Here is an 83,245-nt window from a genome sequence, read left to right as displayed (position 1 = left end):
CAATCGAGGCAGCCGAATGCAGGAACTACTTCGAAAACGCAGGCTACGCTTCCGTCAAGATATGAAACGCTCTAGCGCCAGCCGACATCACCTGAATATCAACACATTTCAGGCAGCTTGCGCCCGGCACTTGGCACAGGTCCCGCGGAACTCGATCACCGCCTTCTTGGCGGCAAAGCCGGTGGAGCGCACCCATTCGTCCAGCCGGTGACCGACATCATGGTCGGACATTTCGCTCACCTGGCCACATGTGTCGCAGATGGCGAAAGCGGTCATGGAATGGCTGTGATCGTGCGGTTCGACGCAGGCGACGAAGGAATTGAGGCTTTCCAGCCGATGCACGAAGCCGGACTTCACCAGCGTGTCGAGCGCGCGATAGACCTGCAGCGGCGCGCGGAAACCCCGCTCGCGCAGCTGGTCAAGCAAGGTGTAGGCGCTGAGCGGCCCGCTGGCGGCCTCGAGTTTCTCGAGCACGCACAGCTGGTTCTTCGTCAGCACATCCCTTGCCGCCATGATCCTGTTTCCGACCTGCCTTGTGTCACATACAGGCCGTTTCCATATGCAAACGGCCCGTCCCATTCAGATAGCGACGAACCGCTGTCTTTGCTACTCCTCTGTTGAAACGCGCTGGCGCGGCATTCCGCAAACGACAACGGCGGGAGGGCTCCCACCGTTGTCGTTTGCCGGCTCCGATGCCTACTTCCTCGGCGGGCCGTTGCGCTCGGCCGAGGCTGCCCACAGATTGATGTCGGACTCGCGCGCATAATTGTCGATCTCGGCAAGCTCGGCGTCGCTGAAGTCGGGCGCCTCCAGCGCGCCGACACAGTCCTCCACCTGCTCCGGCCGGCTGGCGCCGATCAGCGCCGATGTCACCTTGCCCTTGCGCAGCACCCACGCCAGCGCCATCTGCGCCAACGTCTGGCCACGGCGGCCCGCGATCGCGTTCAATGCCTGTATGTTGGCGATGGTCTTGTCGTTGATGAAGGCCGGCCGCAGCGACTTGCCCTGGGAGGCACGGCTGCCCTCGGGGATGCCGCCGAGATATTTGTCGGTCAGCATGCCCTGTGCCAGCGGCGAGAACACGATCGAGCCGACGCCCAGCCCATCGAGCGTATCGAGCAGGCCATCGTCCTCGACCCAGCGGTTCAGCATCGAATAACTCGGCTGATGGATTACGCAAGGCGTGCCGAGCCGCTTCAGTATATCGGCCGCCTCGCGCGTGCGCTGCGAATTGTAGGACGAGATGCCGACATAGAGCGCCTTGCCCGCGCGCACCGCATGGTCGAGCGCGCCCATCGTTTCCTCCAGCGGCGTATCCGGATCGAAGCGGTGCGAATAGAAGATGTCGACATAGTCGAGCCCCATCCGCTTCAGGCTCTGGTCGAGGCTGGCCAGCAAATATTTGCGTCCGCCCCATTGGCCGTAGGGGCCCGCCCACATCTCGTAGCCGGCCTTGGTCGAGATGATGAGTTCGTCGCGGTAGGCGGCGAAGTCGGTGCGCAATATCTCGCCGAAAGCAATCTCGGCCGAGCCGGGCGGCGGCCCGTAATTGTTGGCGAGGTCGAAATGCGTGATGCCGAGGTCGAAGGCCTTGCGCACGATCGCCTGCTTGGTCGTGTGCGGCGTGTCGTTGCCGAAATTGTGCCACAGCCCCAGCGAGATCGCCGGCAGCTTCAGGCCGGACCGCCCGCAGCGGTTATAGACCATTTTTTCGTAGCGGTTTTCGGCGGCGACATAGGGCATGGGGAAATCCTCGAAGCTGGATGGACTGGGCACTGTCATCGCGAACGCGACGCGCAGGCCCTGCGCCCCAACCCTTACCCTCTCCCCGCGAAAACGGGGAGAGGGTTCATCAAAATTATCGATAATCCGCGATCTAGCTCTTCTTCGCCATCAGCGCCTTGGCTTCCTTGATGCCGAGCGCGGCTGGACGTTCGCAGGTGGTCTGCATGGCGACGAACTTGCCGGTTTCGCCCGAGCGCAGGATTCCCGTCATGACGTCGACGGCGTGCAGCGCCAGCTCCATCGAGCAGCGGTGCGGCCTGCCCTCGGAGATCGCAATCGCCATGTCGGCGAGGCCGGCGGTGCGATAATTGGCCATCATGCCCTGCGAATGCATCTCGTTGGGTACGCCGAACGGATGCTGCCATTTCGGCAGCTTCTTGACCGGCTTGGCCGCTTCGGTGAAGCGCACGTCGCCGCCGAAGAAGTTCGGATCCGGCACGAACACGCTCCCCATCTCGCCATAGAGCTCCATCGGCGCATGGCCGTGGCTCCAGACGTCCCAGCTGGTGTTGAGCGTGATCACGGCTCCGTTCTCGAACTCCAGCAGGCCGTGGATGGTGGTCGGCGTGTTGACCGGGATCCTTTCGCCCGCGCGCGGCTTCGAACTGATCGTGCGTTCCTTGGCCGGGGTTGTGGCGAAGGCCGCCACCTGCTTCACCGGTCCGATCAGCTGGATCAGATTGGTGATGTAATACGGCCCGATGTCGAGCACGGGGCCGGCGCCCGGCTGGAAGAAGAAGTCCGGATTGGGGTGCCAGTGCTCCATGCCGTGCCCCATGACATGGCAGGTGCCGCTGGTGATCCTGCCGAGCTTGCCGGTATCGATCAGATTGCGCACCAGCTGATGCGCGCCGCCGAAGAAGGTGTCGGGTGCCGAGCCGATGCGAAGTCCCTTCTTCTCCGCCCGCTTCTTCAGGTCGAGCCCCTCCTTGACCGAAAGCACGAACGGCTTTTCCGAATAGACATGCTTGCCCGCGTCGAGCACCTGTTTCGACACTTCATAGTGCACGGCCGGAATGGTCAGGTTGACGATGATCTCGATGTCGTCGGCCTTGAGCAGGTCCTCGACCGTCTCGGCGCGCAGCTTGAACTCCTTCGCCCGCGCTTTCGCGGCGTCCATGTTGATATCGGCGCAAGCCCGCATCTTGATGCCGCGAAACAGCGGCGCCAGCGAGAAATATGCCTTCGAGATGTTGCCGCAGCCGATGACGCCGACGCCAAGTTTGTTTGCCATGATGCTTGTTCCTAATAGGCCTTTACGGTTGCGATCGAACGGCGGGCGAAGCGCTCGATGTCATTGGGATTGTCCTGCTCCATGACGAAGTATTTGGCCGCGCTCTTGGCCCGCAGCGCCTTGATCAGGCCGGCCCAGTCGATCGTGCCGTGACCGACATCCGACCAGCCGTCCTCGTCCAGCCCCTCGCCCCGCCTTGCCATGTCCTTGACGTGAACGGCAACGATGCGCTTGCCGTGCTTTTCGATCCAGGGCAGCGGATCGGCGCCGCCGCGCACCACCCAGGCGACGTCCATTTCCCAGCCGATGTCGGGCGCTGAAGCCAGGATGTGATCCTGCGGCAGCGAGCCGTCTGCGAGTTTCTTGAACTCGAAATCATGATTGTGCCAGGCAAAGCCGTAGCCGGCCTTCTTCGCCGTCTCGCCGACCTTGGCAAGGCGTTCGCCGAAGCCGCGCCAGCCGGCAGCGTCCGACGGCCTGGACTCAGGCATGAGATAGGGGCAGATCAAAAGCTTGATGCCGAGCGCTTCAGCTATCCTGCGCACGCCGTCGAAATCCTTCTCCAGCGCATCGATGGAGAAATGCCCGGTCGGCATGGCAAGGCCGTTTTTGTCGAGTTCGGCCCGGAAGGCCTTGGGATCGTCATAGACGCCGCCGAAGCCTTCGACCTCTGTGTAGCCGAGCTTGCCGAGCATCTCGAGCACGCCTTCCCAGGGCTGAAAATTGCGCGCGCTGTAAAGTTGGAATGACCAGTTCATCGTCTTTGTCCGTTCTGCTTGGGGGATGGTTATCGGGCTTTAGATGCGGCTGCCGGTTTGGGCATCGAAGAGCGAGGCGCGCATCGGGTCGAAGCCCACCGTCACCGCCTCATCGTTTTTGGGGGTCCGTTCCGAGGTGACCCGGACGCTGAAATTCTGCTTTGCAAGCTTCAGCCACACCAGCGTGTCGGACCCCATCGGTTCGACCACCTCGACATTGGCCGCCGTCGAGAATGGCCAGCCCGTGCCGCTGTTCAGGCTGACATGCTCGGGCCTGATGCCGAACACGGCAGGGCCGGCTTCCGGTTGCTTGTCGAAATGATAGGTGCCGAGTGGAACCTTGAGATTGTCGGCCACGAAAAACCAGTTGCCAGCGTCTTTCTCGAGCCTGCCGTCAATGAAGTTCATCGCCGGCGAACCGAGGAAGCCGGCGACGAAGCGGTTGACCGGTTTGTTATAGATGGTCTGCGGCGCGTCGAGTTGTTGGATGATGCCGCCGCGCATGACCGCGATACGGTCGGCCAGCGTCATCGCCTCGATCTGGTCATGCGTGACGTAGATCATGGTATTCTGCAATTTGCGGTGCAAAAGCTTGATCTCGACGCGCAGTTCGGAGCGCAGCTTGGCGTCCAGGTTCGACAGTGGCTCGTCGAATAGGAACACGTCGACGTCGCGCACCAGCGCGCGCCCGATCGCCACGCGTTGACGCTGGCCGCCGGAGAGCGCCGCGGGCTTGCGCTGCAACAACGGCTCGATCTGCAGGATCTCGGCGGCGCGCGCTATGCGCTTCGCGATCTCGTCCTTGGGCACGCCCGCGACGCGCAGCCCGAAGGACAAGTTCTTCTCCACCGTCATCTGCGGATAGAGTGCGTAGGACTGGAACACCATGCCGATGCCGCGGTCCTTGGGCTCTTCCCAGGTGACGTTCTTGCCCTTGATAAAGATCCGGCCGTCCGAAATGTCGAGCAGTCCGGCGATGCAGTTGAGCAAGGTCGACTTGCCGCAACCCGAGGGTCCGAGCAGCACTATGAACTCGCCCTCGGCGACGTCGAGGTTGAGCGTCTGCAGCACCGAGACCAAGCCGAAGTTCAGCGACAGGTCCTGGATCGAAACGCTGGTGCCGTTTGCCGCCATCGACATCACCCTTTCACCGCGCCGGCGGCAATGCCGCGCACGAACAATTTGCCGGAAATAAAGTAGACGACCAGCGGCACCAGCCCGGTCAGGATGGTGGCGGCCATGTTGACATTGTATTCCTTCACCCCCTGCACCGAGTTGACGATGTTGTTGAGCTGCACCGTCATCGGATAGGTGTCGGGGCGCGTATAGACGACGCCGAACAGGAAGTCGTTCCAGATGCCGGTCACCTGCAGGATGACGGCGACGACGAAGATCGGCAGCGACATCGGCAACATGATGCGCAGATAAATGCCCCAGAAGCCGGCGCCATCGACGCGCGCAGCCCTGAACAGTTCCTCCGGCATGGAGGTGAAATAGTTGCGGAACAAGAGCGTCAGGATTGGCATGCCGAAAATGGAATGCACGATCACCAGGCCGCTCAGGCTGCCATAGAGGCCGATCTCGCGCAGGATGATGACGATCGGATAGATCATCACCTGATAGGGGATGAAGGCCCCGACGATCAGGATGACGAAGAACGTGTCGGCGCCTTTGAAGCGCCAATTGGCCAGCGCGTAGCCGTTCACCGAGGCGATTGCGATCGACAGGATCACCGAGGGGACGGTGATGCGCACCGAGTTCCAGAAGCCGCGAGAGAGACCGTCGCAGTTAAGACCGGTGCAGGCCTGCGACCATGCCTTGACCCACGGCTCGAACGTGATCTCGACCGGCGGCGAGAAGATGTTGCCGAGACGAATTTCCGGCATGCCCTTGAGCGAGGTGACAACCATCACATAGAGCGGCAGCAGGTAGTAGAGCGCCACCACGATGAGCGTGCCGTACAGGAAGATGTTGCGGCTCGACAACATGTGCCGGGGCTTCGGTCCGCTCGGCCCCGAGGCATCGGCGCGAATGGCGGCGGGGGACGCGGCCAGGGAGACGGCATGATCAGACACGCTTGCGGCCCCCGAATTCGAGATAGGCCCACGGCACGATGACGATCATCACCGACAAGAGCATCATGGTCGAGGCGGCAAAACCCTGGCCGAGGTTCTGGGCGAAGAACATGTAGTCGTAGACATATTTGGCTGGCACTTCAGAGGAAATGCCGGGACCGCCGCTGGTCTGCGCGACGACGAGGTCGTAGACCTTGACGATGCCCGACGCGATGATCACCAGCGTGGTTATGAAGACCGGTCGCATCATCGGGATGATGATGAAGAGATAGGTCTTCCAGGTGGGGATGCCGTCCACCCGCGCGGCCTTCCAGATGTCCTCGTCGATGCCGCGCAGGCCGGCCAGCATCAGGCACATGATCAGCCCGGTGCCTTGCCACAGCGCGGCGATCAATATGCCGTAGATGACGATGCTCGAATTGTAGAGCGGATCGAAATTGAAGCTTGTCCAGCCGAGGTCGCGAACCACTCCCTGAATGCCGAAATCGGGATTGAGCAGCCATTGCCAGACGAGGCCGGTGACGATGAAGGAAAGCGCGAAGGGATAGAGAAAGATGGTGCGGAACGTGTCCTCGAAACGGATCTTCTGGTCGAGCAGGGCGGCGAGCAGGAAGCCGATTACCAGCGAGAAGACGAGCGACAGCACGCCGTAGATCAAGAGATTCTCGATCGAGACGAGCCAGCGCGGCGTCGCCCACAGTCGGTAGTACTGGTCGAGCCCGACGAAATGCAGCCGCGGCAGAAGCTTCGAATTGGTGAAGGAATAAAGCACCGTCCAGGCCGTGCCGCCGACAAACACCACCAGCGCGGTGAGGATCATCGGGATCGAGGCGACCTTCGCGTTGAGATTGCGGAAGAGTTGGCTCGGGCGTTCGCTCTTGCTCATCGGTGCAGCCATGCTGGATCGGGTAAGGGCGGCAAGGTCGGCACGCCTCGCTCCCGGCCCTGCGGTGGCCGGGTCGGGAGCCAGGCGGCTCGTCGGCGGTCAATCGGCCGAGGCGATGATGTCGGCGAAGCGCTTCTGCGCCTCTTCAAGCGTCATGTCGGGCTTGGCGAAGAACTCCGAGAACAGGTCCTCCTTCTGCTTCTGGCTGTCCTGCGAGAGCAGTTGGTCCGTCCAGGGCATGACAGCGCCCTTGGCCAGGATGTCGAGCCCCTTCTTCATGCAATCATTGGCAGCGTTGAGGTCGACGTCGCCGCGCACCGGCAGCGAGCCTTTCTTGAGATTGAAGGCGACCTGGGTCTTGGGATCGAGCAAGGTCTCGGCCAGCACTTCCTGCGCCTTGGACTTGTCGGCGTCCTTGAGCAGCGGGAAGTAGAAGGCGTCGCCGCCGGTGGCGATGACCTCGTTCAGGCCAAGCCCGGGAAGGCAGGTATAATCCTTGCCGGCGGTCTTGCCGGCGACCTGGAATTCGCCTTGCGCCCAGTCGCCCATGATCTGGCCGCCGGCCTTGCCGGTGATGACCATGTTGGTCGCCTGGTTCCAGTCCTGGACATTGGTGTTCTTGGCCATCTTGCGCGCATCGTCGGCGGCCTTGAAGACCTTGGCGACTTCAGGACCGGCGGCGAACGTCGCATCCTTGTCCTTGTAGACCTTGAGGAAGGTGTCGGTGCCGCCCACCGCGGCGAGCAGCACGTCGAAGGCGCCCGACGCCTGCCAGGCCTGCCCGCCGACCGCGAGCGGGACGATGCCGGCCTTTTCCAGCGCCGGGGCGGCGGCGACATATTCGTTCCAGTTCTTCGGCACCGGCACGCCCGCCTTCTCGAAGGCCGCGTTCGACAGCCACAGCCACTGCCAGGAGTGAATATTGACCGGCACGCAATAGATCTTGCCGTCGATGGTGCAACCGTCGAGCAGGCTCTTCGGCCGCACGACCTCGGTCCACTTGCCCTTGGTGGCGACATCGGTGAGGTCGCGCATCAGGCCTGCCTGCACCAGCTCTTCCGCTTGCCGGCCGTGATTGAACTGGGTGGCGCCCATCGGGTCGCCGCCGGTGATGCGGCTGATCATGATCGGCCGCGCCGTGCCGCCGGACCCGGCGATGGCGCCGTCGACCCAGTGGTTGCCGGTTGCGTCGAAGGCCTTGGCGAGTTCGGCGACCGCCGCCGCCTCGCCGCCGGATGTCCACCAATGGGTGACTTCCAGATCGGTTGCGGCCGCCGGCCCGGCAAATGCCGCCGTCGCCGCAAACGCGGCGGTCAGGAATTTGTATCGCATTTCGGTTTCCTCCCAGAATCTGAAACGTTACAGATTTTCGATACGGCAATTGCAAGACATGCGCAACCCTTCCCTTGAAAGTCAGTTCGATATTTTTCGAGCTGCGAACAAAATCCTTTCGCGGCGGTACCCATTGTGCAGCGCAATACACAAATTGCCATGACAAGGCAGAACGCTCGCAAGAAGCTTGCTCAAAAGGCCCTACCTAATGATTCCCAACGCTTTTCGGCGGCGAGCCCATGCGGGCTTTCGACCTCGGCCACAGCCTAGTCGCACACCGCTCGTGACAATCTGTAACGTTTCAGTATAGGCTTGTTGAGCTAAGGAGACGCGCCATGGGAGCGACGGCGGCGATTGCCGGCCTGGCCGGCGGCTGCTAAGCGCCTGACGGGGCGGGACGAATGGACAGACGGCGCACGGACAGCGATGACGAGACGTCGGCCAGGGAGCGGCCGACGCTGAAGACGCTTGCCTTCATGACCGGGCTCGGCGTCACCACCGTGTCGCGGGCGCTGAAGGACGCGCCGGAGATCGGCGCCGAGACCAGGCGCCGCGTCCAGCTCGTGGCCAAGCAGATCGGTTACCGGCCGAACCGCGCCGGCGTGCGCCTGCGAACCGGCAAGACCAACGTCATCAGCCTCGTGCTCAACACCGAGCACGAGATCATGAGCTTTGTCTCAGACATCATCTACGGCGTCACCGAAGTCATCGCCGATACGCCCTACCATCTGATCGTCACGCCCTACTCGCGCTCGCAGGATCCGCTGGATCCGGTGCGTTATCTCGTCGAGACCGGCTCCGCCGACGGCGTCATCATTTCGCGCACGCAGCCCAACGATCCAAGGGCCCGCTACATGCTGGAGCGCGGCATACCTTTTGCAACGCACGGCCGCACCGATATGGGGCTCGTGCACCCCTATCATGATTTCGACAATTACGCCTTCGCGGCCGAGGCGGTGCGCCATCTGGCCGGCCTGGGCCGGCGTCGGCTGGCCCTGGTGACGCCGCCGGTAGGCCTGACCTATCACGGCCACACCGTGAACGGCTTTGCCGACGCGCTGAGCGAAGTCGGCGCCTCGGAGGTGCCGTTCAACACCGTTTCGATCGACCACTCGATCGAGCAGATCAGGATGAGGACCGCGCAGCTGATGCGGCGCGACATCAGGCCGGACGGCATCGTCAGCAGCGCCGCGGCCGCCACGCTTGCCATTGTTGCCGGCATCGAGGACGCCGGGTTGAAACTCGGCCGCGACATCGACGTGGTGTCGAAGCAGTCGTCGGAACTGCTGCATCTGTTCCGCCGGGAACTGCTGATCGTCAACGAGAACTTCCGGCTGGCCGGCTCCGAGCTAGCCCGCGCCGTGCTCGGCTGGATCGGCGGCGCGGCGCCCGGCTCGCTGCAGTCACTCAGCGCGCCGGGCGAAGTTGTGGCCTATCGCGGCTGATTGAAGCCCCGCCGCCAGAGCAATTCCCGCGTAGCTTTCCTAAGGCATTGCCCAAAAAACAAAGAGATAGAGCGGTACGCCGTTCCGCGAAACGCTGAACCGCTAGCCGGCGGCGCCGCTCCCCCAGGGTCCATGGAAGGCGCCCTTGTCATCGATACGCTCGAAGCCATGCGCACCGAAGAAATCACGCTGTGCCTGGATCAGGTTCGAGGTCCCGCGGCCCTGGCGATAGCTGTCGAAATAGGCAAGGGCCGAAGACAGCGCCGGCACCGGCGATCCGGCTTCGGAAGCCCTGGCCACGACGCGCCGCAGTGACGGATGCGCCTCCTGCATCATGGTGATGAAGGCCGGCGCCATCAGGAGATTGGTCGAAGCGCCGCCGCGGCCGAAGGCTTCGGCCATGGTGTCGAGCATCTGCGATCGGATGATGCAGCCGGCACGCCAGATCTTGGCGATGGTCGGCATCGGCAGGTTCCAGTTGAACGCCTTCGAAGCGCCGCTCATCACGGCGAAGCCTTGCGCGTAGGCTGATATCTTGCCGGCGAACAGCGCCAGTTCCAGATCCTTGAGCAGGTCTGCCTTGTCGCCCGAAATCCTGGTGACGCCGATGTTGCCATAGGCTTTTTCCGCCGCAAGCCGCTCGTCCTTGATTGATGACAGGACGCGTGCCGCCACCGCCGCCTCGATGGCGGTCGCCGGAATGCCGAGTTGCTGTGCCTCGATAACGGACCATTTGCCGGTACCCTTCTGGCCGGCGCGGTCGAGGATGATGTCGACCACCGGCTTGCCGGTCTTGGGATCATCTGACGCCAGCACCTTGGCGGTGATCTCGATCAGGTAGGAGTTGAGCCGGCCCTTGTTCCAGCCGGCGAATACGGCGCCGATCTCCTTCGGCGCCATGCCCAGGCCATCGCGCAGGATGCCGTAGATCTCGCCGATCATCTGCATGTCGGCATATTCGATGCCGTTGTGGATGGTCTTGACGAAATGGCCGGCGCCGTCGGTGCCGAGCCAGGCCGCGCATGGCTCGTCCTTGAACTTGGCGGAGATTGCCGTCAGCACCTTCTCGACGCGCTTCCAGGACTCCTCGGTGCCGCCGACCATGATCGACGGCCCGTGGCGCGCACCCTCCTCGCCGCCGGACACGCCCATGCCGATGAAGGTGAGGCCGGAGCCCGCCAGCTCGGAAAAGCGCCGCATCGTGTCGCGGAAATTGGCGTTGCCGGCATCGATGACGATGTCGTTATGGGACAGCACGCCGCGCAATGCGGCGATCTGTTCATCGACCGGCTTGCCGGCCAGCACCATGATGATGATCGGACGCGGCGGCCGGATCGCGGCGGCGAGTTCTTCCAGGCTGTAGCAGGGGACAACCATATCCCTGAGCGCGCCGGCATTCTCGACAAAGGCATCCGTACGCGCCTTGGTGCGATTGAACACAGCGATGCGGTGCCCGTGCTCGGCGATGTTGAGCGCCAGGTTGGAGCCCATCGTGCCAAGGCCGATCAGGCCAATTTCGGCTTTTTCCATGTTTCTTCCCTGCTTTCGGATCTTGTTTGTTCGAGCCCGCGATTGCCCGGGTTTTTGCCAAGATGCATCCTGCCAGGATGATTGACGGGCCTTCAGGCTCGCGTCAACCGCCTCGCCGAATTGTGTTGGAGAGCCATCACGGCCTGATGTCTACCGGCGCCTCGATCTTCACCATCTCGAAATCGGAGACCAGTATGTCGATGCGCGCCATCCACCGGCCAGGGACCGGGATGACGAGATCGTCGACACGCCAGCTGCCGTCGCCGGGCTTTGTCGCGGCCCGCTTCAGCGGCTCGATGCCGGAGTCCGGCTTCGACAGCACCAGCGTCACCTCCTTGGCGTCGAGCGGCCCGAAATCGCCGGTCATGATGATCATCGAGGCGGCGACCGGCCCGGCATGGCCGGGCGTGATGCTGAGGTCGGCCATCGCCTTCAGCGCGTGGATATGAACCGACACCGGCTGCGCCGCGGCAATCGCCAGCGCCCGTGGCGGCGGCGTGAAGCGCCAGCCGGCGGCAACACCGAAGATGGCGAGTACGATCAGTATTTCGACGCCGATCGAACGGGTGAGCCTGCGCCGCACTTCCGTCGCCCCCGCCTCGGCCATTGCCGTCAATCTCCAGCGGTTGACGGCGGCGAGCGTGAACAGGAAGACCAGCAGCGCAAGCTTGACCAGCAGCAGCCGGCCATAGGCGGTGTTGACCAGCGCTGCGGGTGTTTGCACCTGGATGACGGCCAGCACCACGCCCGCGGCGGCGAGCAAGGCCACCACCGGCATGATAGCGGCGGAGAACCGGCGAAGGAACGTGACGGCTTCGGCATCCTGCCGTTTTAGCGCGAGTCCGAGCGGCGCCAGCGCACCGGCCCAGAAGGCAATGCCGGCGCCGTGCAGGAACACCATCGGCCGCGTCAGCCATTGTGGCTCGGCGGCACTTGCGTGGCCGCTGGCGGCGAGCGCGAGGCCCGTTCCGGCCAGGCCGACGAGCGCGAGGGGCCTGGCGGCCGCGCGCGGTCCGGCCAGCGACAAAAGGCCGAGCCCCAGCGCGATCAACGCGATCAACACCGTCCAGCCGAAGCTGGTGCCGAGACCGGCGGTCCAGATGGCCGGCTGCGCCATATGCGAGAGCGGTGCGCCGAGCGCATCCAGCCCTTGAAAGCCAAGCGACATGGGTGCCGCGACCAGCCCGCACAGGATTGCGGCGGCAACGAAGCGCTGTCCGGCGCGGCCACCCCGCGCCAGCCAGGCGAGAGCGAAGGCGCCGCCGACGCCGAGGAACAGGCCGATATAGAGGCAGACCTTGCCGATCCAGATCGCCGAGCGCAATTGCCAGTCGACGGCTTCGGAAACAGCCGGCGGCTGGCTCGCCGCGCCGATGGAAAACAGCAGAGAGCCGCCGACCGGATGACCGTCGGCGGAAATCACTCGCCAGCTCAGCACATGCGTGCCCGATCCAAGTGCCTGCGGATCGTCGATCACGACGGTCTGGTCGCTGAGGCGGAAGGACGTCAGCGGAACGGGCGTGCCGTCGGGCTTCACCAGCGTCAGCACCAGTGGCGAGACCGGTTCGCTGAAAGTCAGCGCGAATTGCGCCGGGGCCTGCGCCAACACGGCGCCATCGGCCGGATCGGTCTTGATCAGCGCGGCGTGGGCGAAAGCCTGATTTGTCGCCGCCATGGCAATCAGCAGCACGGCCACGACCAGCAGCCCAGCAGAAACCCGGCCGATGAGCTTGCCGGCCGCGCGAACCGTCCTGAAAGGGAATATCACCGTCATGTCATTGCCATAAATGCAGCGCGCTCCTGACATGGAGCGCGCCGCGAGAGTTTACTTTTTCGGCGTGAGCTTGATGCCGGGCGCGGGGTTCTCCAGGGCGTCTTCGTCCTGCCCGGCCGCCGGGATTTCGATCCAGCGGTCGGCGGCGCCATCGCACTCCTGCACCACCGGGAAATAGAGTTTCTGACCCGCCGGGAGGTCTGCCGTCAGCATCGCACGGAAGACGAACTCGTCGTAGAATTCGTCCGGCAGATTGCCGCCGCTCCAATCGACCTCCTTGACGCCGTCGGCCACCGCTTGGCCGTAGAGTTGGTAGGATTTCTCGTACTTGCCCTTCTTGATCTGCAGCGTCCAGCCGGGCTTCGGCATCGGCTTCACCGCGATCACCCCTTCCGGGATCTGCACGCGCACGGCGGTCGTCGCCTTGCCGTCACAGCCATGCGGCACCCGCAGGATGGCCTTGTAGGTCGAACCGACCGCCGCTTCCTGTGTTTCGAGCGTGACATGGGCAAAGGCGGCACTGGTCCCCAGCGCCAGAAGCGCGCCGGCCGACAGAAGATACTTGTTCATGATGGTCCCTCTGAATTCAATATGGATGGCGCGGTCAATTGGCGTGGTCGTCCATGCCACCGCCCATGCCTTCGACAGCGAACTCGACGTTGACGGCGCCAGCCTTTTTGAAGGTCAGCGTGGCGGCGAATTCTTCGCCCTGCTTGGGTTGCCGCTTCAGGCCGATGAACATCAGGTGATAGCCGCCGGGTGCTAGCGCCACCTTGCCGCCGGCCGGGATTTCCAGGCCGCCCGTCACCGGCCGCATGGTCATGACGCCGTCCTTGACGCCCATTTCATGCAGCTCTGCTTTTTCGGAGACGTCGGAGGAAATCGACAGCAGCCGGTCGGGTGCATTGCCCTTGTTGGTGATGGTGAAATAGCCGCCGGCCACCTTGGCGCCTGTGGGTGTCGCGCGCGACCAGGGATGCTCGATCTCGAGATCGCCGGCCTTGAATTCATGCGCGCAGACGGCCTGGGCACCGAAGAACAAGAGCACAAACGCCAGCACGGCAAGGCCGACACGTTCATTGAAACGGCGCAGGAATTTGGTGCGGCCGCCCGAAGGAGGCGCCGCGATATGAAAAGCTTGGGACATGGTTTGCTCCATGAATAGGGGATCGCGCCGTTGGCCGGTCGCGAACGATTCGTTATTTGGATGAAAGCACCGGCGGAAGGTTCCGCCGAGCGTACAGCAGGCTCAGGCCGAAAGCGGCGGCGCGCGCGGGTTCGACGGCGACCGCTGGCGCGCGAAATTGAGATGCGTGGCCGCCGGAAAGATGAAAACGACGGCTTCGAACGAAAGCGAGGCCAGCGCAAGCCCGGCATCGGGTGGCGGCGCAAAGGCCGCTGAAACCATGCTGCAGCCCAGCATGCAGCATGCCGGCAGATGCGACGGATGCGGGCCGCCATCGGGAAGCTGGGCAGTGCCCTCGTGGGTGCAGATGACGTTGCCGAAGGCGTCGATTTGCGAGGCGGCCGGTCCGGTGGCGAAGGCGAATGCGCTCAGCGTCGACTGAAGCAGCAGCAGGTAGGCCGCGACAAGCGCGACCGGAATGCTCCACCGTCTCCCCTTTTTGGTCAAATGACTTGCCTGTTCAAACCATCTGCATCTTCAAGCGATCACCGGAAGATGTCTACCACGGCAGCAAGAGACGGAAAATCGGCAAATCGGTGCTGCGGCAACGCGGCGCGATCAGGGCCTCTGTGGGTGCCGGCTCTCGGGGATCGAGGTCAGCAGCGTCTGGCGCGCCGACTTCAAATGCTTGCGGCAGGCGGCATCGACCTTGCCCAGGTCGCGTGATTTGAGCGCCGCGATATAGGCCAGATGCTCGCCGATCGCGATTTCGTTGCGCTCGCGCTCCTGCGCCTTGTTCCACTGGTAGTGGTAATGGAAGATCATGGCGATGACATCATAGAAATCGACGATGAAGCGGTTGTGCGAGGCGCGGTGAATCAGCCGATGGAAGCGCTCGTCGAGCTCGGAGAATTCGTTGAAGCGCGTGGCGATGTCACGGGCGAGGCCGCGGTGTTCCTCTTCGAGATTGTCGAGATCAGCCCACACCGCGCTGTCCTGCGGCAGTGCGGTGAACGCCGATGCCGAGCGCAGCTCGAACATCTCGCGGATTTCCGTCAACTCCAGCGCGAAGGCGCGGGTGAAACCCTTCAGCACCCAATGGCTGTTGCGGCGCTTCTCGATCAGGCCGAAGCGGGAGAAGCGGATCAGGAACTCGCGCACGCTGGTGGTGCCGACGCCGATCTCGCGCGCCAGTTCGAGCTCGTTGATCTGCATGCCGGCCTCGGCGCCGCCGGCGAGCAGCCTGCGCATGAACGACCGCTCGATGATCTCGGCCAGCGTGTCGGTCTCTTCCTCGGGAAAGAAATCATCGGGGCGCGTTTCGCGCAGCACCGTCTTGGCGCGCTTGTTCCAGGCGATCAATCCGGTTTCTTCCATGCGCGCAAGGATGCTGCGCACCGTGGTGCGGCTGACGCCGAGCAGCGTACCCAGCTCCGGTTCCGAAGGCAGGCTGCGCGTCTCGTCGAGCAGCCTGAGGCACCTGTTATAGGCATCCTTGTAAACGTTGTTGCTCTTCGACATGCCCTGACCCATCGCTGGCCGGCGCTTGCGGCGGCCGGCTTGAAGCGCAAATATGACGTTCCTATCGCCCTCGATAGCGGAATCGCTTTGCCGAGGGGCTCGCTTACCGGTTGCAGCGCCGCTACTCATCCAGCCGCACAGGAACTGCCGGAAAAAACAATTGACGCAAAACTGTTTTTTCACGATAAAAGACATTAACTCTTAACAAGCGCGTGTCAATCCGCGCCTCCCAGGATCACCCCAGGAAACGCCCGTGAACGCCTCCAACTCAATTCTTCTGTCCCCAGCCGACAATGTCGCGGTCGCCAACGGCCGCATCGAGACCGGCACCGCGCTGCCCGGCGGCGCGCTTGCCGCCGCTATCATCGAGCCCGGCCACAAGGTGGCGATCAAGCCGATTCCCGCCGGGTCCGCCGTGGTCAAATATGCCCAGGCGATCGGCCGCGCCACGCAGGACATCGCGCCCGGCGAGCATGTCCATTCGCACAATCTGGTGTTCGAGGCCGGCCGCCTGCCGGTGGTGCCGCCAAGCGAGGCCGAGCATGCGACCGAGGCTGACCGCGCCCGCACCTTCATGGGTTATCGCCGCGCCGACGGCCGCGCCGGCACGCGCAACTTCATCGGCATCATCGCCAGCGTCAACTGTTCGGCGACCGTCTGCCACGCCATCGCCGACGCGGCCAACCGCACGCTGCTGCCAAAATATCCCGGCATCGACGGCTTCGTCCCGATCGTCCACGGCCAGGGCTGCGGCATGAGCGCCACCGGCGACGGCATGATGGTGCTGCACCGCACATTGGCCGGCTATGCCCGCCATCCCAATTTCGGCGGCGTGCTGATGGTTGGGCTCGGCTGCGAGGTCAACCAGCTCACGCTGTACGGCCAGAAGGGTGCGGCCGCCGGTAAACGCCATTTCAACATCCAGGATGCCGGCGGGTCGCGCAAATCGGTCGAAAAGGCCATGGGCGTACTGGCCGAAATCGCCGAGGAAGTCGGCCAGCTCAAGCGCGAACCGATCCCGGTCAGCGAGATCGTCGTCGGCCTGCAATGCGGCGGCTCCGACGGCATGTCGGGCATCACGGCCAATCCTGCTCTAGGTGCCGCGGTCGATATCCTCGCCGGCGTCGGCGGCATCGGTATTCTCTCCGAGACGACGGAAATCTACGGCGCCGAACATCTGCTCGCCTATCGCGCCGCGACGCCCGAGATCGCCAAGAAGCTCGATGGCTACGTCAAGTGGTGGGAAGACCACGTCGCCAAGCACGGCGCCTCGATCGACAACAACCCCTCGCCCGGCAACAAGCGCGGCGGCCTCACCACCATCCTGGAGAAATCGTTGGGCGCGGTCGCCAAGGGCGGCCAGACGCCGCTCAACGGCGTCTTCGGCTATGCCGAAAAGGTCACCGGCAGCGGGCTGGTGTTCATGGACACGCCCGGCTACGACCCGGTGTCCGCCACCGGCCAGGTGGCGGGCGGCGCCAACATCATCGTCTTCACCACCGGCCGCGGCTCCTGCTTCGGCTGCCGGCCGACGCCGTCGATCAAGGTCGCCACCAACTCGACCATGTATCATCAGATGGAAGAGGACATGGACGTCAATTGCGGCGTCATCGCCTCCGGCGAGAAGACCATCGCCGGCATGGGCCGCGAGATCTTCGAACTGATCGTCGAGACGGCCTCCGGCCGCAAGACCAAGAGCGAGGATTTCGGCTACGGCGACAACGAGTTCGTGCCCTGGCATCTCGGCGCGACGCTCTAGCTCTTTGAAGTCGCGCAGTCCGGAAAGTGGCCACGAGCTTTCCTGGAATGCTGCGGCTTGAGGTCTTGGAATCTGCCGCGCCGGATAATGGCGGGCAACGGGGAGGTTGTGCATGGAAAAACGCCGCATCGGCCAGACGGCGCTCGAGGTCACCGAAGTAAGCTTCGGCGGTGCCGCGATCGGCGGGCTCTACCGCGCCTGTTCGCGCGAGGCGGCGATGGAAACGTTGCAAGGCGCGTGGGAGGCGGGCCTGCGCTATTTCGACACCGCGCCCTTCTATGGTTTCGGCCTGTCGGAGCGGCGTTTCGGCGACTTCCTGCGCTATAAGCCGCGCGATTCCTATGTGCTGTCGACCAAGGTCGGGCGCCTGTTCCGGCCCGTTCCGGAGGATCAGGTTCCCGATCACTCCTATGTCGATCCGCTGCCCTTCGCGCTCGACTACGACTATTCCTATGACGGCATCATGCGCTCGGTCGACTTCAGCTATGCGCGGCTTGGTCTAAACAGGATAGACATCCTGTTTGTGCACGACATCGGCGTGTACACGCATGGCGTCGAGAAGACCAAAATGCACTTTCGCCAGTTGATGGACGGTGGGCTCAAGGCGCTCGAAGAACTGAAAAACTCCGGCGTCATTTCCGCCTACGGGCTCGGCGTCAACGAAGTCCGGATATGTCTCGACGTGATGCGTCGCGCGCCGCTCGATTGTATCCTGCTCGCCAGCCGCTATTCCTTGCTCGATCGCAGCGCCGAAGCCGAACTTTTGCCGCTCTGCCGCGCCCGACAGACTTCGCTGGTCATCGGCGGTGTGTTCAACTCCGGCATATTGGCGACCGGACCGGTGCAGGGCGCCCATTTCGACTACAAGCCCGCCAGCGGTGACGTGCTCGACCGCGTCGGCGCGATGGAGCGGATCGCCGCCGAAGGTGGTTACCCGCTCGCTGCCGCCGCGTTCCAGTTCCCCCTCCAGGAATCCTCGGTCGCCACCGTGCTGACCGGCACCGCCAAGCTGGCGAACCTGACCCGCAATCTCGAACTGCTCGATGTCGACGTGCCTCAGGCGGACTACGCCAGGTACCGCCCCTACACCGTGGTGCAGGAATTGGCATGAAGCCGCCGGCCCGCCCGGGTGAAGGTGCGATCGCGGGGCTTCACGATCCCGCGAACCGGAGAAGGAACGGGCATTCTATATTGACTAATTTATGGAATTAATATTCCATACGTTAGTCACGCGAAACGGGAAGCGTCGGGCAGAGAGCAAGGCGCCAGTGCGGTCATGACCGCCGTGTCCCGAGGATGGCATAAACACCGCTTGCATCGACCGGATCGATGCACTATCAAAATGCTGCAACTGTTTTTTATTGATAAAGTTCTGTTTGGCTACGCCTATCCAAACCGAGCTTCCGTATCGTTCACCGGGCGACCTAGGGAGGAATTCCATGAAATTCGTGACCAGCATTCTCAATCGCCGCGCAGTCATGGCGCTGGCGGCCGCGTCGATGCTTGCCGGCGTCATGCACTCGGCGCCGGTTTCGGCGGCGGACGTGACCATTCCGATCATCGTCAAGGACACCACGTCCTTCTACTGGCAGATCGTTCTGGCCGGGGCCCGCAAGGCCGGCAAGGATCTCGGCGTCAACGTGCCGGAGCTCGGCGCCCAGGCAGAAACTGACGTCAACGGCCAGATCTCGATCCTCGAAAACGCCGTTGCCAGCAATCCGGCGGCGATCGTCATCTCGCCGACCGAGTTCAAGGCGCTCGGCAAGCCGATCGACGAAGCCGCAGCCAAGGTCAAGGTTATCGGCATCGATTCCGGCGCCGACTCCAAGGCCTTCACCTCCTTCCTGACCACCGACAACGTCCAGGGCGGCCGCGTTGCCGCTGACGGCCTCGCAGCGGCCATCGGCGAAGCCAATGGCGGCAAGATCGAGGGCGACGTTGCCCTGATCACCAACACGCCTGGTGCCGGCTCGCTCGAACAGCGCAAGCAGGGCTTCATCGAGCAGCTCAAGGCGAAATATCCGGGCCTGAAGCTGGTCGCCGACAAATATGCCGACGGCCAGGCCACCACCGGCCTCAACATCGCCACCGACCTGATCACCGCCAATCCGAACCTCAAGGGTATTTTCGCTTCCAACCTGATCATGGCGCAGGGCGTCGGGCAGGCTGTCGCCGAAAACAGCCTCGGCGGCAAGCTGGCGCTGGTTGGCTTCGACAGCGACGAGAAGCTGATCAAGTTCCTCAACGACGGCGTCATTTCCGCCCTCGTCGTCCAGGATCCCTACCGGATGGGCTATGACGGCATCAAGACCGCGCTTGCCGCCTCCAAGGGCGAAAAGGTCGAGACCAATGTCGACACCGGCGCCAACCTGGTCACCAAGGCCAACATGAAGGATCCCAAGATCGACGCGCTGCTCAACCCGAAGCTCAACTGAGCATCGGCACGCGCAACTGTTTCCGGGGCCTCTGCGCCCCGGAAACAACAGGGAGGATTGCCATGACGTCGACCGCGCAGGAACTGCATCCGGCCCCCGTGCTGGAGCCCGGCAGGACGATCCTCGAGCTGCAGGGTCTGGAAAAGCGGTATCCCGGCACGCATGCGCTGAAGCCTGTGACCCTGGCCTTCAAGGCGGGAGAGATCCACGCCATCGTCGGCGAGAACGGTGCCGGCAAATCGACCCTGATCAAACTTCTGACCGGCGTCATCCCGCGCACCTCCGGAGAGGTTGTGTGGGAAGGCAAGCCGGCTGCCCTGGCGACGCCGCACGAAGCCATGGCGCTCGGCATCAACGCCGTGCACCAGGAAGTCGTGCTCTGCCGCCACCTGACCGTCGCCGCCAACATGTTCCTCGGCGAGGAGAACTCGCGCTTCGGCATCCTCCAGCAACGAGCCATGGTCAGGGAAGCGCAGAAGATCATCGACGGTCTCGGCTTCGACCTGCCGGCGCATGTCGTGCTCGGCGATCTCACCATCGGCCAGCAGCAGCTGATCGCCGCCGCCCGAGCCACCGTGCGCGGCACCAAATTCCTGATTTTCGACGAGCCGACCGCCTACCTCACCCGCAAAGAGGCCGACCAGCTGTTCACGCTGATCCGCCGCCTGAAGGGTGAAGGCGTCACCATCATCTACATCAGCCATCGCATGGAGGAGGTGTTCGAGCTCGCCGACCGCGTCTCGGTGCTGCGTGACGGCACGCTGGTCGGCACCCGCAACATCGCCGAGACCAATGAGCCGGAGCTGGTCAAGCTGATGATCAACCGCTCGATCGAGCAGATCTATCACAAGGAGCATTTCACGCCGGGCGCCGTCATCGCCGAGGCGCGGAACCTGTCCGGCAAGGGTTTCGAGAATGTCTCTCTGTCGGTGCGCGCGGGCGAGATCGTCGGGCTCTACGGCCTGATCGGAGCCGGCCGCAGCGAATTCGTCACCACCCTCTACGGCCGCCACCGCAAATCGGCCGGCCAGGTGTTGTGGGAAGGCAAGGAGGTGCAGGTCAACTCCGAGCACGACGCCATCAAGCTCGGCATGGCGCTGGCACCGGAAAGCCGCCGCGACCAGGGCCTGTGCCTCAACCTGCCGGTTGCATTGAATCTCAACCTGCCGATCTACAAGCGCATATCGAAAAATCTGCTGATCTCGTCTGCGCAGGAGAAGGCCGAGGCGGACCGGCAGATCGCCGACCTCAGGATCAAGACGCCGACGCGCGGCGCGCTGGCCTCCAGCCTGTCGGGCGGCAACCAGCAGAAGATCGTCATCGGCAAGTGGCTGGCGCACGGCGCCAAACTGTTCATCTTCGACGAGCCGACGGTCGGCGTCGATGTAGGCACCAAGGCCGAGATCTACCGGCTGTTCAGTGTGCTGTTGTCCAAGGGCGCGGGCATCATCCTGATCTCGTCCTATCTGCCTGAGGTCTACGAACTGGCTGACACGCTGCATGTGTTCAGGCGCGGCAAGCTGGTGGCCACGCATGGTTTCCGCACCGCCGATCACGAGGACATTCTGGGCCAGGCCCTGGCCGAGAAACAAGAAAAGACGGGAGGACAGACATGAGCACCGAGGCGATCCCTGCCGAAAAGCCGAAGCGCAACTACAATGCCCTGTTCGGGCTGACGCTGCTTGGCCTGCTGCTTCTGATGTGGGTCATCCTGGCGGTCGCCACGCCGTCCTTCGCTTCGGCGCTCAATATCACCAACCTGCTGCGCCAGGGTTCTCTGATCGCCATCCTGGCCGTCGGCCAGACCTTCGTCATCATCACCGGCGGCATCGACCTTTCCGTCGGCGCCATCGTCGGCTTCGCCACCGTCATCGTCGCGCTGCTGATCAATGCCGGCTGGCCGGTCTGGATCGCGGTTCTGGCGACGCTGCTGGTGGGGGTCGCCATCGGCCTGTTCCACGGTTTCGGCATCGTCAGGATGGGCCTGCCGCCCTTCATCATCACGCTGGCGACCATGACCTCGCTGCGCGGCATCGGTCTCCTGATGACCAATGGCAATTCGATATCGATCAACAGCGACGCGTTCCAGGCGTTTTCGCGCGGCTCGCTGCTGGGGATCCCCTATCTGTTCTGGATGGTAATCGTGGTTGCCCTGCCCTCCTACGTCTTCCTGCACCACACGCGATGGGGACGCTATCTCTTCTCCGTCGGCTCGAACGCGGAAGCCGCGCGCCTCTCCGGCGTCAACGTGCCGCGCACGATCTACATGGCCTATGTGCTGTCCGGCCTGTGCGCGGCTTTCGTCGGCGTGCTGCTCGCGTCCCGCATCGGCATCGGCAATCCGACGCAGGGCGACACCTACGAGCTGCAAGCCATCGCCTCGTCGGTGATCGGCGGCACGTCGTTGTTCGGCGCTATCGGTTCGGTGCACGGGCCGCTGATCGGCTCGTTCATCCTCTCCACCATCAACAACGGCGCCAACCTGCTCAACGTCAACACGTTCTGGCAGCGCGTCATCACCGGCATGTTGATCATCGTCATCGTCTACTTCGACGGCCTGCGCCGCCGAGGTGGCAAGTAAAATCGATCGCCGGCCGGGTCGAAAATCGGCCGACGATTCCATGAACCGACTGGATTGAAGCATGAAAGCCGTTGTCTGCCGTTCGCCCGGCGACCTTGTCGTGGAAGACCGTCCCGCGGCTGGCTCGCCGCCTCCCGGCTGGGCGCTGGTGGCGGTCAGCCATGTCGGCATCTGCGGCACCGACTACCACATCTTCGAGGGCAAGCATCCCTTCCTCGCCTACCCCCGCATCATGGGCCATGAAGTGTCGGGGACCATCGTCGAGGCGGGCGAAGGCGTTGGTCTTGCCACGGGCGAGCCGGTCATCATCAATCCCTATCTGGCGTGCGGCAAATGCATCGCCTGCCGGCACGGTAAACCCAATTGCTGTGTCCGGATCGAAGTGCTCGGCGTGCATCGCGACGGCGCCATGTGCGAACAGATCCTTATCCCGGAACAAAACCTCTATCCAGCCAACGGCCTGTCGTTGGCCGATGCCGCGGCCGTCGAATTCCTGGCCATCGGCGCCCATGCGGTGCGGCGCTCGCGTGCCGATCCCGGCGCACGGACGCTCGTCATCGGCGCCGGACCGATCGGGCTCGGCACCGCCATCTTCGCCCGCATCGCCGGGCTCGACGTGACGCTGCTCGACATGAGCAGCGAAAGGCTCGGCTTCGCCGCCAATGAACTCGGCTTCAAGACCCTCGACGGGTCGCGCGGCGCGGCATCCGATCTGGTCAGCGAAGCGACATCAGGCGAAGGCTTCGACGTGGTCTTCGACGCCACCGGGAACACCGCCTCGGTGCAGTCGGCCTTCGCTCATGTCGCGCATGGCGGGACATTGGTGCTGGTCAGCGTCGTAAAGGACGACATCGCCTTTTCCGACCCCGAGTTCCACAAGCGCGAGATGACGCTTGTCGGCAGCCGCAATGCCTTGAGGGCCGACTTTGACCACGTCGCCGCTTCGATCCGCGATGGCGCGGTGCCGCTGGCCAAGCTCGTCACCCACCGCACCACGCTTGCCGACACGCCACGTGACCTCGCCCGCTGGGCGCATGAGAAATCCGGGCTGATCAAGGCCGTGATCGAGGTAGGGGCATAACATGGCAGGCCGTGAACCCGGCCCGAATTGACCACACCCCCGCGCAGGGCGACCCCCAAACGCCAAGCCGCTGACAAGTGCGCGCGACCGGGCTGGTCTGATTCCAGCGTTAGGCCGACACGCCTACAGCGCCGACAGTTTCAGCTCCACCCGCTCCGCCGGGAAGCGCGCCTCGGCGAATTGGATCGGCCGGCCGTCCGGCGTCATGTTGACGGCCACCGTGACCAGCACGATGCCGCCCGGCTGCAGATCGAGGTCGGCAAGGTCGGAAGCATCGGCGTGACGCGCCGACAGCACCGTCGATTGCCTGAGATAATCGTCTATGCCGAAACGCTTGAGCGATGCGGTGATCGACCCGGTCTCGGCCATGGCCACATCGATGCCGGCGAAGCGCCTGGCGTCGAACCAGCCGGAAGCGCGCGACACCGGCTTCCCATCGGCCTCGCCGCGCGTCTCCAGGCGAATCACATCCGATCCCCTGGCAACGCCCAGGGCTTCGGCGACGCGCCGGCTGGCGGGCTCGACCGATGAGGCCAGCAGCACGATATGCCGCTCCGACGCCTGGCCCTGCAAGCCGGTTGAAAATCGCGTGCGCGCGCCGATCGGATAGGACAGCCGCTTGCGCGACAGCACGAAAGTGCCGCGCCCCTGCTCGGCCCGCAGTACCCCGTCTTGCACGAGCGCCGCGATGGCGCTGCGCACCGTGTGACGGTTGACGCCATAGCGCTCGGCCAGCGCCACCTCCGGCGGCAGCGCGGCATTCTCGGCAAAATCGCCGGCAGCGATCGATTGCAGGATTCGGTCGGCGATCTGGCGCCACAACGAGACGCCGCTGCGCCGCTCGATACCGTCAGCCACGTGTTTTCCGTTCACGGTTTCGCCCCTGGCCGGCCCTGTCACGCACCCGTCATGGACTCGCGTTAGGTAATGGGTATAATTCGTATGGTTGTCTATATCAATAGACAAATTAGAAGCAAGGATGTTGCTCATGCGAGGACAGGAAGCGCGCGACCAGGCCGAACGCAAGGCGGCCATGGCAACCCTGGCGCAGTCCAGCGGCGACGACATCGTTCGCCTCTGGAACGAATCCGGCCTGCCTGCCGAGGTCGAACTGCTGCGCGGTCCCGAGACCGGCCTGGTTACCATGCGCGGCCGCATCGGCGGCGGCGGCGCGCCGTTCAATGTCGGCGAGGCCACCGTGACCCGCGCCACAGTGCGCCTGCCGTCCGGACAGGTCGGCCATTGCTATGCGCTCGGCCGCGACAAGCAGAAGGCGAAGCTGGCGGCCATCGCCGACGCGCTGTGGCAGGACCCCGCCCACCGAGAGGCGGTCGAAACGGGCCTTCTCGCGCCGCTGCGGGCTGCCTTGACCACGGCACGAGAAAGGCGCCGCGCCGAAACGGCGGCAACGAAGGTGGATTTCTTCACCATGGTTCGCGGAGAAGATTGATGGATATCGCAGCGCAATCGATCGAGGGCGGGTTCGCCGATCCGGTGTTCAACGCCCAGACGGTGTTTCGCGCCGTCATGGACGCAATGGCGCGGCCGGGCAGCGTGCACCCCTTGCCGGCCCTGGCCCGCCCGCCGGCGCCGCTTTCGGCGACATCGGGCGCGGTTGCGCTGGCATTGTGCGACAATGACACGCCGCTCTGGCTCGACCCGGCCCTGCATGCCTCGGCAGCGGTCATGTCCTGGCTCGGCTTTCACAGCGGTGCGCCGCTGGCCAACACCCCGGCCGACGCGCATTTCGCCTTTGTGGCCTCGCCGGCCGAGATGATGGCGCTCGACGGTTTCTCGCAAGGCACGCAGGACTATCCCGACCGCTCGACCACATTGATCCTGCAGGTCGGCGATCTCACGTCAGGCACGCCGCTGCTGCTCGAAGGTCCTGGCATCGAGAAGACGGCGACGATCGCGCCGGCCCGCATGCCGCGTCATTTCATCGAGCAGTGGAAGCAGAACATCAACCGCTTTCCGCGCGGCGTCGACATCATCCTGGCGGCACATGACAGCCTCGCCTGCCTGCCGCGTACGACACGCATCAAGACGACGGAGGCCTAGCATGTATGTCGCGGTAAAAGGCGGCGAAGCTGCAATCGCCAACGCCCACAGCCTGCTCGCCGACCGTCGGCGCGGTGACCGCTCGGTACCGGCACTGCGCCTCGACCAGATCGTCGAACAGCTGGCGCTCGGCGTCGACCGGGTGATGAGCGAAGGCTCGCTTTACGATCGCGAACTCGCCGCACTCGCTATCGTGCAGGCGCGCGGCGACATGATCGAGGCGATCTTCCTAGTGCGGGCCTACCGCACCACGCTGCCGCGCTTTGGCTATACAAATGCCATCGACACCGCCACCATGCTGGTCGAACGCCGCGTTTCGGCGACCTACAAGGACCTGCCCGGCGGCCAGTTGCTTGGGCCCACCTTCGACTACACGCACCGGCTGCTCGATCCCGAGCTTGCCGCCGGCGCCGATGTCGCCGCGCCCTTGCGGCGCGAGACGGAAGCGCAGGCAATGCCGCGCGTCTCGGCGATCCTCGCTCGCGATGGGCTGATCGAGCCGGACGGAGACATGCCGCAGGACCATGTCCCCGGCGACATCACCCGCGAGCCGCTGGAGTTCCCGATGGCTCGCGACATCCGCCTGCAGGCGCTGTCGCGCGGCGACGAGGGCTTCCTGCTGGCGCTCGGCTATTCCACGCAGCGCGGCTATGCCCGCAACCATCCCTTCGTCGGCGAGATCCGCATCGGCGAGGTCGAGCTGGAGCTCGACGTGCCCGAACTGCCTTTCGCGGTGCCGCTCGGTACCGCGCGCGTTACCGAATGCCAGATGGTCAATCAGTTCAAGGGCTCGGCCAAGGCGCCACCGCAATTCACACGCGGCTACGGGCTGGTCTTCGGCCAGAGCGAGCGCAAGGCGATGGCCATGGCACTCTGCGACCGCGCTCTTCGTGCAAGCGAACTCGGCGAGGACATTGTCGCCGCCGCCCAGGACGAGGAATTCGTCATCTCGCACTCCGACAACGTCCAGGCGACCGGCTTCGTCGAACATCTGAAGCTGCCGCATTATGTCGACTTCCAGGCCGAACTCGACCTCGTGCGCCGCATGCGCGCCGAGTACGACGCCCGCGAAAATCCCGGCAAGATTGAAGAGAAGAAAGAGGCCGCGGAATGAGCGCGCAACCGACCGACATCGCCAGCTACAACTTCGCTTATCTCGACGAACAGACCAAGCGGATGATCCGCCGCGCGATCCTCAAGGGCATCGCCATTCCCGGCTATCAGGTGCCGTTCGCCTCGCGCGAAATGCCGATGCCCTATGGCTGGGGCACCGGCGGCGTCCAGGTTACCGCTTCGATCATCGGCCCCGACGATGTGCTGAAGGTCATCGACCAGGGCGCCGACGACACCACCAATGCGGTCTCGATCCGCGCCTTTTTCAAGAAGGTCGCCAATGTGGCGGTTACGACCGATACCGCCAGCGCCAGCATCATCCAGACCCGCCACCGCATTCCCGAATATCCACTCGCCGCAGGCCAGGTGCTGGTCTACCAGGTACCGATCCCCGAGCCCCTGCGCTTTCTCGAGCCACGCGAGACCGAAACGCGCAAAATGCATGCGCTGGAGGAATACGGCCTCATGCATGTGAAGCTCTATGAGGACATCGCCAAGCACGGCCGCATCGCCACCACCTATGCCTATCCGGTGAAGGTCGAGGGCCGCTATGTGATGGACCCGTCTCCGACGCCGAAATTCGACAATCCCAAGATGCACCGCTCGCCGGCTTTGCAGCTGTTCGGCGCCGGCCGCGAGAAGCGCATCTACGCGCTGCCGCCCTTCACTGATGTGGTCAGCCTCGACTTCGAGGATCATCCGTTCGAGGTGCAGACCTTCGACCAGCCCTGCGCGTTGTGCGGCGCCGAGAACGTCTATCTCGATGAGGTCATCCTCGACGATCACGGCGGCCACATGTTCGTCTGCTCGGACACCGATCATTGCGAGAAGCGGCGCAGCACGCCTCCCTCCCCCTTGTGGGGAGGTCGCGCCGAAGGTGGCGGTAGCGACCCATCGGCAGCCCCCACCCCGGCGCTGCGCGCCGACCCTCTCCACAAGGGGGAGGGTAAGGAGATACAATGACCGACGAACCCTTGCTGCGCGTTTCGGCGCTCTCCAAATTCTACGGCTCGCGCGTCGGCTGCGACAACGTCACCTTCGATCTGTGGCCGGGCGAAGTCCTGGCTGTCGTGGGCGAATCCGGCTCCGGCAAGACGACATTGCTCAACTGCCTGTCGACGCGGCTGCTGCCCTCCTCCGGCACCGCCAGCTACCGCATGCGTGACGGCCAGTTCCGCGAACTCTACCGCATGAGCGAGGCCGAACGCCGCTTCCTGATGCGCACCGACTGGGGCTTTGTCCACCAGAATCCGGCCGACGGCTTGCGCATGACGGTGTCGGCCGGCGCCAATGTCGGCGAGCGGCTGATGGCGGTGGGCGACCGCCACTACGGCAAGATCCGCGCCACCGCCGTTGACTGGCTGTCGCGCGTCGAGATCGAGGAAGACCGCATCGACGACGAGCCGCGCGCCTTTTCCGGCGGCATGCGCCAGCGCCTGCAGATTGCCCGCAACCTCGTCACCGGCCCGCGGCTGGTGTTCATGGATGAACCGACAGGCGGCCTCGACGTCTCGGTGCAGGCGCGCCTGCTCGATCTCTTGCGCGGCCTCGTCACCGATCTCGGCCTCGCCGCCATCGTCGTCACCCACGACCTCGCGGTGGCGCGGCTTTTGTCCCAGCGCATGATGGTGATGAAAGACGGCCGCGTCGTCGAAAGCGGCCTCACCGACCGTGTGCTCGACGACCCGCGCGCGCCGTACACGCAATTGCTTGTTTCCTCGATTCTGCAGGTTTGACGATGGCGCCAAGTCACCCCCCTCTGTCCTGCCCGCAAACGAATAACGATTGGAGTACCTTCTGATGCCGACGCCTCTCGTTGTCTCCGATCTCGCCAAGAGCTTCACCATGCATCTGCGCGACGGCATCAAACTGCCTGTCGTCGCCGGTGTCTCCTTCTCGATCCGCGCCGGTGAATGCACCGTGCTCGGCGGCCCGTCCGGGGCCGGCAAGAGCTCGATCCTGAAGATGCTCTACGGCAATTACGCCGTCGACGAAGGCCAGATCATCGTCACGCACGAAGACGGGCTGATCGACCTTGCCAGCGCCAGCCCGCGCACCGTGCTTGCCGTGCGCCGCCAGACCATCGGCTATGTCAGCCAGTTCCTGCGCACCGTGCCCCGCGTATCGGCGCTCGACGTCGTCGCTGAGCCGCTCGTAGAGCGCGGTGAGGATCGCGAAGCAGCAAGAAGCAAGGCGCGCGCCCTGCTGGCGCAGCTTAACCTGCCGGAAAAACTCTGGGCATTGCCGCCGGCGACCTTCTCCGGCGGCGAGCAGCAGCGCGTCAACATCGCGCGTGGCTTCATCACCGGGCACCCGATCCTGCTGCTCGACGAGCCGACCGCTTCGCTCGACGCAAGGAACCGCGATGTGGTGATCGAACTCATCGCCGCCAAGAAGGCGGCAGGCGTCGCCCTGCTCGGCATCTTCCACGACCATGATGTGCGCGAAGCGGTGGCCGACCGCATCATCGACGTCACCGCCTTCGCCCCGGGAAAGCTCGCCGCATGAGCAGGAAATTGTCGGAGACGCCGCTGGTCCACCCGACGGCGGACGTGGAGAATTCGACGCTTGGCCGGTGGACCGAAATCGCCGACCGCTGTCGGGTTTCGGAAAGCGAACTCGGCGACTATTCCTACATGATGCAGGACTGCGCCGTCTGGTGTGCGACGATCGGCAAATTCTCCAACATCGCGGCAAGCGTGCGCATCAACGCCACCAACCACCCGACCCGGCGGCCGACGCTGCACCATTTCACCTACCGCGCATCGGACTATTGGGACGATGCCGAACACGAGAGCGAATTTTTCGCTGAGCGCCGCGCCAGGCGCGTCACAATCGGCCACGACACATGGCTTGGCCATGGCTCGACAGTCCTGCCCGGCATCACCGTCGGCTCCGGCGCCGCCGTCGGCGCCGGAGCGGTGGTATCGAAGGATGTCGCTCCCTACACCATCGTCGCCGGCGTGCCGGCAAAGCCGATCCGCGAGCGCTTCGACCGCCGCACCGCCGAGCGCTACCAGGCGCTTGCCTGGTGGGATTGGGACCATGCGAGGCTGCGCGCCGCACTCGACGATTTCCGTCAGCTCGAGGCCGAAGCTTTCCTGGAAAAATACGGTGGATGACGGTGGTGAATGGAATAGGGCTGCTCACTATTCGCATCCCTTACACAGAGTTCGGGCAGGGGGCTGTCTTCTCGAGCCGCCTGCCTTCCGCAGCTTCAGGGACATGGAAGCACTTCGAGGAACTGATTGGTCCTGGCCTGATCGCGCACGACACGGCTGTGGGTGGTAACAAAACTGACATCAATCCGACACCGCAGGTTCATGGCGCTGCGCTAGCGAGGGTCAACAGGACCTTCAACCGCGACTGGACGGGAACGCACCATGTCAGCCACGCTCGAAATCCGCGGCGTCACCCGACGATTTGGCAAGAACACCGCCGTTAACGATGTCAGCATCTCGATCCCGCAGGGTCAGATGGTCGGCGTCATCGGCCGTTCCGGCGCCGGCAAGTCGACCCTTCTGCGTATGATCAACCGCCTCATCGATCCCAGCCATGGATCGATTTTCTTCGACGGAGCCGAGGTCTCGCAATTGCGCGGTTCGCCGCTCAGGCGCTGGCAGCGCGACTGCGCCATGATCTTCCAGCAATTCAACCTTGTGCCGCGCCTCGACGTGCTGACCAATGTGCTGCTCGGCCGGCTGAACCATCGTCCGACCCTGTCGAACCTTTTCGGCATGTTCTCGCGAACCGAATGTGCGCAGGCGGTCGCGGCCCTCGAGCGGCTCGACATCGCCCGTACCGCGCTGCAGCCCGCCGGCACCTTGTCGGGCGGCCAGCAGCAGCGTGTCGCCATTGCCCGCGCCATGATGCAGCAGCCCCGGGTGATCCTGGCCGACGAACCGATCGCTTCGCTCGACCCGCTCAATGCCAAGGTGGTGATGGATTCGCTGCAGGACATCAATTTGCGCGAGGGCATCACCGTGGTCACCAACCTGCACACGCTGGACACCGCCCGCACCTATTGCAACCGCATCATCGGCATGGCCGCGGGCAAGGTCGTGTTCGACGGGCCGCCGGAGGAGCTTAACCGCGAGGCCGTCCGTCTCGTCTATGGCGCCGACAGCAATGGCGGCGAGATATCCGAGGCCATCACCTCGACCAGCGTTGCCTTCAAGCAAAAGATCGCCGCATCCGCCGGACCGCTCGAACCCGCATTCCCGGGTTACTGAGAGCGACCTGGATCGCCAGCCCGCGTCAGGGCACCCGTCAAAATCACCAACGCCGCCGGCGCGGGGCCGGAACCTACAGGAGAGAAATCAGATGTTCAGGAAAATGGTTTTCAGCGCCGTTTCGGTGCTTGCAATGGCCACCGGCGCGGCGCATGCCGCCGATATGAAGGAATTCCGCGTCGGCATCCTCGGCGGCGAGAACGAAACCGACCGGCTGCGCAACTACCAGTGCCTGGCCGATCACCTGAAGGCTGAATTCGGCTTCGAGAAGGTCTCGCTGTTCCCGGCCGCCGACTATGACGGCGTCATCCAGGGCCTGCTCGGCGGCACGCTCGACTTTGCCGAACTCGGCGCTTCCGGCTATGCCAGCGTCGTCCTCAAGGATCCCAAGGCGGTAACCCCGATCCTCACCACCCAGCAGACCGACGGCGCGACCGGCTACTATTCGATCGGCCTGGCGCTGAAGTCCTCCGGCATCACCGACATCAAGTCGGCCAAGGGCAAGAAGCTCGGTTACGCCGATCCGGATTCGACCTCCGGCTACCTGATCCCGCTGACGCAGATTCCGAAGGACACGGGCGCGTCGAACGAGACCTTCTTCGCCTCGACCCAGTTCAATGGCGGCCATGAGAACAATGTGCTCGCCGTGCGAGACGGCAAGGTCGACGTGGCCGTGGACGATTCCTCCGGCATCGGCGACTTCAAGGACGGCTACACCTCCGGCACCTTCCACAAGGAAGTCGCCAAGGGCGCCGTCGACCCCAACGACTTCGTCGAGGTCTGGCGCTCGGGCCTGATCCCGAACGGTCCGCTGGTCGTGCGCACGGCGCTCGGCGACGAGATGACGGCCAAGCTGGCGGCCTTCTTCACCGACCTGCCCAAGAAGGACAAGGCCTGCTTCGAAGGCGTCGAAGGCGGTGATTTTACCGGCTACGTTCCGGTGAAGGCGGATTTCTATAACGTCATCGTCGAAGCCCGTAAGGCAGCCATCGGCGGCTAAAGGCAGAAGTCAGGAAGGGCGGCGTCGAGAAAACGCCGCCCTTCTTGCATCTCCGACCATGACCCTTTCCCTGACAGCTCCTTCCGGCGCCACGCACCAGATGGCCGACGCCTGGCGTCGCCAGACCTCCTTGCGCCGGCTCTACACCGCCATCGGCGTCGGCCTGCTGTTGGTCGCACTCGGCGGCACCATGTGGTTCGCCGACGATGCCAATGCCGGACACTTCTTCGACCGGCTTCCGCACATACTGGATTTCCTGAGCTGGCTCGTTCCCAAGGACTGGAACGATGTCTGGCGGGCGCTGTTCGACATCGCCTCCCCGCATGACACCGGCACGCAGGAATTCAACTTCCCGCTCGGCCGCGCCTATGTCTGGGGCGGCTTCTACATCCCCGAATATTTCGAGCTGATGCTGACCACGCTTAACGTGGCGCTGGTCTCGACATCAATTGGTTTCGTCTTCGCCGTGCCGTTCTCCTTCATCGCGGCGCGCAACCTGACGCCGCATCCGCTGCTGCGGCTTGTCGTCAAGCGCTTCATGGAACTGCTGCGGGCTTTTCCCGAGATCGTCATCGCCGGCCTGTTCGCGGCCATCGTTTCGATAGGTCCGATCGCCGCCATCATCGCCATCGGTCTGCATTCGATCGGCGCGTTGGGCAAGCTGTTCTATGAGATCAACGAGAACATCGACATGCGCGCCGAGGAAGGCCTGCGGGCCGTCGGCGCCAACTGGTTCGAACGGGTACGCTTTGCCGGCCTGCCGCAGGTGCTGCCCAATTTCATGTCCTATACGCTGCTCAGGATCGAGATCAACGTGCGCATCTCCACCATCATGGGCGCGGTCGGCGGCGGCGGCATCGGCGAGGAGCTGAAGCTGTCGATCTCGCGCGGCTTCGGCGCCAAGACGATAGCCTTGGTGCTGCTCCTGTTCACGACCATCTTCATCGTCGACCAGTTCTCCGCCTGGCTGCGCCGCAAGCTGGTCGGCGAACAGACCTTTGTGATGAGCGCTTGATCATGACCGCCGCCGAAATTCAGTCGATCGAGGAACGCTTCCCGCAAGTGTTCCGCCGGCCGTTCCACAAGCGTTTCGGGCCGCTGCTGCTGCTTGGCGGCATCTTGCTCTACCTGCTCTACGCGCTGTGGTTCTTCAATCTGCCGCAAGTGCTGCGGGAATCGCATTGGGAGCGGCTGCCGCTGTTCCTGACCCAGTGGATCAGTTACGACGTGCAGCCGATCTTCCGCCTCGACGAGCCGCAGATAACGGCCAAATACCCCCGCTTTTCTGTACTCGGCCCCAATCCCCACCCGGATTGGGTCAAGACCAACGCCGACGGTTCGGTGACGGTCCTCATCGACGGCACGGCGAAGTCGGTCACCTTCGACAAGGCACGAGCAACGATCGTCGCCGCTGGGACGAGCGTGGCGGTGGCGCTGGACAGCGGCAAGCCGCTGGTCTCGGGACCTGTTCCCGACTGGGTCACCGTGCATGAGGATGAGGTCGTCGCCGACATGGGCTTCGCCGGCGAGGTCCGCGTCGCCCCCGATCGCGTCAGGATCCGCAAGCGCTTTCTCGGCTGGGCGAACTTCGTCTTCGACACACGCTCGCCCTTCTTCGGAAAATCCGCCGGCGAGGTGGTGTCACTGATCACGTCGGGCCCCGAGCTGAAAGCGGGCACCTCCAATCTGGCGCTCGCCGGCAACAACATCTGGAACAATGCGCAGTGGCAGCATGGCGATGTCTGGACAAAGCTGTTGCAGACCATCGTCATGGCCTTTCTCGGCACCGCGCTCGGCGGCATCGTCGCCTTCCCGCTCGCCTTCTTCGCCGCCCGCAACATCACCCCCAACCGGCTGGTAAACCAGCTGCTCAAGCGCTTCTTCGACTTCATGCGCTCCATCGATATGCTGATCTGGGCACTGTTCTTCACGCGCGCCTTCGGACCGGGTCCGCTGGCCGGCAGCGCCGCGATCTTCTTCACCGAGATCGGCACGCTCGGCAAAACCTATTCCGAGGCGCTGGAGAACATCGATGACAAGCCGCGCGAAGGTGTTGTGTCGACAGGCGCCAACCGTCTTCTGGTGCAGCGCTACGGCGTACTGCCGGAAGTGGTGCCGGTGTTCATCAGCCAGACGCTCTATCAGTGGGAATCCAACACCAGGGGCGCAACCATTATCGGCGCCGTCGGCGCCGGCGGCATCGGCTTGAAACTGTGGGAAGCGATGCGCACCAATTCGAACTGGGCCAACGTCTTCTACATGGTGCTGCTGACGCTGGTTGTGGTTTTCATCTTCGACAACATTTCCAATTTCCTGCGCCGCAGGCTGAGCCGGACGATTCACGACTACAACAGGTTGCAGGCCGAGCAGGGCTAACCTTGTGACGCATAAGCGCGGGCATCGTATGGTGCCGCGCCAAGGGTCGACCCCCACTCCGTCGAGCTGCGCTCGACACCTCTCCCCCGATCGACGGGGGAGAGGAAAGCGCCAGGGCGTCCTGGCCGATCCTAGGCGGAGGCTTCTTTCTATCCCGAGCCACCGGGGCCCTTTCCTCTCCCTCCGGAGGGGGGAGAGGTGGCTCGGCGAAGCCGAGACGGAGTGGGGGAACCACCTGGAAACCGCCGCGAACGCAACTGGAAAATGGGCCAGGCGCAATCAACGCCTCGCCTTGCGCCAAGGGTCGCCGACGCAGGTCTTGTCGCGTCACTATCGCCCGACCAAGGCACCTAGGCGGCCTTCTTCCACCCGTTCTTGATATGCTTATATCCATCCCGATAAACCGCTTCCGGGCTCTCGGAAAAATCGCGCCACACCTTGGTCGCCGCCGCGAGATCCTTCAGCGAACGTCCAAACGCCTCGATCGTCAGCCAGTCGTCGTAGCCGCTCTTGCGGATGGCCGAGAATGTTTCCTTCCAGGGGATGTTGCCGCGCCCCGGCACGCCGCGATCGTTCTCCGATATATGGATATGCACGACATTCCTGCGATGCTTCGTATAGGCGCCGATCGGGTCGGCCTCCTCGATATTGGCGTGGAAGGTGTCGTACATCGCCTTGATGTGCGGCCGGTCGATGGCGTCGATATGCTCCGACAGGTCGGCCATCGTGTTGAGGAGGTAGCATTCGAAGCGGTTGAGCGCCTCGAGCCCGATGGTGACGTTCCTCTTGCCGGCATGATCGCCTATGGCGCGCTGCGAGGTGACGGAGCGTTTCTTCTCGGCCGCGGTCGGGCCGGATCCGGAAAAGGCGCCGAGCGTCGAATGCAAGGGGCCGCTCAGCGTTCTGGCCCCGAGGGCGTCTGCGCAATCGATCGCCCATTTCATGTAGTCGACACCGGCCTTGCGCGTTGCCGCATCGGCCGAGATCAGGTTCATCGCCGGATCGCCCATCGCTGAAACGGCGGTCCGTTCAAGCCCTATGCGATCGAGCAGCTCGCCCAATTTCCTGTAGTCGTCCGGCATGCCGGCAAAGATCGGTATCTCGACGCCGTCGAAGCCGGTGGCCTTGATGTCGCGAAGCAATGGCTCGTGCTTCTTCGATACGGCCGTCGTCCACAAGAACATGCACATGCCGATTTTCATCGACGCCCCTCCCCCAAATGATCCCCCCGCGAGATCAAATTTAAAGTTTCGTCCACACTCCATTCTTTTTCGACGATTTCACGCAGGCCTCGATGAAGGCCATGCCCTCGACGCCGTCCTGAATGGTCGGGAACACGACGTCCTTGGCAGGTTTGCCGCCCTTGCGCCGCGCGGCGCGGATGGCGCGTGCGGCCTCCTGGTAGATGTTGGCGAAGCCTTCGAGATAGCCTTCGGGATGGCCGGAGGGAACGCGGCTGACACGGCCCGCCACCGGCAGCGCGCCGGCGCCGTTGCGGGTGATCAGCTGCTTGGGCTGGCCGAACGGCGTATACCAGAGATAGTTCGGATCGGCCTGCACCCATTCCAGCCCGCCCTTCGAACCATAGATGCGCAGCTTCAGCCCGTTCTCATGGCCGGGCGCCACCTGGCTTGCCCAGATCATGCCTTTTGCCGCATGCGTCTTGCCGACCGGCTTGAAGCGCAGCATCACGTTGACATTGTCGTCGAGCTGCCGTCCCGGCACGAAGGCGTCGAGATCGGCCGACAGCGTGTCGAGTTCCAGCCCGGAGACAAAGCGGGCAAGATTGTAGGCATGCGTGCCGATGTCGCCGAGCGCGCCGCCGGCACCGGCCTGCTTGGGGTCGGAACGCCACGCCGCCTGTTTTTGACCGGTGGCGGCAAGGTCCTCCGTCAGCCAGTCCTGCGGATATTCCGACTGCACGATGCGGATGTCGCCGAGCACGCCCTTGGCCACCATCTCGCGCGCCTGGCGGATCATCGGATAGGCGGTGTAATTGTGGGTCAGCACGAACACCTTGCCGGTCTTCTCGACGATCGCCGCGAGCTTCTTTGCCTCGGCCAGCGTCGTCGCCAGCGGCTTGTCGCAGATGACATGGATGCCGGCTTCAAGAAACGCCCTGGCCGCCGGCACATGCACATTGTTCGGAGTGACGATGGCCACCGCCTCGATGCCATCCGGGCGCTTTGCCTCGGCCTTGGCCATCTCGGCATAGGACGCGTAGCTGCGCGAAGGGTCGAGCCCGAGCTCGGCGGCAGAGGCCTTGGCGCGCGCCGGATCGGACGACAGCGCGCCGGCGACCAGCACGAACTCATTGTCCATGCGCGCCGCGATCCGGTGCACCGCGCCGATGAAAGCGCCTTGCCCGCCACCGACCATGCCATAGCGGATCGGGCCGCCTCCCGTTTCCGACTTCGATGCACCGACCATGTCGTCTCCCTCGTGTCTGAGATACCTCCCCCTCGAGGGAGAGGGAAAACCCGCGCTAGATTCCCATCATGGCGCGCAGCACCTTCTTATCCGTGGCACCGCCGGCGAAATCGTCGAACGCCTTCTCCGTCACCCGGATAATGTGGTGCTGGATGAAGGGCGCGCCTTCGGCCGCGCCATCTTCCGGATGCTTCAGGCAGCACTCCCACTCCAGCACCGCCCAGGAATCATAATTGTACTGCGTCAGCTTGGAGAAGATGCCGCCGAAATCCACTTGTCCGTCGCCCAGCGAGCGGAAGCGGCCGGCGCGGTTCGTCCAGCTCTGGTAGCCGGAATAAACGCCTTGCCGCCCGGTCGGATTGAACTCGGCGTCCTTGACGTGGAAGGCCTTGATGCGCTCGTGGTAGATGTCGATGAATTCGAGATAGTCGAGCTGCTGCAACAGGAAGTGCGACGGATCGTAATTGATGTTGCAGCGCTTGTGGCCGCCGACCGCGTCGAGGAACATCTCGAACGTCGCCCCGTCGAACACATCCTCGCCGGGATGGATTTCGTAGCCGACGTCGACGCCATTGTCCTCGTAGACATCGAGGATCGGCTTCCAGCGCTTGCCTAGTTCTGCGAACGCCTCTTCGATCAATCCGGCCGGCCGCTGTGGCCAGGGATAGAGGTAGGGGAAAGCCAGCGCGCCGCTGAAGCTCACCGAGACGTCGAGCCCGAGATTGCGCGACGCCTTGGCCCCGAACTGCATCTGTTCGACCGCCCATTGTTGCCGCGCTTTGGGGTTGTTGTGCACCGAAGCCGGCGCAAAGCCGTCGAACTGCGCGTCATAGGCCGGATGCACCGCCACCAATTGCCCCTGCAGATGCGTCGATAGTTCGGTGATCTCAACGCCGGCGTCGGCACAGATGCCCTTCACCTCGTCGCAATAGGCCTTGGAAGACGCAGCCTTTTGGAGGTCGAACAAGCGCGCGTCCCAGGTCGGGATCTGCACGCCCTTATAGCCGAGGCCGGCCGCCCATTTTGTGATCGATGCAAGCGAATTGAACGGCGCTGCATCGCCCGCGAACTGCGCCAGGAACAGTCCAGGGCCCTTCATCGTCCTCGGCATCGGCATCCTCCCTCATTGTTGTCGCGCCCGAGCATAGCGCCGATTGAAGACAGAGCCAGCCACTTTGGTCTGTTCTCAACGGTCACTTGCGTGCATTGTCATTCTGGTATTACCAAACGTGGCGATTTGGTCAAGCCTTGCCACTCACATTCAGAGCCCTCCACCGTGCCACGGGAGGGCAGCATAGTCCAATATAATCAATGGAGTAATCCAGACATCAAGTTGCCATCGCACAGTTCTTGCCGCGCGTGGGAAATTGCTGTAGACCTCGTCTTGGGCCCAATTGGTCGAACCAGTTTGCGAGAAATGCTGGAACGCCTTGGGGAGGAACCGTCCGTCACATCCGGTGACGGCATGTTGCAGGCGAACCATTAGGGACGATCCGGGAAGGACAGACCATGCATCTTTCGACGCACAACTGGATGCGCGCGGAACCGTTGGAGACGACGCTCAAGCGCATCAAGAAATTCGGCTATGAGTCGATCGAGATTTCCGGCGAGCCCGACCAGTACAAGACCAAGGAGACGCGCGCGCTCCTGAAGGAGCACGGCATACGCTGCTGGGGCGCCGTGACCTTGATGCTGGGCGAACGCAACCTTGCCGCCCGGGACCAGGGCCAGCGCGAGCGCTCCGTGCAATACGTCAAGGACGTGTTGACCATGGTCAGCGAACTCGACGGCGAGATCATCACGCTGGTTCCCGCGACCGTCGGCAAGGTCGTGCCGGACGGCACCGAGGAAGAGGAATGGAAGTGGGTGGTCGATGCCACCAGGGAGTGCTTCACCCACGCCAAGAAGGTCGGCGTCAAGATCGCGGTCGAGCCACTCAACCGTTTCGAGACCTACCTGTTCAATCGCGGCGCCCAGGCCTTGGCGCTGGCCGACGCGGTCAGCCCGGAATGTGGCGTCTGCCTGGACGCCTACCACATCCATATGGAGGAATTTAACGTTTACGACGCGATCCGTAAGGTCGGAAAGCGCCTGTTCGACTTCCATGTCGCCGACAACAACCGCTTCGCCGCAGGCCTCGGCCAGATCGACTGGCCGAAGATCGTGGCGACCTTGCGGGAGGTCGGCTATGACGGGGCGCTGACTAACGAGTTCGTCGCGCCTGTCGACCGCACACCGGCCGCGCCCTACCCCGACATGGTCGAACGCCACCCGGTCGACATCTCGCCCGAGCAGCTCAAATTCATCCAGGATCACGGCTCCAGCGTGCTGACGGAAAAGTTCTACACCGACCAGATGCGGATCACTGCCGAAACGCTGCTGCCGCTGATCAAGTAGCCGATCCGATTGGGAATGAGCCCTCCCGCCATCCGGCGGCAGGGCCGGGGAAGACCATGCGCATCAAAAGCGTCCAGGCCTGGTGGATTCGCATACCGATCGAGGCGGCCAAGCAGCACCGCAGCGATTTCGGTCAGGTGACGACCTTCGACGCCGCCATCCTGCGCATCGAAACCGATGACGGGCTGGTCGGCTGGGGCGAAGGCAAGAACGCCGCCGGCAGCGCCGGCAGCTATGGTGCGCTCGTCCATATGCTGAACCGCGAGGTCGGGCCGCAGCTCGTCGGCCGCGATCCGGCCGATATCGGCATCATCTGGGAAATGCTCTACAACGGCGTGCGCCACGACAGCGCGGCGCGCGCCGGCCATGCCATGCCGCAGCTGGCGCGGCGCGGCATGAGCGTGGCCGCCATCAGCGCCGTCGACATCGCGCTCTGGGACATACTGGGCAAATCGCTCGGGCAGCCGGTCTGGCGGCTGATCGGTGGGCGCAAGCTCGATCGCATGCCAGCCTACGCCTCGGGTGGCTGGGCGTCCGCCGACGCGATCGGCGACCAGCTCAAATCCTATGTCGCCAAGGGCGGCTTCAAGGCGCTGAAGATGCGCATCGGCGCCATGGATGGCGCCGCGCATGTGTCGGCCGCTCGCGTTCGCGCCGCCCGTGAGGCGCTCGGCCCCGACGTCGAGTTGATGGTCGACGCCCATGGCACCTATACGGTGGCGGAGGCCAAGCGTTTCATCCATCTCGCCGGCGATCTCGACCTTGCCTGGTTCGAGGAGCCGGTGATCGCCGACGACAAGTCCGGCCTTGCCGAAGTCCGTGCCTCCGGCGCCATACCGATCGCCACCGGGGAAAGCGATGCGACCCGCTATGCCTTCCGCGACCTCGCCGTGCTCAAGGCCGCCGACATCTTCCAGCCCGATCCCGCCTTCTGCGGCGGCATCAGCGAGGCCATGAAGATCGGAACCATCGCCAGCGCCTTCAACCTGCGCTTTGCGCCGCATCTATGGGCCGGCGCGCCCTGCTTCTTCGCCGGGCTGCATGTCTGCGCCGCCTCGCCGTCGAGCTTCACCGTCGAATATTCGCTCGGTGCCAATCCGATGATCCACGACCTTGTCGAAGAGACTGTCGAAGCCAGGGACGGTATGATAGCGATCCCCGAAAAACCCGGATTGGGATTCACCATTTCGGAGCGATTCCTGGAGGCGCACGCGCAACGCAATTGACGATGAAAGAAAACAACCTTCTCGCGGAGCTTGCCGCCTATCTGTTCTCCCATTCCGACAAGGAGACGGGCCGAACCCCGTCGGAACGCGAACTGGCGGAGCATTTCGGCGTCAGCCGCGGCCAGATCCGCGAAGCGCTGGCCATTCTCGAGGCCATGCGCATCGTCGAGCGCAGGGCCAAGTCCGGCATCTATATCGATACCAAGCAGGCCAGCGTCGAGGCGCTGGCGCTGTTCGCGCGCGCCGGCCTGCCGCTCGATCCCTTGCAGATCTACGAGACGGTCGAATTGCGCAAGATCCATGAGATCAAGGCGGCCGAACTTGCATGCTCGCGTGCCACCGAGGAGAATTTCGAACGGCTGCGCGAGATCCTGAAGGCCTCGGAAGAACGCATCGCGGCAGGCGAAGGCCTCGCCAAGGAGGACCGCGAATTCCATCTCGAGATCGTGCGCGCCACCAAGAATGGCGTCTTCCACAACATCTGCAGCGTTTACTATTTGATGGGCGAGCAGCGCCTACCGATCTACTTCAACGATCCGGAGCGCAGCGTGCGCTCGCATGCCGAACACATCCAGATATACGAGGCGCTGCTGCGGCGCGACGGCAATCTCGCCCAGGCGCTGATGAGCGCCCACCTGCAGGGCGCGGAAAGCTACTGGAAGGGGCTGATCGAAGGCCTCGGGGCGGCGCCGCAAAACCCGACGCTCGAACAGGCCTGACGGGGATGACGCGCATCCTGTCGACGCACAGACTGCATCCGCGCGCCGCGGCCATGCTGGCGGGGGCGGGTGAGCTTGTCGTCGCCTCGGCCATCGATCCGGGCACGCTGGCCGCCGAGGCGAGGAATGCCGACATCGTCATTGTGCGCGCGCCCCTGCCGCCCCTGCTGTTCGATGGTGCCACCAGGTTGCGGGCAGCGATCCGCCATGGCGCCGGGCTCGACATGATCCCGATGGAAGCAGCGACCGCGGCAGGTGTGCTGGTCGCCAACGTGCCGGCGGTCAACGCACGCTCGGTGGCCGAGCATGTGATGTTTGCAGCCCTCGCCCTGCTTCGGCAGTTTCGTGTCGTCGACCGCGACCTGCGCGCCAAGGGCTGGCTTGCCGGTCGCGAGCACGCCAATTCCAACATCGAGCTCGCCGGCAAGACGATCGGCATCGTCGGTCTCGGCGCCGTCGGACAGGCCGTTGGCCATATCGCCGCGCATGGGTTCGACCTGAAAGTGGTCGCAACGACCCGCAGCATGCAGCCGGCGCCGGACAAGGTCGGCTTCCTGTCGATCGACGCGCTGGTCGAGCAGAGCGACATCATCGTCCTGTGCTGTCCGCTGACGCCGGAAACGCGCGGCCTGATCAGCCGCGAACGCATATCGCGCATGAAACCCAACGCGCTGTTGATCAACGTGTCGCGCGGGCCCGTCGTCGATGACGACGCGCTGATCGAGGCCTTGCGGGAGCGCCGCATCGGCGGTGCCGCGCTCGACGTGTTCTCGACGCAGCCGCTGCCACCGGATCATCCCTATTTCAGCTTCGACGACGTCGTCATCACCCCGCACATGGCCGGCATCACCGAGGAATCGATGATGCGCATGGGCGTTGGCGCGGCCGGCGAGGCCCTGCTGGTCCTGGCAGGCAAATTGCCGGTCAATCTGCGCAACCCGGAAGTGGTCGGGCATTATCGGCGACGGTTTCCCGCCGACAGCTAGACCATCGCCGTTTCGCCCCAATTCTTCGCGACGCTGGAGCCATGTCCGTTCTCCGCCTCGCATTCCTGTGCCTTGCCACCACTTCAGCGGGCCTGCTGCCCTCGCTCGCCGCGGCCGAAAGCAGCTATGTCTATTGCGACAACGGGCTGCGCTGCTTCAAGGCTCCCTGCCCATCGAACAGCGTGCTCGACCTCGCCACCGGCAAGATCATCAAAGGCGTGTCGATCGACACCGGCGGATTGCCGACGAAGGACAAGGCGATGGTCGAGGCCTCGGATGCGCTCTCTGCCGGCAAGATTGTCGTCAGGGGATCGATCGAGCGACGCACCCAGACCATCACCGGCAAGCAATACAGCCTGCCGTGGCTGATCGCGACGGCCGTCGAGCGCGCCGCCAAGGACAGCGAACGCAAGCACTGCTCTTCACACTGACATTCGGTTCAGTCCCGATCAGCCGCCCAGCAATCTCTCCACTTCAGCGGCGATGCTCAGCAGACGGCGGTCATGGCCGTGGCGCGCCACCAGCATCAAGCCGGCCGGCAGCGCCATGCCTGGTATCGGCAGCGAGATCGCGCAGAGATCGAACTGGTTGGCCACCTGCGTGTTGCGCAGCAGCAGGCCCTCCGTGCGATCGCGCAGACCGGCATCTTGCGCCAGGGAGACGATGGTCGGCGCCGTCACCGGCGTGGTTGGCAGGGCCAGCACATCGACCGACGTCAGCCGCTCATCCGTGGCGGCGGCCAGCACGGCACGGCGACGCAGTGCCCTGATGTAAACCGGGGTCGGCAGCATTGCCGCCCGCGACAAGGGTCCGCTCACATGCGGGTCAACCGGCACCGGAGCGCCTGCCGCCAACCAGTCTGCATGCACTTCAGCCCCTTCCATCGCGGCGATCGAACCACGTTTTGTGAACGCGCGAAGGTCCGCGATCAGGTCGTCGATCGACAGGTCCGCGACCCGTGCGCCGGCCTGCTCGATCTTGCCGAGGCAGCGCTCGAACGCTGCTGCCACCGCGCCTTCAGTCTCTCCGAAAAGCACGCCGCGCGGGAGACCGATGCGCAACCCCGCAAGGGCGAGTGGCGCCGGCAGCGCCAAGTCCTCGCCCGCCATCACCGCATCGGCTGCGGCGCATTGCGCCACGGTGCGGGCGAGCGGGCCGACCGAGTCCAGCGTGGCCGACAGTGGAAAGGCGCCTGTGAGCGGCACCCGCCGCGCCGTCGGCTTGAAGCCGACGACGCCGTTAAGTGCCGCCGGAATACGGATCGATCCGCCAGTGTCGGAACCGATGGAGATTTCGCTCGTCCCCTCGCCGACGGAAACGCCGGCGCCGGAGGAAGAGCCGCCGGGAATGCGGTCGGCATCGGTCGCGTTGCCAGGCGTGCCATAGTGCTGGTTGTCGCCGATGGCGGTAAAGGCGAACTCGGTCATGTTGGTCTTGCCGATGATCACCGCGCCGGCTTGCCGCAGCCGGCGCACAATCATGGCGTCGCCAATTGCCGGCGCAGCATCCTTGAGCAGCAGTGATCCGGCCGTGGTCGCCTCGCCGCAGACATCGAACAGGTCCTTGATCGAAATGATCGTTCCGTCGAGCGGTCCGAGCCTCACGCCGGCCCTCCGCCGCGCGTCGGCGGCATCGGCTGCGGCTCGCGCGGCTTCGATATAGAGTTTCGTGAACACACGTTCTTCACCGGCACGGGCGGCGAGACGCGCAAGGGTAGTTTCCAGGTGATCGCGGACGGATTGCATCTTCGGTGTCGGACTCCGGACCTCTGGGACGTCTTAAGCTTAGCAGCCGGCGCGTGGCGTGCCGAGACTTAACCCGGCGCGGGCGGTTTTGCACCCCTGGCGGACGCAAGGAAGAGAACGATGCTCTACAAAGGCAGCTGTCATTGCGGCAAGGTCGCCTTCGAGTTCGAGGCGGAACTGACCGAAGCCGTGCGGTGCAATTGCTCGATCTGCTCGCGCAAGGGCGCCTTGCTGTGCGCCGTTCCGCATCAGGCGCTGCGGGTGCTGGCCTGGAGCGACGAGATCGGCACCTACACATTCGGCAACTGCGCCATCGCGCACCGCTTCTGTCGCACCTGCGGCATCCATCCTTTCGCCGAGGATGTGCGCGAGGGGAGTGAACGCAGCGCCTACATTAACGTCAACTGTGTCGCCGATGTCGATCCGTCCGCCTTGTCGATCTTCGACTTCGATGGGCGTTCAGCCTGAATTTCGCCGGCAGCCTGCCGCGTCTGCCTGTCAGCGACGCCGCCATCGCAAAGGCAACGGCCCGAGAACCATGATGGTTCTCGGGCCGTTGCGCAAGTCAGGGATGGTTGTCGGGAGAGCCTACTCGGCGCGTTTTGGGGCGAGCAGAAACACCACGACTGCCGCCAGCAAAGTCGCCACGCCGCAATAGGCGAAGGCACTGGCGACGCCGGCATGATCGACCAGCAGGCCGCCAAAGACGGCGCCGAGCGCAATCGCCACCTGGAAGGTGGAGACCATCAGGCCGCCGGCGCTCTCGGCTTGATCGGGCGCGGCCCGCACCAGCCATGTCTGCAGCCCGACCGGCACCGCGCCGAAGGCAAAGCCCCAGGCCGCCACGGCGGCGGCGGCGATCGCCGGCGAGGCGCCGAAGACCAGCATCGAGGCGGCGGCCACTGCGATCAGCAGGGGTGCCAGCGCGACGGCGGCCTTGAGATTGCGTTCGGCCAGGATGCCGCCGGCGATATTGCCGAAGAAGCCGCCTATGCCATAGGCCAGGAGCACCAGCGAGATTGTCTCGATGCCGAGCATCGGGATCTTCTCGAGGAAGGGGCGCACATAGGTGAAGCCGGCAAAGTGCCCCGAAGCGACCAGCAGCACGACCAGCAGCGCCACCCTGATCGACGGGCGCTCCAGCACCTCGAGCAAAGTGCGGAAACTTGCCACGCCCATCGGCGGCAGTTTCGGAATGGTGGCCACCTGCACCAACAACGCCAGCGCGGCGACGACCGTGGCGATCATGAAAGCCGTGCGCCAGCCCCAGATATCACCGACATAGGCGCCGACAGGGGCGGCGGTGACGGTGGCCAGCGAAACGCCGGTCAGGATGATCGACATGGCGCGTGGCATCAACCGCATCGGCACCAGCCGCAACGCCATGGCCGCCGACATCGCCCAGAAGCCGCCCAGCGCAACGCCGAGCACGACGCGGGCAAGCAGAAGCATGGGCAGCGATGAGGCAAAGGCGGCCAAAAGGTTCGAGGCGATCAGAAACGCGGTCAGCATCCACATCACCAGCCTGCGATCCATGCGCCGTGTCATGATCGCCATTGTGGGGGCGGCAATGGCGCCGACGATCGCGGTCGCGGTGACCGCTTGTCCCGCAACGCCTTCGCTGACGCCGAGATCGCTCGCCATCGGCGTCAACAGGCTGGCGGGCAGGAATTCCGCCGTAACGAGACCGAAAACACCAAGCGCCAGCGAGACGACGGCGCCCCATGCCGGCTCGGTTCGTTCCCCCTGATCGACAGTGTTCAATAGGGCGGCGTCGACGACGCCCGTCGCGGGTTCGGCCATGGTCAGTCTCCGATGAAGTTGCAGCGCAACATTTGGCTGCACTGCAACATAGGGAGTGACGGCCTGGAGTTTCCATGCTAGAAACACCATTATGTTTGACCGTTCGTCCAAAATTCGGACCACTGGCGATCCGCTGACCGACATATTGCGCGGGCTGCGTCTCGACGGCGTCGACTACGCCCGTTGCGAAATGCGGGAGCCTTGGGGCATCCAGTTTCCGGCCCAGGCAGCGGCGCGATTCCACTTCATCGGCCGCAAGGGCTGCTGGCTGATGCAGCCCTCGGGCGAGTGGGTCGAGCTCAAGGCGGGCGACGCGGCACTGCTGCCGCGTGGCGCAGCGCATGTGCTGGCAAGCGAACCGGGCACCAAGGCTTGGCCGATCCAGGGCTACGCGGCCGAAGAAGTCTGCAAGAACGTCTATTGCATGTCCAATGAAGCCATGTGCCCCGATGGTCGCTGTCCGGGCACGCTGCTGTTTTTCGGCAGCATGTACTTCAACATCGATGGCCTGCATCCCCTGCTCGGCATGATGCCTGATGTCATGCGCGCGCATGAACTCGAAGCTTATGAGCCGGGTATTCCGCATCTCCTGGACTCGATGGCGCGTGAAGTGACGATGGAGCGCGTCGGCTCCGGCGGCATTCTGGCGCGGCTCGCCGACGTCCTTGCCGCCACCGTGATCCGCTCATGGGTCGAGCGCGGCTGCGGCGATTCAAGCGGTTGGATCGCGGCGGTCAGGGATCCCGACATCGGGCGCGTTCTGGCCGCCATCCATCTCGAACCGGACCGCGACTGGACCGTCGAGGCGCTCGCCAGGATGATGGGCGCCTCGCGATCGGGCTTTGCCGAGCGTTTTGCCACCATTGTCGGCGAGACGCCGGCCAGGTACGTCACCCAGGTGCGCATGCACCAGGCCCGACAATGGCTGGTGCGCGATCGCCAGAAGATTTCCGTCGTCGCCACACGCCTGGGTTATGAGTCGGACGCCGCCTTCAGCCGGGCCTTCAAGCGCGTCATCGGCTCGGCTCCCAGCCACCTGCGTGCCGAGGAACATGCTGAGATCCGCCAGGCCGGCTGAAGCGGCAGGCCGTGACTCCAGGCTGGAGCAATTCCGTCCGGAATTGCCCGAAGAGGTACAGCAGTTCAGCGTTTCCGTGGGACGCTGAACTGCTGTAGGAATCGGCATGGACTTGACCTCGCCCAACGACACTGTGCCGGCCCCGGGGGGTGCGTTGACCGAGATGTTGCGCGCGCTGCGCCTCGAGGGCGTCGACTATGGCCGCTGCGAACTGGGCGCGCCTTGGGCCGTGCTCTTTCCGGTGCAGAAGGCGGCGCGGTTTCACTTCATCGGCCGTGCCGGATGCTGGCTGCTTTCGCCACTAGGCGAATGGATGGAACTGAAAGCCGGCGATGCATTGCTGTTGCCGCGCGGCGCCGAGCATATCCTTGCCAGCGCACCCGGTGTACAAGCCGAACCGCTCGAAAGCTACAGCGTCGAGCCCCTGCAGGACAATGTCTACGCCGTCTCGAACGGCGGCCATGGTGCAAAAACGCTGCTGTTCTGCGGCAGCATGCACTTCAACCACGATGGCTCGCATCCACTGCTGGCCATGATGCCGAATATGCTGCGCGCGAAGGAGCTGATGGCCGGCGAGCCAGGCATCCCGCATTTGCTGGAAGCCATGGCCGACGAGGCGACGAGGAACCGGGCCGGCTCCGGCATGATGCTGGCGCGGCTGGCCGATGTATTGGCCGCAGCCATCATCCGCTCCTGGGTGGAGAACAGCGCCGGTGACATCACGGGTTGGATCTCGGCGATCAAGGATCGGGACATCGGCCGCGTGCTGGTCGCCATTCATCGGCAGCCTGACAGGAACTGGACCGTCGAAGCGCTGGCCCGCGAGATGGGCGCCTCACGGTCGGCTTTTGCCGAACGTTTCACGGCCATCGTCGGAGAGACACCGGCAAAATATGTCGCCGGGGTACGCATGCATCAGGCAAGGCGGTGGCTCGAGGAAGAAGGGATGCGGGTGTCGGTGATCGCCGCCAGATTGGGCTACGATTCGGAAGCGTCGTTCAGCCGGGCCTTCAAGCGCATCGTCGGCAGCGCGCCCAGCCATTTGCGCGCCGCGGGCGGCGCCTCGGGAAAAGGCTAAATCAACGCTGTTTGCAGTGGCGATTTCCGGCCTGGATGAATTGCCAAGTGTTCCGGACAGAATGCCATTCCCGGCTTGGCCATTTGCAATAGCTTGTCATCCAACAGACGAGCGCTGGCGGCAAGTCGGCCCGAAGAGGAGAAGCGATGCCAAATCACTTAAAGATCCTGACGCTGGCCGCAATGCTCACTATCCCCGGCCGTGCCTTCGCCCTTGAGGACAGCTATCTGCCGGCCAGCAAGATTCCCTATGTTTCTGAGGCGCCGGACCAACCGCAGCGTCTCGGACCGCTATGGGGAGAAAGGGCCAAGGGCCCCGCGGGTACCTTGCTGAAAGTCCCGGGCAACTGGCACGCCCCTGTTCATGCGCACACCGCCGATTATCGCGCCGTGGTGATCCAGGGCCTATGGGCGCACTGGCAGATGGACGGCGGCGAGGCGAGCAAGGTCGAGCTGCCTCCCGGATCCTACTGGACCCAGAAGGCCAATGAGATGCATGCCGACGCCTGCCTCTCGGAGACGGAATGCGTGATCCTGCTGATCAACACCGAGCCCTATGAGACCTATCTGCCGAAGTAGAGGTGCGGGACGGCTGTCCGGCCGGCATTGCTGCGGGGGCTCAGAACTCGGGTTAACAAGACCTGACCACAGCCAGTCCCGCTGTGCCAGTTTCCCATGATAGGAATTTTTTCTTAACTGGGTGAAGGCAACTATGGTAGATATTTGGTTATGGTGCTGAGTTGCGCCAGGGACCCGCCGCACAGGCGGGTTTTTCCGTTCAATGCTTCATCAACAGCGCACCGACGAAGGCTCCGGAGGGACCCGTTAACCCGGATTCCTTGCCCTGCCGCAAGTCGGGCTTTTTGTTTAGGGCGCTGTCCGGAACATCGCATTCGCGATATTCGCCTCATCCGGCGTGCCGCAAACTCACGCCGCTGCCCTTGTCGAACAGCACCACCTTGTCCGGATTCCAGGCAAAGCGCACCGGCTGCTCGATCGCGACATCGGTCCGCGCCGGCACCGTGGCGCGCAGCGTGGTCTCGCCCACGCGCAGCGTCAGGATCTTTTCCACGCCATGGTTTTCGACGTCGTGGACGCGCGCCTCGACCGGCGCACCGCTCTCGAGATAGACGTCCTCGGGGCGGATGCCGAAGACGAGCGGGCGACCGTCGGTCGCCGCACTCGCCTTGGCTCCCCCTGAAAGCGGCAATTCGAAATTCAGCGGCGCCATGACCGCACGATCGTTGACCACCCTGCCGTCGATGAGGTTCATCGGCGGCGAGCCCACGAAGCTCGCCACATAGGTGTCGCGCGGATTGTTGTAGATCTCATGCGGCGTGCCGGTCTGGACGATGCGGCCATGGTTGAGCACGCCCACCTTGTCGCCCATGGACATCGCCTCGATCTGGTCGTGGGTGACGAACAGGAAGGTGGCGCCGAGCTGCATCTGCAGGTTCTTCAGTTCCGTGCGCAGCGCCTCGCGCAGCTTGGCGTCGAGCGCCGACAGCGGCTCGTCCATCAGGAACACGCGCGGCTTGCGCACGATGGCCCGGCCGATCGAGACGCGCTGCATCTCGCCGCCCGACAGCCGGTCGGTCTTGCGGTCGAGCAGATGCTCGATCCTGAGCGTCCGCGCCGCGCGGTCGACGCGGTCCTTGATTTCGGCGTCGGGCAGCCGCCGGATCTTCGGCTTCAGCGGGAATTCGAGGTTTTCGCGCACCGTATAGCGCGGGTAGAGCGAATATTGCTGCAGCACCAGCGCCACGTCGCGCTCGGCGGCGCCCCAGTCGGCAACGTCGATCCCGTCGATGAAGACCTGGCCCTCGCTCGGTTTTTCCAGTCCGGCGATCAGCCGCAGCGTCGTTGTCTTGCCCGCGCCCGTCTCGCCGAGCAGGACGAAGAACTCGCCATCGGCGATGTCGAGGTCGAGCCCGGTCAGGGCCGTGTGATTGCCGAACGTCTTGGAGATGTTCTTGAGCTGGATATGGGCCATCAGAGTCTCACTCCGAGCGACTTGCCGCTCGCCGCGTCGAAGAAATGCGCCTGTGTCGGATCGATCCTGGCGAACACCCTCTCGCCGGGACCTGAAATGAAGCCGCTCTTGGTGCGGGCGCGCAGCATCTTGGAGCCGACTTTCAGGTCGACGATGTCGAACGAGCCGAGCGGCTCGACGATCTGCGTCTCGACCGCCATGAAGCCCTCCGCCGCCTCACGGCTGATGAGGACGCCTTCCGGCCTGATGCCGAGTGCCAGCCGGCCGCCCGCATGGCCGTTGAGCTTCGACAGGAGCGCGCGCGGGAATTCGAAACCGGTTGGCGCATCGCCCACCGTCACCGAGGCCGACGAGGCTTTTTCGGCCACCGCCGCGTCGGCCACGTTCATCACCGGACTGCCGACGAATTGCGCGACGAACAGGTTGGCCGGGTGCGAATAGACCTCGTCGGGGGAGCCGACCTGCTGGAGAACCCCCTCATGCATGATGACGATGCGATCGGCGAGGCTCATCGCCTCGATCTGGTCATGGGTGACGTAGATGGTGGTCGAGCCTTGCTTGATGTGCAGCCGCTTGATCTCGGCCCGCATCTCCTCGCGCAGCTTGGCGTCGAGCGCGCCGATCGGCTCGTCCATCAGCATCGCCTTCGGCCGCCGCACCAGTGCCCGGCCGATCGCCACGCGCTGCATGTCGCCGCCCGACAGCGCCGACGGTTTCTTGCCGAGCAGGTCCGTGATTTGCAGCGTCTTGGCGACCGAGCGAACTTCCTGGTCGATTTCGCTCTTGCTCTTTCGCGTGGCGCGCAAGGGAAAGGCGATGTTCTCGTAGACGCTCATATGCGGGTACAGCGAGAACGACTGGAAGACCATGGCGATGTCGCGATCGGCGGCCTTCAGATGCTGGATGGGCTTGCCGTCGATGAGGATGTCGCCCTCGTCGATCGTCTCCAGCCCGGCAATGGCGCGCAGCGTCGTCGTCTTTCCACAGCCCGACTGGCCGAGCAGCACGATGAACTCGTTGTCTTCGATCCTGAGGTTGAGGTCCTTGATGACCTGGACGGCGCCGAAGAACTTCTGGACGCCGCGAAGCTCGATCTGGGTCAATGCTGCGCTCCCGGATTTCGCTGCGGATCGCCTGACTGGCCGGTCCCGGCTTCCTCTTGCGGTGCGATCTTGGAGGTGATGTTGAAGCCGATCAGGCCGATCAGGATGATGGTCAGCCCATAGCTGTGCAGCAGCAAGCTCCAGGGCTGGCATAGCGCAATGATGCCGAGCACCATCAGCACCTGGCTGCCTGGTTCCAGATATTTCTGGTTGATGGCGCGAAAGCTCATTTGCGGATCGCTCCGAAGGACATGCCGCGCAACAGGTGATTACGAAGCAGGAAGGTGAAGATGGCGACAGGAAGCAGGAACAGGAAAGTGCCGGCGGCGATCACCGTCCAGTCCGGCAGCCCGGAGCCGACCTGGCTCGGGATGAACGGCGGTGCCGTCTGGGCGCGGCGATTGGTCATGATCAGCGCGAAGGCATATTCGTTCCATGCCGTGATGAAGCAGAACACGGCCGTGGCGGCGATGCCGGTGGCGGCTTCGGGCAGCACGATCTTGAAGAAGGCTTCCATGCGCGTATAGCCGTCGACGAGCGCCGCTTCCTCGTACTCCTTCGGGATCTCGTCCATGAAACCCTTCATCAGCCAAACCGAGAAGGACAGGTTGAAGGCGGTGTAGAGGATGATCAGCCCGATATGGGAATCGTTGAGGCCGACCGCCCGGTACATCAGGAACATCGGGATCGCCACCACCACGGGCGGCAGCATGCGGGTCGACAGAATGAAGAACAAAAGGTCCGCCTCGCCTTTGACCCTGAAGCGCGAGAAGCCATAGGCGGTGAACGTACCCATGCCGACCGCCAGCACCGTCGAGGTGATCGCGACGATCAGCGAATTCATGAAACGGTTCGGATAGCCCGACCATTGCACCTGGCCCTTGCCGTCGCGCACGATCTTTTCGCCGCCGTCGAAGACGACGCGTTCCCACCAGGGCGCCGCCGCATATTCTTCCGGCGAAGGCGGGCTGCGCAATTGCGAGCGCTTGGTGAACAGCTTCACGAAGGGCGATATCTCCGGCTGGAACACGACCGTCGGCGGGATGGTGGTGGCAAGATTGCGCGGCTTGAACGCCGTCGAGGCGATCCAGTAAATCGGCGCCAGGAAGATCACTGTCGCCACCAGCACGGCGACGATTGCGACGCGGTTGAGGGCGATCTCGGAAGAAGTGCGGACGGCGGCCATCTCAGCGCTCCTTCACTTTGTTGAGATATTTGACGTAGATGTTGGTGATGGCCAGCACCATGATCAGCACGATGTAGGCGAGCGCGCAGGAGCGCCCGGTCTGCCATTCCTGGAACGCCATCTTGTAGAGCCGGATCGAGATCAGTTCAGCCGTCGGCTGGGTGGTCAGGATGTAGGCCAGATCGAAGGTCTTGAACGCTTCCATGGTGCGGAAGATGACGGCGATCATGAGGATCGGCGCGACCAGCGGCAAGGTGATGCGGAAGAAGGTGTAGAACGGACCGGCGCGGTCGATAGCGGCGGCTTCGTAGAGGTGCTTCGGCACCGCCGAGAGGCCGGCCAGCGACAGCAGCATGACGAAGGGCGACCACATCCAGATGTCGGTCAGCGCCACCGCGTAGAGTGCCATCTTGGGGTCGGCCAGCCACTCGAAATTGCCAAGCCCGAGCGCATAGTTGATGACGCCCCATGACGGATCGTAGAGCAGTTTCCAGAACAGGCCGACGACGGCCATCGACAGCATCATCGGCAGCAGCAGCAGGGTCGTCAGCAGCCCCTTCAGCGGGATGTCGCGGTTGAGCAGCATCGCCACGCCGAAGCCGACCAGCAACTGTCCGGCGACCGAGATGATCACGTATTTGGCGGTGATGGCGAAGTTGGACCAGACATAGGGGTCGCTGAGCAGGTCGCGGTAGTTCTGCAACCCGACGAAATTCGCCGGCGCGTTGGTCGAGGCGCGGAAATCGGTGAAGGAATAGCCGAGCGAATAGATCAGCGGAAAGATGTTGAAGACGATCAGGAACAGGATCGTCGGGATGATGAAAAGATTGCGGATCGAAATATCGCTAAGGCCACGCGCGGCCGCGCGTGAAGATCTGTCCAGCGTGGTGATCATCGTGGTCGCCAAGACCCTGCTCCCGCTTGAAGAAAAAGAAACGGAGGAGGCATGAGCGCCCCCTCCGTGGGACATGAACGATTATTGGCCGCGGCCGTATTTCTTGAAGGTCGCGTTCCAGTCGGCGGCCAGTGCGTCGAGCGTTTCCTTGGCGGTGCCTTCGCCGCCGATCATGTAGGGATAGACGCGCTGGTTGAGCTGCTGGAGCAGTTCGGCATATTCCGGCACCGCCCAGAAATCCTTCACCTTGAACATGGTCTCGTAGAAGGCCTTGTTGTAGGGCGTCGCATTCTGGAACTCTTCGGACTTGAGCACGGCTGCGCTGCAGGTGTAGCCGCCGAGTGCCGCCCACTTCTTCTGGGTCTCGTCCTTGATGAACCATTCGAGGAACTTCATCGCCTCGTCCTGCTTCTGCGAGTAGGAGACGACGGAGATGCCCTGGCCACCGAGTGCGGCGAACTGGTCGCCGTTCGGCCCGGGAGGATTGGCGAAGAAGCCGGTGTTCTTGGCGTTCGGGTTCGACGCCTCGTTGATCAGCGAGGGGAAGAACGCGAAGTAGTTCATGCTCATCGCGGCCAGGTTTTCGGTGATCGCCTGGTTGTCCTCGACGAAGAACGACTTGGCCCAGCCCGGAGGCGTGAACTTGTAAAGCTCCTTATAGGCGTCGAGCGCGGCGACAGCCTTGTCGGAGTTGATGAAACCGTCGACCTTGTAGGTCGAATAGTCACCCAGTTCGCCGCCATAGGAGAACAGCGCGTTCTCGAAGCCCATCGCCATCGCGTCATAGGAATTGTCGGTGTAGATGGCGATGCCGTATCTCTTCTGGTCCGGCCGGTGGAAGAATTCGGCGATGTCGCGCAGCGCCTTGAAATCCTTCGGCACGTCGAGGTCGTAGCCGTATTTGGCCTTGAAGGCTTCCTTCTCCTTGGGATCCTCGAACCAGTCCTTGCGATAGGACCAGCCGACGGCGTCGCCTTCGAGCGGGATGGCCCAGTACTTGCCGCTGTTGCCAGGATATTCGGCGTAGTACTTCACCGTCGCCGGCGCCATCACCTCGCCGAGCTTGTGCTTGTTGAAGAAGTCGGTGAGGTCGACATAGTGGCCACCGGTCGAGCCGGCGCCGAGCCACTGCGAGTCGCCGACGACCAGGTCGTAGGCATCGCCATGAGCGTTGAACTCGGTGAAGGCCTTGGTCTGGAAGTCGGCCCAGGGCGTGGTCTCCACCGTGATCTTGACGCCGGTTTCCTTCTCGTACTCGTTGCCGAGTTCCTGGAGGTAGTTGGCAGGATCCCATTCCGCCCAGAAGATGGTGAGCGATTTGTCCTGGGCGTAGACGGATGTTCCGCAGGCAAGTGTCAAGCCGATACCAGCAAGCAAGCTGGTCACTATCTTGCGCATGATGTTTCCTCCCTTGTGCGCATTCTACCGTATCAAGCGAACCGGCAAACTGGGCCGGCCCTGGTAGTTCCTCCCTTGGTCGCGCCTTCCGGTTTGGAGCCTCCTCGCCCGTCCGGAAATGGATCGCAGCCCTCACTTTCGATCCGCTTTTCTCCTTTGATCTGGTATTACCAATTTTGAAGCTCCGTCAAGCCCTTTCTTGAGCAATGGTGACAGCTCGAAGTCTCGAATTCCAGCCTTATCTGCCTGTTTTTCCTAAATTTTCCTACTCATTGATAGACATCGGCCTTGTTCATGCTTCAGCATTGCGGTTAATATCGGCAACCAGTATGCAAATCTGGTAGAACCAGATACCTGCTATTTCGTGACCCTTGTTGGTTCGATCGCTTGTGCTTCGGAGACTGATTCCGCGATCGCCGCGCGCACCAGGGCGACCGCCGCCCACTGGGCAACGGACATCGTCCGGCGACCGTCCAGTCCCCAGATGTCCTTCAGCACGATAAGCACCTCGACGCCGAAGATCAGCGACAGCGCCTGCGCCAGCCGCTTGAGGTCGCGCGGCGGCAGCCGGCCCTTGAGCGGAGCGAGCGCGTCCTGAAGCAATTCGACGCGGTGGCCCCGCTTGAAGGCCGGTTCGCTTCCCAAAGTACCGGCCTGGCGCCGCGCCCACTGATCGAGCGACAGTTTCAATGCCGCCTTGAAGGTCGCCTCGAAAGCCTCGATGCGCGGCATGGCCGTGTCGAAGAGCTCGGCAACGCGGCGCTCGGCATCGGCAGAGGTGGATTTCCAGGTGAGGATCGGCCCGAGCCCCTCGTTAACCACTGCCTGCACCAGTGCCGCCTGGCTCGGAAAATACCGGTAGGCGGTGGCGCGGGACACCTGCGCCGCCTCGGCAACCTCGCTGACCGAAGGTGTTGCGCCTGCCTGCATCAGCCTCGTCGCCGTCTCCAGCATCAGCCGTTTCGTGCGCGCGCGGGGTCCACGCTCTGGTCCCCCGGCGGTGTCGTCGCTTGCTGCGGCTTGTTGACGTGAGACATCCATACCAATATGATACGCGCGTCTCAAAAAATTGCAATGACCTCCTCGTTTTCGGAATGGCTAGGTTGACGCTCTGTAGAGCACTGAGCCTCTGGGTGACTTGGACCGGCAGAGGGAGGCATCGATGAAGCGCATTTATGTGGTGGGCACCGCGGACACCAAGGGTGAGGAACTCGCCTTCCTGGCCGACGCGATCGCCGCCACGGGTGCCGCTGTCTGCCGGGTCGACGTCGGAACGCGCGCCGCGAGCGTGCCGGTCGACATTGCCGCTGGGGATGTGGCAGGCCACCATCCCGGCGGGCGAGACGCGGTGCTCGCCGGCGACGACCGCGGCGCTGCGGTCGCCGCCATGGGCATCGCCTTCGCTCGCTTTGCCCAATCGCGAAACGACATTGCCGCCATGATCGGCATCGGCGGCGGCGGCGGCACGTCGATCGTCACCGCAGGCATGCGCACGCTGCCGCTCGGCCTGCCCAAGATCATGGTTTCGACGCTCGCTTCCGGCGACACCGCGCCCTATGTCGACATCTCGGACATCATCATGATGCCATCGGTGACCGACATGGCCGGGCTGAACCAGCTCTCGCGTGTCGTTCTGTACAATGCGGCCCAGGCGATATCGGGCATGGCCGCCAGACCGCCGCCGCCGCCCGAGGGCAAGCCGTCGATCGGCCTCACCATGTTCGGCGTCACCACGCCGTGCGTGACGGCAATCGCGGATCAGCTCCGTTCGACCTATGACTGCATGGTCTTTCACGCCACCGGCACCGGCGGCCGCAGCATGGAGAAACTGGCCGACAGCGGCCTGCTGTCCGGCGTCATCGACATCACCACCACTGAGGTCTGCGATCTCCTGTTCGGCGGCGTGCTGCCGGCGACGGAGGATCGTTTCGGTGCCGTTGCCCGCACCGACCTGCCTTATGTCGGCTCGGTCGGCGCGCTCGACATGGTCAATTTCTGGGCGCCTGCGACCATTCCGGACCCTTATCGCGGGCGGCTGTTCTACGAGCACAACCCGAACGTCACGCTGATGCGCACGACGGCGCAGGAATGCCGCAAGATCGGCGAATGGATCGGCACAAGGCTCGCCCGCTGCAAGGGGCCCGTGCATTTCCTTATCCCGGAGAAAGGCGTCTCCGCGCTCGACATCGAAGGCGGCGCCTTCTTCGACCCGCAAGCCGATGCCGCCCTGTTCGAAGCCATCGAGCGCACGATCAAGCCGAACGCTACGCGCCGGCTGACGCGTCTGCCGCTGCACATCAATGATCCCCGATTCGCCACGGTCGCGGTCGCGGCTTTCCTCGAAATCGCCAGACAGTGAGATCCAAGACATGCCGGCAATACCGCGCAAGGACATACTGAAGAAATTCAGGGGAATGATCGACAAGGGTGTGCCGATCGTCGGCGGCGGCGCCGGCACCGGCCTGTCGGCCAAGGCCGAGGAGGCCGGCGGCATCGACCTCATCATCATCTACAATTCCGGCCGCTACCGCATGGCCGGTCGCGGTTCGGCCGCGGGCCTGCTGGCCTATGGCAATGCCAATGAGATCGTCAAGGAGATGGCCTACGAGGTGCTGCCGGTGGTCAGGAAGACGCCGGTGCTGGCTGGTGTCAACGGCACCGATCCGTTCGTCATCATGCCGCTGCTGCTCTCCGAGCTGAAGACGATGGGTTTTTCCGGGGTGCAGAATTTCCCCACCATCGGCCTGTTCGACGGCAGCATGCGACAGAGCTTCGAGGAGACAGGCATGGGTTTTGGGCTCGAGGTCGACATGATCGCCGAAGCCCGCAAGCTCGATCTTCTGACCACGCCCTATGTCTTCAACCCGGACGAGGCGCGCGCCATGACCAGGGCCGGCGCCGATATCGTCGTGGCTCATATGGGCGTGACGACGGGGGGCTCGATCGGCGCCACCTCTGCCAAGTCGCTCGACGACTGCGTGGTCGCCATCGACGCGATCGCCGAAGCGGCCCGTTCGGTGCGCAAGGATGTCATCCTGCTTTGCCATGGCGGGCCGATCTCGATGCCGGACGACGCCCGCTACATCCTCGAACGCTGCAAGGGGCTGCACGGCTTCTATGGCGCGAGCTCGATGGAGCGGCTGCCGGCGGAAGCGGCGATCGCCCGGCAGACCGCCGATTTCAAGGCCGTCACGCTTGGCGGCCTGAAGACGACCACGAAGAAAAAGAAGGGATCATGAGAATGACCGACAAGAGCAAGGTGTTCGTGTACCCGAAGGATGTCAGCGCCTTCGGATTCGACTGGGGAAAATTGTCGCTGACGGTCGCTCCGGAAGTGAACGGCGCGACCCGCTTTTCCGGCGGCGTCGTCGACCTGCCCTCCGGCAAGGGCCATACCCGTCATAACCATCCGGGCGCGGAGGAAATCATCTTTGTCATTTCGGGCCATGGCGAGCAGATGGTCGAGGACGAGCAAGGCAATCCGGTGGTCGAGAAGGTCGGCCCCGGCTGCACCATTTACGTGCCGGAGAGCCGCTTCCACTCGACGCTCAACACCGGCGACGGGCCGATGCAGCTGTTCGTCGTCTATTCGCCGGCAGGGCCGGAACTGGGATTGCGCGAACTGCCGGATTTCAGGTTGCTGCCGGCCGGGAACTCCCCTCGCTCGCGACTTTGAGGCGCCCTTCCGATATGCTATCGTCCAGCATGCCTCCTTGAGAGAGAAGCGATGACGCGTTTCAGTCCCCAGGAATTCGTGGAAAAGCTCGCAACGGGCAGCCTGCCGGACGGCAACCCGGCCATGACGGTTGGCGGTATTGTCAAGGCCAACGACGCCGACCCGTCAACGCTTCTCTTTTCGACCGATTTGTCCTGCGAATCCTGGATACCCGTGCCGCTGAGCTTGATCCAGACGGTCGAGCAGGTACGGACGGTCAACTGCAAAGACCACAAGCATCCGCTGGTCAAGATCGCTTTTACACAGCCCTCGCCGGATCAACGTGACATCAATGCCCTGCTTATGATCATGGCCGGGCTTCAGAGCCAACTCTCCTGGTTCTATCGCAACGCCAAGTCCGGTAGTCCGTGGGCGTCAACGTTTGCATCCGATTGCGCCGTCGTCTCCGCATCCGAGGGGCTTACCATATGCTGCACCCAGACGATCGACGGAAGATTGGAAGTCGTCTGCACTGGAATGGTTTAGTGCCTGTCGCACAAAAGTGACTTCTGTTTAGCGGCAACGGCAAAGCGCCGCGCATGAATTCGTTTCGACGCGACGCGCCTTAGAGACAATCGAGACCGGCACGCTCATTTGTAATGTGGCAGGTTACATGCCACCCCGGTTCCATGCCCGACCCCGATCCCCGAACATCACATAGCCGGCATCGGTAACCGCCACCGTATCCTCCAGCTTGATGAAGCCGCGCGTCGGGTGAAGCATGGTCGTCTCTACCGACAGCACCATGTTCCTCTCCAGCGGCTTGCCCGCATAGGTGCCTTCATAGGTCACCGGATGGTTGGTCATCAGGAACGGCGCCTCATGCGTGATCAGCCCCATGCCGTGAGCGAAGAAATCCGTGTAGGGCGCGACCTTGGATCTTTTCAGCACGCCTTCGGCATGGGAAATCATGTCACCACCCAGCGTACCCGCCTTTACCTTCGAGAACGCCGCCTGCTGCACCGCCTCGACCTCGGCCAGCAGGTCCTCCAGCTCGGCATCCGGGTCTCCGAGAACCCCCATGCGGCAGAGGTCGCCGATATAGCCATGATAATTGCCGCCGGAATCGATCGACAGCACTTCGCCCTTCTTCCACGCCTGCGGCGACGCCGCGCGGTTGTGGCTGGAGCCCAGCGTCAGCAGGCAATATTCGAAATGCGCGCCGCGATTGGTCTCCTCGCGGCGAAGCTGTTCGATCATCTCGCTCTTGGTCGTGCCTTCGCGCGCCCATTGGATGGTGGCCAGCATGGAATCGGTGATCAGTTCGGAGGCGATCCGCAGTTTCTCCAGCTCGGCCTCGGTCTTGATGGCGCGCATGCGCTCCAGCATGCCGGTGGCATCGACCAGCTTGGCGTCGGGGAGCGCTTTGCAGATCAGGGCATAGGCGTCCGACGGCAGGAAACCCGGCTCGATGCCGATGCGAGCGTCGCCCTTGCCGATCTTGCGCACATGCTCGACAGCGAGATTGGCGGCATCGAGCGTGCCCCAGCAGGCGGCATGCAGCGTCGGCGTCCAGAACGGGTGGTTCTGGTGTTCGCCACCCTCCATGCGGTTGCCGATATAGGCGGCGTGGTCCGGTCCGCCTTTTTCGTAGATCACGATCGGCAGGTACCGGCTGTGGCCGATCGCATCCATGGCGGCGAAGAAGATGAACTTGTAGCCGCCAAGCAGATATTGGGTGTTGTGCTTGGATGTCGCGAGCAGAACGTCGATATCAGCCTCTTCCATCAGGCCATCGACCCTGGCGTGGTCGAATGGGATGTCGCCGACGGCACTCTTCCCCGGAGCTATGTTCATTGTCTCTCTCCCTGAATTTTCGGCGCAGATCGCGCTGGACCGCCGGCTGCCCGATCCCGATACCGACTTCGGGTCAAATCTGCACCATTTTCGCCCATCTGGTCCAGCCAGAAACAGGTCGCCCGGCCGGGCGCGCATCACCGATGCCAGTCATTTGAGGCGCATCACCTGACCTGGTCTTACCAGGTCAGGTTTATCGACCACTCTCCCGTAACTGGTCCAGCGAACAAAAATTTCAAAGCCACGCCACGATGCGCCAATTCCGTCTCTGGCGAAAGCCACGGCAAGGCCCATAATCAAACGTGCATGGAAACGCCCGAAAGGCCTCCGTGCAAGATATGAGATAGAGGGGGAATAGGATGATGTCGGAGTTCAGGATTTCACGCCGCACGGTGCTTGCGGGCTCTGCCGTGCTTCTGGCCTCCACCGCGATGCCGGCCTTGAGCTGGGCGCAGACGCCGAAGAAGGGTGGCCGCCTGGTGCTCGCCGCCGATTCCGAGCCGCGCAACCTCAACCCGGCCATCGTCGCCTCGAATGGCGTCTTCTTCATCTCCAGCAAGATCGTCGAAACGCTGGCCGAAGCCTCCTTCGATGGCAAGGACGGGCTTGCACCACGCCTGGCGGTCAGTTGGGAAGGCGCCGCCGACGGGCTGTCGGCGACCTTCAAACTGCGCGAAGGGGTCAAATGGCATGACGGCAAGCCGTTCACCTCGGCCGACGTCGCCTTCTCGGCGCTGCAGATCTGGAAACCGCTGCAGAATCTCGGCCGCACCGTGTTCAAGGATCTGGCCGCGGTAGATACCCCTGATGAATTGACCGCCGTGTTCAAATTCGCCAAGCCGACGCCCTTCCAGCTGATCCGCAACGCTCTGCCGGCGCTGAGCAGCGTGGTGCCGAAGCACGTTTACGAAGTTGGCAAGATCGAGGACAACCCGGCCAACAACGCGCCCATCGGCACCGGCCCGTTCAAGTTCGCCGAATACAAGGCCGGCCAATACTACCGGCTGACGAAGAACACGGATTATTGGGGCAAGGGCGAGCCCTATCTCGATGAGATCATCTACCAGGTGCTGCCCGACCGCACTTCGGCGGCGAGCGCGCTGGAAGCAGGAGAGATCCAGCTCGCCGCCTTCTCCGCCGTGCCGCTGGCCGATCTTGACCGCATCTCGAAAGTGCCGGGCCTGAAGGTGATCACCAAGGGCTATCAGGGACTGACCTACCAGCTCGTCGTCGAGATCAATCATCGTCGCAAGGAGCTCGCCGACCTGAAGGTGCGCCAGGCGATCGCGCATGCCATCGACAAGGATTTCGTCGTCAAGACGGTGTTCCTCGGCTATGCCGCCACCGCCACCGGCCCGGTGCCGAAGAACGACCCGCAGTTCTATACCGCCGACGTCCCGACCTATGCCTTCGACGTCGCCAAGGCCAATGCGCTGCTCGACGAGGCGGGTTACAAGAAGGGCGCCGACGGCAAGCGCTTTTCGCTGAAACTGTTGCCGGCTCCCTATTTCAACGAAACCAAGCAGTTCGGCGACTATCTGCGCCAGGCGCTCGCCGCGATCGGCATCGACGCCCAGCTCGTCAACAACGATTCCGCCGCGCATATCAAGGCCGTCTACACCGACCACGCTTTCGACCTCGCCGTCGGCCCGCCGGTGTTCCGCGGCGACCCGGCGATCTCGACCACCATCCTGGTGCAAAGCGGCATTCCGGACGGCGTGCCGTTCTCCAACCAGGGCGGCTACAAGAACGATGCGCTGGACGCGCTCATCGCCAAGGCGTCCGAGACGCTCGATACATCGGCCCGCACCAATCTTTACAAGGAGTTCCAGAAAGAGGTGGCCGCCGACCTGCCGCTGATCAACGTCGCCGAATGGAGCTTCATCAGCGTCGCCCGCGACACTGTGGGCAACATCGCCAACAATCCGCGCTGGGCGGTATCGAACTGGGCGGACACATATCTGGAATCGTGACAGTATTTCGCGGATGAACGTTCGCGAAATCATCGTAGGCGTTGAGTTCTACGAGGCCCCCCTCTGTCCTGCCGGACATCTCCCCCTCAAGGGGGGAGATTGGCAACTTGTCTGTCCCGCGAATTTTCCGATGTTGGGGATTGGCGAAGCCAAAAATGACAGCCAATCTCCCCCCTTGCGGGGGAGATGTCCGGCAGGACAGAGGGGGGTGCCCAGGCGCGGTCCTAACCAACGTATCGCCAACCCATCGAGGGCCGCATGAACCGCGCCCTCACGCTCCTCCGCCGTCGCCTCGTCGGCAGCGTCTTCGTGCTTTTGATCGTTGTCATCGGCACGTTCCTGCTGCTCGAGGCCGCCCCGGGCGACGCGGTCGATGCCTATATCGTCTCTACCGGCGGCGATGCCGGCATGATCGAGCTGTTGCGCCATCGCTGGGGCCTCGACCAGTCGGAGCTGACGCGGCTCGCCAACTATCTCTGGGCGCTGCTGCATCTCGATCTCGGCCAGTCCGTCACCTTTTCGCGGCCGATCCGCGACGTGATCCTCGAGCGCCTGCCGACCACGCTGTGGTTGATGGGCAGCGCCACCGCGCTTTCCTTCGGCCTCGGCTCGGCGCTGGGCATCTATGCCGGCGCCAGGCCGGGCAGTTTTCGCGACCGTTTTCTCTCCATCGGTTCGCTGGCGCTCTACGCGGTGCCGGGTTTCTGGCTCGGCCTGGTGCTGATCGTCGTCTTCGCTGTCGACCTGCGCTGGCTGCCGATCGGCGGCATCGAGACCATCGCCTCCGGCAAGGCCGGCCTCGACCGCGCCGCCGACATCGCCATCCATCTCGTCCTGCCGGTCTCAGGCCTCGGCTTCATCTACCTGGCGCTCTATTTGCGGATGATGCGTGCCGGCATGACCGAGGTCTGGCGGCAGGATTTTGTGCTGGCCGCCCGTGCCAGGGGCTTGTCGCTCCCCCGCATCGTGCTTGCCCATGTCGCCCGCAATGCGCTGCTGCCATTGGTCACGATGCTCGGCCTGCAGTCGGCGCAGATGCTGGGCGGTAGCGTCGTCATCGAGAGTGTTTTTGCCGTGCCCGGTCTGGGTCGGCTGGCGCAGGAGGCAGTGGCCGCGCGCGACACGCCCTTGCTGCTCGGCATCATTCTCGTCAGCGCCGTCCTGGTCATCGTCATCAATATTCTCGTCGATGTCGCCTATGCCTTTCTCGACCCGCGCGTCGGCGCCAGCGAGGCCGGCACATGAGCACGCTCCGCCGCTTTCTGCGCACGCCGGAGGCGGTCGCCGGCGCCATCCTCCTGGCGGCATTGTGCGTCACGGCCCTGTCAGCGCCGCTGCTGTTTCCGGGCGACCCGCAAGCCATCGCCGGCCCGGCGCTGCTGCCGCCCTTCCAGGACTGGTCGCTGCCGCTCGGCACGGATCGCCTCGGCCGCGACGTGCTGGCCGAGCTTTTCCACGGCGCCCGCACATCGCTTGCCGTCGGCCTTGCGGCAGCCGCCGCCGCACTGGCCATCGGCTCGATGGTGGGCACGGTGGCCGGGTTTGCCGGCGGCCTCACCGACGAGGTGCTGATGCGCGTCACCGATGCCTTCCAGACCGTGCCGGGCTTTTTGCTGGCTCTGGCCTTCGTCAGCGTCGTCGGCCCTTCGCTCGGCGTCGTCGTGGCGGCAATAGCGCTCGGCACCTGGACCGGGCCCGCGCGCGTGGCCCGCGCGGAAGTGCTGTCGATCCGCGAGCGCGACTACGTTGCCGGCGCGCGCGTCATCGGCATGCATCCGCTGGAAATCGCCTTTCGCGAGGTGCTGCCCAATGCCTTGCCGCCGGTGCTGGCGCTGTCCTCGGTGATCGTGGCAGCGGCGATCCTCACCGAGGCGGCTTTGTCGTTCCTCGGCCTTGGCGACCCCAATCGGGTCACCTGGGGCGGCATGATAGCTGAGGGCCGCGCCGTGCTGCGCACCGCGCCCTTCCTGTCGATCGTACCCGGCATAGCACTGGTCCTGACGGTGCTCGGCGTCTATCTCGCCGGTGAAGGCATCGTTGAAACCACGGCGGTCCGAAGAGGCCTGTCGTGACCGCGCTGGCTTCGATCCGCAACCTCGCGGTGACCTACCGCCGTGACGACGGCGAGGTGGTGGCGCTGAGGGACATCAGCCTCGACATCAAGGCTGGCGAGCGGCTGGCCGTCATCGGCGAAAGCGGTTCGGGCAAAAGTACGCTGGCTTTGGCGATTGCGGGGTTGTTGCCGGCGAGCGCCAGGATTGACGGACGTATCGATTGGGTTTTGCCAGCGTTGGGTGCGAAGGCACCCCCCTCTGTCCTGCCGGACATCTCCCCCTCAACGGGGGAGATTGGCAGCTTCGCCGATGGCTCCCCTACACCATTGGGGATTGGCGAAGGCCGAGATGAAGGTGCAATCTCCCCCCTTGAGGGGGAGATGTCCGGCAGGACAGAGGGGGGCCTCATAGAACGCAGCGTCCAAAAGACCACTTCCAAACCAAGCCCCACACCCCTCCTCGGCCGCGATATCGGCTTCATCTTTCAAGACCCGTCCGCCAGCCTCGATCCTGTCATGATTGTCGGCAAACAGATCGCCGAAGTCTCCCGCACCCATCTCGGTCTCACATGGCCTCAGGCATACGCCAGGGCGAAGGACCTGCTCGAACGCGTCCGTCTGCCCGACCCGGACTCCGCCCTGCGCGCCTATCCGCATCAGCTGTCCGGCGGCCAGAAGCAGCGTGTGGCGATTGCAGCCGCGATCGCAGCCGGCCCAAGACTTTTGATCGCCGACGAGGCGACCAGCGCGCTCGACACCATCGTGCAGGCCGAGATCGTCGCACTGATCCGGCGGCTGGTGGAAGAAGACGGCATGACGCTGCTGTTCATCAGTCACGACATTGCGCTGGCCGCCGAGCTGGCGGACCGCATTGCGGTGTTCCGGCATGGCGAATTGATCGAACTTGGCGCCACGCAACAGATCGTCAGTGCGCCAACTGAAGCCTACACGCGCGCGCTGCTCGAGGCCCATATCGGCCTCGACGCCGAACCGCTGCACCACGGTGTGATGGCATGAGCGCCCCTGTGCTGGCGGTTTCCAACCTTACCAGGCATTACCGCCGTGGCGGCAAGACAGTTACCGCGGCCGACGACGTTTCTTTCGAAATCGGGCCCGGCGAGACGCTGGCGCTGGCCGGACCCTCCGGCAGCGGCAAGTCGACGATCGCCCGGCTGGTGTTGCGGCTGATCGAGCCGGATGCCGGCCGGATCGAGTTTGAAGGCCATGATTTCCTGGCTCTGGGCGGCGCCAGCTTGCGTGCGCGTCGCGCTCGCTTGCAGATGGTGTTCCAGGATCCGCTTGCCGCCTTCAATCCGCGCGCCACGGTGGCGCGCGTGCTTGACGACCCTTTGCGCATCCACGGCGTCGCCTCCCGTTCCGAGCGCCCGCGCCGTATCGCCGCCCTGCTGGAGCGCGTCGGGCTTACGGCGGAGCTCGCCTCTCGCGCCATCCACGAAATCTCGGGCGGCCAGCGGCAGCGGGTGGCGATTGCCCGCGCCATGGCCACGAAACCCTCGCTGATCGTGCTCGACGAAGCGGTGTCGGCACTCGATGTTTCGGTGCGCGGACAGATCCTCGATCTTTTGCTCGACCTGCAACGCCAGGAACGGATCGCTTATCTCTTCATTTCGCATGATCTCGGCGTCGTCAGGGCCGTCGCCCACCGCGTCATCCTTCTCGACGGCGGGCGGATTGCCGAGAGCGGCGATGCCCGCGCCGTCATCGATGCGCCGCGATCGGCTATCGGCAAGGCGCTCGTGGCAGCCGCACCAAAGCTCAGAAGAACCACGCAGGAAGCATCATGATCGACCCCGAAGCCAGAGCCGAGAAACTGTCGCGCGAACTCGATTCCGCATTCCGCAACCGGGCCGACCTCTATCGCCTGTTCCTGGATCAGTTGACCGGAGAGCTGGGCGCCGAAAGAGCCGAGGCGATAATGACCCGGACCATCGAGCAGCGCGGCAAGGAAGTGGCCGCAGCCGCCTTCGCCGCATTCGGTCCCAACGACGCGCGCTCAATCGGCGAAGCTTTCCTGTCGGTCAGCCCGGATGACGGCCGGATGTATCCGACCGATGTCGAACGCGGGCCCGACCGCATCGCCTTCAAGGTGAAACGCTGCCCCCTCAAGGATGCTTGGGTCGAGGCCGGCGTCGGCGAGGAAAAACTCGCGACGCTCTGCCGCATCGCCGGCGCCTTCGACCGTGGCCTGTTCGAGGCGACCGGCGTGCGCTTCGACAATGTCACCTGGACGCACGGCAGCGGCTGCTGCCATATCGCGCTGACCAACCGCGATGCCGGCTAGCAATTGACGGCCTTAGCCGCCGACCATCAGTCTGACGACCTCATCATGGTTGGTCTCGGAAATCTTGCGCTCGCCGGCCTGGATCCCGCGCCGCAGCACGACGATGCGATCGGAAACGGCGAAGATGTCCTGCAGATTATGCGAGATGAAGATCACGCCGCGCCCTTGCGCCTTGAGCTGATGGATGAGCGAAATCACCTTGCGCTGCTCCGGCACGCCGAGCGCGGCCGTCGGTTCATCCATGATCAGGATCTGCGCGTCCCAGTAGACGGCGCGGCCGATGGCCACGGCCTGGCGCTGGCCGCCGGAGAAATTGCTGACCGGCGCGTTCAATCGGCTGACGTGGAAGTCCAGCCGCTTCATCGTCTCCCTGGCGGCCTCGGCCATGGCCTTGCGGTCGAGCACCGGCAGGAAGCCGAACGCCTTGCGCATCGGTTCGCGGCCGAGGAAGATGTTGGCACCGATCGACAGATTGTCGGCCAGCGCGAGATCCTGGTAGATCGTCTCGATGCCCTTTTCGCGCGCCTCCTGCGGCGTGGCGAAAGCCACCGGCTGACCTCTGAGCAGGATTTCTCCGCCCGTCGGCTGGAACACGCCCGATATTGCCTTGATCAGGGTCGTCTTGCCGGCGCCATTGTCGCCGGCAAGCGCCACCACTTCGCCCGGCCGCACGGCCATGGAGAAATCGTTGAGCGCCCGTACCGCACCGAAGTGCTTGGAAAGGTTCCGGACTTCGAGGAGGGGCTCGGTGCTATTCATCCTGACGGGCTCCACTGAACCGGCGCTGCGCCTGGTCGATGAGAACGGAAATGATGATGACGACGCCGACGGCGATGAACTGCCAGAACGGCTCCACATTGACGAAGACCAGCCCGTATTGGATGACCGCGATCACCAGCGCGCCGGCGACGGTGCCGAAGATCGTGCCGGAGCCGCCGAACAGGCTGGCGCCGCCGATCACCACCGCCGCGACGCTGTCGAGCAGCAGCGGTTCGCCGGCCTGCGCTGCCCCCGCCGTGAAGCGCGCGGCATAGAGCGCGCCGCCAAGGCCGGCGCACATTGCCGACAGCACGTAGAGCCGCAGGATGTGGCCCCTGATGTCGATGCCGGCGCGGCGCGCCGCCTGCACATTGGCGCCGATGGCGTAATTGTGCTGGCCGAACCGGGTCTGGCTGAGCAGATAGTGCATCACGACGACGAAGACAGCGGCGATCATCACCAGATAGGGCACGCCATGGAACTTGCCGTTGCCGAGCAGTGCGAACCAGGAGTTCTGTACCGGCACCGTCGTGCCGCCGGCAAGCAGGAAGGCGACACCGCGGGCGACGCCGAACATGCCGAGCGTGCCGATGAAGGGCGGAACCCTGAGCCGCGAGATCAGCAAGCCGTTGATGACGCCGGGCACGCCGGCCACGATCACCGCGGCAAGGATGCCGGCCAGCATGGCCAACGGCAACGGAATGGCGGCGCCCGCCATGTTGGTGGCATGCGCGGCGATGACCGCGGCAAGGCCCATGATGAAGCCCAGCGAAAGGTCGATGCCGCCTGATATGATGACAAAGGTCTGCCCGGTCGCCAAAAGCAGCGGCGCCACGGCGAAAATCGCGATGGATTGAAGATTGAACGGATTGAGCACGAAAGTGGCGCCGAAGGCGCTCCGCGACCAGATCTCGAAACAGATGATCAGGCCGGCGAGAAACAGCCAGGCGCGCCCCTCGGCGATGCGTGCGATCCAGCTCCTGGCGGGATCGCCGTGGTCAGCCTGGGGGGCGACATGCTTCTCGGCTGGCTGTGCTGGTGATGTCGAGGTCATGAGTACTCCGCGGCGCGGCTGCCTTCAAACAGGTCCCGCCCTGGCGGGACCGGCACAGGCTCCTCCCGGCGCACCGGGAAGAGCCAAGCTGGTCCGGACTTACTCGGAATAGAGATACTTCGAGATGTTCGGATCGGCGATGTTGGACTTGTCCATGATCGTGAAGCCGGTGCCGATCATGACCGGGATGGATTGGCCGGTCAGGTGGGCATAGGCCGAGACGACGCCGAAATAGCCGATCTCTGCGGGATGCTGGGCGATCGCCACATCCACAAGGCCGGTGTTGATGTTGTCGACGATGCTGGTCGGAGCATCGAAGGCAACCACTTTGACGGTGCCCGTCTGCCCTGCCTGCTTGACGCCATTGGCGGCGCCCAGCGCCGAGAACAGATTGGCGCCGAACACGCCGACGAGGTCGGGGTTGCGCGCGAACACCGCCTGCAGCTGCGAGGCCGCCTTGTTGGCGTCGTCGTCATTGAACTGGGTCTCGAGAACGGTGATGCCGGGATGGTTGGCCATCTCCTTCTTGAAGCCTTCCTCGCGCTGGTCGGTGGTCGAGATGCCGGGCTTGACGTTGGAGACATAGACCTTGCCCTTGTCGCCGACGGCCTTGGCAAGCGCCCGCGCCGCGATCTCGCCGCCCAGCACATTGTCCGAGGCGATGTAGGCCAGCGGGAAATCGGCGTCACCCGCGCCGGTCTGATAGGCGCCGGTGCCGATGAACGTATCCACGGTGATGACCGGAATGCCTGCGTCATTGGCCTTGCGCAGCGGCTCGACCAGCTGGACCTTGTCGGTAGGCGCGATCAGGATCGCGTCCGGCTTCTTGGCGATGACCGCGTCGAGCACCGGCACCTGGGTGACCGGATTGAACTCAGGAGCGCCCTGGAAGACCAGGTTCACGCCAAGCGCGTCGGCCGCGGCCTGGGCGCCCTTGCGCATGGTGATGTAGAAACCGTCGGTGGTCAGGCCCGGAACGAGCGCGATGGTGTATTTCTTGTCCTGCGCCTGCGCGGGCGCGATAAGCACCGTCGCGCTGACGGCGAGAGCCGCGAGCGCGGCAACGATCTTCTTCATGACATCCTCCTCATTGTGTTGGCAGATCTGCCGTTGCAAGTGACATCGAATGGCCGTCGTCCGCTTGGGACAGACGGCCGGGAACGCCTGTTTGCTTTTCGCGGGCAGCTCCTCCCAAGCGCCCTCCAGTCGATATGTCAGCCGGTCCAGCCGACCGGCACGATAGCCACGGTCACTTCCTCGCCTCCGCGAGGTCAGAGAACCACGGCACCCGGCATGCATTGCACGCCAAGTTCACAAACTTGTAACACTTTGCAGAAATAAATTGCAACTCGGTTTTCCGGGTCGCAACGCCGGATTTTTCACGCAACATCCGACTGCTCCACAAAGTCCCGCCGAACTATTGCCTCGACTTCTCGGCGGCACAACCGATTTCGTAAAATCGCCCTCGCGAACTGGAATGCGGCGGCGGGGCGTCGGGTGGCACTATCGCGGCGGCAGGGTAGCGAGGATGGCTTGCGCCGTCTTCGTATCCGTTATCACGGCGTTGATCAGCCGGGCGCGAGCGGCGCCGATGATGGCCGTCGCTTTTTCCGGCGACGCCGCGACACCGATCACCAGCGGCACGGCGCGGAGCTGCGCCGGCGACATGGCAATCATCCGGCCCTCTCCTTCCCAGGCGATCAGCGCGCCATCGGCATCGAAATAATGCCGAAGGACATCGCCAGCCGCATGGACCAGCGCCTGCTCGCTCGGCGTGGCGGCGCTCGCCTCGGGTGCATTGATGGCATGCGGCAGGCCGATGCCGACGATCGCCACATCGGTCCTGTCCCACAGCGCGACGGCATCGCTGATGGCGGCATCACCAAGGAAGACTTCACGCAATTCACTGGAAGGCAGATAGGGCGCATGAATGAAGTGCGGTATCCCGCCGAACTCCTCGGCGGCGAGGCGGACGAATTCGTTGACCTGAAAATGCGCCGCGTGCTGCTGCATGCCGCCGGTGGCGGCAACGGTCAGCACGCCCGGAATGCGCGGCAGGCCGGCGCGGATCACCTCGCGCACCGCGCGCCCCCAGCCGATGGCGACCACGGAGCCGGCCACCAATTGCGCCTGCTTGAGAAGGCCGCCGAGCGGGCCGGCCAGCGCCGTCAGCGCGCCTGCGGCCGGCGTCTCGACCACCGCTGCGTCACGCAGGCCTAGCCTATCGATCAGCTGTCCGGTGATCTCCTCAGGTGCCGCCAGATCGAGAACCTCAATACGGACGATCCCTTCCGCCCGCGCCCGCTGCAAGAGGCGCGATATGGTCGCGGTGGAGACGCCAAGCTGCCGCGCGATATCGACCTGCGACATCTCCGCCTCGTAATGCAGTTTGGCGACCGTGTGCAGCATCGTGCGCGATGCGGTCGCATCCTGGATGGGAGGGACAGCCAGCTTGCAATTCCTTTCAGCAACGTGTTACACACGTATACGTCGATGGGAGTTATCGCGCAAATCCGGCGAACCCGCAACTTGAGGCCCTTCCTGCCCAGGCGCCGGCAAGGTGTGCTTTTCCGGGCAATCGACGGCGCATCAAGACGGCAATTCTCCCCTGCCGGCAGGCGGGCAAAAACTGAACATTCCTGTTTTCACGGGATCCGCGCCCTCGGCCAGAGAGCGCTAACATCGGACAGAGACCATGACAAAGATGACCACCGCGGAGCTGCGCGGCTATCAGCAGATATGCGGCAAGGACGGGGCCATGCTGGCCATCGCCTGCGACCAGCGCGGCGGCATGCGCACCTTGCTGGCGTCGGATCCGGCCGAACAGGCCAGGATCACCAACGATATGCTCGGGGACACCAAGGCCGACATCACGCGCTACCTTGCAAGTGCCGCGTCCTGCGTGCTGCTCGACCCGCTCTGCGCGGTGCCGCGGGTTGTCGAGGAGGGCGTGCTGAACCGCGATACCGCGCTGCTTATCGGCCTCGACGCCTCGGGTTTCGACGTCTCGCCTGAAGGCTATCGCCTGTCGCGCCTTGTCCCCGGCATCGATGCGCGCCGCGTGCGCGAACTGGGTGGCACGGGCGGCAAGATCATGGTGTATCTGCGGGCCGACAAGTCCGAAGCGAATGAGCACAACATTGCCATCCTGCGCCAATGCATCGCCGACTTCGGGCAGGAAGATTTGTTGCTCGTCGTCGAATTCCTGACCTATCAGCTCGAAGGCGAAAGCCCTGAAGATTATGCGACGAAGACGCCGTGGCTTGTCGAGGAAGGCACAAGGATCTCGCTGGAGTGCGGGGCGAAGGTGTTGAAGCTTCCGTATCCCGGAACGCCGGAAGCCTGCGCCAACATCACGAGAATGGCCGGCGAGGTGCCGTGGGCGGTGCTTTCGGCCGGCGTCAACCACGCCACCTTCCTCGGCCAGGTCGAGATTGCCATGCAGAACGGCGCCTCCGGCGTCATCGCCGGCCGCTCGCTGTGGAAGGACTGCATCTCGCTCGATCGTGACATTCAGCGCGAAAGGCTTAAGACCATCGCGGTGCCGCGATTGCGTGAGATCCAGGCGGTAATCGGGCATCACCGGCGCAAGGCCGCCGCCTGATATCCGCGTTGGATCACCGGCACCTGCAGGACGTCATGCCTCTCAGCATAGGGATAGATATAGGCGGCACCAATCTGCGGGCCGCCCGCATTTCGGGCACCGGCGAAATCGTCGAACGTCTGTCCGAAAAGAGCGCGCCAGACCCGCAGGCTGTGCTCTCGCGGATCGCCGGGATGGTGCGCCGGCTCGACACAGCGGAGGTTTCGGCCATCGGCATCGGTGTTCCCGGTCGCGTCGACGCGCATCGCCGCGCGGTCCTGTCCGGCGGCTACGTCAATCTGGCCTCCGTCTCGCTGGCGCAGCGCCTGGAAGACATGGCCGGCAAGCCCGTCGTCATCGACAATGACTGCAACATGGCACTGGTCGCCGAGATGGCGCTCGGCGCCGGCCGGGGCCATCACGACGTCGCCATGTTCACCATCGGCACCGGCATTGGCGGGGCCGTCGCTCAACATCGGCGGATCGTGCGTGGCCGGGCAACGGCAGGGCAGCTCGGCCACATCACTGTCGACGTCAATGGCGAGATCTGCGCCTGCGGCCGGCGCGGTTGTGTCGAGACCACCAGTTCGGGCACCGCGCTTGGCCATCACATCGCGCGGGCCGGCTTGCGTCCCGACCTTTCGGTCGACCAGCTCTTTGCCCGCGACGCCGCCGGAGACGTCCAGGCGCGCGCTATACTCGAAGCCTGGGCAATGCCTTTGCGTGCCGCCATCGATACCAGCGTCGCCATGTTCGACCCCGGTGTCGTCCTGCTCGGCGGCGGTCTTGGCCGGGCGGCACACAAGGCGCTCGGCCGCGCGCCGGCCCTGGCGCCCTGGTATCAGTGCCCGGTCGAGCCGGCGCAGCTCGGCGACGAGGCCGGCGTGATCGGGGCGGGATTGCAGGCGCTGGCCGGAACAGACAGGGCGACAGCGCCGATTTTTGGCCGGCATTTTGTGCAAGCCGGCGCGGCCAGGCGCGCCGTGCTGGTCAACGGCATCCCGGCCAGCGGCAAGAGCACGGTGTCGCGCGGCATCGCCGACCGCATGGGATGGCCGTTGCTTGCGCTCGACACGATCAAGAATCCGTTTCTCGAGGTGCTCGGCGGCGGCGACCGCGCATTCAACCGCACGCTCGGCCGCGCCAGCTATCAGGCGATCTGGTCAGTCGTCGGCGAAGCCCCAGCGGGCTCCACATTCATCGTCGACGCCTGGTTCGGTTTCCAGCCGCGCGAGCTGCTCGAGGATCATCTCAGGAATGCCGGGGTCGAACAGACCGTCGAAATCTGGTGCCATGCGCCCGGCGAAGTCCTTGCCGAGCGTTACGGCGCCCGGCTCGGCCAGCGTCTCCCCGGCCATCCAGGCGCAGCCTATATCCCCGAACTGATCGAACTCGCCAGGCGCGCCGAACCGCTGCGGCGCGGCCCGCTCTTCGACGTCGACACGACGAAACCGATCGACCTCGATGCCATCACGGCATGGCTGCGAGCGATGATGACAGGCGACGTTTAGAATGTTGGTGGACAAGAAGCAGCTGGCTTGGCCTGCCTAGTCAATAACCGACGGTGAAGCGCTGCTTTATGTGGGCGGGCTTCTCGATCTCGTCGACCATCGCGATGGCGTAATCCTCGAAGGAAATGCTGCTGCCCTTGTCCGAAGCCAGAAGCGTGTCCTTGCCGAGGCGGAACTTGCCGGTCCGCTCGCCCGGGATGAACATGGCGGATGGCGACAGGAACGTCCAATCGAGGTCATCGATGGTCTTCAGCTTGTCGAGGAAGCCGGCGCCCTTCTGCGCCTCGGCCTTGTAGATGTCGGGAAATTCGGGCGTGTCGACCAGCCGCTTGCCGGGCGCGACCTCAAGGCTGCCCGCACCGCCGACGACCAGGTAGCGCTTCACGCCGGAGGCTCGCACCGCGGCGATCAGCGTGTCGGCATCGCTGTCGAGGAAATGCACCGAACTGGTCACCACATCATGGCCGCGGATCAGCTTGGCCAGGCCTTCCATGTCGAAGACATCGCCCTTCCTGGCCGTCACGCCAGGCAGCGCCGCGATTTTTTCAGGATTGCGGGCGATGCCGGTGACCGTGTGGCCACGGCCGGAGAGTTCTTTGAGCAGGCGCGAACCGACTGCGCCCGATGCGCCGATGAGAGCGACTTTTGCCATGTCTTTTTCCATTCCTTTGGAGGTCGGTTGGGGATCACGCGGCCGCGATATGAGCGAGGAGATTGTCGAAACTGCCGAACAGCGCGTTCGAACCGATAAGGCGCGGCGCATCGTTGCGGATGACGGCGAGCGAAGGCACGCCATTGGAATGCAAGCGCTGGAACAGCGCGCGGCCTCGGCCGACCAGTTCGCGGTGAGCTGTCAGCAATCCTTCGGTTGGCGCCTTCACCAGTTCGCCGGCATCGGCCATGCCGGCGGCGGCGAGCACCTCGGCGACACCGCCGACCGTGACGATATCGCGCCCATCGACATAGCGCGCGTTCTGGATCGCCTTCAGCGCGGCGAGCCGGCGGTCGGGATCTTCGAGGCCCGCCGCGGTGATCGCGAGGGTCGCGGCATGGGAATCCAGCAACGTGCCGCGAACATTCAGCACGTTGTCCCGATAGCCCTGCGTGAAAACCTGTCCGGTCAAGCGCTCGATGCGCTGGTCGTTCGCCCAGGCATGGGCGGCAAAACCGTCATCCATCGGCCGGGCGCCTGCCCCCGAAAACAGGCCGGTCGGCAAGAGCTCGATGCGGACGCCGCTGGCGGACAGTTTTTCGAGCATCGGGCTTGCGCCATAGCACCAGCCGCAGAGCGGATCGAAAAGGTAGGTCACTTCTGGATTGCCCACGGTCGTCCGGCCTCCGTTGCCGTGGCGTTGGCTGCCGCATCCGCCAGACTTCTTGGCCACATGTGGCAGGTGACGGTCTTGCAATAAATAGCGTCCAATAATACAAACTGTCTGATCCAATCAGACAAAGCGCATGACCGAACTCCTGAATCTCAATCGGCTCGTCTATTTCACCACGGTGATGGAGACAGGCTCGTTCACCACGGCGGCGGACCGGCTTGGCGTAGCCAAGGCCGTGGTCAGCCACCAGGTCGGCAGGCTTGAACAGGAATTGGGCGCGACGCTCATGCGGCGCACGACGCGGCGTGTCACGCCGACCGAGGAGGGTCGCCTGTTCTACGACCGCGCGATGATCATCCTGCGCGAAGCCGAAGCGGCCTATGGCGAGATCTCGCACGGGGCGATCGAACCCAAGGGAATGCTGAGGCTGACCGCGCCGCTCGACTATGGCACGAAGATCGTTGCGCCGGTCATGGCCGCCTATCTCCAAACTTATCCGCATATGCGCGTCGAGGCGATTTTCGATGACGCCGTCAGCAATCTGGTGGACGAGCAGATCGACCTCGGCATCCGCGTCGGCTGGCTTGCGGATTCGTCCAATCAGGCGCGGCGCCTGGGCACGATACAGCAGGTCGTGGTGGCGAACCCGAGCTTCGCCGCAAGCCTGCCGCCCGATGTCACCCCGCGCCAGGCAAGATCGCTTGCCTGGGTCGGCAACGCCCAGCTGCGCGGCATCGGCCAATGGCTGTTTTCAAGAGAGGGAGAAACGGTGTTGACCGAACTCAACCCGGTCATCATGTGCGACAAGAGCCCGGCGGCTCTTGCCTGCGTGCTCGCCGGTATCGGATTGGGCGTATTTCCCGACTACAGTGTCGGCGACGATATCGCCGAGGGGCGTCTCGTGCCGGTATTTGCCGACTGGATGTTGCCTGCCGGCGGCATCCATGCCGTTTTCCCTCCGGCCCGGTTCCGGCCAGCCAAGGTCCGCGCCTTCGTCGAGTTGCTGGCGGCCGCCGAGAAGAAACGCTCGCGTCTCGTCGAAACGGCCTGAGGCGACGGAGACAGCCCGCCAGCTCAAGGCTGACGGGCCGATCATTTTGGATCGCCGGGGCGCTCACCGATAGGTCGCGTATAGATCCTCAATCCGCTCGCACGGCGCGGCCGCTGGGCGCGGTACTCGCAGGCGAGATCATATTCGGCACCAGAATGTCATTGCGGCGCGCGAAGGCGATCAAGGTCGCCCGCACGGTTTCCGCATCGATCTCGCCGGCAATGCCGGCTTTGCAAGCGTTGAGGGCGACGGCATGGGCGCCGTTCCGGCTGGCAACGGGCCAGTCCTGCAGCATGGCATATGCTTCCATCGCAGTCTCGATCGTCACCGGAAGCCCCATTCCGACCAAGATGGTCACGGGTTCTTCAAAGCGCATCTGTGCCATGATTTAAACCTCCATTCGATGGCAAACGAACCGAAGCATGTCGGGCAGCCTGGTGCGCGAAGACAGGTCGGCGCGGATAGGGCGGGTGCGCCGGTGTCGTCGGATTTCCGGCGGCCGCGAGCCTGATCTCGGCTGGCTCGACTGGGCTTGGCTTGAGCACCGGCGAGCCTCGGCCGGGCGCCGGTAGCGCCTTATGCGCCTTGGCGAGCGCCTCGAGCCAGGCAAGGACGGAAAGCGGCGGCCGCGCCCGCCCATCGAGCCAGGCGGCGACCTGGCTTTGCGGGCAACCAAGCTCGTCGACGAGGTCTGCCGCTTTCCACCTCAACGTTTTCAGGCATTCACGCAATTGGCCCACGATCATGTCGGTCCTCTTCCCAACCGGACATCGGTCCATCGTTTGCTGTGGGGCTCCGATGATCGCGTCCTCCATCCCTGGTTGAGCCGCCGGAGCCTTCCGAGGCTGCCGACACATGCTGCGCGGCCAGGAACATCAGCGTCGACGCCGCCGTACGGCGGCTCCAGCCTGCGGACTCGGCCATGTCGAGAACGCGCATCAACAATGGCCCCAGCACGCTCCTGCATTCTGCCTCGTAGGCGAGAAATTCGTTTGCCGGATGCGTGGGCGCCGAAACGGAACCGATACCGGTCATAGTGGTCTCTCTCCAAACTTTCCCCGGGAAGCGCCCGCTCCCACTTGCGGGAGCGGGCGGCCTCCAAGCGTCCTAGAAGTCCATGCCCGCGCCGGCGGGCATGGCAGGGGTCGCGGCCTCCTTCTTTGGCTTCTCGGCTACCATCGCCTCGGTGGTGACCAGCAGGCCAGCGACGGAAGCGGCATCCTGAAGCGCGGTGCGCACGACCTTTGCCGGATCGATGACGCCTTGACCGTAGAGATCGCCGAACTCGTTGGTCTGGGCGTTCCAGCCCCAGCCGAACTCGCTCTTCTCACGCAGCTTGCCGACGATGATCGAGCCCTCGGCGCCGGCGTTCTCCGCGATCTGGCGCACCGGGGTCTCGATCGCACGCCGCACGATCTCGACACCGGTCCTCTGGTCGGCATTGTCGATCGGCAAGGCATCGAGCGCCTTGGCGGCCCGGAGCAACGCGACGCCGCCGCCCGGGAGTACGCCTTCCTCGACCGCCGCACGGGTCGCATGCAGCGCGTCGTCGACACGGTCCTTGCGCTCCTTCACCTCGACTTCCGTCGAACCGCCGACACGGATGACGGCGACGCCACCGGCGAGCTTCGCCAGCCGCTCCTGCAGTTTCTCGCGGTCGTAGTCGGAGGTAGTCTCCTCGATCTGCGCTTTGATCTGGGCGATGCGGCCCTGGATCTCTTCCTTGCGGCCAACGCCATCGACGATGGTGGTGTTTTCTTTTTCGATCACCACTTTCTTGGCGCGGCCCAGCATCTGCAGCGTGACGTTCTCGAGCTTGATGCCGAGATCCTCGCTGATCGCCGTGCCGCCGGTGAGGATGGCAATATCCTCCAGCATCGCCTTGCGGCGATCGCCGAAGCCGGGCGCCTTGACTGCCGCGACCTTCAGGCCGCCGCGCAATTTGTTCACGACCAGCGTGGCGAGCGCCTCGCCCTCGACATCCTCGGCGATGATCAGCAGCGGCTTGCCCGACTGCACGACTGCCTCGAGGACGGGGAGCATGGCTTGCAGGTTGGACAGTTTCTTCTCGTGGATCAGCACGTAGGGCTCTTCGAGCTCGACGCGCATCTTGTCCTGGTTGGTGATGAAGTACGGGCTGAGATAGCCGCGGTCGAACTGCATGCCTTCGACCACCTCCAGTTCGGTCTCGGCGGTCTTGGCCTCCTCCACCGTGATGACACCTTCATTGCCGACCTTCTCCATCGCCTCGGCGAGGAACCGGCCGATCTCGGGATCGCCATTGGCCGAAATGGTGCCGACCTGGGCGATCTCATCGTTTTTCGTCACCTTGCGAGCGTTGGCCTTCAGTTCGGCGACGACCGCCTCCACGGCCTTGTCGATGCCGCGTTTCAAATCCATCGGATTCATGCCCGAGGCAACGGCCTTGGCACCTTCCTTGACGATGGCTTGGGCCAGAACGGTCGCGGTCGTGGTGCCGTCGCCGGCGATGTCGTTGGTCTTCGAAGCGACTTCGCGCACCATCTGCGCGCCCATGTTTTCGAACTTGTCTTCCAGTTCGATCTCCTTGGCCACCGTCACACCATCCTTGGTGATGCGCGGCGCGCCGAAGGATTTATCGATAACGACGTTGCGGCCTTTGGGACCGAGCGTCACCTTCACCGCATTGGCCAGAATGTCGACGCCGCGCAGCATCTTCTCGCGGGCTTCGGTATGGAATTTCACTTCCTTGGCAGCCATTGGATCACTCCTTCAATTTAGGCAGCTTTCGTTGACTGATAACTTGGCAAGAAGCCGTCAGGCGGCCTTCTTCACGGTCGCGGTCTGCTCGATCACGCCCATCACATCGCTTTCCTTTATGATGATCAGGTCTTGGCCGCCGAGCTTGATCTCGGTGCCGGACCATTTGCCGAACAGAATGCGGTCACCCACCTTGACGTCGAGCGGCTGTAGCTGCCCGGCTTCGTTTCGGGCGCCGGGGCCGGCGGCGATCACCTCGCCTTCCTGCGGCTTTTCCTTGGCTGTGTCGGGAATGATAATGCCGCCAGCCGTTTTCTCCTCGGCTTCGATGCGGCGGACCAGGATACGGTCGTGCAATGGGCGGAACGTCATGTCGTTCTCCTTCAAGGACAAACAGTTTTTGAGGTTCCTCCGCGCCGGACCGGCAATATCGGCCCGGCACGAGGTGCCGCGACCCTTGTTCAGGCATCGCGCGCGCATATCGAGCTAGTTTTGGAATTTTCCGGTTTCAAGAGGTTGGCGCAAAAATTTTGGCACTCGTCGCACGAGAGTGCCAACGCGTTGTTATCATGCAGGAATTCTCACCAAGTCGACGATTTCACCGCTTGAATTTTGGTAGAGGGCCAACAAGATTATCCTGGCCGGCGCTGCCGAAGCACAGCCGGAAACTGGACGCTATCGAGGAGTTTTTGCAGACGGAGGACAACGATGGACCGACAGAAATTTTCGCCGATCATGCCTTCCCTGACTGACACGCCCGACACCTCGCTTGACCGGCTGCTTTCGCCGGCGAGGCGCTTCAAACATCCTGACGAGGTATTGGAAGACGACGCGCTCGACCTCTGGGAAAAGCGGGCGATCCTGTCGTCTTGGGCCTCGGATGCCTGCGCGGTGGAGTCGATGCCGGAACTGCGCCTGCCGCCGGGAGTCGAGCGGCCGGTTTGCTTCGACCACATCATGGAGGCCCTATGCAAGCTCGACATCGACGTGCCGGCGCCGCGGTCCACGCCGGACGAATTCCGGCACGACTTCGCCAGGATGAATGCATAAGGTCGTCAGCGAAAGGAGAAACATATGGTGACTGCGGTCAGCAGAGAATTCCGCCTGCAGATGGATGGCTACGGCCTGACCACGGCCGAGATTCACTATCATATGCCTGACTACCCCAACCTGCTGCAGCTCTATGTCTGGCAGGAATACGACCGCGCTCCCGATTTTCCGGAGCTGAAGGGCTTCCTTGGCTATTGGGAAAGCGAACTGGACGGCGCGCTGCATTCCGTGCGCGTCGCACATCATCGTCTAATCACACCGTCGGAATGGCGCGCCGTTAACGGCATCGTTGCCATCCATTGAGCGGATCAAAAACCTGAAGCGCGTCGCCTGCTACGCGGCGCGCTCAAAGGCCCCATTGAGCATACCTAAAGTCAGAGCTTCCGAGCAGGATGGGCGGTAGGAATTCGTGTTATCCTGCTCTGACAGCCATCAGCGGGGCCGCCCCTGGCATCCTCGCGGAGCGGGGTTGGCGAGGCGAAGGGGAGCGGCCCCTCGTCAGGCCGGCTCGCTTGGCCGCCTTCAAGAAAGCCTTGTAGGCGGCACGCCCGCTGCGCCAGCCATCCAGCGCATCACGGCATGCGCGACCGGCGGCGCGCCAGCTTGGTCCGCGCGCCCATTTCGGCCATTGTTGATCCAGGCATTCCAGAGCCTCGAAGCTGCTGGCGACCTTACGCGGGGCATTCGAGAATTCGAGGGTAATCGGTTGAGGAAACCGAATATCGTTCATCACTTCCTCCGTTTTTTGACGTCTTTTTGCGAGTAAGCAATCGGATGGCGTCATCGGCGACCCTCCATCCGTGATCGAGATGGTCAGCCGTTCAGGCCGCGTCAAGGGCCGCCGGAATTCGGTAAGACGTTCGATCAGGCCTCTTGACGCCACGCCCGTCAGTTCCCAGATCGATTCCGCCGGCGCCGGAAGGGCCGGCAGGTCAAGGAGTGCCGCATCCTTGGCACTCCTCGTACCCATGTTGCTCAGCGAAGGAGGATATGGCTATGAGAACCGCTTTCGACTTTTCACCACTCTATCGGTCGAGCATAGGCTTCGACCGTATTTTCGACCTGCTGGAGAATGCCAGCCGCACGGCGAACGTCGACAACTGGCCGCCCTACGATATCTCCAGGACCGGTGACGACGCCTACCGCATCACCATGGCGGTAGCCGGCTTCAGTCAAGACGAATTGAGCATCGTGCATGAACCCAACATGCTCGTCATCGCCGGCGAGCGTGCCGGAGAGGACAATGGCGAATACCTGCATCGCGGCATCGCCGGACGGCCGTTTGAGCGCCGCTTCGAACTTGCCGACCATGTGAAGGTGACCGGCGCCGGCCTCGTCAACGGTCTCCTGACCGTCGATCTCCAGCGTGAGATTCCCGAAGAGATGAAACCGCGCAAGATCGAGATCGGCACCAGCATGGCCAAAGCCAAGGAAAAATCCGCGGCAAAGCCCGTGCAAGTGGAAAAACAGGCCGCGTGAGGCAATTCGGGTCAGGGCTTCCACCAACCGGACGCCGGTCGCCCGGTGGTGGAGACGCAAGCAAAGAGGAGAAAGACAATGAGCGTACGTGATCTCATTCCTTTTGGCCGGGAACGCGGACAGGTGCCCAGCCTTTTGCGCGATGGCGAACGTGATCCGTTCATGTCGTTGCACCGCGAGGTCAACCGTCTTTTCGACGATGTTTTCCGTGGTTTCGGTTCGGGGCTGCCGTCCTTGTCTTCCGTTGCCGCCGACGGCGCACGCTGGCCAAGCGTCGAGATCTCCGACACTGGAAAGGAGGTCCGTGTCACGGCCGAAGTGCCCGGCATGGAGGAAAAGGACATCGAGGTCCTGCTCGATGACGACGTGCTGACCCTGAAGGGCGAAAAGCGGTCCGAGACCGAGGACAAGGAGCGCCAGTTCTCCGAGCGCTATTACGGTCGTTTCGAGCGCCGCATTCCGCTCGGCATCGAGGTAGAGCAAGACAATGTCGAAGCGCGCTTCAGGAACGGCGTCCTGACGGTTACATTGCCGAAGACCGCGAGAGCGCAAGCGCAGGCAAAGCGGATCGAGATCAAGAGTTGAACCACCTATGCCGGCGGTGGGACAAACCCACCCGCCGGTTCTGGTCGAGACGGCAGTATTGACGGCTTACACTGCGGACGCGATCGCTTGCTGGCTGGATTATCTTCGGCGACAGGTCTGCCTTTTGTGCGGTGGCCCGCTGAACGCTTTGGCTTGGCTTGGCTTGGATTTCTTTTTGACCTTGGGCGTCGGCTTTGGGTGTTTGCGGGCCCGTGATGAGGGTTCAAATCAGCCGGGCACGATCAGCCGGATACAAGAACAGCCCGGGGTGAGCCGGGCTGTTTTGATTTGGTTGCGGGGACAGGATTTGAACCTGTGACCTTCAGGTTATGAGCCTGACGAGCTACCGGGCTGCTCCACCCCGCGCCACCTATGAGCAAGCGTGAGCTTGCTTCGACCTCTGGAAGCAGGTGTTTCTGCTTCGATGTTTGGAAGCGGGCGATTGCCTGCTTCGCGCCGCCAAATTGAAAGGGCCGCTTACGCGGCCCGTTGTCCCGTTGGCGGGCCTGTTCGTGAAGAGAAGATTTCACATCCATCCGATTGGATGTGAGTTTAACGTGCGTTTGGCAGACCTGGCAGCGACCTACTCTCCCGCGTCTTGAGACGAAGTACCATCAGCGCTGGAGCGTTTCACGGCCGAGTTCGGAATGGGATCGGGTGCAGCCGCTCCGCCATAACCACCAGGTCGGCAAAACGCACGTTATTCGAGAAGCTGGTTAGGGATTGGGCAGTAGGCAATAGTGAGTAGGGGATGCCTATTCGCTATTGGCTCGCTGCTCTTCACCTGTCTTTTTGTGCCTGAGCGACATCCACAGTTTGCTTTCGGGCAAAGCCCGCAAGCGCGACTGCGCGTCGCCGGTCGTCCGGCGCCCTCGCGGAGCATAGGCCCGTAAGGGCCGCTCATGCGTGAGCGCTGGCCAGACCATCGTGTTTCACGATGGGCATAAGGAATGAGAACGATCAAGCCGATCGAACTATTAGTACCGGTAAGCTTCAAGCGTTGCCGCTCTTCCACACCCGGCCTATCAACGTGGTCGTCTTCCACGGTTCTCAGGGAATACTCGTTTTAAGGTGGGTTTCCCGCTTAGATGCCTTCAGCGGTTATCCCGTCCGGATATAGCTACCCTGCTATGCGGCTGGCGCCACAACAGGTCCACCAGAGATCCGTCCATCCCGGTCCTCTCGTACTAGGGACAGATCCTTTCAATATTCCTACACCCACGGCAGATAGGGACCGAACTGTCTCACGACGTTCTGAACCCAACTCACGTACCGCTTTAAATGGCGAACAGCCATACCCTTGGGACCTGCTCCAGCCCCAGGATGCGATGAGTCGACATCGAGGTGCCAAACAACCCCGTCGATATGGACTCTTGGGGGTCATCAGCCTGTTATCCCCGGCGTACCTTTTATCCGTTGAGCGATGGCCCTTCCACGCGGGACCACCGGATCACTATGACCGACTTTCGTCTCTGCTCGACTTGTCAGTCTCGCAGTCAGGCAGGCTTATGCCATTGCACTCAGCGAACGATTTCCGACCGTTCTGAGCCCACCATCGCGCGCCTCCGTTACTCTTTAGGAGGCGACCGCCCCAGTCAAACTACCCACCATACATTGTCCCGGACCCGGATAACGGGCCGCGGTTAGACATCCATAGTGATAAGGGTGGTATTTCAAGGGTGGCTCCACCTGAGCTGGCGCCCAGGCTTCAAAGCCTACCACCTATCCTACACATGCCACTACGAATGCCAATGTAAAGCTATAGTAAAGGTGCACGGGGTCTTTCCGTCTAACCGCAGGAACCCCGCATCTTCACGGGGAATTCAATTTCACTGAGTCTATGCTGGAGACAGCGGGGAAGTCGTTACGCCATTCGTGCAGGTCGGAACTTACCCGACAAGGAATTTCGCTACCTTAGGACCGTTATAGTTACGGCCGCCGTTTACTGGGGCTTCGATTCAGAGCTTGCACCCCTCCTCTTAACCTTCCAGCACCGGGCAGGCGTCAGACCCTATACGTCGCCTTGCGGCTTCGCAGAGCCCTGTGTTTTTGATAAACAGTCGCTACCCCCTGGTCTGTGCCACCCTCCTCTGCTTGCGCAGAAAAGGGTCACGCTTCTTCCGAAGTTA

83 protein-coding genes, 1 tRNA gene and 2 rRNA genes (1 of these 86 cut by a window edge) are annotated in these 83,245 nt (G+C 63.6%); 44 read left to right on the top strand and 42 right to left on the bottom strand.

What is annotated here, in order from left to right; all coding sequences use genetic code 11:
• Positions 1–108: 108 nt before the first annotated feature.
• The 8 genes from FJ979_RS25010 to FJ979_RS24975 form a co-directional block, all read right to left on the bottom strand.
• Entirely contained in the window at positions 109–513 is a 405-nt protein-coding gene (locus tag FJ979_RS25010; RefSeq protein WP_140500273.1) for a Fur family transcriptional regulator, read from the bottom strand.
• Between the two features lie 183 nt (positions 514–696).
• The gene (mgrA, locus tag FJ979_RS25005) at positions 697–1,743 is read right to left on the bottom strand and encodes an L-glyceraldehyde 3-phosphate reductase (protein ID WP_140584136.1); all 1,047 of its coding nucleotides are present in this window, start codon (positions 1,741–1,743) and stop codon (positions 697–699) included.
• Positions 1,744–1,876: 133 nt separating this feature from the next.
• Complete coding sequence (locus tag FJ979_RS25000; RefSeq protein ID WP_140584134.1) at positions 1,877–3,019, bottom strand: Gfo/Idh/MocA family oxidoreductase; 1,143 nt, start codon at positions 3,017–3,019, stop codon at positions 1,877–1,879.
• 11 nt (positions 3,020–3,030) lie between these two features.
• Complete coding sequence (locus FJ979_RS24995) at positions 3,031–3,777, bottom strand: sugar phosphate isomerase/epimerase (RefSeq protein ID WP_140584132.1); 747 nt, start codon at positions 3,775–3,777, stop codon at positions 3,031–3,033.
• A gap of 39 nt (positions 3,778–3,816) precedes the next feature.
• A complete protein-coding gene (gene ugpC, locus FJ979_RS24990) occupies positions 3,817–4,917 on the bottom strand; it encodes a sn-glycerol-3-phosphate ABC transporter ATP-binding protein UgpC (RefSeq protein WP_181168588.1) in 1,101 nt (366 codons plus the stop codon).
• Entirely contained in the window at positions 4,917–5,852 is a 936-nt protein-coding gene (locus FJ979_RS24985; protein WP_140584131.1) for a carbohydrate ABC transporter permease, read from the bottom strand. Before FJ979_RS24985 ends, ugpC begins: the two co-directional genes overlap by 1 nt.
• On the bottom strand, positions 5,845–6,738 hold the full coding sequence (locus FJ979_RS24980) for a sugar ABC transporter permease (RefSeq protein WP_140500283.1): 894 nt from the start codon (positions 6,736–6,738) through the stop codon (positions 5,845–5,847). The genes FJ979_RS24985 and FJ979_RS24980 overlap by 8 nt, the downstream gene beginning before the upstream one ends.
• 99 nt (positions 6,739–6,837) lie before the next feature.
• Complete coding sequence (locus FJ979_RS24975) at positions 6,838–8,070, bottom strand: ABC transporter substrate-binding protein (protein ID WP_140584129.1); 1,233 nt, start codon at positions 8,068–8,070, stop codon at positions 6,838–6,840.
• A gap of 401 nt (positions 8,071–8,471) precedes the next feature.
• Here FJ979_RS24975 and FJ979_RS24970 point away from each other — a divergent pair, with 401 nt between their 5' ends.
• Positions 8,472–9,515 carry a LacI family transcriptional regulator gene (locus tag FJ979_RS24970; protein ID WP_140500287.1) on the top strand — a complete coding sequence of 348 codons (1,044 nt, stop codon included), beginning with the start codon at positions 8,472–8,474 and terminating at the stop codon, positions 9,513–9,515.
• Between the two features lie 102 nt (positions 9,516–9,617).
• On the opposite strand, the gene gndA is transcribed toward FJ979_RS24970, so the two are convergent.
• From gndA to FJ979_RS24940, 6 genes are all read right to left on the bottom strand, one after another.
• The gene (gndA, locus tag FJ979_RS24965) at positions 9,618–11,066 is read right to left on the bottom strand and encodes an NADP-dependent phosphogluconate dehydrogenase (RefSeq protein ID WP_281405859.1); all 1,449 of its coding nucleotides are present in this window, start codon (positions 11,064–11,066) and stop codon (positions 9,618–9,620) included.
• A 115-nt stretch (positions 11,067–11,181) separates the two neighbouring features.
• The gene (locus FJ979_RS24960; RefSeq protein WP_140560234.1) at positions 11,182–12,819 is read right to left on the bottom strand and encodes a copper resistance CopC/CopD family protein; all 1,638 of its coding nucleotides are present in this window, start codon (positions 12,817–12,819) and stop codon (positions 11,182–11,184) included.
• 51 nt (positions 12,820–12,870) lie between these two features.
• Positions 12,871–13,389 (bottom strand): YcnI family protein, encoded by a 519-nt coding sequence (locus tag FJ979_RS24955; protein ID WP_140584127.1) that lies wholly within the window; start codon positions 13,387–13,389, stop codon positions 12,871–12,873.
• A 34-nt stretch (positions 13,390–13,423) separates the two neighbouring features.
• The gene (locus FJ979_RS24950; protein ID WP_140584126.1) at positions 13,424–13,966 is read right to left on the bottom strand and encodes a copper chaperone PCu(A)C; all 543 of its coding nucleotides are present in this window, start codon (positions 13,964–13,966) and stop codon (positions 13,424–13,426) included.
• Positions 13,967–14,068: 102 nt separating this feature from the next.
• Complete coding sequence (locus tag FJ979_RS24945) at positions 14,069–14,425, bottom strand: DUF2946 family protein (RefSeq protein WP_140500463.1); 357 nt, start codon at positions 14,423–14,425, stop codon at positions 14,069–14,071.
• 138 nt (positions 14,426–14,563) lie between these two features.
• Positions 14,564–15,466 carry a GntR family transcriptional regulator gene (locus tag FJ979_RS24940; protein ID WP_140500297.1) on the bottom strand — a complete coding sequence of 301 codons (903 nt, stop codon included), beginning with the start codon at positions 15,464–15,466 and terminating at the stop codon, positions 14,564–14,566.
• A 253-nt stretch (positions 15,467–15,719) separates the two neighbouring features.
• Between FJ979_RS24940 and FJ979_RS24935 the strand changes: the two genes are divergently transcribed.
• The 6 genes from FJ979_RS24935 (at position 15,720) to FJ979_RS24910 (ending at position 23,322) form a co-directional block, all read left to right on the top strand.
• Complete coding sequence (locus FJ979_RS24935; protein ID WP_140584124.1) at positions 15,720–17,225, top strand: altronate dehydratase family protein; 1,506 nt, start codon at positions 15,720–15,722, stop codon at positions 17,223–17,225.
• A 112-nt stretch (positions 17,226–17,337) separates the two neighbouring features.
• Complete coding sequence (locus FJ979_RS24930) at positions 17,338–18,336, top strand: aldo/keto reductase (protein ID WP_140522562.1); 999 nt, start codon at positions 17,338–17,340, stop codon at positions 18,334–18,336.
• Between the two features lie 328 nt (positions 18,337–18,664).
• On the top strand, positions 18,665–19,660 hold the full coding sequence (locus FJ979_RS24925; protein ID WP_140513786.1) for an ABC transporter substrate-binding protein: 996 nt from the start codon (positions 18,665–18,667) through the stop codon (positions 19,658–19,660).
• A 62-nt stretch (positions 19,661–19,722) separates the two neighbouring features.
• Positions 19,723–21,276 carry a sugar ABC transporter ATP-binding protein gene (locus FJ979_RS24920; protein WP_140584122.1) on the top strand — a complete coding sequence of 518 codons (1,554 nt, stop codon included), beginning with the start codon at positions 19,723–19,725 and terminating at the stop codon, positions 21,274–21,276.
• Positions 21,273–22,241: an ABC transporter permease gene (locus FJ979_RS24915; protein WP_140500307.1), complete on the top strand. Its 969-nt coding sequence runs from the start codon at positions 21,273–21,275 to the stop codon at positions 22,239–22,241. Before FJ979_RS24920 ends, FJ979_RS24915 begins: the two co-directional genes overlap by 4 nt.
• A 61-nt stretch (positions 22,242–22,302) precedes the next feature.
• Positions 22,303–23,322: a zinc-binding alcohol dehydrogenase family protein gene (locus FJ979_RS24910; RefSeq protein WP_140584121.1), complete on the top strand. Its 1,020-nt coding sequence runs from the start codon at positions 22,303–22,305 to the stop codon at positions 23,320–23,322.
• A gap of 123 nt (positions 23,323–23,445) precedes the next feature.
• On the opposite strand, the gene phnF is transcribed toward FJ979_RS24910, so the two are convergent.
• Complete coding sequence (gene phnF / locus FJ979_RS24905) at positions 23,446–24,195, bottom strand: phosphonate metabolism transcriptional regulator PhnF (RefSeq protein WP_140513789.1); 750 nt, start codon at positions 24,193–24,195, stop codon at positions 23,446–23,448.
• A gap of 115 nt (positions 24,196–24,310) precedes the next feature.
• Between phnF and phnG the strand changes: the two genes are divergently transcribed.
• The 11 genes from phnG to phnE (FJ979_RS24850) all read left to right on the top strand — a co-directional run bounded on the left by phnG (position 24,311) and on the right by phnE (FJ979_RS24850) (position 34,104).
• A complete protein-coding gene (gene phnG, locus FJ979_RS24900) occupies positions 24,311–24,772 on the top strand; it encodes a phosphonate C-P lyase system protein PhnG (RefSeq protein ID WP_140566022.1) in 462 nt (153 codons plus the stop codon).
• Complete coding sequence (phnH, locus tag FJ979_RS24895) at positions 24,772–25,383, top strand: phosphonate C-P lyase system protein PhnH (protein ID WP_140584118.1); 612 nt, start codon at positions 24,772–24,774, stop codon at positions 25,381–25,383. Before phnG ends, phnH begins: the two co-directional genes overlap by 1 nt.
• A gap of 1 nt (position 25,384) precedes the next feature.
• Entirely contained in the window at positions 25,385–26,497 is a 1,113-nt protein-coding gene (locus FJ979_RS24890) for a carbon-phosphorus lyase complex subunit PhnI (protein ID WP_140584116.1), read from the top strand.
• Entirely contained in the window at positions 26,494–27,459 is a 966-nt protein-coding gene (locus FJ979_RS24885; RefSeq protein ID WP_246679372.1) for an alpha-D-ribose 1-methylphosphonate 5-phosphate C-P-lyase PhnJ, read from the top strand. Before FJ979_RS24890 ends, FJ979_RS24885 begins: the two co-directional genes overlap by 4 nt.
• Positions 27,456–28,232 carry a phosphonate C-P lyase system protein PhnK gene (gene phnK, locus FJ979_RS24880; RefSeq protein WP_056577906.1) on the top strand — a complete coding sequence of 259 codons (777 nt, stop codon included), beginning with the start codon at positions 27,456–27,458 and terminating at the stop codon, positions 28,230–28,232. Before FJ979_RS24885 ends, phnK begins: the two co-directional genes overlap by 4 nt.
• 64 nt (positions 28,233–28,296) lie before the next feature.
• On the top strand, positions 28,297–29,004 hold the full coding sequence (gene phnL, locus FJ979_RS24875) for a phosphonate C-P lyase system protein PhnL (RefSeq protein ID WP_140584114.1): 708 nt from the start codon (positions 28,297–28,299) through the stop codon (positions 29,002–29,004).
• Positions 29,001–29,618, top strand: coding sequence for a DapH/DapD/GlmU-related protein (locus FJ979_RS24870; protein ID WP_140584112.1), 618 nt, complete (start codon positions 29,001–29,003; stop codon positions 29,616–29,618). Before phnL ends, FJ979_RS24870 begins: the two co-directional genes overlap by 4 nt.
• Before the next feature lie 261 nt (positions 29,619–29,879).
• Positions 29,880–30,728: a phosphonate ABC transporter ATP-binding protein gene (phnC, locus tag FJ979_RS24865; RefSeq protein WP_140500368.1), complete on the top strand. Its 849-nt coding sequence runs from the start codon at positions 29,880–29,882 to the stop codon at positions 30,726–30,728.
• 91 nt (positions 30,729–30,819) lie between these two features.
• Positions 30,820–31,728 carry a phosphonate ABC transporter substrate-binding protein gene (gene phnD, locus FJ979_RS24860; RefSeq protein WP_140500369.1) on the top strand — a complete coding sequence of 303 codons (909 nt, stop codon included), beginning with the start codon at positions 30,820–30,822 and terminating at the stop codon, positions 31,726–31,728.
• Positions 31,729–31,786: 58 nt separating this feature from the next.
• Positions 31,787–32,743: a phosphonate ABC transporter, permease protein PhnE gene (phnE, locus tag FJ979_RS24855; RefSeq protein ID WP_140522576.1), complete on the top strand. Its 957-nt coding sequence runs from the start codon at positions 31,787–31,789 to the stop codon at positions 32,741–32,743.
• A gap of 2 nt (positions 32,744–32,745) precedes the next feature.
• On the top strand, positions 32,746–34,104 hold the full coding sequence (phnE, locus tag FJ979_RS24850; protein WP_140513797.1) for a phosphonate ABC transporter, permease protein PhnE: 1,359 nt from the start codon (positions 32,746–32,748) through the stop codon (positions 34,102–34,104).
• Between the two features lie 350 nt (positions 34,105–34,454).
• Here the strand turns inward: phnE (FJ979_RS24850) and FJ979_RS24845 are convergent, their stop codons facing one another.
• The 3 genes from FJ979_RS24845 to FJ979_RS24835 are packed head-to-tail and all read right to left on the bottom strand — an operon-like array spanning position 34,455 to position 37,645.
• Positions 34,455–35,306, bottom strand: a complete 852-nt coding sequence (locus FJ979_RS24845; protein WP_140513798.1) for a sugar phosphate isomerase/epimerase — start codon at positions 35,304–35,306, stop codon at positions 34,455–34,457.
• Between the two features lie 40 nt (positions 35,307–35,346).
• The gene (locus FJ979_RS24840; RefSeq protein WP_140522578.1) at positions 35,347–36,534 is read right to left on the bottom strand and encodes a Gfo/Idh/MocA family oxidoreductase; all 1,188 of its coding nucleotides are present in this window, start codon (positions 36,532–36,534) and stop codon (positions 35,347–35,349) included.
• Positions 36,535–36,589: 55 nt separating this feature from the next.
• Entirely contained in the window at positions 36,590–37,645 is a 1,056-nt protein-coding gene (locus FJ979_RS24835; RefSeq protein ID WP_140522580.1) for a sugar phosphate isomerase/epimerase, read from the bottom strand.
• 398 nt (positions 37,646–38,043) lie between these two features.
• Between FJ979_RS24835 and FJ979_RS24830 the strand changes: the two genes are divergently transcribed.
• The 5 genes from FJ979_RS24830 to FJ979_RS24810 are packed head-to-tail and all read left to right on the top strand — an operon-like array spanning position 38,044 to position 42,293.
• Positions 38,044–38,931 carry a sugar phosphate isomerase/epimerase gene (locus FJ979_RS24830; RefSeq protein ID WP_140513800.1) on the top strand — a complete coding sequence of 296 codons (888 nt, stop codon included), beginning with the start codon at positions 38,044–38,046 and terminating at the stop codon, positions 38,929–38,931.
• A 56-nt stretch (positions 38,932–38,987) separates the two neighbouring features.
• Complete coding sequence (locus tag FJ979_RS24825; RefSeq protein WP_140584110.1) at positions 38,988–40,157, top strand: mandelate racemase/muconate lactonizing enzyme family protein; 1,170 nt, start codon at positions 38,988–38,990, stop codon at positions 40,155–40,157.
• 2 nt (positions 40,158–40,159) lie between these two features.
• Positions 40,160–40,876, top strand: a complete 717-nt coding sequence (locus tag FJ979_RS24820) for a FadR/GntR family transcriptional regulator (protein WP_140513801.1) — start codon at positions 40,160–40,162, stop codon at positions 40,874–40,876.
• Positions 40,877–40,881: 5 nt separating this feature from the next.
• A complete protein-coding gene (locus FJ979_RS24815) occupies positions 40,882–41,862 on the top strand; it encodes a hydroxyacid dehydrogenase (protein ID WP_140584109.1) in 981 nt (326 codons plus the stop codon).
• Between the two features lie 41 nt (positions 41,863–41,903).
• Entirely contained in the window at positions 41,904–42,293 is a 390-nt protein-coding gene (locus FJ979_RS24810; RefSeq protein ID WP_140500387.1) for a hypothetical protein, read from the top strand.
• An 18-nt stretch (positions 42,294–42,311) separates the two neighbouring features.
• Here the strand turns inward: FJ979_RS24810 and FJ979_RS24805 are convergent, their stop codons facing one another.
• A complete protein-coding gene (locus tag FJ979_RS24805; RefSeq protein ID WP_140584107.1) occupies positions 42,312–43,607 on the bottom strand; it encodes an amidase in 1,296 nt (431 codons plus the stop codon).
• 120 nt (positions 43,608–43,727) lie between these two features.
• On the opposite strand from FJ979_RS24805, the gene FJ979_RS24800 reads away from it, so the two are divergent.
• A complete protein-coding gene (locus FJ979_RS24800) occupies positions 43,728–44,075 on the top strand; it encodes a GFA family protein (protein WP_140547393.1) in 348 nt (115 codons plus the stop codon).
• A 120-nt stretch (positions 44,076–44,195) separates the two neighbouring features.
• On the opposite strand, the gene FJ979_RS24795 is transcribed toward FJ979_RS24800, so the two are convergent.
• Positions 44,196–45,410, bottom strand: coding sequence for an MFS transporter (locus tag FJ979_RS24795; RefSeq protein ID WP_140558339.1), 1,215 nt, complete (start codon positions 45,408–45,410; stop codon positions 44,196–44,198).
• Positions 45,411–45,501: 91 nt separating this feature from the next.
• On the opposite strand from FJ979_RS24795, the gene FJ979_RS24790 reads away from it, so the two are divergent.
• The 3 genes from FJ979_RS24790 (at position 45,502) to FJ979_RS24780 (ending at position 48,144) form a co-directional block, all read left to right on the top strand.
• The gene (locus FJ979_RS24790; RefSeq protein ID WP_140558337.1) at positions 45,502–46,488 is read left to right on the top strand and encodes an AraC family transcriptional regulator; all 987 of its coding nucleotides are present in this window, start codon (positions 45,502–45,504) and stop codon (positions 46,486–46,488) included.
• Positions 46,489–46,594: 106 nt separating this feature from the next.
• Positions 46,595–47,566, top strand: coding sequence for an AraC family transcriptional regulator (locus FJ979_RS24785; protein WP_140558336.1), 972 nt, complete (start codon positions 46,595–46,597; stop codon positions 47,564–47,566).
• A 146-nt stretch (positions 47,567–47,712) separates the two neighbouring features.
• Positions 47,713–48,144 (top strand): DUF4437 domain-containing protein, encoded by a 432-nt coding sequence (locus FJ979_RS24780; protein WP_140558334.1) that lies wholly within the window; start codon positions 47,713–47,715, stop codon positions 48,142–48,144.
• Positions 48,145–48,472: 328 nt separating this feature from the next.
• Here FJ979_RS24780 and FJ979_RS24775 read toward each other — a convergent pair whose 3' ends face one another.
• The 7 genes from FJ979_RS24775 to FJ979_RS24745 all read right to left on the bottom strand — a co-directional run bounded on the left by FJ979_RS24775 (position 48,473) and on the right by FJ979_RS24745 (position 55,181).
• Positions 48,473–49,558, bottom strand: coding sequence for an ABC transporter ATP-binding protein (locus FJ979_RS24775; protein ID WP_140513807.1), 1,086 nt, complete (start codon positions 49,556–49,558; stop codon positions 48,473–48,475).
• Positions 49,558–50,661, bottom strand: a complete 1,104-nt coding sequence (locus FJ979_RS24770; protein WP_140558332.1) for an ABC transporter ATP-binding protein — start codon at positions 50,659–50,661, stop codon at positions 49,558–49,560. Before FJ979_RS24770 ends, FJ979_RS24775 begins: the two co-directional genes overlap by 1 nt.
• Positions 50,658–50,891: a hypothetical protein gene (locus tag FJ979_RS24765; protein ID WP_140500404.1), complete on the bottom strand. Its 234-nt coding sequence runs from the start codon at positions 50,889–50,891 to the stop codon at positions 50,658–50,660. The genes FJ979_RS24770 and FJ979_RS24765 overlap by 4 nt, the downstream gene beginning before the upstream one ends.
• A complete protein-coding gene (locus FJ979_RS24760) occupies positions 50,888–51,847 on the bottom strand; it encodes a carbohydrate ABC transporter permease (RefSeq protein WP_140500406.1) in 960 nt (319 codons plus the stop codon). Before FJ979_RS24760 ends, FJ979_RS24765 begins: the two co-directional genes overlap by 4 nt.
• 1 nt (position 51,848) lies before the next feature.
• Positions 51,849–52,754 carry a sugar ABC transporter permease gene (locus FJ979_RS24755; RefSeq protein ID WP_140500408.1) on the bottom strand — a complete coding sequence of 302 codons (906 nt, stop codon included), beginning with the start codon at positions 52,752–52,754 and terminating at the stop codon, positions 51,849–51,851.
• 69 nt (positions 52,755–52,823) lie between these two features.
• Positions 52,824–54,140 carry an ABC transporter substrate-binding protein gene (locus FJ979_RS24750; protein ID WP_140500410.1) on the bottom strand — a complete coding sequence of 439 codons (1,317 nt, stop codon included), beginning with the start codon at positions 54,138–54,140 and terminating at the stop codon, positions 52,824–52,826.
• 357 nt (positions 54,141–54,497) lie between these two features.
• On the bottom strand, positions 54,498–55,181 hold the full coding sequence (locus FJ979_RS24745) for a TetR/AcrR family transcriptional regulator (RefSeq protein WP_140565998.1): 684 nt from the start codon (positions 55,179–55,181) through the stop codon (positions 54,498–54,500).
• A gap of 121 nt (positions 55,182–55,302) precedes the next feature.
• Here FJ979_RS24745 and FJ979_RS24740 point away from each other — a divergent pair, with 121 nt between their 5' ends.
• The 4 genes from FJ979_RS24740 to FJ979_RS24725 are packed head-to-tail and all read left to right on the top strand — an operon-like array spanning position 55,303 to position 58,341.
• Positions 55,303–56,499, top strand: coding sequence for a Tm-1-like ATP-binding domain-containing protein (locus FJ979_RS24740; RefSeq protein ID WP_140584105.1), 1,197 nt, complete (start codon positions 55,303–55,305; stop codon positions 56,497–56,499).
• 10 nt (positions 56,500–56,509) lie between these two features.
• Positions 56,510–57,379, top strand: coding sequence for a phosphoenolpyruvate hydrolase family protein (locus FJ979_RS24735; protein WP_140500416.1), 870 nt, complete (start codon positions 56,510–56,512; stop codon positions 57,377–57,379).
• Positions 57,380–57,381: 2 nt separating this feature from the next.
• Positions 57,382–57,816 carry a cupin domain-containing protein gene (locus FJ979_RS24730; protein ID WP_140500417.1) on the top strand — a complete coding sequence of 145 codons (435 nt, stop codon included), beginning with the start codon at positions 57,382–57,384 and terminating at the stop codon, positions 57,814–57,816.
• A gap of 51 nt (positions 57,817–57,867) precedes the next feature.
• Entirely contained in the window at positions 57,868–58,341 is a 474-nt protein-coding gene (locus FJ979_RS24725; RefSeq protein WP_140584103.1) for a hypothetical protein, read from the top strand.
• Between the two features lie 123 nt (positions 58,342–58,464).
• On the opposite strand, the gene FJ979_RS24720 is transcribed toward FJ979_RS24725, so the two are convergent.
• Entirely contained in the window at positions 58,465–59,652 is a 1,188-nt protein-coding gene (locus tag FJ979_RS24720) for a Xaa-Pro peptidase family protein (protein ID WP_140584101.1), read from the bottom strand.
• Positions 59,653–60,014: 362 nt separating this feature from the next.
• On the opposite strand from FJ979_RS24720, the gene FJ979_RS24715 reads away from it, so the two are divergent.
• The 6 genes from FJ979_RS24715 to FJ979_RS24685 all read left to right on the top strand — a co-directional run bounded on the left by FJ979_RS24715 (position 60,015) and on the right by FJ979_RS24685 (position 65,980).
• Positions 60,015–61,625: an ABC transporter substrate-binding protein gene (locus tag FJ979_RS24715; RefSeq protein ID WP_140584099.1), complete on the top strand. Its 1,611-nt coding sequence runs from the start codon at positions 60,015–60,017 to the stop codon at positions 61,623–61,625.
• A 258-nt stretch (positions 61,626–61,883) separates the two neighbouring features.
• A complete protein-coding gene (locus FJ979_RS24705) occupies positions 61,884–62,870 on the top strand; it encodes an ABC transporter permease (RefSeq protein ID WP_140584097.1) in 987 nt (328 codons plus the stop codon).
• The gene (locus tag FJ979_RS24700) at positions 62,867–63,697 is read left to right on the top strand and encodes an ABC transporter permease (RefSeq protein WP_140584095.1); all 831 of its coding nucleotides are present in this window, start codon (positions 62,867–62,869) and stop codon (positions 63,695–63,697) included. The genes FJ979_RS24705 and FJ979_RS24700 overlap by 4 nt, the downstream gene beginning before the upstream one ends.
• On the top strand, positions 63,694–64,695 hold the full coding sequence (locus FJ979_RS24695) for an ABC transporter ATP-binding protein (RefSeq protein WP_181168587.1): 1,002 nt from the start codon (positions 63,694–63,696) through the stop codon (positions 64,693–64,695). The genes FJ979_RS24700 and FJ979_RS24695 overlap by 4 nt, the downstream gene beginning before the upstream one ends.
• Positions 64,692–65,483: an ATP-binding cassette domain-containing protein gene (locus tag FJ979_RS24690; RefSeq protein WP_140558316.1), complete on the top strand. Its 792-nt coding sequence runs from the start codon at positions 64,692–64,694 to the stop codon at positions 65,481–65,483. The genes FJ979_RS24695 and FJ979_RS24690 overlap by 4 nt, the downstream gene beginning before the upstream one ends.
• The gene (locus tag FJ979_RS24685) at positions 65,480–65,980 is read left to right on the top strand and encodes an L-2-amino-thiazoline-4-carboxylic acid hydrolase (protein ID WP_140584093.1); all 501 of its coding nucleotides are present in this window, start codon (positions 65,480–65,482) and stop codon (positions 65,978–65,980) included. The genes FJ979_RS24690 and FJ979_RS24685 overlap by 4 nt, the downstream gene beginning before the upstream one ends.
• Positions 65,981–65,992: 12 nt before the next feature.
• On the opposite strand, the gene FJ979_RS24680 is transcribed toward FJ979_RS24685, so the two are convergent.
• The 4 genes from FJ979_RS24680 to FJ979_RS24665 all read right to left on the bottom strand — a co-directional run bounded on the left by FJ979_RS24680 (position 65,993) and on the right by FJ979_RS24665 (position 70,202).
• On the bottom strand, positions 65,993–66,739 hold the full coding sequence (locus FJ979_RS24680) for an ATP-binding cassette domain-containing protein (RefSeq protein ID WP_140500435.1): 747 nt from the start codon (positions 66,737–66,739) through the stop codon (positions 65,993–65,995).
• On the bottom strand, positions 66,732–67,793 hold the full coding sequence (locus FJ979_RS24675; protein ID WP_140500436.1) for a ribose ABC transporter: 1,062 nt from the start codon (positions 67,791–67,793) through the stop codon (positions 66,732–66,734). The genes FJ979_RS24680 and FJ979_RS24675 overlap by 8 nt, the downstream gene beginning before the upstream one ends.
• Positions 67,794–67,892: 99 nt before the next feature.
• Positions 67,893–68,870 carry an ABC transporter substrate-binding protein gene (locus FJ979_RS24670; protein WP_140584091.1) on the bottom strand — a complete coding sequence of 326 codons (978 nt, stop codon included), beginning with the start codon at positions 68,868–68,870 and terminating at the stop codon, positions 67,893–67,895.
• Positions 68,871–69,296: 426 nt separating this feature from the next.
• Positions 69,297–70,202: a sugar-binding domain-containing protein gene (locus FJ979_RS24665; RefSeq protein WP_140560212.1), complete on the bottom strand. Its 906-nt coding sequence runs from the start codon at positions 70,200–70,202 to the stop codon at positions 69,297–69,299.
• 286 nt (positions 70,203–70,488) lie between these two features.
• Here FJ979_RS24665 and FJ979_RS24660 point away from each other — a divergent pair, with 286 nt between their 5' ends.
• Positions 70,489–71,397, top strand: coding sequence for a tagatose-bisphosphate aldolase (locus FJ979_RS24660; RefSeq protein ID WP_140584089.1), 909 nt, complete (start codon positions 70,489–70,491; stop codon positions 71,395–71,397).
• A gap of 35 nt (positions 71,398–71,432) precedes the next feature.
• Positions 71,433–72,887: an ROK family protein gene (locus FJ979_RS24655; RefSeq protein ID WP_140584087.1), complete on the top strand. Its 1,455-nt coding sequence runs from the start codon at positions 71,433–71,435 to the stop codon at positions 72,885–72,887.
• Between the two features lie 40 nt (positions 72,888–72,927).
• Here the strand turns inward: FJ979_RS24655 and FJ979_RS24650 are convergent, their stop codons facing one another.
• Both FJ979_RS24650 and FJ979_RS24645 read right to left on the bottom strand, forming a co-directional pair.
• Positions 72,928–73,539 carry an NAD(P)-dependent oxidoreductase gene (locus tag FJ979_RS24650; protein ID WP_140584085.1) on the bottom strand — a complete coding sequence of 204 codons (612 nt, stop codon included), beginning with the start codon at positions 73,537–73,539 and terminating at the stop codon, positions 72,928–72,930.
• Positions 73,540–73,573: 34 nt separating this feature from the next.
• Positions 73,574–74,212 (bottom strand): DsbA family protein, encoded by a 639-nt coding sequence (locus tag FJ979_RS24645; protein WP_140584083.1) that lies wholly within the window; start codon positions 74,210–74,212, stop codon positions 73,574–73,576.
• 133 nt (positions 74,213–74,345) lie between these two features.
• On the opposite strand from FJ979_RS24645, the gene FJ979_RS24640 reads away from it, so the two are divergent.
• Positions 74,346–75,263, top strand: a complete 918-nt coding sequence (locus FJ979_RS24640) for a LysR family transcriptional regulator (protein ID WP_140584081.1) — start codon at positions 74,346–74,348, stop codon at positions 75,261–75,263.
• Between the two features lie 88 nt (positions 75,264–75,351).
• Here FJ979_RS24640 and FJ979_RS24635 read toward each other — a convergent pair whose 3' ends face one another.
• The 4 genes from FJ979_RS24635 to FJ979_RS24620 form a co-directional block, all read right to left on the bottom strand.
• A complete protein-coding gene (locus FJ979_RS24635) occupies positions 75,352–75,648 on the bottom strand; it encodes a DUF982 domain-containing protein (protein WP_140584079.1) in 297 nt (98 codons plus the stop codon).
• A gap of 338 nt (positions 75,649–75,986) precedes the next feature.
• On the bottom strand, positions 75,987–76,298 hold the full coding sequence (locus tag FJ979_RS24630) for a hypothetical protein (protein WP_224518917.1): 312 nt from the start codon (positions 76,296–76,298) through the stop codon (positions 75,987–75,989).
• A gap of 72 nt (positions 76,299–76,370) precedes the next feature.
• The gene (gene groL, locus FJ979_RS24625) at positions 76,371–78,002 is read right to left on the bottom strand and encodes a chaperonin GroEL (protein ID WP_140513825.1); all 1,632 of its coding nucleotides are present in this window, start codon (positions 78,000–78,002) and stop codon (positions 76,371–76,373) included.
• 57 nt (positions 78,003–78,059) lie between these two features.
• A complete protein-coding gene (locus FJ979_RS24620; protein ID WP_140584078.1) occupies positions 78,060–78,374 on the bottom strand; it encodes a co-chaperone GroES in 315 nt (104 codons plus the stop codon).
• A gap of 336 nt (positions 78,375–78,710) precedes the next feature.
• Here FJ979_RS24620 and FJ979_RS24615 point away from each other — a divergent pair, with 336 nt between their 5' ends.
• Positions 78,711–79,052, top strand: a complete 342-nt coding sequence (locus FJ979_RS24615) for a hypothetical protein (RefSeq protein ID WP_224684857.1) — start codon at positions 78,711–78,713, stop codon at positions 79,050–79,052.
• A gap of 24 nt (positions 79,053–79,076) precedes the next feature.
• Positions 79,077–79,355 (top strand): usg protein, encoded by a 279-nt coding sequence (locus tag FJ979_RS24610; protein WP_140584076.1) that lies wholly within the window; start codon positions 79,077–79,079, stop codon positions 79,353–79,355.
• Positions 79,356–79,464: 109 nt separating this feature from the next.
• On the opposite strand, the gene FJ979_RS24605 is transcribed toward FJ979_RS24610, so the two are convergent.
• Complete coding sequence (locus tag FJ979_RS24605) at positions 79,465–79,782, bottom strand: DUF982 domain-containing protein (protein WP_140584143.1); 318 nt, start codon at positions 79,780–79,782, stop codon at positions 79,465–79,467.
• A gap of 266 nt (positions 79,783–80,048) precedes the next feature.
• Here FJ979_RS24605 and FJ979_RS24600 point away from each other — a divergent pair, with 266 nt between their 5' ends.
• Together FJ979_RS24600 and FJ979_RS24595 are read left to right on the top strand one after the other, a co-directional pair.
• On the top strand, positions 80,049–80,531 hold the full coding sequence (locus tag FJ979_RS24600) for an Hsp20 family protein (RefSeq protein WP_140522628.1): 483 nt from the start codon (positions 80,049–80,051) through the stop codon (positions 80,529–80,531).
• A gap of 78 nt (positions 80,532–80,609) precedes the next feature.
• Entirely contained in the window at positions 80,610–81,116 is a 507-nt protein-coding gene (locus FJ979_RS24595; RefSeq protein WP_140584074.1) for an Hsp20/alpha crystallin family protein, read from the top strand.
• Positions 81,117–81,405: 289 nt separating this feature from the next.
• Here the strand turns inward: FJ979_RS24595 and FJ979_RS24590 are convergent.
• The 3 genes from FJ979_RS24590 to FJ979_RS24580 all read right to left on the bottom strand — a co-directional run.
• Positions 81,406–81,482 (bottom strand) — tRNA-Met (locus FJ979_RS24590).
• 204 nt (positions 81,483–81,686) lie between these two features.
• A 5S ribosomal RNA gene (gene rrf / locus FJ979_RS24585) occupies positions 81,687–81,801 on the bottom strand.
• Between the two features lie 271 nt (positions 81,802–82,072).
• A 23S ribosomal RNA gene (locus FJ979_RS24580) occupies positions 82,073–83,245 on the bottom strand; it runs 1,638 nt beyond the window's last position.

Origin of the sequence: Mesorhizobium sp. B1-1-6 (genome assembly GCF_006443035.1) — a bacterium.
Classification (GTDB): domain Bacteria; phylum Pseudomonadota; class Alphaproteobacteria; order Rhizobiales; family Rhizobiaceae; genus Mesorhizobium.
Note: the sequence above shows the minus strand (reverse complement) of the source record. Positions and strands in the feature narration are given on the sequence as shown.

Coding starts and splice junctions, on each gene's coding strand:
- FJ979_RS25010 (WP_140500273.1), bottom strand. CDS start 513: ATGGCGGCAAGGGATGTGCTGACGAAGAACCAGCTGTGCGTGCTCGAG.
- mgrA (WP_140584136.1), bottom strand. CDS start 1,743: ATGCCCTATGTCGCCGCCGAAAACCGCTACGAAAAAATGGTCTATAAC.
- FJ979_RS25000 (WP_140584134.1), bottom strand. CDS start 3,019: ATGGCAAACAAACTTGGCGTCGGCGTCATCGGCTGCGGCAACATCTCG.
- FJ979_RS24995 (WP_140584132.1), bottom strand. CDS start 3,777: ATGAACTGGTCATTCCAACTTTACAGCGCGCGCAATTTTCAGCCCTGG.
- ugpC (WP_181168588.1), bottom strand. CDS start 4,917: ATGTCGATGGCGGCAAACGGCACCAGCGTTTCGATCCAGGACCTGTCG.
- FJ979_RS24980 (WP_140500283.1), bottom strand. CDS start 6,738: ATGAGCAAGAGCGAACGCCCGAGCCAACTCTTCCGCAATCTCAACGCG.
- FJ979_RS24975 (WP_140584129.1), bottom strand. CDS start 8,070: ATGCGATACAAATTCCTGACCGCCGCGTTTGCGGCGACGGCGGCATTT.
- FJ979_RS24970 (WP_140500287.1), top strand. CDS start 8,472: ATGGACAGACGGCGCACGGACAGCGATGACGAGACGTCGGCCAGGGAG.
- FJ979_RS24960 (WP_140560234.1), bottom strand. CDS start 12,819: ATGACGGTGATATTCCCTTTCAGGACGGTTCGCGCGGCCGGCAAGCTC.
- FJ979_RS24955 (WP_140584127.1), bottom strand. CDS start 13,389: ATGAACAAGTATCTTCTGTCGGCCGGCGCGCTTCTGGCGCTGGGGACC.
- FJ979_RS24950 (WP_140584126.1), bottom strand. CDS start 13,966: ATGTCCCAAGCTTTTCATATCGCGGCGCCTCCTTCGGGCGGCCGCACC.
- FJ979_RS24940 (WP_140500297.1), bottom strand. CDS start 15,466: ATGTCGAAGAGCAACAACGTTTACAAGGATGCCTATAACAGGTGCCTC.
- FJ979_RS24930 (WP_140522562.1), top strand. CDS start 17,338: ATGGAAAAACGCCGCATCGGCCAGACGGCGCTCGAGGTCACCGAAGTA.
- FJ979_RS24925 (WP_140513786.1), top strand. CDS start 18,665: ATGAAATTCGTGACCAGCATTCTCAATCGCCGCGCAGTCATGGCGCTG.
- FJ979_RS24920 (WP_140584122.1), top strand. CDS start 19,723: ATGACGTCGACCGCGCAGGAACTGCATCCGGCCCCCGTGCTGGAGCCC.
- FJ979_RS24915 (WP_140500307.1), top strand. CDS start 21,273: ATGAGCACCGAGGCGATCCCTGCCGAAAAGCCGAAGCGCAACTACAAT.
- FJ979_RS24910 (WP_140584121.1), top strand. CDS start 22,303: ATGAAAGCCGTTGTCTGCCGTTCGCCCGGCGACCTTGTCGTGGAAGAC.
- phnG (WP_140566022.1), top strand. CDS start 24,311: ATGCGAGGACAGGAAGCGCGCGACCAGGCCGAACGCAAGGCGGCCATG.
- phnH (WP_140584118.1), top strand. CDS start 24,772: ATGGATATCGCAGCGCAATCGATCGAGGGCGGGTTCGCCGATCCGGTG.
- FJ979_RS24890 (WP_140584116.1), top strand. CDS start 25,385: ATGTATGTCGCGGTAAAAGGCGGCGAAGCTGCAATCGCCAACGCCCAC.
- FJ979_RS24885 (WP_246679372.1), top strand. CDS start 26,494: ATGAGCGCGCAACCGACCGACATCGCCAGCTACAACTTCGCTTATCTC.
- phnK (WP_056577906.1), top strand. CDS start 27,456: ATGACCGACGAACCCTTGCTGCGCGTTTCGGCGCTCTCCAAATTCTAC.
- phnL (WP_140584114.1), top strand. CDS start 28,297: ATGCCGACGCCTCTCGTTGTCTCCGATCTCGCCAAGAGCTTCACCATG.
- FJ979_RS24870 (WP_140584112.1), top strand. CDS start 29,001: ATGAGCAGGAAATTGTCGGAGACGCCGCTGGTCCACCCGACGGCGGAC.
- phnC (WP_140500368.1), top strand. CDS start 29,880: ATGTCAGCCACGCTCGAAATCCGCGGCGTCACCCGACGATTTGGCAAG.
- phnD (WP_140500369.1), top strand. CDS start 30,820: ATGTTCAGGAAAATGGTTTTCAGCGCCGTTTCGGTGCTTGCAATGGCC.
- phnE (WP_140522576.1), top strand. CDS start 31,787: ATGACCCTTTCCCTGACAGCTCCTTCCGGCGCCACGCACCAGATGGCC.
- phnE (WP_140513797.1), top strand. CDS start 32,746: ATGACCGCCGCCGAAATTCAGTCGATCGAGGAACGCTTCCCGCAAGTG.
- FJ979_RS24845 (WP_140513798.1), bottom strand. CDS start 35,306: ATGAAAATCGGCATGTGCATGTTCTTGTGGACGACGGCCGTATCGAAG.
- FJ979_RS24840 (WP_140522578.1), bottom strand. CDS start 36,534: ATGGTCGGTGCATCGAAGTCGGAAACGGGAGGCGGCCCGATCCGCTAT.
- FJ979_RS24835 (WP_140522580.1), bottom strand. CDS start 37,645: ATGCCGAGGACGATGAAGGGCCCTGGACTGTTCCTGGCGCAGTTCGCG.
- FJ979_RS24830 (WP_140513800.1), top strand. CDS start 38,044: ATGCATCTTTCGACGCACAACTGGATGCGCGCGGAACCGTTGGAGACG.
- FJ979_RS24825 (WP_140584110.1), top strand. CDS start 38,988: ATGCGCATCAAAAGCGTCCAGGCCTGGTGGATTCGCATACCGATCGAG.
- FJ979_RS24820 (WP_140513801.1), top strand. CDS start 40,160: ATGAAAGAAAACAACCTTCTCGCGGAGCTTGCCGCCTATCTGTTCTCC.
- FJ979_RS24815 (WP_140584109.1), top strand. CDS start 40,882: ATGACGCGCATCCTGTCGACGCACAGACTGCATCCGCGCGCCGCGGCC.
- FJ979_RS24810 (WP_140500387.1), top strand. CDS start 41,904: ATGTCCGTTCTCCGCCTCGCATTCCTGTGCCTTGCCACCACTTCAGCG.
- FJ979_RS24805 (WP_140584107.1), bottom strand. CDS start 43,607: ATGCAATCCGTCCGCGATCACCTGGAAACTACCCTTGCGCGTCTCGCC.
- FJ979_RS24800 (WP_140547393.1), top strand. CDS start 43,728: ATGCTCTACAAAGGCAGCTGTCATTGCGGCAAGGTCGCCTTCGAGTTC.
- FJ979_RS24795 (WP_140558339.1), bottom strand. CDS start 45,410: ATGGCCGAACCCGCGACGGGCGTCGTCGACGCCGCCCTATTGAACACT.
- FJ979_RS24790 (WP_140558337.1), top strand. CDS start 45,502: ATGTTTGACCGTTCGTCCAAAATTCGGACCACTGGCGATCCGCTGACC.
- FJ979_RS24785 (WP_140558336.1), top strand. CDS start 46,595: ATGGACTTGACCTCGCCCAACGACACTGTGCCGGCCCCGGGGGGTGCG.
- FJ979_RS24780 (WP_140558334.1), top strand. CDS start 47,713: ATGCCAAATCACTTAAAGATCCTGACGCTGGCCGCAATGCTCACTATC.
- FJ979_RS24775 (WP_140513807.1), bottom strand. CDS start 49,558: ATGGCCCATATCCAGCTCAAGAACATCTCCAAGACGTTCGGCAATCAC.
- FJ979_RS24765 (WP_140500404.1), bottom strand. CDS start 50,891: ATGAGCTTTCGCGCCATCAACCAGAAATATCTGGAACCAGGCAGCCAG.
- FJ979_RS24760 (WP_140500406.1), bottom strand. CDS start 51,847: ATGGCCGCCGTCCGCACTTCTTCCGAGATCGCCCTCAACCGCGTCGCA.
- FJ979_RS24750 (WP_140500410.1), bottom strand. CDS start 54,140: ATGCGCAAGATAGTGACCAGCTTGCTTGCTGGTATCGGCTTGACACTT.
- FJ979_RS24745 (WP_140565998.1), bottom strand. CDS start 55,181: ATGGATGTCTCACGTCAACAAGCCGCAGCAAGCGACGACACCGCCGGG.
- FJ979_RS24740 (WP_140584105.1), top strand. CDS start 55,303: ATGAAGCGCATTTATGTGGTGGGCACCGCGGACACCAAGGGTGAGGAA.
- FJ979_RS24735 (WP_140500416.1), top strand. CDS start 56,510: ATGCCGGCAATACCGCGCAAGGACATACTGAAGAAATTCAGGGGAATG.
- FJ979_RS24730 (WP_140500417.1), top strand. CDS start 57,382: ATGACCGACAAGAGCAAGGTGTTCGTGTACCCGAAGGATGTCAGCGCC.
- FJ979_RS24725 (WP_140584103.1), top strand. CDS start 57,868: ATGACGCGTTTCAGTCCCCAGGAATTCGTGGAAAAGCTCGCAACGGGC.
- FJ979_RS24720 (WP_140584101.1), bottom strand. CDS start 59,652: ATGAACATAGCTCCGGGGAAGAGTGCCGTCGGCGACATCCCATTCGAC.
- FJ979_RS24715 (WP_140584099.1), top strand. CDS start 60,015: ATGTCGGAGTTCAGGATTTCACGCCGCACGGTGCTTGCGGGCTCTGCC.
- FJ979_RS24705 (WP_140584097.1), top strand. CDS start 61,884: ATGAACCGCGCCCTCACGCTCCTCCGCCGTCGCCTCGTCGGCAGCGTC.
- FJ979_RS24700 (WP_140584095.1), top strand. CDS start 62,867: ATGAGCACGCTCCGCCGCTTTCTGCGCACGCCGGAGGCGGTCGCCGGC.
- FJ979_RS24690 (WP_140558316.1), top strand. CDS start 64,692: ATGAGCGCCCCTGTGCTGGCGGTTTCCAACCTTACCAGGCATTACCGC.
- FJ979_RS24685 (WP_140584093.1), top strand. CDS start 65,480: ATGATCGACCCCGAAGCCAGAGCCGAGAAACTGTCGCGCGAACTCGAT.
- FJ979_RS24680 (WP_140500435.1), bottom strand. CDS start 66,739: ATGAATAGCACCGAGCCCCTCCTCGAAGTCCGGAACCTTTCCAAGCAC.
- FJ979_RS24675 (WP_140500436.1), bottom strand. CDS start 67,793: ATGACCTCGACATCACCAGCACAGCCAGCCGAGAAGCATGTCGCCCCC.
- FJ979_RS24670 (WP_140584091.1), bottom strand. CDS start 68,870: ATGAAGAAGATCGTTGCCGCGCTCGCGGCTCTCGCCGTCAGCGCGACG.
- FJ979_RS24665 (WP_140560212.1), bottom strand. CDS start 70,202: ATGCTGCACACGGTCGCCAAACTGCATTACGAGGCGGAGATGTCGCAG.
- FJ979_RS24660 (WP_140584089.1), top strand. CDS start 70,489: ATGACAAAGATGACCACCGCGGAGCTGCGCGGCTATCAGCAGATATGC.
- FJ979_RS24655 (WP_140584087.1), top strand. CDS start 71,433: ATGCCTCTCAGCATAGGGATAGATATAGGCGGCACCAATCTGCGGGCC.
- FJ979_RS24650 (WP_140584085.1), bottom strand. CDS start 73,539: ATGGCAAAAGTCGCTCTCATCGGCGCATCGGGCGCAGTCGGTTCGCGC.
- FJ979_RS24640 (WP_140584081.1), top strand. CDS start 74,346: ATGACCGAACTCCTGAATCTCAATCGGCTCGTCTATTTCACCACGGTG.
- FJ979_RS24635 (WP_140584079.1), bottom strand. CDS start 75,648: ATGGCACAGATGCGCTTTGAAGAACCCGTGACCATCTTGGTCGGAATG.
- FJ979_RS24630 (WP_224518917.1), bottom strand. CDS start 76,298: ATGACCGGTATCGGTTCCGTTTCGGCGCCCACGCATCCGGCAAACGAA.
- groL (WP_140513825.1), bottom strand. CDS start 78,002: ATGGCTGCCAAGGAAGTGAAATTCCATACCGAAGCCCGCGAGAAGATG.
- FJ979_RS24620 (WP_140584078.1), bottom strand. CDS start 78,374: ATGACGTTCCGCCCATTGCACGACCGTATCCTGGTCCGCCGCATCGAA.
- FJ979_RS24615 (WP_224684857.1), top strand. CDS start 78,711: ATGGACCGACAGAAATTTTCGCCGATCATGCCTTCCCTGACTGACACG.
- FJ979_RS24610 (WP_140584076.1), top strand. CDS start 79,077: ATGGTGACTGCGGTCAGCAGAGAATTCCGCCTGCAGATGGATGGCTAC.
- FJ979_RS24605 (WP_140584143.1), bottom strand. CDS start 79,782: ATGAACGATATTCGGTTTCCTCAACCGATTACCCTCGAATTCTCGAAT.
- FJ979_RS24600 (WP_140522628.1), top strand. CDS start 80,049: ATGAGAACCGCTTTCGACTTTTCACCACTCTATCGGTCGAGCATAGGC.
- FJ979_RS24595 (WP_140584074.1), top strand. CDS start 80,610: ATGAGCGTACGTGATCTCATTCCTTTTGGCCGGGAACGCGGACAGGTG.